The 113588-nt window shown below is 31.7% G+C and carries 135 protein-coding genes, 1 pseudogene, 2 riboswitches and 1 other annotated feature (2 of these 139 cut by a window edge); of the genes and pseudogenes, 108 read left to right on the forward strand and 28 right to left on the reverse strand.

What is annotated here, in order from left to right:
- The 10 genes from folD to EYR00_RS01625 all read left to right on the forward strand — a co-directional run.
- A protein-coding gene (gene folD, locus EYR00_RS01580; RefSeq protein ID WP_003534969.1) for a bifunctional methylenetetrahydrofolate dehydrogenase/methenyltetrahydrofolate cyclohydrolase FolD crosses the window boundary here: on the forward strand, positions 1-66 show its 3' end. 783 nt of this gene lie to the left of the window's left edge; only the last 66 of its 849 coding nucleotides appear in the window; the start codon falls outside the window, past its left edge; the stop codon is at positions 64-66.
- Positions 56-247 (forward strand): DUF951 domain-containing protein, encoded by a 192-nt coding sequence (locus tag EYR00_RS01585; protein WP_003534968.1) that lies wholly within the window; start codon positions 56-58, stop codon positions 245-247. The genes folD and EYR00_RS01585 overlap by 11 nt, the downstream gene beginning before the upstream one ends.
- 167 nt (positions 248-414) lie before the next feature.
- Complete coding sequence (locus EYR00_RS01590) at positions 415-1680, forward strand: glycoside hydrolase family 125 protein (RefSeq protein WP_003534966.1); 1266 nt, start codon at positions 415-417, stop codon at positions 1678-1680.
- A 146-nt stretch (positions 1681-1826) separates the two neighbouring features.
- The gene (locus tag EYR00_RS01595; RefSeq protein WP_009299413.1) at positions 1827-3167 is read left to right on the forward strand and encodes a PTS sugar transporter subunit IIC; all 1341 of its coding nucleotides are present in this window, start codon (positions 1827-1829) and stop codon (positions 3165-3167) included.
- Positions 3151-5805 (forward strand): glycoside hydrolase family 38 N-terminal domain-containing protein, encoded by a 2655-nt coding sequence (locus tag EYR00_RS01600; RefSeq protein ID WP_226910311.1) that lies wholly within the window; start codon positions 3151-3153, stop codon positions 5803-5805. Before EYR00_RS01595 ends, EYR00_RS01600 begins: the two co-directional genes overlap by 17 nt.
- A 40-nt stretch (positions 5806-5845) precedes the next feature.
- Positions 5846-6607 carry a MurR/RpiR family transcriptional regulator gene (locus EYR00_RS01605; RefSeq protein WP_034559684.1) on the forward strand — a complete coding sequence of 254 codons (762 nt, stop codon included), beginning with the start codon at positions 5846-5848 and terminating at the stop codon, positions 6605-6607.
- A gap of 17 nt (positions 6608-6624) precedes the next feature.
- Complete coding sequence (locus EYR00_RS01610) at positions 6625-8826, forward strand: glycoside hydrolase family 3 N-terminal domain-containing protein (protein WP_003534962.1); 2202 nt, start codon at positions 6625-6627, stop codon at positions 8824-8826.
- A gap of 177 nt (positions 8827-9003) precedes the next feature.
- A complete protein-coding gene (locus tag EYR00_RS01615; protein ID WP_226910308.1) occupies positions 9004-10524 on the forward strand; it encodes an LTA synthase family protein in 1521 nt (506 codons plus the stop codon).
- A 139-nt stretch (positions 10525-10663) separates the two neighbouring features.
- On the forward strand, positions 10664-11983 hold the full coding sequence (locus EYR00_RS01620; RefSeq protein WP_003534960.1) for an FtsX-like permease family protein: 1320 nt from the start codon (positions 10664-10666) through the stop codon (positions 11981-11983).
- The gene (locus EYR00_RS01625; RefSeq protein WP_003534959.1) at positions 11971-12720 is read left to right on the forward strand and encodes an ABC transporter ATP-binding protein; all 750 of its coding nucleotides are present in this window, start codon (positions 11971-11973) and stop codon (positions 12718-12720) included. The genes EYR00_RS01620 and EYR00_RS01625 overlap by 13 nt, the downstream gene beginning before the upstream one ends.
- Before the next feature lie 36 nt (positions 12721-12756).
- On the opposite strand, the gene EYR00_RS01630 is transcribed toward EYR00_RS01625, so the two are convergent.
- The 3 genes from EYR00_RS01630 to EYR00_RS01640 all read right to left on the reverse strand — a co-directional run bounded on the left by EYR00_RS01630 (position 12757) and on the right by EYR00_RS01640 (position 15441).
- A complete protein-coding gene (locus EYR00_RS01630) occupies positions 12757-13248 on the reverse strand; it encodes a hypothetical protein (protein ID WP_003534957.1) in 492 nt (163 codons plus the stop codon).
- A gap of 131 nt (positions 13249-13379) precedes the next feature.
- Positions 13380-14246 carry a M15 family metallopeptidase gene (locus tag EYR00_RS01635; protein ID WP_003534954.1) on the reverse strand — a complete coding sequence of 289 codons (867 nt, stop codon included), beginning with the start codon at positions 14244-14246 and terminating at the stop codon, positions 13380-13382.
- Between the two features lie 4 nt (positions 14247-14250).
- A complete protein-coding gene (locus tag EYR00_RS01640; protein ID WP_003534952.1) occupies positions 14251-15441 on the reverse strand; it encodes a CapA family protein in 1191 nt (396 codons plus the stop codon).
- Between the two features lie 92 nt (positions 15442-15533).
- Here EYR00_RS01640 and EYR00_RS01645 point away from each other — a divergent pair, with 92 nt between their 5' ends.
- From EYR00_RS01645 to EYR00_RS01655, 3 genes are all read left to right on the forward strand, one after another.
- A complete protein-coding gene (locus tag EYR00_RS01645; protein ID WP_003534950.1) occupies positions 15534-16271 on the forward strand; it encodes an acyl-[acyl-carrier-protein] thioesterase in 738 nt (245 codons plus the stop codon).
- A gap of 738 nt (positions 16272-17009) precedes the next feature.
- Positions 17010-17573 (forward strand): hypothetical protein, encoded by a 564-nt coding sequence (locus EYR00_RS01650; RefSeq protein ID WP_008792367.1) that lies wholly within the window; start codon positions 17010-17012, stop codon positions 17571-17573.
- Positions 17574-17755: 182 nt separating this feature from the next.
- Positions 17756-17977, forward strand: a complete 222-nt coding sequence (locus tag EYR00_RS01655; protein WP_230328629.1) for a DUF1294 domain-containing protein — start codon at positions 17756-17758, stop codon at positions 17975-17977.
- On the opposite strand, the gene EYR00_RS01660 is transcribed toward EYR00_RS01655, so the two are convergent.
- Positions 17974-18789 carry a methyltransferase domain-containing protein gene (locus EYR00_RS01660; protein ID WP_003534942.1) on the reverse strand — a complete coding sequence of 272 codons (816 nt, stop codon included), beginning with the start codon at positions 18787-18789 and terminating at the stop codon, positions 17974-17976. The two genes, EYR00_RS01655 and EYR00_RS01660, sit on opposite strands and share 4 nt — an antisense overlap.
- A gap of 72 nt (positions 18790-18861) precedes the next feature.
- Here EYR00_RS01660 and EYR00_RS01665 point away from each other — a divergent pair, with 72 nt between their 5' ends.
- Together EYR00_RS01665 and EYR00_RS01670 are read left to right on the forward strand one after the other, a co-directional pair.
- Positions 18862-19905 (forward strand): metallophosphoesterase, encoded by a 1044-nt coding sequence (locus EYR00_RS01665; protein ID WP_009008563.1) that lies wholly within the window; start codon positions 18862-18864, stop codon positions 19903-19905.
- 166 nt (positions 19906-20071) lie between these two features.
- Positions 20072-21136: a metallophosphoesterase gene (locus EYR00_RS01670; protein ID WP_003534937.1), complete on the forward strand. Its 1065-nt coding sequence runs from the start codon at positions 20072-20074 to the stop codon at positions 21134-21136.
- A gap of 104 nt (positions 21137-21240) precedes the next feature.
- Here EYR00_RS01670 and EYR00_RS01675 read toward each other — a convergent pair whose 3' ends face one another.
- Positions 21241-21867, reverse strand: coding sequence for a pyridoxamine 5'-phosphate oxidase family protein (locus EYR00_RS01675; protein WP_040434098.1), 627 nt, complete (start codon positions 21865-21867; stop codon positions 21241-21243).
- Between the two features lie 78 nt (positions 21868-21945).
- On the opposite strand from EYR00_RS01675, the gene EYR00_RS01680 reads away from it, so the two are divergent.
- The 8 genes from EYR00_RS01680 to rpmE all read left to right on the forward strand — a co-directional run bounded on the left by EYR00_RS01680 (position 21946) and on the right by rpmE (position 28917).
- Positions 21946-22506, forward strand: coding sequence for a GNAT family N-acetyltransferase (locus EYR00_RS01680; RefSeq protein ID WP_040434097.1), 561 nt, complete (start codon positions 21946-21948; stop codon positions 22504-22506).
- A 68-nt stretch (positions 22507-22574) separates the two neighbouring features.
- Positions 22575-22835, forward strand: coding sequence for a hypothetical protein (locus tag EYR00_RS01685; RefSeq protein WP_008792360.1), 261 nt, complete (start codon positions 22575-22577; stop codon positions 22833-22835).
- A 1-nt stretch (position 22836) separates the two neighbouring features.
- The gene (locus tag EYR00_RS01690; RefSeq protein ID WP_003534927.1) at positions 22837-23577 is read left to right on the forward strand and encodes a TrmH family RNA methyltransferase; all 741 of its coding nucleotides are present in this window, start codon (positions 22837-22839) and stop codon (positions 23575-23577) included.
- 27 nt (positions 23578-23604) lie between these two features.
- Positions 23605-24789, forward strand: a complete 1185-nt coding sequence (locus EYR00_RS01695; RefSeq protein WP_008792359.1) for a MalY/PatB family protein — start codon at positions 23605-23607, stop codon at positions 24787-24789.
- A 444-nt stretch (positions 24790-25233) separates the two neighbouring features.
- Positions 25234-26100 carry a class II fructose-1,6-bisphosphate aldolase gene (gene fba, locus EYR00_RS01700; protein WP_003534921.1) on the forward strand — a complete coding sequence of 289 codons (867 nt, stop codon included), beginning with the start codon at positions 25234-25236 and terminating at the stop codon, positions 26098-26100.
- A gap of 180 nt (positions 26101-26280) precedes the next feature.
- The gene (gene tnpA / locus EYR00_RS01705) at positions 26281-26760 is read left to right on the forward strand and encodes an IS200/IS605 family transposase (protein WP_003534919.1); all 480 of its coding nucleotides are present in this window, start codon (positions 26281-26283) and stop codon (positions 26758-26760) included.
- Positions 26761-27338: 578 nt separating this feature from the next.
- Positions 27339-28607, forward strand: a complete 1269-nt coding sequence (locus EYR00_RS01710; RefSeq protein WP_003534911.1) for a UDP-N-acetylglucosamine 1-carboxyvinyltransferase — start codon at positions 27339-27341, stop codon at positions 28605-28607.
- A gap of 106 nt (positions 28608-28713) precedes the next feature.
- Positions 28714-28917, forward strand: a complete 204-nt coding sequence (gene rpmE / locus EYR00_RS01715) for a 50S ribosomal protein L31 (protein ID WP_003534909.1) — start codon at positions 28714-28716, stop codon at positions 28915-28917.
- A 66-nt stretch (positions 28918-28983) separates the two neighbouring features.
- Here rpmE and EYR00_RS01720 read toward each other — a convergent pair whose 3' ends face one another.
- Both EYR00_RS01720 and EYR00_RS01725 read right to left on the reverse strand, forming a co-directional pair.
- Complete coding sequence (locus tag EYR00_RS01720) at positions 28984-30324, reverse strand: MATE family efflux transporter (RefSeq protein WP_003534907.1); 1341 nt, start codon at positions 30322-30324, stop codon at positions 28984-28986.
- Positions 30324-30908, reverse strand: coding sequence for a cytidylate kinase-like family protein (locus tag EYR00_RS01725; RefSeq protein ID WP_003534905.1), 585 nt, complete (start codon positions 30906-30908; stop codon positions 30324-30326). Before EYR00_RS01725 ends, EYR00_RS01720 begins: the two co-directional genes overlap by 1 nt.
- 142 nt (positions 30909-31050) lie before the next feature.
- Here EYR00_RS01725 and EYR00_RS01730 point away from each other — a divergent pair, with 142 nt between their 5' ends.
- Positions 31051-31800 (forward strand): MBL fold metallo-hydrolase, encoded by a 750-nt coding sequence (locus tag EYR00_RS01730; protein ID WP_003534904.1) that lies wholly within the window; start codon positions 31051-31053, stop codon positions 31798-31800.
- Positions 31790-32269, forward strand: coding sequence for a 23S rRNA (pseudouridine(1915)-N(3))-methyltransferase RlmH (gene rlmH / locus EYR00_RS01735; RefSeq protein WP_003534903.1), 480 nt, complete (start codon positions 31790-31792; stop codon positions 32267-32269). The genes EYR00_RS01730 and rlmH overlap by 11 nt, the downstream gene beginning before the upstream one ends.
- A gap of 97 nt (positions 32270-32366) precedes the next feature.
- On the opposite strand, the gene EYR00_RS01740 is transcribed toward rlmH, so the two are convergent.
- The gene (locus EYR00_RS01740) at positions 32367-34499 is read right to left on the reverse strand and encodes a GGDEF domain-containing protein (protein ID WP_003534902.1); all 2133 of its coding nucleotides are present in this window, start codon (positions 34497-34499) and stop codon (positions 32367-32369) included.
- Between the two features lie 752 nt (positions 34500-35251).
- Here EYR00_RS01740 and EYR00_RS01745 point away from each other — a divergent pair.
- The 5 genes from EYR00_RS01745 (at position 35252) to EYR00_RS01765 (ending at position 38100) form a co-directional block, all read left to right on the forward strand.
- Positions 35252-35440, forward strand: a complete 189-nt coding sequence (locus EYR00_RS01745; RefSeq protein ID WP_003534901.1) for a cupin domain-containing protein — start codon at positions 35252-35254, stop codon at positions 35438-35440.
- A 256-nt stretch (positions 35441-35696) separates the two neighbouring features.
- Positions 35697-37007 (forward strand): lipase family alpha/beta hydrolase, encoded by a 1311-nt coding sequence (locus tag EYR00_RS01750; protein WP_003534900.1) that lies wholly within the window; start codon positions 35697-35699, stop codon positions 37005-37007.
- 71 nt (positions 37008-37078) lie between these two features.
- Positions 37079-37357 (forward strand): hypothetical protein, encoded by a 279-nt coding sequence (locus tag EYR00_RS01755; RefSeq protein ID WP_008792356.1) that lies wholly within the window; start codon positions 37079-37081, stop codon positions 37355-37357.
- A 1-nt stretch (position 37358) separates the two neighbouring features.
- On the forward strand, positions 37359-37841 hold the full coding sequence (locus tag EYR00_RS01760) for a peptidylprolyl isomerase (protein ID WP_003534898.1): 483 nt from the start codon (positions 37359-37361) through the stop codon (positions 37839-37841).
- A gap of 4 nt (positions 37842-37845) precedes the next feature.
- On the forward strand, positions 37846-38100 hold the full coding sequence (locus tag EYR00_RS01765) for a glutaredoxin domain-containing protein (protein ID WP_003534897.1): 255 nt from the start codon (positions 37846-37848) through the stop codon (positions 38098-38100).
- A gap of 97 nt (positions 38101-38197) precedes the next feature.
- Here the strand turns inward: EYR00_RS01765 and EYR00_RS01770 are convergent, their stop codons facing one another.
- Together EYR00_RS01770 and EYR00_RS01775 are read right to left on the reverse strand one after the other, a co-directional pair.
- The gene (locus tag EYR00_RS01770; protein WP_003534896.1) at positions 38198-39388 is read right to left on the reverse strand and encodes an aminotransferase-like domain-containing protein; all 1191 of its coding nucleotides are present in this window, start codon (positions 39386-39388) and stop codon (positions 38198-38200) included.
- 44 nt (positions 39389-39432) lie between these two features.
- Positions 39433-39682 (reverse strand) — a binding site (T-box leader).
- Between the two features lie 61 nt (positions 39683-39743).
- On the reverse strand, positions 39744-40028 hold the full coding sequence (locus tag EYR00_RS01775) for a hypothetical protein (protein ID WP_232254040.1): 285 nt from the start codon (positions 40026-40028) through the stop codon (positions 39744-39746).
- A gap of 313 nt (positions 40029-40341) precedes the next feature.
- On the opposite strand from EYR00_RS01775, the gene EYR00_RS01780 reads away from it, so the two are divergent.
- From EYR00_RS01780 to EYR00_RS01855, 16 genes are all read left to right on the forward strand, one after another.
- Positions 40342-40956 carry a GyrI-like domain-containing protein gene (locus EYR00_RS01780; protein ID WP_003534893.1) on the forward strand — a complete coding sequence of 205 codons (615 nt, stop codon included), beginning with the start codon at positions 40342-40344 and terminating at the stop codon, positions 40954-40956.
- Entirely contained in the window at positions 40953-41504 is a 552-nt protein-coding gene (gene yfcE / locus EYR00_RS01785; protein WP_003534890.1) for a phosphodiesterase, read from the forward strand. Before EYR00_RS01780 ends, yfcE begins: the two co-directional genes overlap by 4 nt.
- 141 nt (positions 41505-41645) lie before the next feature.
- Entirely contained in the window at positions 41646-41948 is a 303-nt protein-coding gene (locus EYR00_RS01790) for a PTS sugar transporter subunit IIB (RefSeq protein WP_003534888.1), read from the forward strand.
- Positions 41949-42096: 148 nt separating this feature from the next.
- The gene (locus EYR00_RS01795; protein ID WP_003534885.1) at positions 42097-42813 is read left to right on the forward strand and encodes a GntR family transcriptional regulator; all 717 of its coding nucleotides are present in this window, start codon (positions 42097-42099) and stop codon (positions 42811-42813) included.
- A gap of 220 nt (positions 42814-43033) precedes the next feature.
- The gene (locus EYR00_RS01800) at positions 43034-44392 is read left to right on the forward strand and encodes a PTS sugar transporter subunit IIC (protein ID WP_182481623.1); all 1359 of its coding nucleotides are present in this window, start codon (positions 43034-43036) and stop codon (positions 44390-44392) included.
- A 155-nt stretch (positions 44393-44547) separates the two neighbouring features.
- Positions 44548-45054: a PH domain-containing protein gene (locus EYR00_RS01805; RefSeq protein ID WP_003539273.1), complete on the forward strand. Its 507-nt coding sequence runs from the start codon at positions 44548-44550 to the stop codon at positions 45052-45054.
- A 225-nt stretch (positions 45055-45279) separates the two neighbouring features.
- Positions 45280-47358, forward strand: a complete 2079-nt coding sequence (locus tag EYR00_RS01810) for a glutamine synthetase III family protein (RefSeq protein WP_009299431.1) — start codon at positions 45280-45282, stop codon at positions 47356-47358.
- 275 nt (positions 47359-47633) lie between these two features.
- Entirely contained in the window at positions 47634-47819 is a 186-nt protein-coding gene (locus EYR00_RS01815; RefSeq protein ID WP_003539269.1) for a hypothetical protein, read from the forward strand.
- A gap of 147 nt (positions 47820-47966) precedes the next feature.
- On the forward strand, positions 47967-48524 hold the full coding sequence (locus EYR00_RS01820) for a hypothetical protein (protein WP_003539268.1): 558 nt from the start codon (positions 47967-47969) through the stop codon (positions 48522-48524).
- A 163-nt stretch (positions 48525-48687) separates the two neighbouring features.
- Positions 48688-49554: a MurR/RpiR family transcriptional regulator gene (locus EYR00_RS01825; RefSeq protein WP_003539267.1), complete on the forward strand. Its 867-nt coding sequence runs from the start codon at positions 48688-48690 to the stop codon at positions 49552-49554.
- A 124-nt stretch (positions 49555-49678) separates the two neighbouring features.
- Complete coding sequence (locus EYR00_RS01830) at positions 49679-50428, forward strand: ABC transporter ATP-binding protein (RefSeq protein ID WP_003539266.1); 750 nt, start codon at positions 49679-49681, stop codon at positions 50426-50428.
- 4 nt (positions 50429-50432) lie between these two features.
- On the forward strand, positions 50433-52064 hold the full coding sequence (locus tag EYR00_RS01835; protein ID WP_003539265.1) for an ABC transporter permease subunit: 1632 nt from the start codon (positions 50433-50435) through the stop codon (positions 52062-52064).
- A complete protein-coding gene (locus EYR00_RS01840; protein WP_003539264.1) occupies positions 52061-53041 on the forward strand; it encodes an extracellular solute-binding protein in 981 nt (326 codons plus the stop codon). The genes EYR00_RS01835 and EYR00_RS01840 overlap by 4 nt, the downstream gene beginning before the upstream one ends.
- A gap of 9 nt (positions 53042-53050) precedes the next feature.
- Positions 53051-54145: a 2-aminoethylphosphonate--pyruvate transaminase gene (locus EYR00_RS01845; protein ID WP_003539263.1), complete on the forward strand. Its 1095-nt coding sequence runs from the start codon at positions 53051-53053 to the stop codon at positions 54143-54145.
- Positions 54145-54930, forward strand: coding sequence for a phosphonoacetaldehyde hydrolase (phnX, locus tag EYR00_RS01850; RefSeq protein ID WP_003539261.1), 786 nt, complete (start codon positions 54145-54147; stop codon positions 54928-54930). The genes EYR00_RS01845 and phnX overlap by 1 nt, the downstream gene beginning before the upstream one ends.
- A gap of 111 nt (positions 54931-55041) precedes the next feature.
- Positions 55042-55683, forward strand: coding sequence for a YczE/YyaS/YitT family protein (locus tag EYR00_RS01855; protein WP_003539259.1), 642 nt, complete (start codon positions 55042-55044; stop codon positions 55681-55683).
- Positions 55684-55792: 109 nt separating this feature from the next.
- On the opposite strand, the gene EYR00_RS01860 is transcribed toward EYR00_RS01855, so the two are convergent.
- Positions 55793-56221 carry a hypothetical protein gene (locus tag EYR00_RS01860; protein WP_003539257.1) on the reverse strand — a complete coding sequence of 143 codons (429 nt, stop codon included), beginning with the start codon at positions 56219-56221 and terminating at the stop codon, positions 55793-55795.
- Positions 56222-56321: 100 nt separating this feature from the next.
- On the opposite strand from EYR00_RS01860, the gene EYR00_RS01865 reads away from it, so the two are divergent.
- Positions 56322-56621, forward strand: a complete 300-nt coding sequence (locus tag EYR00_RS01865) for a hypothetical protein (RefSeq protein ID WP_003539255.1) — start codon at positions 56322-56324, stop codon at positions 56619-56621.
- A 20-nt stretch (positions 56622-56641) separates the two neighbouring features.
- Here EYR00_RS01865 and EYR00_RS01870 read toward each other — a convergent pair whose 3' ends face one another.
- Positions 56642-57067 carry a VanZ family protein gene (locus tag EYR00_RS01870; protein ID WP_003539253.1) on the reverse strand — a complete coding sequence of 142 codons (426 nt, stop codon included), beginning with the start codon at positions 57065-57067 and terminating at the stop codon, positions 56642-56644.
- A gap of 108 nt (positions 57068-57175) precedes the next feature.
- Positions 57176-57250: riboswitch (glycine riboswitch) on the forward strand.
- A gap of 2 nt (positions 57251-57252) precedes the next feature.
- Positions 57253-57332: riboswitch (glycine riboswitch) on the forward strand.
- Positions 57333-57391: 59 nt separating this feature from the next.
- Between EYR00_RS01870 and EYR00_RS01875 the strand changes: the two genes are divergently transcribed.
- The gene (locus EYR00_RS01875; RefSeq protein WP_003539250.1) at positions 57392-58762 is read left to right on the forward strand and encodes an alanine/glycine:cation symporter family protein; all 1371 of its coding nucleotides are present in this window, start codon (positions 57392-57394) and stop codon (positions 58760-58762) included.
- 220 nt (positions 58763-58982) lie between these two features.
- On the opposite strand, the gene EYR00_RS01880 is transcribed toward EYR00_RS01875, so the two are convergent.
- The gene (locus EYR00_RS01880; protein ID WP_003539248.1) at positions 58983-60512 is read right to left on the reverse strand and encodes a helix-turn-helix domain-containing protein; all 1530 of its coding nucleotides are present in this window, start codon (positions 60510-60512) and stop codon (positions 58983-58985) included.
- Between the two features lie 276 nt (positions 60513-60788).
- On the opposite strand from EYR00_RS01880, the gene EYR00_RS01885 reads away from it, so the two are divergent.
- The 4 genes from EYR00_RS01885 to EYR00_RS01895 all read left to right on the forward strand — a co-directional run bounded on the left by EYR00_RS01885 (position 60789) and on the right by EYR00_RS01895 (position 63607).
- Positions 60789-60998, forward strand: coding sequence for a hypothetical protein (locus EYR00_RS01885; protein ID WP_003539247.1), 210 nt, complete (start codon positions 60789-60791; stop codon positions 60996-60998).
- Positions 60999-61191: 193 nt separating this feature from the next.
- Positions 61192-61326, forward strand: coding sequence for a hypothetical protein (locus tag EYR00_RS15715; protein WP_003539243.1), 135 nt, complete (start codon positions 61192-61194; stop codon positions 61324-61326).
- 681 nt (positions 61327-62007) lie between these two features.
- Entirely contained in the window at positions 62008-63249 is a 1242-nt protein-coding gene (locus EYR00_RS01890) for an ammonium transporter (protein ID WP_003539242.1), read from the forward strand.
- Positions 63250-63262: 13 nt separating this feature from the next.
- The gene (locus EYR00_RS01895) at positions 63263-63607 is read left to right on the forward strand and encodes a P-II family nitrogen regulator (RefSeq protein WP_003539240.1); all 345 of its coding nucleotides are present in this window, start codon (positions 63263-63265) and stop codon (positions 63605-63607) included.
- 39 nt (positions 63608-63646) lie between these two features.
- On the opposite strand, the gene EYR00_RS01900 is transcribed toward EYR00_RS01895, so the two are convergent.
- Positions 63647-65320: a Na/Pi cotransporter family protein gene (locus tag EYR00_RS01900; protein ID WP_003539238.1), complete on the reverse strand. Its 1674-nt coding sequence runs from the start codon at positions 65318-65320 to the stop codon at positions 63647-63649.
- Between the two features lie 141 nt (positions 65321-65461).
- Between EYR00_RS01900 and EYR00_RS01905 the strand changes: the two genes are divergently transcribed.
- The 5 genes from EYR00_RS01905 (at position 65462) to EYR00_RS01925 (ending at position 68421) form a co-directional block, all read left to right on the forward strand.
- Positions 65462-65764 (forward strand): hypothetical protein, encoded by a 303-nt coding sequence (locus EYR00_RS01905; protein WP_003539236.1) that lies wholly within the window; start codon positions 65462-65464, stop codon positions 65762-65764.
- Between the two features lie 122 nt (positions 65765-65886).
- On the forward strand, positions 65887-66189 hold the full coding sequence (locus tag EYR00_RS01910; protein ID WP_009299439.1) for a PepSY domain-containing protein: 303 nt from the start codon (positions 65887-65889) through the stop codon (positions 66187-66189).
- 5 nt (positions 66190-66194) lie between these two features.
- Positions 66195-66848 carry a response regulator transcription factor gene (locus tag EYR00_RS01915; RefSeq protein WP_008792340.1) on the forward strand — a complete coding sequence of 218 codons (654 nt, stop codon included), beginning with the start codon at positions 66195-66197 and terminating at the stop codon, positions 66846-66848.
- Positions 66845-67897, forward strand: coding sequence for a sensor histidine kinase (locus EYR00_RS01920; RefSeq protein ID WP_003539229.1), 1053 nt, complete (start codon positions 66845-66847; stop codon positions 67895-67897). Before EYR00_RS01915 ends, EYR00_RS01920 begins: the two co-directional genes overlap by 4 nt.
- 5 nt (positions 67898-67902) lie before the next feature.
- Positions 67903-68421, forward strand: a complete 519-nt coding sequence (locus EYR00_RS01925) for a PepSY domain-containing protein (protein ID WP_003539220.1) — start codon at positions 67903-67905, stop codon at positions 68419-68421.
- 686 nt (positions 68422-69107) lie between these two features.
- On the opposite strand, the gene EYR00_RS01930 is transcribed toward EYR00_RS01925, so the two are convergent.
- A complete protein-coding gene (locus tag EYR00_RS01930) occupies positions 69108-70526 on the reverse strand; it encodes a glycoside hydrolase family 1 protein (protein ID WP_003537573.1) in 1419 nt (472 codons plus the stop codon).
- 452 nt (positions 70527-70978) lie between these two features.
- Here EYR00_RS01930 and EYR00_RS01935 point away from each other — a divergent pair, with 452 nt between their 5' ends.
- The 3 genes from EYR00_RS01935 to EYR00_RS01945 all read left to right on the forward strand — a co-directional run bounded on the left by EYR00_RS01935 (position 70979) and on the right by EYR00_RS01945 (position 71846).
- Positions 70979-71125, forward strand: coding sequence for a hypothetical protein (locus tag EYR00_RS01935; RefSeq protein WP_003539218.1), 147 nt, complete (start codon positions 70979-70981; stop codon positions 71123-71125).
- A gap of 261 nt (positions 71126-71386) precedes the next feature.
- Positions 71387-71608, forward strand: coding sequence for a hypothetical protein (locus EYR00_RS01940; protein WP_003539217.1), 222 nt, complete (start codon positions 71387-71389; stop codon positions 71606-71608).
- Between the two features lie 13 nt (positions 71609-71621).
- The gene (locus EYR00_RS01945; protein ID WP_003539216.1) at positions 71622-71846 is read left to right on the forward strand and encodes a DUF3850 domain-containing protein; all 225 of its coding nucleotides are present in this window, start codon (positions 71622-71624) and stop codon (positions 71844-71846) included.
- 7 nt (positions 71847-71853) lie between these two features.
- Here EYR00_RS01945 and abc-f read toward each other — a convergent pair whose 3' ends face one another.
- Complete coding sequence (abc-f, locus tag EYR00_RS01950) at positions 71854-73707, reverse strand: ribosomal protection-like ABC-F family protein (RefSeq protein ID WP_003539215.1); 1854 nt, start codon at positions 73705-73707, stop codon at positions 71854-71856.
- Positions 73708-73986: 279 nt separating this feature from the next.
- Here abc-f and EYR00_RS01955 point away from each other — a divergent pair, with 279 nt between their 5' ends.
- The 6 genes from EYR00_RS01955 (at position 73987) to EYR00_RS01980 (ending at position 80533) form a co-directional block, all read left to right on the forward strand.
- On the forward strand, positions 73987-75912 hold the full coding sequence (locus EYR00_RS01955; RefSeq protein ID WP_003539214.1) for an aconitate hydratase: 1926 nt from the start codon (positions 73987-73989) through the stop codon (positions 75910-75912).
- Positions 75912-76907 carry an isocitrate/isopropylmalate dehydrogenase family protein gene (locus EYR00_RS01960; RefSeq protein ID WP_003539212.1) on the forward strand — a complete coding sequence of 332 codons (996 nt, stop codon included), beginning with the start codon at positions 75912-75914 and terminating at the stop codon, positions 76905-76907. Before EYR00_RS01955 ends, EYR00_RS01960 begins: the two co-directional genes overlap by 1 nt.
- Before the next feature lie 3 nt (positions 76908-76910).
- Positions 76911-77594 carry a GntR family transcriptional regulator gene (locus EYR00_RS01965; RefSeq protein ID WP_003539210.1) on the forward strand — a complete coding sequence of 228 codons (684 nt, stop codon included), beginning with the start codon at positions 76911-76913 and terminating at the stop codon, positions 77592-77594.
- Positions 77595-77656: 62 nt separating this feature from the next.
- On the forward strand, positions 77657-78340 hold the full coding sequence (locus EYR00_RS01970) for a LytR/AlgR family response regulator transcription factor (RefSeq protein WP_003539209.1): 684 nt from the start codon (positions 77657-77659) through the stop codon (positions 78338-78340).
- Positions 78340-79602, forward strand: coding sequence for a sensor histidine kinase (locus EYR00_RS01975; protein ID WP_003539208.1), 1263 nt, complete (start codon positions 78340-78342; stop codon positions 79600-79602). Before EYR00_RS01970 ends, EYR00_RS01975 begins: the two co-directional genes overlap by 1 nt.
- A gap of 376 nt (positions 79603-79978) precedes the next feature.
- Complete coding sequence (locus EYR00_RS01980; RefSeq protein WP_003539206.1) at positions 79979-80533, forward strand: accessory gene regulator B family protein; 555 nt, start codon at positions 79979-79981, stop codon at positions 80531-80533.
- A 102-nt stretch (positions 80534-80635) separates the two neighbouring features.
- Here EYR00_RS01980 and EYR00_RS01985 read toward each other — a convergent pair whose 3' ends face one another.
- The 5 genes and pseudogenes from EYR00_RS01985 to EYR00_RS02005 form a co-directional block, all read right to left on the reverse strand.
- Positions 80636-80920, reverse strand: coding sequence for an integrase core domain-containing protein (locus tag EYR00_RS01985; RefSeq protein ID WP_003539204.1), 285 nt, complete (start codon positions 80918-80920; stop codon positions 80636-80638).
- A gap of 51 nt (positions 80921-80971) precedes the next feature.
- Positions 80972-81139: pseudogene (locus tag EYR00_RS16020) on the reverse strand (helix-turn-helix domain-containing protein); the annotation flags it as partial.
- A 380-nt stretch (positions 81140-81519) separates the two neighbouring features.
- Entirely contained in the window at positions 81520-82902 is a 1383-nt protein-coding gene (locus tag EYR00_RS01995) for a 6-phospho-beta-glucosidase (RefSeq protein ID WP_003539203.1), read from the reverse strand.
- Positions 82903-83077: 175 nt separating this feature from the next.
- Positions 83078-84187 (reverse strand): tyrosine-type recombinase/integrase, encoded by a 1110-nt coding sequence (locus EYR00_RS02000; RefSeq protein WP_003539202.1) that lies wholly within the window; start codon positions 84185-84187, stop codon positions 83078-83080.
- A 179-nt stretch (positions 84188-84366) separates the two neighbouring features.
- On the reverse strand, positions 84367-84777 hold the full coding sequence (locus EYR00_RS02005) for a TIR domain-containing protein (RefSeq protein ID WP_003539199.1): 411 nt from the start codon (positions 84775-84777) through the stop codon (positions 84367-84369).
- A gap of 59 nt (positions 84778-84836) precedes the next feature.
- Here EYR00_RS02005 and EYR00_RS02010 point away from each other — a divergent pair, with 59 nt between their 5' ends.
- On the forward strand, positions 84837-85037 hold the full coding sequence (locus EYR00_RS02010; protein ID WP_003539198.1) for a hypothetical protein: 201 nt from the start codon (positions 84837-84839) through the stop codon (positions 85035-85037).
- On the opposite strand, the gene EYR00_RS02015 is transcribed toward EYR00_RS02010, so the two are convergent.
- From EYR00_RS02015 to EYR00_RS02035, 5 genes are all read right to left on the reverse strand, one after another.
- The gene (locus EYR00_RS02015) at positions 85034-85471 is read right to left on the reverse strand and encodes a DUF4231 domain-containing protein (RefSeq protein ID WP_003539197.1); all 438 of its coding nucleotides are present in this window, start codon (positions 85469-85471) and stop codon (positions 85034-85036) included. The genes EYR00_RS02010 and EYR00_RS02015 overlap by 4 nt on opposite strands.
- A gap of 25 nt (positions 85472-85496) precedes the next feature.
- Positions 85497-85832 (reverse strand): hypothetical protein, encoded by a 336-nt coding sequence (locus EYR00_RS02020; protein WP_003539196.1) that lies wholly within the window; start codon positions 85830-85832, stop codon positions 85497-85499.
- A 93-nt stretch (positions 85833-85925) separates the two neighbouring features.
- Positions 85926-87404: an SNIPE associated domain-containing protein gene (locus EYR00_RS02025; RefSeq protein ID WP_003539195.1), complete on the reverse strand. Its 1479-nt coding sequence runs from the start codon at positions 87402-87404 to the stop codon at positions 85926-85928.
- Positions 87405-87425: 21 nt separating this feature from the next.
- The gene (locus EYR00_RS02030; RefSeq protein WP_003539194.1) at positions 87426-87701 is read right to left on the reverse strand and encodes a hypothetical protein; all 276 of its coding nucleotides are present in this window, start codon (positions 87699-87701) and stop codon (positions 87426-87428) included.
- Positions 87702-87705: 4 nt separating this feature from the next.
- A complete protein-coding gene (locus EYR00_RS02035; RefSeq protein WP_003539193.1) occupies positions 87706-88095 on the reverse strand; it encodes a helix-turn-helix domain-containing protein in 390 nt (129 codons plus the stop codon).
- 177 nt (positions 88096-88272) lie between these two features.
- Between EYR00_RS02035 and EYR00_RS02040 the strand changes: the two genes are divergently transcribed.
- Positions 88273-88497, forward strand: coding sequence for a hypothetical protein (locus EYR00_RS02040; protein WP_003539192.1), 225 nt, complete (start codon positions 88273-88275; stop codon positions 88495-88497).
- 275 nt (positions 88498-88772) lie between these two features.
- Here the strand turns inward: EYR00_RS02040 and EYR00_RS02045 are convergent, their stop codons facing one another.
- A complete protein-coding gene (locus EYR00_RS02045; RefSeq protein WP_003539183.1) occupies positions 88773-88937 on the reverse strand; it encodes a YjzC family protein in 165 nt (54 codons plus the stop codon).
- Positions 88938-89002: 65 nt separating this feature from the next.
- Between EYR00_RS02045 and EYR00_RS02050 the strand changes: the two genes are divergently transcribed.
- Positions 89003-89149 (forward strand): hypothetical protein, encoded by a 147-nt coding sequence (locus EYR00_RS02050; protein WP_003539181.1) that lies wholly within the window; start codon positions 89003-89005, stop codon positions 89147-89149.
- Here EYR00_RS02050 and EYR00_RS02055 read toward each other — a convergent pair.
- Entirely contained in the window at positions 89146-89850 is a 705-nt protein-coding gene (locus EYR00_RS02055; RefSeq protein WP_003539179.1) for a DUF4145 domain-containing protein, read from the reverse strand. The genes EYR00_RS02050 and EYR00_RS02055 overlap by 4 nt on opposite strands.
- Positions 89851-89936: 86 nt before the next feature.
- Here EYR00_RS02055 and EYR00_RS02060 point away from each other — a divergent pair, with 86 nt between their 5' ends.
- From EYR00_RS02060 to EYR00_RS02245, 39 genes are all read left to right on the forward strand, one after another.
- Complete coding sequence (locus EYR00_RS02060) at positions 89937-90203, forward strand: helix-turn-helix domain-containing protein (RefSeq protein ID WP_040434418.1); 267 nt, start codon at positions 89937-89939, stop codon at positions 90201-90203.
- A 49-nt stretch (positions 90204-90252) separates the two neighbouring features.
- Complete coding sequence (locus tag EYR00_RS15720) at positions 90253-90387, forward strand: hypothetical protein (RefSeq protein ID WP_003539176.1); 135 nt, start codon at positions 90253-90255, stop codon at positions 90385-90387.
- Between the two features lie 247 nt (positions 90388-90634).
- Positions 90635-91039, forward strand: coding sequence for a hypothetical protein (locus EYR00_RS02065; RefSeq protein WP_003539173.1), 405 nt, complete (start codon positions 90635-90637; stop codon positions 91037-91039).
- Positions 91029-91268 carry a hypothetical protein gene (locus EYR00_RS02070; RefSeq protein WP_050754566.1) on the forward strand — a complete coding sequence of 80 codons (240 nt, stop codon included), beginning with the start codon at positions 91029-91031 and terminating at the stop codon, positions 91266-91268. The genes EYR00_RS02065 and EYR00_RS02070 overlap by 11 nt, the downstream gene beginning before the upstream one ends.
- Complete coding sequence (locus EYR00_RS02075; RefSeq protein ID WP_003539169.1) at positions 91258-93213, forward strand: hypothetical protein; 1956 nt, start codon at positions 91258-91260, stop codon at positions 93211-93213. Before EYR00_RS02070 ends, EYR00_RS02075 begins: the two co-directional genes overlap by 11 nt.
- 3 nt (positions 93214-93216) lie before the next feature.
- Positions 93217-94164 (forward strand): recombinase RecT, encoded by a 948-nt coding sequence (locus tag EYR00_RS02080; protein ID WP_003539166.1) that lies wholly within the window; start codon positions 93217-93219, stop codon positions 94162-94164.
- Entirely contained in the window at positions 94164-94883 is a 720-nt protein-coding gene (locus EYR00_RS02085) for an MBL fold metallo-hydrolase (RefSeq protein ID WP_003539165.1), read from the forward strand. Before EYR00_RS02080 ends, EYR00_RS02085 begins: the two co-directional genes overlap by 1 nt.
- Positions 94884-95006: 123 nt before the next feature.
- The gene (locus tag EYR00_RS02090; protein ID WP_003539155.1) at positions 95007-95246 is read left to right on the forward strand and encodes a hypothetical protein; all 240 of its coding nucleotides are present in this window, start codon (positions 95007-95009) and stop codon (positions 95244-95246) included.
- The gene (locus EYR00_RS02095) at positions 95239-95994 is read left to right on the forward strand and encodes a hypothetical protein (protein ID WP_003539153.1); all 756 of its coding nucleotides are present in this window, start codon (positions 95239-95241) and stop codon (positions 95992-95994) included. Before EYR00_RS02090 ends, EYR00_RS02095 begins: the two co-directional genes overlap by 8 nt.
- A 12-nt stretch (positions 95995-96006) precedes the next feature.
- A complete protein-coding gene (locus EYR00_RS02100; RefSeq protein ID WP_040434417.1) occupies positions 96007-96399 on the forward strand; it encodes a hypothetical protein in 393 nt (130 codons plus the stop codon).
- A gap of 43 nt (positions 96400-96442) precedes the next feature.
- The gene (locus EYR00_RS02105) at positions 96443-97228 is read left to right on the forward strand and encodes a hypothetical protein (protein ID WP_003539150.1); all 786 of its coding nucleotides are present in this window, start codon (positions 96443-96445) and stop codon (positions 97226-97228) included.
- 10 nt (positions 97229-97238) lie between these two features.
- Entirely contained in the window at positions 97239-97394 is a 156-nt protein-coding gene (locus tag EYR00_RS02110; RefSeq protein WP_003539147.1) for a hypothetical protein, read from the forward strand.
- Positions 97387-97848 (forward strand): single-stranded DNA-binding protein, encoded by a 462-nt coding sequence (locus EYR00_RS02115; protein ID WP_003539145.1) that lies wholly within the window; start codon positions 97387-97389, stop codon positions 97846-97848. The genes EYR00_RS02110 and EYR00_RS02115 overlap by 8 nt, the downstream gene beginning before the upstream one ends.
- Positions 97848-98228 (forward strand): DUF1064 domain-containing protein, encoded by a 381-nt coding sequence (locus EYR00_RS02120; RefSeq protein WP_003539143.1) that lies wholly within the window; start codon positions 97848-97850, stop codon positions 98226-98228. The genes EYR00_RS02115 and EYR00_RS02120 overlap by 1 nt, the downstream gene beginning before the upstream one ends.
- Before the next feature lie 22 nt (positions 98229-98250).
- Positions 98251-98751 (forward strand): HNH endonuclease signature motif containing protein, encoded by a 501-nt coding sequence (locus EYR00_RS02125; protein WP_003539141.1) that lies wholly within the window; start codon positions 98251-98253, stop codon positions 98749-98751.
- Between the two features lie 47 nt (positions 98752-98798).
- The gene (locus EYR00_RS02130) at positions 98799-99275 is read left to right on the forward strand and encodes a class I SAM-dependent methyltransferase (protein WP_003539132.1); all 477 of its coding nucleotides are present in this window, start codon (positions 98799-98801) and stop codon (positions 99273-99275) included.
- A complete protein-coding gene (locus tag EYR00_RS02135) occupies positions 99276-99593 on the forward strand; it encodes a hypothetical protein (protein WP_003539130.1) in 318 nt (105 codons plus the stop codon).
- 13 nt (positions 99594-99606) lie between these two features.
- A complete protein-coding gene (locus EYR00_RS02140; protein ID WP_003539129.1) occupies positions 99607-99744 on the forward strand; it encodes a hypothetical protein in 138 nt (45 codons plus the stop codon).
- Positions 99745-99755: 11 nt separating this feature from the next.
- A complete protein-coding gene (locus EYR00_RS02145) occupies positions 99756-100103 on the forward strand; it encodes a DUF1492 domain-containing protein (protein ID WP_003539128.1) in 348 nt (115 codons plus the stop codon).
- 307 nt (positions 100104-100410) lie between these two features.
- A complete protein-coding gene (locus tag EYR00_RS02150) occupies positions 100411-100593 on the forward strand; it encodes a hypothetical protein (protein ID WP_003539127.1) in 183 nt (60 codons plus the stop codon).
- On the forward strand, positions 100583-101002 hold the full coding sequence (locus EYR00_RS02155) for a hypothetical protein (RefSeq protein WP_003539126.1): 420 nt from the start codon (positions 100583-100585) through the stop codon (positions 101000-101002). The genes EYR00_RS02150 and EYR00_RS02155 overlap by 11 nt, the downstream gene beginning before the upstream one ends.
- A gap of 165 nt (positions 101003-101167) precedes the next feature.
- Entirely contained in the window at positions 101168-101386 is a 219-nt protein-coding gene (locus EYR00_RS02160) for a hypothetical protein (protein WP_003539124.1), read from the forward strand.
- A gap of 18 nt (positions 101387-101404) precedes the next feature.
- Complete coding sequence (locus tag EYR00_RS02165) at positions 101405-101830, forward strand: terminase small subunit (RefSeq protein ID WP_003539123.1); 426 nt, start codon at positions 101405-101407, stop codon at positions 101828-101830.
- A complete protein-coding gene (locus tag EYR00_RS02170; protein WP_003539121.1) occupies positions 101823-103118 on the forward strand; it encodes a PBSX family phage terminase large subunit in 1296 nt (431 codons plus the stop codon). Before EYR00_RS02165 ends, EYR00_RS02170 begins: the two co-directional genes overlap by 8 nt.
- Positions 103118-104548: a phage portal protein gene (locus EYR00_RS02175; protein ID WP_003539120.1), complete on the forward strand. Its 1431-nt coding sequence runs from the start codon at positions 103118-103120 to the stop codon at positions 104546-104548. The genes EYR00_RS02170 and EYR00_RS02175 overlap by 1 nt, the downstream gene beginning before the upstream one ends.
- A gap of 75 nt (positions 104549-104623) precedes the next feature.
- Positions 104624-106129, forward strand: a complete 1506-nt coding sequence (locus EYR00_RS02180; RefSeq protein ID WP_003539118.1) for a minor capsid protein — start codon at positions 104624-104626, stop codon at positions 106127-106129.
- A gap of 1 nt (position 106130) precedes the next feature.
- Entirely contained in the window at positions 106131-106430 is a 300-nt protein-coding gene (locus tag EYR00_RS02185) for a hypothetical protein (protein ID WP_003539116.1), read from the forward strand.
- A 179-nt stretch (positions 106431-106609) separates the two neighbouring features.
- Positions 106610-106768 carry a hypothetical protein gene (locus EYR00_RS02190; protein WP_003539114.1) on the forward strand — a complete coding sequence of 53 codons (159 nt, stop codon included), beginning with the start codon at positions 106610-106612 and terminating at the stop codon, positions 106766-106768.
- Between the two features lie 96 nt (positions 106769-106864).
- On the forward strand, positions 106865-107455 hold the full coding sequence (locus tag EYR00_RS02195; RefSeq protein WP_009299471.1) for a DUF4355 domain-containing protein: 591 nt from the start codon (positions 106865-106867) through the stop codon (positions 107453-107455).
- A 16-nt stretch (positions 107456-107471) separates the two neighbouring features.
- Entirely contained in the window at positions 107472-108401 is a 930-nt protein-coding gene (locus tag EYR00_RS02200; protein ID WP_003539111.1) for a hypothetical protein, read from the forward strand.
- Between the two features lie 11 nt (positions 108402-108412).
- Positions 108413-108661, forward strand: a complete 249-nt coding sequence (locus EYR00_RS02205) for a hypothetical protein (protein ID WP_003539109.1) — start codon at positions 108413-108415, stop codon at positions 108659-108661.
- On the forward strand, positions 108661-108990 hold the full coding sequence (locus EYR00_RS02210) for a phage head-tail connector protein (RefSeq protein WP_003539107.1): 330 nt from the start codon (positions 108661-108663) through the stop codon (positions 108988-108990). The genes EYR00_RS02205 and EYR00_RS02210 overlap by 1 nt, the downstream gene beginning before the upstream one ends.
- Positions 108956-109267: a hypothetical protein gene (locus EYR00_RS02215; RefSeq protein ID WP_009299472.1), complete on the forward strand. Its 312-nt coding sequence runs from the start codon at positions 108956-108958 to the stop codon at positions 109265-109267. The genes EYR00_RS02210 and EYR00_RS02215 overlap by 35 nt, the downstream gene beginning before the upstream one ends.
- Positions 109264-109797, forward strand: a complete 534-nt coding sequence (locus EYR00_RS02220) for an HK97-gp10 family putative phage morphogenesis protein (protein ID WP_003539088.1) — start codon at positions 109264-109266, stop codon at positions 109795-109797. The genes EYR00_RS02215 and EYR00_RS02220 overlap by 4 nt, the downstream gene beginning before the upstream one ends.
- Positions 109794-110153 carry a hypothetical protein gene (locus EYR00_RS02225; RefSeq protein WP_003539087.1) on the forward strand — a complete coding sequence of 120 codons (360 nt, stop codon included), beginning with the start codon at positions 109794-109796 and terminating at the stop codon, positions 110151-110153. The genes EYR00_RS02220 and EYR00_RS02225 overlap by 4 nt, the downstream gene beginning before the upstream one ends.
- An 18-nt stretch (positions 110154-110171) precedes the next feature.
- Complete coding sequence (locus tag EYR00_RS02230) at positions 110172-110594, forward strand: phage tail tube protein (protein ID WP_003539086.1); 423 nt, start codon at positions 110172-110174, stop codon at positions 110592-110594.
- A 10-nt stretch (positions 110595-110604) separates the two neighbouring features.
- Entirely contained in the window at positions 110605-110979 is a 375-nt protein-coding gene (locus EYR00_RS02235) for a DUF6096 family protein (RefSeq protein WP_008792293.1), read from the forward strand.
- Between the two features lie 131 nt (positions 110980-111110).
- Positions 111111-111362, forward strand: a complete 252-nt coding sequence (locus tag EYR00_RS02240; protein ID WP_003539084.1) for a hypothetical protein — start codon at positions 111111-111113, stop codon at positions 111360-111362.
- An 80-nt stretch (positions 111363-111442) separates the two neighbouring features.
- On the forward strand, positions 111443-113588 hold the 5' portion of the coding sequence (locus EYR00_RS02245; RefSeq protein ID WP_003539083.1) for a phage tail protein. 536 nt of this gene lie beyond the right edge of the window; 2146 of the gene's 2682 nt are visible here — the first part of the coding sequence; it begins with the start codon at positions 111443-111445; the stop codon falls past the right edge of the window.

The raw sequence follows: 113588 nt of genomic DNA on the forward strand, positions 1-113588 counted from the left end.
CCAATGACGATTACAATGTTAATGAAAAATACAATTGAAGCTTTTTATCATAGAAATGGTGACTAATATGGAATATAAATTAAATGATATTGTTGAAATGAAGAAGGCTCATCCATGCAAAAAGTCAACACAATGGCAAATTATTAGAATGGGTGCAGATATTAAAATTAAATGTTTGGGATGCGGAGCGATTGTAATGTTCCCACGCCGTGAATTTGAAAAAAAATTAAAGAAGATAATTGAGTAGTATGGATGATGATGATTTATTAGAAGATGAATTAGATAATGTCTTAGATATATATTGGCACTTTTAGTGCCAATTTTTTTGTTTGATTAATCTTGTAAAAAATATACAGTATTGGGAATAGACAATTTAAGGAAAGATAGCTATGATTGAAACAGGAGGAAAGCATTATGACGATTAAGGAATTATTGGAACAAGCTGATACAGTATTGAAAGATGAAAAGTTACGCGAAATGTTTAAACGGTGCTTTTTGTCTACGCTAGAAACAAGTGTTAAACGAGAAGGTGATAAGACTTATATTATTACCGGAGATATTAATGCAATGTGGTTACGTGATTCAAGCTGTCAAGTTAATCATTATTTAAAATATACTCATAATGATAGTGAATTACAGTCAATAATCAAAGGATTAATTAAAGCTCAAGTTGAATATGTTTTGTGGGATCCTTATGCAAATGCATTTTTAAATACAGAAGATGTTGAAAGGGAATATCATGATACGACTATTATGAAGCCGTATGTCTGGGAGCGAAAGTATGAATTGGATTCATTATGTTATCCGGTAAAATTAAGTTATCAATATTATAAAGAAACTGGTGATAAAAGTATTTTTGATCAACAGTATTTACATTTTATTAGAACTCTTTTAAATGTTTTTGAATGTGAACAAAATCATAGTCAAAATTCATCATATACGTTTGAACGAGAAGAAGCAAAAAAATGGAATTTAAGAAAAACCGAAACCCTCCAAAATAAAGGACGTGGTTTTGAAACACGTTATACCGGAATGATTTGGAGCGCATTTAGGCCAAGTGATGATGCATGTACTTTTAATTATAATATTCCTGGCAATATGTTTTGCAGTGTTGTTCTGGGATATCTCAAGGAAATTGTGGAATTAGTGTATCAGGATGAATATCTTCAAGAGCGAATTGTTGATTTGAAATTTCAAATTGATTATGGTATTGAATTATTCGGTATTGTTAGACACCCTAAATATGGGAAAATATATGCCTATGAAACAGACGGTTATGGGAATCATGTATTAATGGATGATGCCAATGTACCAAGTTTATTGTCAATTCCATATTTAGGATTTGCGGATGCTAATGATGAAATTTACAAAAATACACGAGCGTTTATTTTAAGTAAAGAGAATCCATATTATTTTGAGGGGAACAGGGCAAAGGGAATTGGATCGCCACATACCTGGTCTGAATATATATGGCCGATTGCGCTATCTATGCAAGGATTAACAAGTTTATTACAGCATGAAAGAGAAGCATTGATCCAGACTATTATTGATAATACCGGAGGTACTGGATATTGTCATGAAAGTTTTGATGTAAATGATGATACTCAGTTTACAAGACCATGGTTCTGCTGGGCTGATTCTTTATTTGCGGAGCTTGTAATCAAAACTTATTTTGAATAAATAATATCTATGATAAAATAGAAAAATGATAAGAAGATTTCGATCTTCTTTTTTTGTTTTTTGATTAGGAAAAATTTTACAAGTTCTGTAATTCTCTTATGGAAGCGCTTTGTATATACTTTTATATGAAAGAGGGAGGAAATAAAATGAAATTAATTATGTCATTATTAGAAAAGTATTTAATGCCATTTTCTAATAAAATTACATCAAACAAATTGCTTAATGCAATTAAAGATGCTTGTATTCTTACAAGTCCTTTTACCGTGGTAGGTTCGTTGGCAGGTCTAGTAAGTCAGCAGGCAAATTATTGGTTTGGAGAATGGGGAATCCCATTGGATGGTATTTTAGGAAGTATTATCAATGCCTTTACAAATATTAATACTGTGGCTATGGGTTTAACTGGATTAGTTGTTGTTATTGCTTCTTCATACAATTATGCTAATCAATTAAAAGGGCTAAATAAAGGAGATAAATGTGTTCCATTAGTTGCTTGTATTGTTTCTTTGATTGCTTATATAGCAACTATTCCTAATGCTATTAATGTAGGTGATAGTACAATTACAGCTTTTCAAATCAACTTCTTTAATTATGAAGGAATGTTTGCGGGAATGATTATTGGATTGGCTTCATCATATATGTACTATAAACTAGTTAATTCAAAATTTACAATTAAATTACCCGGACAAGTACCGCCAATGGTATTAAGTTCATTCTTATCAATTATTCCATTCTTTGTTATCATTACTGTATTTTCAGTGATAAAGGAAATTGTTGTTTTAGCAGGATTTGATTCAATCCAACAATTGATTACTCAATTTATTATTACTCCACTAAATGGGATTGGTACAGGTTTACCAGCAGTTATTTTAGTAATTATAATTATGCAATTATTATGGTTCTTTGGAGTTCATGGTTTTTCAATTATGTGGGGATTAATTTCTGTATTGTGGATGCCAATTTTCTATGAACATATTCAAATTTTTGTTGAAACAGGTTCTTTTGATAAAATTACACAAGTAGCACCAAATACTTTATGTAATGTCTATGCAATGATTGGTGGTTCTGGCTCTACTCTAGCATTAGTTGTATTATTATTAGTATTAGGGAAAAAAGGTTCTGCTGAGAGATCGATTGGAAAGGTTTCAATTATTCCTGGTTTATTTGGGATTAATGAACCTGTAACATTCGGATTACCGATTGTATTAAATCCAATTATGTTTATTCCATTTGTATTTGTACCAGTTATTAATGCAATTATTGGATATTTTGCAACATCATGGGGATTAGTTAACCATTTGGTTGTATTGAATTCTGGGGTGGAACCAATCTTTGTTAATGCTTGGGTATTGGGGGCATTTACATTGAGTCCAGTTATTTTATGTATAGTATTATTTATTTTAGATTTAGTTTTATATTATCCGTTTGTAAAATTACAAATCAAGCAAAATACTTTAGAAGCACAGAATGAAGGTGCTGCCGTTGAGTAAGATACATTTTATTCCCCATGTTCATTGGGATAGAGAGTGGTTACGTTCAACGGATTCATCAAGAATTAAATTAGTCTATTTTTATGATCGACTGATTGAAATGTTAGAGAATGATCCACAAATGAAATATTTTACATTTGATGGACAAACAGCAGCGTTAGAAGATTATTTAGCGATTAAACCATTTCAAAAAGATAGGATTTCGCAATTAGTAAAGAATCGAAAATTATTTATTGGACCATGGTATGTTCAACCAGATATGATTATTCCCTCGGGTGAGGCGCTGTTAAGAAACTTATTAGTTGGTTCTAAATATGCTGCGGGATTAGGTCATTGTATGAATGTTGGCTGGGTCCCGGATGCATTTGGGCAAAATAAGATAACTCCTTATCTATTTAAAGAAATTGGTATGAAAGGGATATTTGCTTGGCGTGGTTTTGATTATGATGTTTTAGATGATTCATTATTTATGTGGCAAGGAAATGGTGATGCATCGCTACCAACTGTTCATTTTGCTTTGGGATATGGGCATTACCGAGGATTTCCAGAGGATTATGAAGAAGTAAAAAAAGATATGACAGATTTTATTCCTAAATTAGAAGCTCGTTATCAAGATCAAGAAGTTTTATTTATGCTGGGGAGTGACTATGCTTTTCCACGGAAACATTCTTCAAAGACAATTGAACAATTGCAAAAAGATGGTTATGACTGTATTATGAATAACCCTGAGGATTATCTTGATACACTGCTTAATGCAGCAAAGAAAAATCATCATCAATTAAAAATTTATCAAGGTGAAGCAAGAAGTGCTGCACTAGGTCGAATTCACGCTGGTATCACCTCAACTAGAATTGATATAAAAAATGCAATGCGTCATTATGAAACAATGATGGCAAAAGTAATTGAACCAATGATTAGTATCTCGCGTTTTCAAGGAGGCTATTGTGATCAAGAATTAATTAATTATTTTTGGAAGATTATTTTTAAGAATCAATTTCATGATTCTATCTATGGTTCTTCACCAGATAGTATTAACCATACTGTAGAAAATCGTTTATTAAATTTAAGACATGGTTTAAATGAGCTAATCTGGATGAATTTCCGTTATTTGGCAGAATCAGTGGATTTGAGTGTACTAAAGGAAAATGAGGACATCTTAGTTCTATTTAATACTCTTCCTTATCAGCGTAATGATTATGCTTTTACAAGCATGATTGTTAAAGATAAGAACTTTGTGTTAAAACGTCAAGATGGAACAATCGTCCCTTATGAAATAATGAATGAAGTTAAAGCAACTAGCCATGATATTGAATATTATAATGGAATGGAAAATTTTCATGATGCAGGAGAAGTTTTAGAAGGAACAAAATTTAAAGTACAAATTAAGATTGCGGCATCTTTCTTACCACCAATGGGCTATGAAGTTTTAAAAGTGTGTTTCCACGAAAGAACTTCAAAAAGACCAGAAGGAGATGTTGTCATTTTAAAAAATGGTGCTGAAAATAAGTATTTAGTGATGCACATTCAAGAAGATGGAACGCTTTCTGTTACGAATAAACAGACTCAGGAAACATATCATCAGTTAAATACCTTTGTCGAAAAGGGGGATGATGGTGATGAATATAATTATTCTCCATGTATAGATGATACAGAAATAAGAATTAATGATATTCATCCAATGATTACTTGTATTGAATCATCTTCTATTGAAGTAAAGTATCGGCTTGAATATCAAATTCAAGTTCCTGAAAAAGTAGTTGATCACCATCGTGTACAAGCATTAAAACCCCTTAAAATATGTAGCGATGTCTCTTTGAAGGCAAACAGTCAAACAATAGATTTCGTAACTAAAATTAATAATCATTCATGTGATCATATCGTAAGAGTATGTTTTGAAGATATTTATAAAGCAGCAGAAAACTGTAGTCAAGATCAATTTGGAACAATTATCCGTCAAAACGTAATAAAAAATCAAAAGAGTTTAAAAGATGGTGCCACTGAGTATGTTCTGCCAATATATGCAATGCAGCGTTTTGTTAAACTAGATCATCAAAAATCAATTATGGCAGTATTAAGTAAAGGACCATTGGAATATGAAATTGAAAATAATCAAAAAATTTGTTTAACCTTATTAAGAAGTGTAGGAAAATTTGGTAAAGCGGATCTATTGATTAGACCTGGACGTTCTTCAGGATATCGTATGGATGCACCATCTTCACAATTATTAAATCAAACTATAACAAGTGAATATTCATTGTTTTTTGGAACAAAAGAACAGATGAGTAAGATGATTCAAATAGCAGAAGTAATAAATACACCAGTTCAAACACGCTATCTTAATGATATAAGTAGACGTGAAAATTTAAAACTTGATTGGTCTTATAGTGCGATTACGTTGGATGAACGAGTGGAATTTATGGCTTTGAAAAAAGCTGAAAATAGTGAAGCTTCTATCTTCCGGATTTTAAATAATCGTGAAGTAGATGTCGCAGATGTTGAGCTTTTCATTCCTATTAATAAACGATGTTATTTATGTGATGTTCAAGAAAATAAACAAACAGAAGTTGAAAATCAAAATGGAAAGGTAATCATCAAAAATCTTGTGTCAAATACTTTCGTTACTGTTATAATAGAGTAGATTTTTTCTACTCTATTTTCATATAGGAAGGGTAATGCATATGAGTTTAATTAAGAATTTTCAAAAATATGGAAATAATTTAACAGAATTAGAAATTGAATGTTTTAATAAATTATTAACGTTTCGGGATTTAGAACCAAGTTTGACGATTTCTTCTTTAGCAGAAACATTAAATGTATCTACAACGACTATTTTTAGGATGGTAAAGAAATTGGATTATAAAACATTTATGGACTTTAGATATGATCTTTTATATCATCGTCGAGACGAATATGAGTATCAATCTCCAGTTGAGAGTACATGTGATTCCTTGGAAAAAGAAATTAAAGATACGATTGAGATGTTACGCAATCTAGATATTGATGATGTCATTAAGGATATTGTTAAAGCTAAAAGTGTTTTAATCTGTTCTTCAGGAATGAACAAATATGTTGCAAAGATATTAGCAGTGAAGTTGAGTTTATATGGAATTAGAACGATTTATCCTGATGATCACTGGTTTTTATACTTAGAAGCTAATAATTTGACTCAGGATGACTTTGTAATTGTGCTATCAAGAGGTGGTGCTACTGAGGCAATTATCGATGTAATGAAAAATGCCAAACTTAGTGGTTGTAAAATATTATTGGTTACAGAAACGAGAAATTCCCCAATGACGAAACTGTCAAATTATGTGATGAATGTTTCTGTAACTAAGGATGAAGGATATGATATTGATTCACGTTTGCATATCCATTTAGCAATAGAATATTTATTAAGAGAATTAATGAATCAATACTTATATAATAAAAAATATTTATAAGAAATGAGAAAATAGAGATGATTGAAAAAATTGTAAAAGAGATGACGTTGAAAGAGAAAGTTGGTCAATTAAATCAACATTTATATGGATGGCAATGTTATCAAAAAGTTAATGGAAAATATGAATTAACAGACTTATTTAAAGAACATGTTAAGGAATATGGTGGCGTTGGAGCAATTTATGGCATTTTACGTGCTGATGCCTGGTCTCAGATCAATAGAGAAAATGGAATTAGCCGTGAAGATAGTAAAATTGTCATTACAATGATTCAAGAATATATAAAAAAACATTCACGTTTTGAAATCCCAGCATTAATTAGCGAAGAATGTGTGCACGGACATATGGCATTAGGGGCACCGGTATTCCCAACTAATTTAGCAATGGGGATGACTTGGAATCCTGATTTGATGGAAAGAATTACGCATAATGTGAGCCAGGAACTTGCTGCCAAAGGTGGAAATTTGGCATTATTTACGGGATTTGATGTTTTAAGAGATCCTAGATGGGGCCGTAGTGAGGAATGTTTTAGTGAGGATGCTTACTTAACAAGCTGTATGACAAGTGCAGCAGTACATGGATTCCAAAAAGAAAAGAACGGTGTAGCTGTAGTTGTCAAACATTTATGTGCGCAAGGGGGTTGTGTAGGTGGACATAATTCAGATGCTGCATTAATTGGACCTCGGGAGTTGCGAGAAATTCATTTACCACCAGTTAAAGCAGCGATTGATGCTGGCGCTAAGGCAGTTATGGCTGCATATAATGAAATAGATGGAATTCCTTGTCATATTAATAAAGCATTGCTTTTTGAAACCCTTAGAAAAGAATATGATTTTTCTGGCATTGTTATGGCTGACGGATGTGCTTTAGATAGATTATTGTTGTTGGATGATGATATCTTAAAAGTTGGCAGTTTAGCACTTAAAGCGGGAGTAGATCTGAGTTTATGGGATAATGTTTATTTACGATTAGATGAAGCAATAAAACAAGGTTATTTAACTGAAGAGGAACTTGATCAAGCAGTATTAAGGGTATTGAGATTAAAAGAAGAATTAGGATTATGGGAAGAACTAAATACTTATTCATTACCAGAAGCATCAGATTTATTACTTCAGGCCGCTCGGGAATGTCAAGTATTATTGAAAAATAATGATTCACTTCTTCCATTATCCTCAAAACAAAAAATTGCTGTTATTGGTCCAAATGCTAACCACTACTTAAATCAACTTGGAGACTATACTGCTTATCAAAACAAAAGTGATATTGTTACAGTGTACGATGGTATTTGCCAAAAAACAGAAATTTCCCCTATCTATGTACAGGGATGTTCAATACGGGGAAGAAAATTCGATATTGAGCCCGCACTCGTGGCAGCTAAAGCGGCGGACATTGTTATTTTAGTATTAGGCGGTAATAGTACAAGATTATATCAAGATACCTTTGAAAACAATGGTGCGGTAAAAGCAAATCAAGAAAACCAAATGAATTGTGGGGAAAACATTGATTTAGCTTCATTAGAACTAGAAGGTTATCAAAACGAGCTTTTATTAGCTTTGAAAGAAGTGAATCCACACATAGTAACAGTATTGATTCAAGGCAGGCCACACGTCATAAATACGGTTCTAAAGCATTCTCAAGCAGTTTTAGCAAGTTTTTATCCTGGTAGTAGAGGCGGTGAGGGAATTGCTGATGTCTTGTTTGGAGATTATAATCCAAGTGGGCATTTAAGTGTTTCTATACCGCAACATGTAGGACAATTACCTTGTTATTACAATCATAAACATAATGGAGCACAAAAAGATTATGTTGACATGCCCGGTGAAGCGCTGTTACCTTTTGGTTATGGCTTAAGTTATTCACAATTTATTTATCGAGATATCAAGGTACCTAAAGCCATTAAAATAACCGATTTACTTGAAAATGGAATTGATTTGCAGTTAGAAATATACAATAACAGTACCTATGATGGTGAAGATGTAATACAAGTTTATTTAAAGGATCATCAGGCTTCAGTTGTTTCTAGAGTAATTGAACTTAAGGCTTTTAATAAAGTAAAAATTCAAGCCTATCAATCAAAACAGATAAGTATTCATTTAACTTCAGATGCTTTTGCTATTTGGAATTATGAAATGAAATATCTTGTTGAACCAGGTGATGTTTCAATTTGTATCGGAGTCGATTCTAAGCATTATCAAGAATTTAAGCTTACTCTTGTAAAATAAATATAGTATTAGTCATTTTATTATTATCTAATAAAAATATACTTTATTAATTTAAAATTCACATAAGAAGAGTAAGGTAAATGTAAAAATATGGTAAAGTTTGGTGAATGAAATTTTTGTTTTAGGTCTATTTATATGCTAGAATAAATAGAAATAATAAGAAGAAAGATGGTTGTGATGATAGAAAGAATAATACAGTTAATTACATTTAAAGAAGTGATTGGATCATTGATGATATTTATTGCAGTTTTGATCGTAGCCTCAATTATTTGGGGAAATCGAACTTTTTCTGTGAAGACATTAAATCAAATGATTTTTCATTTAAAAGTTCCTATGGATGGTACAGATGATGGAATTTATACTGACTGGTTTCTTCATACAGTTCCTCAGAGTTTTGTAATTGTTGCATTCACAGAAATAATCGTTTTTAATCTACCTTTACCAGCATTTCATATATATTTAATAGCGCATATATTTGCAATTGGTTGTTTTGCAATTATTGGTTCTTTGCTCTTTGCTTTGTATAATTATCAAATTTTTGGATATGTTTTTGATATGCTTAGAAAAACACAATTATATGAAGAACATTATGTTGATCCCAAAGGGGTAACGTTAACTTTTCCAAGCTGTAAACGAAATATTATTCATATCTATTTAGAATCTATCGAAAATGCTTATTTAGCAAAAACATCGGGTGGTGGTCAAGATGTTTCTTATATGCCTGAACTTGATGCATTAGCGAATCAAAATATTAACTTTTCTCATCATAACCAAATCGGTGGAAGTTTGACCTTAGAGGGAACACAGTGGACGATTGCTTCAATGGTTGGCCAAGAAGCAGGAATTCCGCTGTTAGTACCATTTAATTCAAAATCATATAATGATAAATCGAATTTTTTTAGTGGTGTTTATACACTTGGTGAAATTTTGGAACAGCATGGTTATATAAATGAAATCATGATGGGTTCTGATAGTAATTTTGGGTGTACATCAAATTTTTATAAACAACATGGTAACTATTATATTTCCGATTACAATACCGCAGTTGAGGAAGGAAGAATTGCTAAAGATTATTTTGTTTTTTGGGGTTATGAAGATAAAAAGTTATTTGAGTTTGCTAAAGCGGATATTACTAAATTGGCTAAAAGTGGTAAACCTTTTAATATGGAGCTAGTCACGATTGATACGCATACACCTGATGGGTATGTATGTGAAGATTGTCAGCATAAATATAAAAGCCAATATGCAAACGTAATTGCCTGTCAATCAAAACAAGTGAATAATTTTATAAATTGGTGCAAGAGCCAGCCATGGTATGAAAATACAACTATAGTTATTACTGGTGATCATAATAGTATGTCAGAAAAGTTTTTTACTAATCTTGATCACGATTATGTTCGGACACCATACAACTGCTTTATTAATAGTGCAGTTACTACAAAATTTAATAAAAACCGAAAATTTTCAATTATTGATATGTATCCTACTATTTTAGCAGCAATGGGGGTAAAAATAGATGGAAACAAATTAGGTTTAGGAGTTAATCTTTTTTCTGGTGAGAAAACTTTGATTGAACAATATGGTTATAGAAAGATTAACCAAGAGGTCAAAAAGAAATCTAGATATTATCGTCATAAGTTAATTGGTGATGATATAAAAGAATGTGAACAAAAAGAATTAAGTAAACGAAGTGATTAAAATCGTACACTAAAAATAGTGTACGGTTTTAATCGTTTTTTATTTAAAAACATTGACTATACGCTTAGACAATAGTTTAGAGTAAAGGAAGAAAAGGATATTATTAAAGCATCTTTTTAATAAAAAAGGAGGGATTGGGATGCTGCAGATTTCTTTACAGATGCTATGGAAAGAGCGAAAAAAAGCTTTAAATCTTGGAATTACAATTACAATAACTTTATGTGTATGTATTATTTTTCTCCAATTCTTTAATAATCCCATAATTAACTATTTAGTAAATATTTTAAAAGATACAACAAAGTTTTATGGTTATGAAGCAATTACTGAATACGAAGTGATGCGATTTTATGATGGAATGTATAAAGGGACAATGGTCATTATTTTATTAGTGATTTTTATTTCATTAATAATGTATTCTTGTAATTACTATAATAAAACAAATTCACGGATTGTTGGTCTATTGAAAATAATGGGGTGTCGTGATCGAGAAATTTTATTTTTCCAGATGATTCAGTTGATTGTGATCACTTTAATTAGTTATTTAATTGCTGTGGGAATTAGTTTTTTGCTGATTCCATTATGTCAGGCACTTGCTTATCTTTATATGGGGGTTAGTGAAAATATCTTTTATTATGCTTTAGAAACATATGTCGATTCTTTGCCCTTGGTACTGCTTCTATTAGTTTTTATGACTTTTATGCAAATATCGTATTCTATCCGCGGAGTTATTCCTGATTTACTTAAAAATGATGAAATCGTCTCGTTTAAGAAAAGAAGGCGAATAACGATAGTAGCTAACGTTAATTATATTGTATTATTTATTATAGGTACTTTTACTATCTACATCAGTGATTTAAATCAGGGATTGATTTTTCCAGCCGGTTTATATGTAATAGGAGCATATAATTTAGGTGTTATGTGTTTTCCTAACTTATTAGAAAAGTGGATTAAATTAAAGAATATTGATGCTAAAGAAAGTCTAATTTTTAATAACTTTATTTTGAATCTGCAGCAGATGAAATCAGTTATTTTAATGTTTGTCTTATCTTCTGCAATTTTATTAACAATGATGTGTACTAATCTTGATGATTTACAGTATATGATCTTATTTCAATTGGGGTATGTGCTAACAAATATTGTTTTAAGCTTTACATTGATTAATCGTTTTAGAATTAATCAAATTAATAAAAAGCAATATTATCGTAATTTAAGTCGATTAGGTCTTAATTATGAAGAAATCAGATATATGACAAAAAAAGAAAAAACATTGATGTATGAAATGATTGCGGTCTTATCATTGGTATATTTATCAAATTTAAATATTGCTTTTGTCTATCGTGATAAAATGGGAGTTTTGTCTGCATTATTTCTTATATTAGAGCTTATTATTCCATTGTTTATTTCATATCGAGTTGCTGTATATCAAGAGGAAATGAGGATAAGAAAATGGAAGAAATAATTAAAACGGCTAATTTAAAAAAAGTGTATGGCTTAGATACACCATATCCTAAAACGGCATTAAATGGAGTTTCAATTTCAGTAAATAAGGGGACTTTTGCATGTATTATGGGGACTTCAGGTTCTGGTAAAACAACATTGATAAATATTCTATCAACAATTGATGAGGCTACTTCAGGAAAATTATTAATCTTTGATCAGAATATAGTTGGGTTGTCGGATAAAGAAAAAGCAAATATTAGAAAGAGATATATGGGATTTATTTTTCAAGATTATAATTTGATAGATTCTTTAAAAGTAATTGACAATATTTTATTTTCTTTAAAACTTAATAAAAAGAATATTATCAATGAAGCAGAAATCAAGCAAATAATTAGCAGTTTAGGTATTGAAGAACTTTTAGATAAATACCCTTTTGAATGTTCAGGGGGTCAGCAGCAGCGAATTGCAATTGCTCGTGCACTTGTATGTAAGCCAAAAATTCTTTTTGCTGATGAGCCGACAGGGAACGTAGACAGTATTAGGGCTAAGCAATTAATGGAGTATTTTACAGAGATTAATCGTAAATATGGTATTACGATTGTTATGGTTACTCATGATTGCTTGGTTGCATCATATGCATCAGAAATGTATTATGTTGAGGATGGGAAGATAATTAATCATATTTTTAAAGGGAACGATTCTTTTGAGAAATTTTATAATCGAATTGCAAGGATATCAATGCAAATTAAATTGTAAACTAAAAGGGTAGCATTTTTTGCTACCCATAAGAGTTTAACGAGCTTTTTGTAAAGCTTTTTTTAGTTTGAAATCATCAATAAAACGAAGTGGAGTTTCATAAGTTCTTTGTCCATAAACAAATCTTAATTTTTTTGCTTTTGGATATGAAACACGTTTAATTTTACGATAATCCAGTTTGATCTTACCGATCATCATTTGACGGTGCCCAACTAAGATGATTTGCTGTAAAAGAAAACCAATCGCTAGTGTTCCGATCGTTAAGACATTTAGTGGTAAATATAGGTCGTCTAATTTATTGTTGATTAGCGCTAATACCATTAAAGCAACGCTCCCCACAAATAAGGCAATATAGAAAATTGTTAGGCCAATGTAAAAATATTTACCAGTATTGCTTAGACATGATGATAGGGTACTATCATCTTTTTTTGCGCGATACATTGCTACTGCTAAAGAAATATTTGTGTATGTAAACCATAATAAGGCTAAAAATACCAAAAAAGGTAATACATTTGTAATAATATCCATTAGTCATACTCCTTCTTTCAATATCTCTATTATACTAGAAAATCATGAATTAGCCTATATAAAAATTGATAAAAGTTTAATAATCATCATAAATTTTAGTGAAAAAATAATAGCCTGAGTACTGAAACAGGCTATTTTGCATAATTTTGTGCGTAATATTCATCATATGTTAAATTACTAGCAGTCACTTTTTTAGCTAAATCTTTTCCTAAATAGCGAAGATGCCAAGATTCGTAGCTATATCCGGTAAGTGTATCTTTGTTTTCTGGATAGCGAATAATAAAGCCGTAGTTAGCTAGTTGTCCAAGAAACCACTGATATTGGGGATGCTTTATAACGTCTTCAAAACTGTAATTATCAAGTGCAATATCACAAGCTAGACCGGTCGTATGTTCGCTATGACCGGGGCGGCTACAAGTTTGGTCAGCTTTAGCAACGCTGTATGTATTCACCATATGATTATAGATTTCGGTTTGCCAGGTTGTCGAACGATAGCCACTAACGACGTATAGATTAAAGCCTTTAGTTTTACATGCTTCTTTTAATGCAATAAAATCATCATAAACAACTTTTCGCATCTGATGTTTTCGATATTTATAGGCAGGATCGCTTGTATTGGCATAAGTATCATTGATGTAAATAAGATCGTCGGGAGTGAAGTTATCATCTAATTTATAATATTTATTTACGATTGTATTTAATTCTAATGGCTTATTTTGAGGAATGATTACTTCATAGAAAGGATAATCAAGATTCATGTTAACTCGGGTAATTATTTCTTCTGTCGAAAGATCGGGATTAGTTTTTTGATAGTTTTCATAACGTTCTTTTAACGAAGTTTGATAATATTGGGGATCGTTATTAACTGTTTTTTTCGGTTGCTTTTCTTCTGTTTTGGTTGAATTACTAGGCAAGAACCAGTAGATTATAGTACCGGCAATAATAAGGGGAATAAAAACTAATAATACTTTCTTTTTATTTAAGCGTTTTTTATTCATGGATTTAGTCCTTTATAGTTATTTTATCACCAATAACATCTCTTGTTTTGGCTTTGTATTGCTGAATAATGTTAGGTTTATCATGTAAAACAAAATGTTTAGCTAATTTATCATCTGGATATTTTGCAAGAGGATAAACTTCAACAGTATTATCACCGAAATGATTGATTAGTGGTGTCCAGGTAATGTCATCTATAAAAATTTTAGCATCTTTTTTAATAAAGTTTAATGATAACATCCCTTCTAATTGTGTATCTTGAGTTTCCATTGTACTTAAAAAATTTCCTAAACTGTAAGCAATGAGTGTTTTATTCCCACTTTGGCCATTCACCCATGTAACAGGTTGAATGATATGAGGATGAGTTCCGATTACTAAATCAACTCCTAAATCAGCAAATAATTGAGCATACTCTTGTTGTTTAGCAGTTACTTCCGCCTCATTTTCATCACCCCAATGGGCAGAGACGATTATTACGTCTGCTTGTTCTTTGGCTTTTTGAACATCTGCTTTGATTGCTGCTGTATCCTCCAATAAGGGGACAGCATAGGCAGTTTGTTTTAACAACTTATAAGGATTAGTATTATATTCATTGAGACTTTGGGTATAAGATAAAAGTGCAAATTTGATACCGTTTTTTTCAATGATCCTAATTGTATCACGATCACTTTGGCTATCGTATGTACCAGTATAAATAATATCTTGATATTGGCGCCAAGTCTGAGAAGCCGCTTTAACACCTTCAAAATCACGGTCGAAAGAATGATTAGTAGCACCATTGATCATATTAAACCCAGTGTCAATTAAATTTTTAGCTAATTCACTTGGTGAATTAAAAGCCGGATATCCTGTAATTTTTAAGGTATCACCACCTAAAATTGTTTCTTGATTAATAAAAGCAAGATCAGCATCTTGAATATATTTTTTTATATGTTTATAGCAAGGGGTAAAGTCATATGTACCGTTAGTGCTGGCATATTGAAAAACACGCTCATGAATAATATTATCACCAACAGCAACCAGAGATACAGTATCATAGCTTTCTTTTTTTTCTTTAGCTTGCTTATTTTTTGTAACACCGTTTGAATTATTAAATAATGGTAAGATAGTTAAATTGATAATAAGTGCGATTATTATGATTAAGCAGATTATTACCAGTGATGCAAAGGCTACCCTCTTTTTATTGATCTTCTTCATATGATTACCTCTATACAATAGTTTTAATTTGTTTTATTATATAGTTATTATATACTGATATTTATATTTTAGTATAAAAAAAAGGAGATATTATGGAGAATATTGTTTCTTATTGCGATTTAACAATTGAATGTCAAGAAGCTGATTATCAAGGAAACTATCGAATCTCATCTTTATTATCCAAGTTATCAGATTTAGCAACTAAAAATGCTGTTGAAGTAGGAATATGGAGGCCGGAGTTAGGGGAACGATTTGGTTTTGTTTTAGCTAAAGAAACATTAATTTTAAAAAGACCAATTAAGATAGATGAAAAAATAAGATTAAAAACTCGTGCCGCAGCCTGTAAAAGAATCCAGTTCACACGTAACTATTGGGTTGAAGATGAAAACGGTGATGAAATAGCATCAGTATACTCATTATGGACTTTAATAGATTTAGAAAAACGAAGAATTACTAAACCTGATAAAGCAGGAATTATAATGCCAGAAATCAAGTCTTATGATTATACGATCGAAGAATATCATGAAATTATTAAAGAACTGCCATTGGATTATGTCATGGAACGTCAAGTTTTATATAGTGATGTTGATGTAAATCAACATATGAATAATAGTCGTTATATTGAATGGGCATTTGATGCTGTGGGTCTAAGAATATTTGAACAACATTATTTTAAAGAAGTAAGTATTTTATATAAACAAGAAATGGCTCCGGGAACAATTGCTAAAATATATCGTTATTTTGATGATAAATATGTTAAAGTTGTTTTCAAATCTATTGATGATAGTGTTATATATTTTGAAATGGGTGGCTATTTAGATAATTTTTGATAAAATTTTCATTATATGAAAATTGATTTTCACTATTTGAAAACTATTAATAAGATATTATGGTATTATAAACGTGTCCCAAATATCTATAATAGTATTCGTTTTCCCGTATAGAATACAGATATTAAAAAAAGCTCTTGTCCCAAAGGGCTTTTTTATTTTTACAAAACAGATCTTACAATTATTTTGATGCAAAAAGCGATAAATAGAAAAATTTTCAGCTTCAATTTTTTCATCAAGAACTAATTTTTTGGTAAATAATGAATTTTATGAATATAAGGCTCACTGCCAAGACAGTAAGTTAGCTCAATTTTTAAACATTTAGAATCATAAGCTGAATATAATTCAGCTTGAGGAGATAACATGATTAAATAAAATTTTATATCTTCTTTTTTAGTTGCAAACCATTTTTATTAAGAATGCTAGAAAAAGATTGTTTATTGATTAAAGAATTAGAGATAATCGTAGTTCTCTTACCGTTTTTTACGGTTTATCACATCATTATGATGATGAATATCTTATTAATTATGCTGCTATATTGGGGGTGTTGGCTCGTAAGACTTAAGGCGACAGTCCGGTTATAGGTTGTAATGATATTGAGGAGTATCTTAAATATGATAGCAGTGGCACTAAACGAGAGAATTAAAGTCATCTTAATTTTAGTTCTTTTTCTTATCTAATTAGTGACGAACTTGGACATAATAACGTATAATGGAGATATGGAAAGAAGGTGGCATGATGATTTTAGATTATCCAAAAATTTATAAAGAGAAAGAATTGATTGGTCAGGGTGGTAATCAAGATTGGTTTGCTGACTCTTGGGCTCGTAAAGCTGGTTGTGCAAGTGTTAGTGCTACTGATATTTTTATCTATTATACGAAAAGAGAACGTGAATTTGATAAATCAACGTATTTAGACTACATGAATGAAATGTTCAAGCTGATGGAACCTGGTAAGCGTGGATTTCCGTATGTCTTTTTATATGCAAGACGATTGAGTAAATTGTTAAATAATTGTGAGTATCGTATTTTTAGACGTCCAAGACTTTATGATGCTAGTGAAATTGTTAAAGAGAGTATTGAGCATGGTAATCCTTTAGGATTATTGATCTTAACACATCGACGTCGTAAGATTCGAGATGATTTATGGCACTGGGTAACGATTGTCGGTTACGAAGAAACTAAAAAGGGTCTAGATATTATCTTTTTAGATTGTGGTGATGAAAAAAGGATTCCTGCGCGGATTCTTTTTGAAAAAAGTCGTTTTAATGTTGTTAAGATGGTTCGTTTTTTTTATCGATAAAAATAGTATTAAATAACGAAATATTTTGATGAAATAATGATTTAATATAATGCAAAGAAACACTATAAAAATTTAATAGGTTCTCTTGAAATATGTTGTTAGGGGAATCATGATATCTATTTGGAGATAACAGAAGACCGATGAAATTATTAATCAGCTATATAATTATAATTAACTTGATGATGATATTATTATATGGAATTGATAAGTATAAAGCAATTCATCATCATTGGCGAGTTTCTGAGAAGATACTATTAATAGGCGCTTTGTTTGGTGGTTCACTAGGAGCGATATTAGCGATGTATGGATTTAATCATAAGACTAGGAAAAATATTTTTAAGTATGGAATACCTTTACTTCTAGGACTTCAAATCATACTGATAATAAAAATAAGCATCGGTTAATCGATGCTTGTTTGATATATTGTTATTTTAATATCAATTGTAATATCTAATCGTTCTAATTCATCAAGAACGCCCCGGCGTTCTTTTTTTATATGGTAATAATGGGGGGTCATCTTTAGTAAATTTAAAGCATCTTCACGATTATCAATTTTTACTTGATGAACTAGATCATAGCTTTCAATTGTTTCAAAATCTAAACGAATATATTTGTCACTTTTAACTTTGATTTCATCATATATTAATTCTTTTATTTCAATTAGATGATTTGGGTTGGCAGTTACATGGATAATATAACCACCCTTTTTTAAAGTACGTTTCAGCTCATCTTGATTTACGACTGTAAATAGAGCTGTGATAAAGTCTAATGAGTGATCAACGATAGGTAAGTTCTTACTATTACCGACAAGCCAATAAACATCTTTAGTATATTTAGTGGCCATATTGATAGCTTCTTTAGATATATCTAATCCATAAATAGTGTCTAGGCTAAAGATTTCTTTTAATCCTCGAGTATAATATCCTTCACCGCAACCGAGATCAAGTATATCTAGTGGGGTATCATCACGATATTTTTTTATACAGTCAATAACTGATTTTAAAATGACATCATAATATCCTTTAGTTAGATATGCTTTGCGGGCAACTAAACTTTCTTTACTATCACCAGGGTTATTTGTAGCTTTATCAGGATTTAATAACAAATTTAAATATTTAGTTTTAGCTAGATCATAGCAATGATTATTGGCACATTTATATGAATTTCCTTCTTGAACGATTGATTCATGACATTTTGGACACGCTAATTTATGCATAATTTCACCTCGGAGTTATTATACCATAAATATAATCTGTGGTATAATTTATTCTTAAAGGAGGGATAGTTTTTGATTTTAACCGTAATGATGGTAGTAATTGCTATCTTGATCAATATATTTATTGCATATCATTTTAAAAAATATTTAAATAAGCATAGAGTTGTTGCAGCAGTAATTATTGTTTTAGTTGCTGTAAGTGTAAGTATTGAAATGATAATTTTAGGATTTTTAATCAATTTGTGTATTTGTTTGATAATTGCGGATTTAATTTACCCGCTTATATTTAAGACAAAATTGAAAAGACCATATCAAAAAGTTTATCTTATTGGAGTACTTATTTGTAGTTTAAGCTTGAGTGTTTATGGGATATATAATGCAAATAATATTGTAATCACAAATTACCAAGTAAGTATTAATAAGGAATTTAAGGATAAAAAGATCATGGCACTTTCCGATATTCACTTGGGAACAGCTGTTAAAACAGTAGATCTAAAACAGCTTGTTACGCAAGCTGAGAAAATTAAACCAGATATGATTTTTTTAGTTGGGGATGTTTATGATGAAAATACCAGTAGCGATGAAATTGATGATTCGATGAAAATATTCACCCAGTTAGCTAAATCCTATCCAGTCTATTATGTAATTGGAAATCATGAAGTTGGTTATAGTAGTTCCCCATTAAAAGAATATAACATATTAGAACGATTGCAATTGGCAGGAGTCAATACTTTAAATGATGAATATGTTGAATTTGAGGATATAAATATTGTAGGACGTCAAGATTATAAGATTAAAAAGCGAAAACCTGTAGAACAGATTATTAACGGGATGAATCAGAATAAACCAGTGATCTTATTAGATCATCAGCCTCGCTCATTAGAGGAAAATAAAAAGCTAGGAATTGATTTGATGATCTCTGGTCATACTCATGCTGGACAAGTATTTCCGATGTTACCGCTTTGGAATCTTTTAGGAATTAATGAGATGAATTATGGTTATCGTCATGATGATAATTTTAATGCGATCGTTTCTTCGGGAATGGGGACTTGGGGGTTTGCCATGAGAACTAGTAAAAATTGCGAGATTGTAGTAATTGATTTGATTAGTAAATAAGAACATAAAAAACTAAACAGATTTTGTAATGTATTACTATTTTTGAAGCTTAAGTGTGCGAAAAAAGAAGTGATTTCAAATGATCTTAGTTTAGTTTTTTTATTGACAATAGTGAGATAATTTAAGATTATTTTGTGATATAATTTACTAAGGAGATGATTTTATTATGAGCTGGTTTGTTTTAATGGAGATGACTTTGGTAGCAGTTATGACAGTATATCTTGCTTATCATACACATTTGGTTTTTGCTAAAGCAAAATATCGAAAGATTATTACAACAGTTATTATTGGAATTTTAATCGGCTTGTGTTTATATAATTTGATTTTCTTTGGTTTTTTGGTTAATGCATGTATTTGTTTTGTAATCTTTGATATTATTAATTTAATTTTATATAAAACTAGATTTAATCGTTATTTTAAATTTATTTATCAACGGGGAATGGTTGCTTTGGCTGCCAGTGTTATTTTAAGTTTTTATGGAATTTATAATGCTAAAAATACTGTTATTACTACGTATGATGTAATAATCAATAAATCTTTTGTAGATAAAAGCCTAATGGTAGTTTCTGATATCCATTTAGGAACAGTTGTCACTAAGGCGGATTTAACAGAGCTTAGTGAACATGCTGAAGCTATTGCTCCAAGTGGGATTATTCTACTTGGTGATATCTATGATGAAGGGACCACCCAAGATGAATTTGATTATTCATTACAGGTATTTAAAATATTGGCTAGTAAATACCCTGTTTATTATATTGAAGGAAATCATGAAATTGGTTTCCAAGGTGGCTCACCACTTAGGGAATTTAATATTGTTAAGAAATTAAAAGAAATAGGGATTAAGGTATTGTTGGACGATGTTACTAAATTGGATGATATTTATTTAATTGGGCGTAAAGACTATGTTGTAAAAAAGCGAGAAGCTTTAAAAGATTTGACGGAACCTTTAGATACTTCTAAACCGCTTATTTTATTGGATCATCAGCCACATGATTATGAATTAAATGAACAATTGGGAATTGATTTACAATTATCAGGTCATACTCATGCTGGACAAATATTTCCTTTAAATTTCTTATTTAGTTTTATTAGGGTTAATGATTTGAACTATGGAATTGAAGTAAATAATAATTTTCATGGGATCGTGACCTCAGGAATGGGTGGCTGGGGATATGCAATGAGAACTGCAAAACACAGTGAAATAGTAGTTGTGAATTTAAAAAGCTCCTAGATATAATAAGCTCTGTTGTTAAAACAACTTAAAGGGCATTACAGCTAGGAACTGTTTGATTTGAAGTATTTTAGTATTACCTTTGTTTATTGTGAATTTGATAATTAACGAATATGTGTTTTTCCGTTAATATAATCAATTTCTAATTCGATGATATTAGTTGTATCGACCATCTTATCATTGTATGGGTGTTCTGGCGCTAAATGGCTGACTATTTTTAATAGTGCAGCTTTTTTTGTCTCAAACTCAGTTACTTCATGAACTGTTCCAAAGACAGCGACGGAATTATGGTTATGAGTTCCTGCTTTTAAATTAATACCTAGATCTTCAACTATAAGATAAGTGGCACGCTGTTCAATGCTGTTTAGTTTATAGCCGCTTTTAGCACAGTGAAAAAAAATACGGTTATCAACAATGATGTGATTTAAAGCTACGCTATAAGGTAGTCCTTCATGGGTGAATGATAAAACACCGTAATGAATTTTATCCATGATTTTATAGCATTGATTTAAAGAAATTAACTGCTTGTTTTTTCTGTTTTTAGTCGGTAGAGAAAAAGCTAATAATGATTCGAAATCATCTTGATAGTGCATTGTTATGCAGTTATTGATTGTCTGAATAGAACATTCATTTTTAATGATTGCCAAGTAATCAGTGTTTAAGTCACGTAATTGTGAACGAGTGAAAATGTAGATTAGGTCATCTTGATATAAATCTTTTATTTTATCCATTGCTATTCTCCTTTGATAAAGTTAGTATTATTATATCATGATTATACAGTTTATCTTAGAAAAATGGAGGAATTATCAATGACGAAAATTAGGCTTGCTGTTGCAACAGCTGATGATGCTGCAAGGTTATTGGAAATATATCGACCTTATGTACTAACAACAGCAATCACATTTGAATATGAAGTACCAACTTTAGAAGAATTTAGGGCAAGAATTGTTTCAACTTTAGAAAAGTATCCGTATCTTGTTGCTAAGCTTGATGATAAGATAGTAGGCTATGCTTATACATCCGCATTTAAAAGTCGGGCTGCATATCAGTGGGCTGTAGAAACATCGATTTATATTGACCTTGATTATAAAGGTGGAGGAATTGGCAGTATGTTATACCATAAATTAGAAGAAATTACGAAACAGCAAAATATTATTAATTTAAATGCTTGTATTACTGCTGGGAATCCAGAAAGTATTGTGTTTCATGAACATTTTGGTTATCAAAAGGTGGCTTATTTTACTAAATGCGGCTATAAGTTTAATCAATGGCATGACATGATCTGGATGGAAAAAATGTTAGGAGAGCATCCAGGCAAACCAGCACCAGTGATTCCTTTCGTGAAGTTATATAAACATCTCTCAATTTAAAAATAACAAACTTTTCAAAACTAAGTAAACACGCTATAATTATAAAAATAACAATGGAGGTAGTTGAAATGGGATTGTTTGGTAAGAAGAAAAAGACAGTTGATTTGCAACAGGTATTTAAAGATAAATATAAAGATATTAATCAAATTGTAAATGATGCTAATAATGAGTTAGATTTAGAAATTCAAATCTCGTTATTAGAATTAGCATATGATAAATATAATGATCTTTTAGATTTAATTGATCAAGGTGTTGATTTTGATAAAGCACATTTTTTATCAATGCAGCAGGATTTGAAAAAGCAAATTGATTTATTGAAAGGTTTATAAAATGAAAATAAAAACATATCATAAAGATTTTGATTATACATATACTCTTGGGGTTTTTGAAACGATTGAATTATTAGAGAATAAACCAGAATTGGTGATGCGTGTTTATCTCAAAAGTAACTCTTATCAAAATAAGGGTGTTAAGATTATTGAGAATTTATGTCAACAAAATAAAATTGAATTAATTGAAAGTGATAATACAATTAATAAATTAGCGAAAAAAGATAATTGTTTTGCTATTGCAATCATTAAGAAATATACGATGGATTTAGAAGATGCTAATCATGTTGTTTTAGTTAATCCCGGAGATATGGGAAATATGGGGACGATTATTAGAACTATGTTAGGTTTTAATTATACTAATTTAGCGATTATTCGTCCTGGAGTCGATGTTTTTGATCCACGAGTAATTAGGGCATCGATGGGGGCTTTGTTTAATATTAATTTTGAATATTTTAATAGTTTTGATGAATATCTAACTAAATACCCTGAACGTGAAGTCTATCCATTGATGTTAAAAGGAGCTAAAAATATTCATCAGATTACTGCTGCAAATAATAAACATTCATTGGTTTTTGGTAATGAGAGCAGCGGACTGCCAGATGATTATTTAAAATATGGGCAAAGTGTATTTATCCCTCATAGTGATAAAATTGACTCACTAAATTTATCCATGGCATTAGGAATCACGTTATGCCACTTTTCAATGATGGAATTCAAAGATAAACAGGTATTGCGATAATAAGTGGATTATAAGGAGATTGTAAGAATGTATGATTTTGATAAAATAGTCAAACGTAGAAATACAAAATGTATTAAATGGGATACTTGGAAAAAAGAAGGAAAACCGAAAGATATTTTACCTTTATGGGTTGCTGATATGGATTTTGAAACCTTGCCAGAAGTTACTGAGGCAATTATTGAACGCGCTAAACATGCAGTGTATGGGTATTCAATGGCTGGCGATGATTATTATGAGGCGGTTTGTAATTGGATGAAGCGTCGCCATCAATTAGATATAAATGCAGATAATATTGTAACAACAACGGGGGTAGTAACAGCGCTTAAAATCGCAGTTAATGCTTTTACAGCTCCCGGTGATGCTATTATCATTAATAAACCAGTGTATTATCCATTTGATTTTTCTATTGATGAAAATCAACGTAAGAAAATTGAATGTCCGATGATGTTTACTGGTCAAACATACGAACTAGATTTTGATTTGTTTGAGCAGTTGATTATTGATAATGATGTGAAAATGTTTATTTTATGTAATCCGTATAATCCAATAGGAAAAGTTTGGAATAAAGAAGAATTATTTAAATTAGGTAATATTTGTAAGAAACATAATGTACTGGTAGTCAGTGATGAAATTCATCAAGATTTTATTTATAAGGGGAATAAGCACCTTCCTTTTGTTAATGTTGATGCCTCATTTAAAGAATTTACAATTATTTGTACAGCACCAAGTAAGACTTTCAATCTGGCGGGTTTACAGACGTCTAATATATTATTTTTTAATCATAAATTAAAAGAAAAGTTTATTAAGGTTAAAAGTTCACTAGGATTTCCGGTGGAACCAACAATTTTTGGTATTGAAGCGTGTAAAGCAGCTTATAATCATGGTGATAAGTGGGTTGATGAATTAGTGGCTTATCTTGATGGCAATATTAAATATCTTGATGGTTTTTTAAAGAAAAAACTACCAATGCTCAAAATGATTAAACCTCAGGGGTTATATCTTGTTTGGGTTGATTTTAGTGCTTTGCAAATGACGCACGAGGAATTAGAAGCATTTATGGTCAATGAAGCTAAATTATGGCTTGATGAAGGATATATTTTTGGTGTTGGTGGAGCAGGTTTTGAGAGATTTAATTTAGCGATGCCGCGCTGTTTATTAGTGCAGGCTCTAGATAATTTATATCAAGCGTTAAAGAATAGACAGCTAATATAAAGATCACCGGTGGTGGTCTTTTATTTTTTTTGTTTATAATAAATTATTATTGACATAATAATAAAATGTAATATAATAAAACCGTATCAAACCTTGTTTGATATAATGAGCGCAGATTTAATATGTTATCTTTAGAGATTGATTTTTTAATTGTTCTCCAAATAGTTTAATAATTCAATCTTTTATAGATAAGGAGAAAATGTAGTTGATGTTATGTCCCGCCAGTAGCAACAAGTTTCCCACTGCTATTCATCGTGTATATCTATTTTTTAGTGATGTAGCATCATTGATGCTGCATTTTCTTTATTTTCTAAAAAAGAAATCGCTTACGACTCAGATAATGGGGTAAAAATATAGGAAATAGGCAAAAAAACTTTGTGTTACTATGGAAATTTCAATTAAATAATAGTAATATATAGGAGTAAAAAGAAAAGGAGAAATTTTATGGGATTAGTATCAGCAACAGAAATGTTAAATAAAGCAAAAGAAGGACATTATGCAGTTGGTCAATTTAACATCAACAACTTAGAATGGACAAAATCTATTCTTTTAACTGCAGAAGAATTAAAAGCTCCAGTAATCTTAGGAGTATCTGAAGGTGCTGCTAAATATATGACTGGATTCAAAACTGTATCAGCAATGGTATCAGCAATGGTAGATTCTTTAGGAATTACTGTACCAGTAGCTTTACATTTAGATCATGGTAGTTATGAAGGAGCTAAAGCTGCTTTAGAAGCTGGTTTCTCTTCAATCATGTTCGATGGTTCTCATTATGGAATTGAAGAAAATATTGAAAAAACAAAAGAAATCGTTGAATTATGTCACTCAAAAGGTGTATCTGTAGAAGCAGAAGTTGGATCAATTGGTGGAGAAGAAGACGGTGTCGTTGGTAAAGGTGAAGTAGCTGATCCAAAAGAATGTAAAATGATCGCTGACTTAGGAGTTGACTTCTTAGCAGCAGGTATTGGAAACATTCATGGTAAATATCCAGAAAATTGGGAAGGTTTAGATTTTGATGCATTAGATGCAATTCAAAAAGAAACTGGTAAATTACCATTAGTATTACATGGTGGAACTGGAATTCCAGAGGATATGATTAAAAAAGCAATTACTTTAGGTGTTTCTAAAATCAATGTAAATACTGAATGTCAATTATATTTCCAAGAAGCAACAAGAAAATACATTGAAGCTGGAAAAGATTTAGAAGGTAAAGGATTTGACCCTCGTAAATTATTGGCACCAGGTGCTGCAGCTATCCAAGAATGTGTTAAAGAAAAAATGGAAATCTTTGGTTGCATTGGTAAAGCTTAATTATAACTATAGTTAATGGGGATTTCACATATGTGAAATCCTTTTTTGTCTGCAATAAAACCCCCAGCTAGGCTGGGGGTCTCAAAAAGCTTTAGCGGAGTGATAATGAAAAACCTCACGTGATATAATATAAATGCGGCTACCAACTGCAAAAATAAGATATCACTGAGGAAATGACAAATGAATAAACAGTATTCAGATGACTTACATAGTTTATCACACACAAAATGGAGTTGCAAATATCATATTGTATTTGCACCAAAATATAGAAGAAGAGCATTTTATGAAGCAAGAAGGGTAGAGGTAGGAGCAATACTAAGACAATTATGTGAATGGAAAGGCGTAAATATAATAGAAGCGGAAGTATGCATAGATCATGTATATATGTTAGTAGAAATACCGCCCAAATATAGTGTTTCAGGGTTTATGGGGTTTTTAAAGGGAAAGAGCAGTCAAATGATATATGAAAGATGGGCAAATACAAGATATAAGTACAGACATAGAGAGTTCTGGTGTCGAGGATATTATGTAGATACAGTAGGAAAGAATACGAAAAGAATAAAAAATTATATAGCGAATCAATTAAAAGAAGATCAGGAAAGAGAACAGCTGACACTGGATTTGGAATACCCGTTTAAAAAAGTAAAAGGGAAAAACTAAATAAATACAGAGTGCACGTGGTAGCCGTAGGCATAAGGAATGTCTTGAGACATGCGCTCTGAGAGCAGGGCTATGCCCGCAAATGTAAAACCACCGGCTAAGCCGGTGGATATTTATTACTTTAAAGTTGCTAAAATCGTAAATATATTAGGGTGTAAAGGAATACTTTCAGTTAATAAAAAGATGATTGTATAACATTAATAAATTCTTTAATAATTGTATTATGAATTGAAGCATATTCATCAGTCATTTTTATGTTTGTTTATCTTTTTGCTTTAATTATTTGTAAACAGATTTGTTCTGCTTTTAATTTAATTAATCAAGGTTAGTTTGAAGTGATAATAGAGTAGTATTTTTAATGAAATATAGAAAAATTAGAAGCTATTTACATAAAGGTTTCTTTTTTTCGTTAATATTGAGTTAATATTAGTTTGGTAGATTTTTTTATGTTTTGAAAATAGAAATATATTAGATATTGTCAAAAAAATTCGAAACTTTTAAAAATACATTTTTTGGTTGTTTTTAACAATAAATTAATATATAGTAGTTACGTAGATTAAATTTTAAGGAGGACTAAAATGAGTGAAGTAATTGCCATTGAAGGTGGACACAAATTGAATGGAACTGTGGTGGTAAGCGGTGCAAAAAATGCAACGGTAGCTCTAATTCCTGCGATTGTCTTAGCAGATAGTCCTGTAACAGTATATGGGGTACCAAATATTTCTGATGTCGATGCACTAGGAGTATTGTTAAGAGAATTAAACTGTGAAGTAGATAAAAATGATGATGTGTTAGTGGTTGATCCTTCTAACTTAAAAAATATACCTTTAGTAAGTGATGCAGTTGATAAATTAAGAGCATCTTATTATTTAATGGGAGCTTTATTAGGAAAATGCAAAAAAGTGACGATGAAGATGCCTGGTGGGTGTTTTTTAGGACCACGACCAATCGATTTACATATTAAAGGATTTGAAGCATTAGGTGCAAAAGTTAGTTATAGTGATAATGGAACCTATACGATTGAAGCTGATCGTTTAGTTGGGAATAAAATTTATTTGGATTTTGCTTCAGTAGGAGCAACAATCAATATCCTGTTGGCAGCGGTTAAAGCAGAAGGAAAAACAACAATAGAAAATTCTGCAAAGGAACCTGAAATTATTGATGTTGTTAATTTACTTACGAAAATGGGAGCTAAGATTCGTGGGGCTGGAACAGATACGATCACAATTGAAGGTGTAGAAACTCTTTGTGGTTGTGATCATGAAATTATTCCTGACCGAATTGAAGCTGGGACATTTTTAGTGATGGCTGCAGCGGCAGGAGAAAAAGTAATTATTCAAAATGTTATACCTCAACATTTAGAAGCAGTAACTTCTAAACTAAAAGAAATCGGGGTTAAAATGGATATTGTTGGTGACAGTATTATTGTTCATGGCGGCCTTGATAATTTAAAACCAATTGATATTAGGACACAGGTATATCCTGGTTTTGCAACCGATTTACAACAACCGCTAACAGCGTTATTAACTCAATGTCAGGGAGCTTCACAAGTAGTTGAAACGATTTATCCTGAACGCTTTGGACATTGTTATCAGCTGAATTCAATGGGAGCAAAAATTGATCAAGAAGAAGCAATGTGTTATATTAATGGTCCTACGCCATTACATGGAGCACGTGTTTATGCGACAGATCTACGTTGTGGTGCAGCGTTGATCGTGGCAGCTTTAATGGCTGATGGTGTTACTGAAATTGGAAATGTTTATCATATTGATCGCGGCTATGAAAATATTGATCATAAGTTAATTTCACTTGGAGCTGTGATTACTAGACGTCAAGTCGAAGATTAGTGATTAATTTAAAAAAATGACTTGAAATCTAGATATTTTAATGTTATTATACTAAAGCAACTTACTTTGTAGCTATATGCTATAAGGCGGAAGGAGATTGATATTTATGAAAAAAGGAATTCATCCAGATTACAAAAAAGTAAAAATCGTTTGTACTTCTTGTGGAAACGAATTTGAAGGTGGATCAGTTTTAGACGAAGTACGTGTTGATACTTGTTCAAACTGTCATCCATTCTATACTGGTAAACAAAGATTTGCTAGTGCTGATGGACGTGTTGATAAATTCAATAAAAAATACGGACTTAAATAATTACACAAGTAAAGGAGCGCAAGCTCCTTTTTTGCTGCAAAAAAGACTTATGAAGATTCATAAGTCTTAAAATTCTAAATGTCTACGGGTTCGCTTCATTAAAATAAAAGAAGTCACTGCAGAGAAAATTTCCGCAATCGGGAAACATAGCCAAATTAAGTCTAAGTTACCTGTTAATGATAATACATAAGCACAAGGTAATAATACTAATAATTGTCTGATCAACGAAGTTAAAAGACTATATGTACCTTTACCAACAGCTTGGAAAGTTGCACTACAAACAATTGAGAAACCTGCAAAAATGAAATGAATAGCAATTATTCTTAAAGCCGGTGTTCCAATTTTTATCATTGCCTCAGAGGCGTTAAAGAAACCTAAAAGAGTTTGCGGAATTGTTTCAAAGAAGATAACACCAATGATCATCATGCCAGTAGCGTAGATCATTGCCAATTTTATTGTATCAAACATTCGTTTCTTTTGTTTAGCCCCAAGATTATAGGCAATGATTGGAATCATACCGTTATTAAGACCGAAAACAGGCATAAAGACAAAGCTTTGTAATTTGAAGTATACACCAAAAACCGCAGTAGCCGTGGTAGAAAAAGTAATTAAGATAGTATTCATACCAAAAGTCATGACACTACCGATAGACTGCATGATGATAGATGGGATTCCTACTGAATATATTTGCTTAACAATATGAGCATTAGGTCGAAACCTTTTAAATTTAAAATGAATATCATGATTAAATTTAAGATTGAAAAATAGAGCTAAAAGACAAGCAATGATTTGACCGGTTATTGTCGCAAGTGCAGCACCAGCGACACCCATTTTAGGAAAGCCACATAAACCAAAAATAAAAATAGGGTCTAAAATTATATTGATTATGGCACCTAATCCCTGAGTAACCATAGTAAACAGGGTTCTTCCAGTTGCCTGTAATAATCGTTCAAATAGAAATTGACAAAACAATCCAATTGAACAGCCAACTACGATCATTGAATATTGGGTACCGGCATTAACAATTTCAGTATTAGTTGTTTGAACATTAAAAAAGAGGTTAGACAATGTTAGTCCGGCGATCATAAATATAACCGCCGTGACAAGAAAAATAAATACTGAATTGACTGCTGTCTGGTTAACATGATCTTGATTCTTCTCACCTAAACTACGTGACAATAAAGCATTGACGCCAACTGCAGTTCCCCCGGCAAAGGCAATCATCAAGTTTTGCAATGGAAATGCTAAAGAAACAGCAGTTAAAGCGTTTTCGCTTATTTGGGCAACAAAGACACTATCAACGATATTATACATTGCTTGAACTAACATTGAGATAATCATTGGTAGAGACATTGAAATTAGCAGTTTGTTGACCGGCATTGTTCCCATCTTATTTTCTTGGGTCACTATTTTTCTCCTTTTAAAAACAAATCAGCAATGATCGTTGCGACTTCGTCGATTCCTAAATCACTGTTAATCGTTAAATCGAAATTTTTTAAATGACCCCATTTTTTTGTTGTATAGTAATTGTAATAATTACTCCGACCTTTGTCTCTTTTAGTAACGTATTTTTTATAATCATCATGTACTTCTTGATAATCCTCTTTAACTCGGCGAATTCGTGATTCTAGTGGTGCATGAATAAAAATAGATAAAACATCATCATAATCCTCAAGGATATAATCAGCACATCCATTAACAATGATACATGAATCATGATTAGCTAAATGACGAATGATTTTAGACTGCATTACAAAAACCTGATCATTTAGTGGTAATGAAAAAGCGGAAGATGACATTGTATACATAAAGCTAGATGATTTTTGTTCAGCTACTTTACGGATTGCATCAACATCCATTCCCATTTCGCGAGCTGCCAAGTCGATGACTTCATTATCATAGTATACAAGTCCGACTTTCTGAGCAACTTTTTGTGCAATTAAGCGTCCGCCAGAACCGTATTCTCTGGCAATAGTAATAATTCTAGGCATATTGAAAATCCCCCTTTATATTCTTATTTTATCATAAAATTTAAAATTAATGACAATATTTTCACATCCTGCTTTTTCCAAGACAAATTTATTGTTTTTGTGCATACAAGTTTGTATAATAAAACAATAAAAGGAGAAGACAATGGAATTTCATATTTTAGCAAGTGGTTCAAAAGGAAACAGTACCTTTATTTATGATAATGGTGTGGGAATATTGATTGATTGTGGGATTGCTAGAAAACAATTATTATATAAACTTGGCAATCTTGGTTTTCAAGAAAGTAATATTAATTATGTTTTATTAACACACGATCATTATGACCATAATAAAAATATTAGTATATTTGATCAAAGAATCTGTTTTTGCGGTAAAGGATGTATCAAAGGAATCGATAGCAGCCATGAAATCAAGCCATATAAAAGTTTTCAATTAGCTCATTTTGAAATCATGCCTTTAAGTATATCTCATGATGCGACAAGTCCGCTGGCTTTTATCATTACTGGTGTGAATGAATCTATTTTGTATATGACAGATACTGGTTATGTATCTCAAAAAAATCGGAAATATCTTAATAATCTAGACTATTATATTATTGAAAGTAATCATGATGTTGAGATGCTGATGGCAACGAAACGACCTTATTTTTTAAAACAGCGTATTCATGGTGATCTAGGCCATTTAAACAATGAATATAGTGCAAAGATGATGGTAGAGTTAATCGGTGATAAAACTAAAGAAATTGTTTTAGCGCATTTGAGTGAGGAAGCTAATACTAAAGAGAAGGCATTAGAAACCTATCGTAAGATTTTTAATCAAAATAATCTAGAGTTCGATAATATTAAAGTAGCTAGCCAAATTGATGTGGTCAGCGGAGGTAATTATGAAGATTAAAATAGTTTGTGTTGGGCGTTTAAAAGAAAAATATTTAGTGGCAGGAATGCAGGAATATTTAAAGAGATTGCAGGCCTATTGCAAAGTAGAAGTTTATGAAGTAGCAGATGAAAGTATACCGGATAACTGCTCACTGGCCAATGAAACATTAATTAAAGCTAAAGAAGGGCGTAAGATGCTTGATAAAATTAAGCAGGATGATTATGTTATTTTGCTAGATGTGTCGGGAACGCAAATAGATTCTGTTGAATTATCAAATAAGATGGAAAAAGCCATGATTTCTGGTAAAAGTACGATTGCATTTGTAATTGGTGGTTCACTTGGTCATGGTGAAGAAATGCTTGATCGTGCTAATTTTAGGCTAAGTTTTTCTAAGATGACTTTACCGCATCAATTGATGAGGCTAGTCTTAGTAGAACAAATCTATCGGGCATTTAAAATTATGAAAAACGAAACATATCATAAATAAGGTATTAATAAAAAAGAATATAGATGAAAAAACCTAATATTTAAATTAGGTTTTTTAGTTTCTTTTTATTTGATCTTTATATTGACTTAAACTTTCATTAGTGTTCATTATAAAAACTAAATCCATTTTTACCTGAATATTTTGAATTATACAGAGCTTGATCCGCATTTTTATATAGAACTTCAAAAGTTGCCCCGTCTATAGGTGCTACAGCAACTCCAATAGAACCAGTTATTAGAATTGTTTCTTCATGCCATTGATAAGGTAATCGTAATTTTTTAAGCAGGTTATTTAATGATATGATGGCATTTTCTTTTTGAACAATATTTTTCATAAATACAATAAATTCATCACCACCCAAACGAGCAATTATATCTGTTTTTCGAAAATTTTCTTTTAATATATTAGCTACCTGCTTTAATACTTCATCACCTTGTAAATGCCCTAAACTATCATTGATTTTCTTAAAATTATCTAAGTCAATGATAATAAAAGCACTCATTTGATTATTTGATTTATGAAGATATTCTACTATTAAACGCTGAGCACCAATCCGGTTATAGATACCTGTAAGGGCATCTGTATCAGCTGCTTTTTTAATAGCTTTTAGCTTGTTTTCTTGATTTTTTTGTTTAAGATATTCTTTTGTAATGTCACTTCTTCGAATAAGTACGATTTTATTTTCTTCATCATAATATTGAACAGTAATTAATTTTCTCCGATATTCTTTATTTTCATCTAACATACCTAGTTCAATTTTATAAACACTTTGTTCTTGCAGACGATTAAGTATATATTCAGGAGTCAATTGTTCGATAACTCTGTCTTGATCTTCTAAAACGGTATTTTGTCGTGTGTATTTTATCATTGCTTGAGTATAATTATTGCCTTCTTGAGGAGGAATGACAGTACCGTTATCAGTTATCGAAAAATTAGAAAAATAGCCATTTTTTGTATCAAGATAATACAAATAATCCCCTTTTTTATAAACAAATTTTTCTGTAATTGAATTAATGATATGTTCTCTATCGACATTACTAAATACAAGATATATTTTTTCATTGTTCTTGGGAAGATAGAGAGTTTTTAATTGGACCCATTCATAATTTTCTAGTTCCTTTTGGAAACGTAGGTCAAGATGTGATGTTTTTTGTGTTTTAGAAAGTAATCTTAAATTATCAATTGTTAAAAAGTTTTCTAATTCTTTTTTTTCAAAGTTGATAATTAATCTTTTTTCAAGTAGCAAAAGAAATTGTTTTAGTGAAAATATTTTTTGATCATGATCATTATTGGTAGGTAAAACAGATTTTAATATATGTAATTTTTTAGTAGCTAAGTCCACTTCAACAATTGTAGAATATAGATTAAAAAAAGCATCTAATATTTCTTCTTTTTCTTTTACTAAAGAGGAAATAGTTTTTCTATCAGAAATATCATAAATATAAAATAATAATTTTTTAATTCCCATTACTTGGGCACAAAATATTCTAGCTTCTACCCAAGTATAATCTCCAAAAATTGTTTTTGTTTTAAACTCAATTTGTTTTATCTTTTTTTTATTGATTATTTGTTCTAGAGATGCAGATACAAAAATATTATCTAAACGTGTAATATCGTTTGGGTGTGTCCATTTTCTTATAACAGAAAAAACATTATCCCCATCATCAATTTTATGATATTTTTTCTTTTTATAAAAAATAGTCTTTATTTCTAAACTATCTATATCAATTTCAAAAAGGCCTTCACAATTTTCGATAAAGTAAGGTGAATATAATCGTAATTTTTTGAAATCGATTATTTTGTGCTCATTATTTTTGATATCCATCTCAAGTTCATCTGTTATATCATGATAATAGCCTTTAAATCTTATTCCATTTTTATATGATTTATCAAGAAAACCGCCACACCGAACCCATGTCCACCCTTTTTCTTCATGTCTCCATGGATACCGTATTTCGGTTCTTTTGTTCTTTTTTATATTTTCGATTGCATCAAAAACTAATCCTATATATTCAGAATCAATTCTCTCCATACAAAATGAATAGAGTTCTTCCGGTGTCAGAGTATTGCTGTTTCCTCCTAATAACGAGTACATAATTGTATCACCATACATCTTTGGAATTCCGTCGTTAGGATATTCTATTATCCAAAAACCGATTTGCAAATCTGCTAATAATTCGGTTTTATTAACAATATCTGATACATCTTCTCTTATATTCAAATTTTCCATTATTTAAAACCTCCCCAATATAAATTTGTATCAAATAATTTGCATATTTTTTATCATTTTTCAGTTAACCATTATACAATATCAATTTCTTTTATGAAAGGCTCTTTTAGTTATATCAGTTGATAAAATGATAAAAAAGATTTCAATTTTAAACCATTATATCAAATAAAAATAATTTTTTATTTACCATGTTTGTACGACTTCACCTATTGGATTAAGTAGAAAATATAATTATAAAATAAAAATGATAGTTTACTTTAATAGCAAGCTGTAGGCTTATGAATAATCATGATATGATAAATTTGGAAGTAAGATTAATTGTAATAGAGTTTTTAATTATGATTGATATAGATGGATATTTTACAATTAGCGATGGAATAAATAGGGGATAGGGAGACTTTTTTGAAAAATATTTTCTTGTACGTATAAATAATAGACATAAATTTTTTTGATAAGGTAAAATAAATGTGATTGAGGGAAGAAAATCTTTTAAAATATGTGTAAAAAGGAGTTGACAGTCATGTTCAAAACTGCGATCCTGCCAGACAGTAGGATAGTGTCTGCTTTTTTTGCATATATCATTACTTGTTGCAGCCGGAATTCTAATTACTATATTTGTTGTATTAAAGAAAAAGAAAGGATTAAAAATTCTTAGTTTATAAATATAAATCAGCATTCTGCAGGGGGATAATATGCTAAAATGTATATAGATTCAAATAGAAAAGTTATTTTTAGTTGCTATTTCTTTTGGTATGCATAAGCATGAAACTGGCAATAATATTAATTATATTGTATCAGGGATGGGTAAAGCCATATGTGATGATGACGAAGAAAGTTTATTTGCAGGAATCTGCCATATTTGTAAAGAAGATTCTAAACATAGCATTATTAACATTGGAACAGAGGATTTTGCCATGATTACGATCGTTGTTGAGCAATAGGTGCTGATTTTATAATTTAAGACGATATCAAGCGATTAGTCGTTAAGATTAATCGCTTTTTTGTATATAAATACATGATTGATAGACGAAATCTGACGGGAGAATAGATAGTTTTATTGATTTATAAAATTTATTATATAAATCAATAAGTTAAGATTTCAATGAATGACATTTTAAATAAACCTTTTTGTTCATAATTGTACTAATGATAATTTGGCAGTATAATAAGTAAAAATATAAGAGATAAGGAAAAATTATGAAATATATAATAAGACTGGTATCAGCAACAATAGTTTTTGTGTTGGCAAATAGGTTGTTATTAGGTTTTTCAAACGTATTGTTAATTGGTTTATTAGTGGGGATTTTTATAGTTATTAATGCAATACCATATGTCCCTTATCCTAGACCTCTTTTGAAACGATATCGCATATGTAAAGCAGGGTGTGAATTATTAAAAATATTTTTAATATCTTTAATAATGACAATTGTTTATATGCTTTATTCATTTTTTAAAGTAGATATTGGCGCATGGTTAACTAATCTATTAGTGGTAATAATAGTTGAGGCTGTTGTTTTTTGGAATGGCATTATTAGAATTTATTTAACGGCTAACCAATTAGGAGCTAAATGGCGCATAATCGGGGTTGTTTGGGGATGGTTTCCACTTGTTAATTTGATTATTTTAAGAAAGCTTATTAAAATTGCTGATGATGAAATTATATTTGAAAATGAAAAAACTATTTTAAATGGAGTTAGAAAAGAACAACAGCTGTGTAAAACAAAATATCCATTGCTGTTGGTTCATGGAGTGTTTTTTAGAGATTTTAAATATTTTAATTATTGGGGACGAATTCCCGAGGAACTAGAACAAAATGGAGCGGTCATTTATTATGGTAATCATCAGTCAGCAGCTAGTGTTATTGCTAGTGGCGATGAGTTAGCAAAGCGAATCAAAGAAATTGTACAGGAAAGCGGGTGTGAAAAGTTAAATATTATTGCACATTCTAAAGGTGGTTTAGATTGTCGTTATGCGATTGCAAAGCTGAATATTGCGCCATATGTGGCATCACTTACTACGATCAATACTCCACATCGAGGATGCATATTTGCAGATTATTTATTGGAAAAAATCCCTGAAAAAATTAAACAAAAAGTGGCTCAGGGATATAATACAGCCCTTAAGAAATTTGGGGACGAGAATCCAGATTTTATTGCTGCGGTCAATGATTTAACTGCTTCAACGTGTCAAAAGTTCAATGCGGATGTTCCTGATGTGGCAGAAGTATTTTATCAAAGTGTTGGTTCGAAACTAAATGTTGCTTCAGGAGGTCGCTTTCCGCTTAATTTTTCGCATCATTTAGTGAAGTATTTTGATGGGCCTAATGATGGATTAGTGGCTGAAAACTCATTTCCTTGGGGTTGTGATTATACTTTTTTAACAACAAATACGAAAAGAGGAATATCGCATGGTGATATGATAGATTTAAATCGTGAGAATATTGCTGAGTTTGATGTTCGGGAATTTTATGTTCAATTAGTTAATATGCTCAAAGTACATGGTTATTAGTCTGGAGACACGATAGTTGCTCTGGAAGTCAAAATCATGATATGATAAGAAAGGATGAAGGAGGGTTATTTATGGAAGTCGCTTTAGTAATAGGGATGTTTGTTTGTACAGCTTTAGCCCTTAATTTTTTGGTTAATGGAAGACGGAAATTATCAGGGACTTTTGAGATAATTAATTTATGTTTGATTGTAGCAACAGCTTATCAATTTAAATTAGTTAGTTCAATTATTTGGGTTCTTGTAATTTTAGCAATCTTACTGATTGCAGGATTGATCTTTAATAAAAAAAGAAAAGATAAAAAAGTTGCTAATGAAATAATTGAAGCAAGAATAGTAGATAAAGGAGAATAGAATGGAAACAGTAAATATTATTATTGAAATGGAAGATGGCGGAGTGATGAAAGGTGAGTTATATCCTGAAATTGCTCCAATTAGTGTGGAAAACTTTTTAAAATTAATTGATCAAGATTTTTTTGCAGGGTTAATATTCCATCGTGTTATCCCAGGATTTATGATTCAAGGTGGAGGATATGATAAAGATTTCAACCATCATGAGGCTGACAGTATTAAAGGTGAATTTAGAAGTAATGGAGTAGCTAATGATTTATTACATACTCGTGGTGTATTATCAATGGCTAGAACAATGGTTCCTGATTCAGCATCATCACAATTTTTTATCATGCATGCTGATGCTCCTCATCTTGATGGTGACTATGCGGCTTTTGGGAAAATCACGGAAGGATTAGAGGTTGTTGATCAAATTGCTAATGCTCCTAGAAATATACAAGATTGCCCTAATCAGCCAATCGTAATTAAAACTATTAAAAGAGGATAAGGAAATGAAATTATTTATTTTAGAAAATTGTCCTCATTGTCGTAATGCACGGCGCTGGATTAAAGAATTGCAAGATGAAAACCCAGAATATAATCAAATTGAAATTGAATTGATTGATGAGCAAATCAATAGTGAATTAGCAGATCAGTATGATTATTATTATGTTCCAGCTTTGTTTGATGGGAATACTAAGTTACATGAAGGTGTTGCCAGCAAAGATGGTTTGAAAAAAATATTTGATCAATATTTAGGACATTAGTTTGTCCTTTTTATTTTAAATTTAATATAGTGTATGAGTAATCAAAGAATCTTATTACTATTTGATGTTTTATTGTAATATAGACAAAAAGCCTCGCTCAAGAGGCTAAGAGATTTTTAATAATTTGACCAAGTATTTTAATACCTTGATCAATTGTTTTTAGATCACAATTAGTATAATTTAATCGTAGAGTTGAAACGTTTCGTTCTTCTTCATAGAAAGGATCACCAGCAGCAATTGCGATGTCATGTTTGATTGCTTCATTTGCTAGAGCGACAGCAGTTAGTTTTTGGGGTAATGTGACCCATAAGAACATTCCGCCTTGGGGAATTGTATGTTTAACTTCAGCAGGGAAATACTTTTGAATACTAGTTATCATTTGTTCCGCTTGTTCTTTATAAAGTTTTTTTATTTTTTCAAGGTGTTGTTCAAGACTGTTATCACAAAGATATTGATGAAGGACCATTTGCCCAAAAATATTAGTATGAAGATCAACGATTTGTTTATAGGCTAAGAGCTTTTGCTTTAAATAAGAGTTTGAACAAGCAATCCAGCCTATTCTCATACCTGGAGAAACTGTTTTTGAGAAAGTTCCGAGCAGTATCGTTTGATCTTTTAGCAAGGGATAAATAGGTAAAAATGTTTCATCGTTAAAACGAAGATCACCATAAGGGTTGTCCTCAATAAAGATAGTGTTAGTTTTTTTAAGCAAATTTGCTAGAGCAATTCGGGTTTCATTGTCATAAGTTAAACCGGTAGGGTTTTGAAAAGTCGGGATAGCATAAAAGAATTTTGGTTTTTGTTCAAGATATGCTGTTAATTCCTGTAGGTCAATTCCGTGATGATTTAAAGTAACCGAGTTGATTTTTGGATTATAGAGATGAAATACTTGGAGTGCAGCTAGGTAACTAGGTTTTTCAATAAGAATTTTATCACCTTCATCGATCAGTACTGCCGATAAAATATCGAGTGCTTGTTGGGAACCGTTAGTGATAATAATATCATTGGCACTAATATCAATTCCTTGTTTCAAATATTGATGTGCAATAAATTGACGTAAGGGTAAATATCCTTCTGGAATACTATACTGCATAGCGATTGTACCATGCTGATCAAGTACTTTTTGTGTGGCTGCTGCCATTTCCTGAGTGGGAAAAGAGATGGGATTAGGTAATCCACCGGCGAAAGAAATCAAATTAGGCTTGTTAGTCGCTTGTAGCATCATGTCTAAAAAATCTCCTTGAAAATCGGGTCGGGTAGAGCGAGTTGAATAATTAAATGTTTTCATTTTAAATTTCCTCCTTTAGATAAAATAAAAACCCTAAGCACTTATGCTAGGGCGAATAGATTATCCGTGGTACCACCTAATTTCCAAATTTCTTTGGCTCTTGCTTCATGTACGGAGTTAAATACTCGATACACTATCCTGATAACGTAGGAAATACGTTGAAGTCTACTTAAGTTTCCTTGTTCGATTCACTGCTCGAAGGCTACCTTCAATAATTATGTTGTAAAGATTTTCACCAGCCATCTTTTCTCTAAAACTCCATAATTATTTACTCTTCCCTGTCATTGCATTTGTACTTGGATGTTTATTTTTACTCATAATAGTCCTATTTTAAAGAAATGTCAATTGTTTTTTATCATTGATAACTATGTCTTTTTTGAAATCTTATCATAAATGAATTGCATAAATATCCTTTTGAGTTAATAACAATTTCCCAAATATCTAATATTTTCATATAATATTTTTTACCATTTTTTAAAACTTTATATCTACTTGAAAAATCATTACCATTATAATATATTGTTTCTCTAGTAGATGAATAATTATTATTTTCAATAGCGGCTGGGCAAATATTATCATTTGCGTAAACATTTGGTTTTGATAATGGAACAACGATCCCCATTAGAACTATTATGGACAACAAAGCTGCATTAATTTTTTAACATATTATTTGATATAATATAAAATATTTGATTTATTATATCTTTTTCTTTTTCGATATTATTGATACTAGATAAATCAAATTATGAGAAAAACAATAATATTATATGAAAGTTATCTTTTGTATTATTATATAAAGATTTATACTTTTTGCATTTGTTTTTAATGTATTTCTTTAAATATAGTATATCGTAATTATTTTTTGTCTACTAACACCTTAATGTGTTCTTTCTAATTTTCGATAGTAATTTTTTTTAAAAGTAATATAATAGTTAGAGCAGGGAGATGATGTAATGGCAAAATTTGATATAAAAAAAGAATATCCAAAATTATATCGAGCAACAACTAAAAAGATAAGTAGTTTAACTATTCCGATGATCAAATATATTGCAATAGATGGAATTGGGAATCCGACAGTGCCGGAATTTAAAAATAAATCAAAATTATTATTTGAATTTAATAAGGCTTTAAAAGAATATTATTGTCAGCAAGAGATTGTATTTAGTGGTTCAAAGTTAGAAGGTATTTGGGACACCTATGATAATAGCCATTTTGATGTTACACGTAAAAAAATGATTAAATATACACTAATGATGCCACAGCCACCGATTTTAACTGATCATATTCTTGAAGAAGTGAAGAATGAAGTGTTGACGAAAACGGGTAATTGTTTAGCATTAGACGTATATCTTAAAGAGTTTGAAGAAGGTAAATGTATTCAAATGCTGCACATTGGACCTTATAATACGGAAATCAATTCAACTAAACAGATCATGGAATACATAACGGTGGCGAATCTTAAGTTAAGTGGTTTTCATCATGAGATATATTTAAATAAACCTGAAAAAGTAGCGCCAGAAGATTTGAAGACAATTGTACGATATCCAGTAGAGGAGGTTTTTCTATGAAATTAATGTTTATTTCTGATATTCACGGTTCATCTTTGTATGCTCAAAAAGCAATTGATACATATAAGCAGGAAAAAGCAGATAAACTAATTATTTTAGGAGATATTTTATATCATGGGCCTCGTAATGATTTACCTGAAGAATATGCTCCTAAAAAAGTTATTTCGCTATTGAATGCTTACAAGAAAGATATTATCGCAGTTCGTGGGAATTGTGATGCTGAAGTTGATCAAATGGTTTTGGATTTTCCGATCCGTAGTGATTTTGCAACTGTTGATGTAGATGGACATCATTTCTTTTTAACGCATGGTCATTTATTTGATGAGGATAATTTACCAGGCTTGAATGATGGTGATATTTTTGTGTATGGTCATATTCATAAACCGGTTGCTAAGGAAATTAATGGTATCTATATTATTAATCCTTCGTCGATTTCTTTGCCTAAAGAGGGAAAGAATAGCTATGGTATTTATGAAAAGGATACTTTTATGATTAAAGATTTTGATCAAACGGTAGTTAAAAAGATTGATTTTAGAAAATCGCAATAATTGCGATTTTTTATATTCTTGGGAGTAAAAAATATTTGTAATAAATTGTCTTAGTAAATAGTTATCATATTATTCGAATAAAAAGATTAAAGTGTTATAATATATAATATAGAAGGACGTTAAAGGAAAGGAGGAAATAAGATGTATAAGATACTATTAGTATGTAATGCGGGAATGTCTACTAGTATGCTTGTTCAACGGATGGAAAAGGCCGCAACTGAAAAAGGAATCGAAGCAGAAATTATCGCATTGCCAATTACCGATGCATTATCTAAGATGGATGATTGGGATGTGGTGATGTTAGGTCCACAAGTACGTCATGAATTAAAAGGTCTTAGAACTAAAACAGAAACTCCAATTGAAGTAATTGAAATGAGAGATTATGGAATGATGAATGGAGAAAAAGTATTAGAAGCAGCTATTAAAGTTATTGATGCAAAATAATAATAGTGAAAAAGTCTCGATAAGAGGCTTTTTCATTTTGAGAAAAATATACATTTAATTTAATGGTTTTTTATATCTAAAAAAAGTCCGTGCAAATTTATTAAAAGTATGGTATTTTTAAAGAGAGCTAGATAGAGGAGGGGTAGCCATGGTAAAATACATCGATATTGCTGATGATATTAGATCCAAGATAATAGAAGAGAAATACACCTATGGACAAAAACTCCCGTATGAATATGTATTGTGTGTAACGTACCATTGTAATAAAGAAACAATGAAAAAAGCACTAGATATTTTAGTTAAAGAAGGATTGATTGTAAGACGTCGAGGGGCTGGAACCTTTGTTAAAGATTATAATCCTTCGATGGAGAGTCCTAATAAATCTAATTATTTTACCAAAGGATTAACAGAACGTTTTGCGGGGATAAAGAAAATTGATAGTGAGATTATTGCTTTCGAAGTTATTCCAAGTGATGAGACGATATCGAAAAAATTGCAAATAGAAGAGGGTTCGTTTGTGTATCATATCATTAGATTCCGCAAACTAGATGATAAGCCGTATTCATTAGAAATAATTTATATGCCAATCTCAATTATTCCTAATTTAAAGGTTGATCATTTGAAGACATCAATTTATCAGTATATTGAAAATGATTTAAAGCTAAAAATTCAAAGTGCTCATAAAACTGTTCGTGGTCATTTGTCATCACAGCTTGAACAGGATTATCTAGGTTTAAAAGAAACAGAGCCATATTTTGAAGTTGAACAAGTAGCTTATTTGAGTAGTGGTGTGATCTTTGAATACTCATTTTCACGTTTCCATTACAATGATTTTGAGCTCCAAACTGTTACTGTAGCAATGTAAAGCGCTTATTTTTGTAAGCGTTTTTATTTTTTTGTAAAAAATTATAAAAAAATTTTTTGTAAGCGGTTTAGTGAAAAATGGCTATATACCAACGTTTTTTAGGACAATACCGGTTTTATTTTTAAAAGTATGGTACTTTTGAAAGTAAAAAGCATTGACTTTTACCAGTTTAAATTTTATACTAATAGTGTCAATAGATATTTTAAGGGAGGAAAAAAATATGGACAAAATGGCAGATGTCCTTGGCCGCGTTGGTGCGTGGTGTGGGCAAAACAAGTATTTATCTGCAATTAAGAATTCGTTCCAAACATTCATGCCTTTGACTATCGCAGGTGCGATCGGGGTTTTATGGTGTAACGTATTAGTTAATGCAGATTCAGGGTTAGGTATGTTCTGGGAACCTATCATGGCTTTAGAAGTAATTAACCCAGCGTTTGCAGCAATGCAATTCGCAACAATTTCTTGTATCACAGTTGGAATCACTTTTGGTATCGCTCAAGAAATCGGGGAATCAAATGGTGAAACTGGATACTTCGCAGGTTTATTAGGACTTGCTTGTTGGTTATCAGTAACTCAAAGTGGATGGGCTAACTATGCATTAGTAGATACTGCTAAACAAACTTTATCATTAACAGCTGATGGAGCATTACAAACATTTACAGGTGTTGCTGGTGGTGCTTTAGGAGCAACAGGTTTATTTACAGGGATGATCGTTGGGGTTGTTTCAGTAGAAATCTTCTGTGCATTACGTAAAGTAGAAGGATTAAAATTAAAAATGCCTGAAACAGTACCTCCAGGTGTTGCTCGTGCATTCGAAGTTTTAATTCCAGCTGTAATTACTTTAGCAATCATTGCGTTAATTGGACGTGGATGTGAATTAGCTACTGGATTATATTTAAATGACGTAATTTCAACTTACATCCAAGGACCTTTAGGTGCTATCGGTGCTACAGTTCCTGGTGTAATTATCATTTACATCATTATCATGTTATTCTGGTTAGTAGGTATTCATGGTAACAACATGTTATCTGCAGTAAAAGAAGCATTATTTACACCATTAATGTTAGAAAATATCGAAACATTCTCTAAAACAAATGATGCAAAAAGCGATGAATTACACATTTTCGCAATGGCATGGTTACAAATGTTCGGTGAATTTGGTGGTTCTGGGGTTACAATCGGTTTAGTAATCGCAATCATGATTTTCTCAAAACGTGAAGATAACCGTACAATCGCAGGTATCTCATTAGTACCAGGTTTATTCAACATCAATGAAACAGTTACATTTGGTATCCCAATGGTATTAAACCCAATCTTAGGTATTCCATTTGTATTCGCACCAATTGCTACTTTAGCAGTAGGTTATATCTTAACTGTAATTGGATTCTGTCCAAAAGCTGTAATCAATACACCTTGGACAACACCACCTATCTTACATGGTTTCTTAACTACAGGAGCTAATATCATGGGTGCTGTATCTCAAGCAATTGCAATCGTAGTATCTATCTTAGTATACGTACCATTCTTAATTGCTTATGAAAGATATCAAAACAAACAAGCTGCAGAAGCTGCAGAATAATTCAACAAACTTGTTTGATAATCGAAAGACGGGTTTCCCGTCTTTCTTTATTTAATAATATAGTAACTATAAGTTATCAATGATTGATAATTTATAATTGTTATAGTATTTAAGATACGTTATAATGATGAAGTTGAGGAAAAAGAGAGGTTATTATGAAAGAAAAAGAGTTTAAAATTAAATTGAATCCCGCAATACTATACTTTGAAATCTTTTATATGGTATATGTAGTTTATTTATTTATAATTGGACAAATGGTACCTGCGATAGTGTGTGCTATTTGTGGATTATTAATTATTGCATATTTTTCTTTATGGCGACCATATAAATATACAATTAATCGTAGAACATTGATAATTAATCGCCGTGTTGGTAAAGATAAAGAAATTAATATTATGACATGTGAAACAATTTGTGATCCTGTACCAAAGATGACAAAACTTATAACTAGTCCACGGGCATTAGAAATTTATGCTGAAAATAAAAAAAGATTTGTTGTAACACCAAAAGATAGAATGGGATTTATTGAAGCGATTGTAGCTGCTAATAAAAGAATTCATGTGCAATGTACTGAATATGCAGCTACTCATAGATCATATGAAAAGAAACGCAAAAGAGCTTTGAAAGAAGAAGCTAAAAAAGCAAATATGGATGCTGAATAAGCATCTTTTTCTTTTGTAAAAATGGAATATTACTTAGTTGTAATAAGTATCTTTAAGTAAACAGTTATAAATAATTTATCATTTTAATAAAGAATTAACAAAATGATAAAAAAATATCATATAGATATTGACACCTAAATAAAGTAACTGTATAATAACGGCATATAAACATATATTAAGTGTATGGTTATGTGTTGTTTAGAAACTAACAAGGGGGAACTTAGAATGGAAATGAATAAGTTATTAGAAGATTACGGATGCTTGGCATTTAGTGATGATGTAATGAAAGAACGGATTCCTAAATCTATTTACAAGGCATTCCATGAGTCTTTAGATAATGGTGAAGAATTATCTAAAGAATGCGCAACAGTAATTGCTAATGCAATGAAAATCTGGGCATTAGAAAATGGTGCAACACATTTTACCCATTGGTTTATGCCAATGACTGGTTTGACAGCTGAAAAACATGATGCTTTTTTGGAACCTGACGGTTGTAAAGCAGTATTAGAATTTAGTGGAAAAACATTAAGAAAAGGTGAACCTGATGCATCGTCTTTCCCGTCTGGAGGATTACGAGCAACATTTGAAGCGAGAGGCTATACTGCATGGGATTGTACATCACCGGCATTTGTTAAAGATGGATCTTTATATATTCCAACTTTGTTTTGTTCATATACTGGAGAAGCATTAGATAAAAAGACACCGTTGTTACGATCTTGTGATGCATTATCTAAAGCTGCATGTCGATTATTGCCTTTGCTTGGTGAAAAAGGAATTACTAAAGTTACTGCATCTGTTGGGGCTGAACAAGAATATTTCTTAGTTGATGATAAATATTACCAAGAAAGAATGGATTTAAAGTTAACTGGACGTACTCTATTTGGGGCAATGGCGCCGAAAGGACAAGAATTAGAAGATCATTACTTTGGTAGTCTTAAACGTAAAGTGTCTGCCTTTATGAAAGATTTAGATCATGAATTATGGAAATATGGAATTCCTTCAAAAACAAAACATAATGAAGTTGCACCGGCACAACATGAAGTAGCATGCGTATATTCAAAAGTAAATATTACTACTGATAATAACCATTTATTAATGCAAATTATGCAAGATATTGCTAAAAAGCATGGTTTACGCTGCTTATTACATGAAAAGCCATTTGCTGGGGTAAATGGTTCTGGTAAACATGATAACTGGTCAGTCATTACTAATACAGGTATTAATTTATTCAATCCAGGTGCTAATCCTGCTGAAAATAAACCATTTATTGCAACGCTTGCATGTACGATTAAAGCTGTTGATGATTATGCTGATTTATTACGGATGAGTATTGCCAGCGCTGGAAACGATCACCGTTTAGGAGCAAATGAAGCACCACCTGCAATTATTTCTATGTTCTTAGGGGAAGAGTTAGATGCTCTTTTAGCAGAAATTTGTGAAGGTAAGAAAACTAGCAAATCTGATGCGGCACGTTTTGCCACTGGAGTATCAGTAGTACCAACTTTCTCAAAAGACAATACAGACCGTAATCGTACATCACCATTTGCGTTTACTGGAAATAAGTTTGAATTTAGAGCAGTTGGTTCAAGCCAATCTGTTGCTGGACCAAATACTATTTTAAATGCAATTTTAGCTGACGCAATGGAAAAAATGGCTGATGAAATTGAATCAGGCAAATCATTTGAAGATGTAGTTAAAGAATTTGTTTTAGCTCATAAACGAATTATTTTTAATGGCGATGGATATTCAGCAGAATGGGAAGAAGAAGCAGCAAAACGTGGACTTCCTAATAATAAAAATACTGTTGATGCTTTAAAATGTTTGAAAGAAGAAAAGAATTTAGAGATGTTAGATCGTTTAGGGGTTTATAGTAGAGTTGAATTAGGATCTCGTTATGAGATATTACTAGAAAACTATATTAAAACTATTCAGGTTGAGGGGTTAACAGCGTTAAAAATGGCCAAATCTCAAATTTATCCAGCAGTTTGTGATTATTTATCAAAAGTATCTTCTGAAGTGATTGCTGCTAAGGAAGCAGGTTTAGATGTTGATTTCTTAGTTGATGATGCTAATGCTTTAGCTAAATTAGTGAAGACAATGAAAGAACAAATGACAACTTTAGAAACTAATATTGCTGCAGCTCAAGCTTCTGAAGAAGAAATTTTTGAACAGGCAGTTGCATGGCGCGATGATGTTTTTGCAATGATGCAAGCATTGAGAGAAACAGTTGATCAGCTTGAAGAATCTATTGATGCTGAATATTGGCCAATGCCAACATATTTAGATTTATTATTTGGAATTTAATAATATTTCCTTTGGGATTTATATCTCAAAGGATTTTTTTATCTATATAATATATTTTAGTGCTACAAAGTTCAACAATGAGGATGGAGGCAATAATAATTATCAAGTTGGTAATTCTATTTATGCTGATGAGTTATTTGGAGCATGTTAGTGAATTATTATTTGAGGCTGTTCAAATGGTAATTATATGACAATGGAAATGATTTTAAAACACTCAGATTATTTTGCCATAGCTTTCCCAATTTGCGAAGTGTATGAAGATAGTGTAATTACTGATGAACAGATTGAAAGTATTAAAGCTTTCCCAATTTGGTTTACTTATGCTAAAAACGATAGATCCTGCTAAAAATGCTATTTCAACGATCAAAAGATTAATTGCTACAGGTGATGATATTATTATATATAGATTGGTCTTAGTACCTAGTCTAGCAATTCTAGTTTCGATGAAAAGAAAACATTAATTAAAAGAATCTATGGAGTATATATATTCGATACTAAATAGCGTTTTATAAAATTAGTATTTATTGAATTAATAAATATTTGAATAGAATTTCTTGACTATTGTTTTAGACCATAGTGTTTAATAAAAGTGTAAAGGGGGGATAATAATGAAACACGATGTTCTGAACAAAATTAGTCGAGTTATTAATTATGAGGAAAGTGAACGTGTTCGATTAAATGTGTATGTTGACCAGCTAGGTGATCAACAAGAGGAGTATCTTTTGATTGGGGAAGAATTAATCTTAAGACTTGATAATAAAATTAGAAAGATTACATTCGATGAAATCAAAGAGATTAACGTATCGATGTGTTCACGCTTATATAATCCAGGAATTGTGGAGTCTAATCTTGAAAAATTAATAATTAAAAGGTGGACTTATGGTAGTACCTTAGCAGTCGGACAACATCTTAATTATTATGTGGATCTAGATATCATTTTAGATGATGAAAAAATAATGATTGAGGCTTATAGTTTAAAAAATATTGTTTCTATCATAGAGATATTATCAAGTAAAGGAATTACAATTAATGATCCCTTAAAAATAAAAGACATTCTTACTAAAGGTTTGGATGATACAGCATTAGAAAAATACCTTGATAATCATTTTCCTAAGCTCGCTAAAGAATATAATCTTGATAACCCGCGAGGAATAATTATTCCTTAGTAATCTAAAAACCAGATAAAAATCTGGTTTTTTCTTTTCTTAACAAAAAAATTACTTTTTCTTTAGATAAAAAAAGCTAGCATGATAGTAGCTTTTTTTAATATTGCTTATACTAAAAATAAATAAAAAGAGAAAATAAAGTAGAAATACTACAGGAGAGAATATGCTAAGCAAAGTGAATTTTAGGATAAAAACAATATACAATATTTTACGTCCATCAGAAAAAAAGGTAGCTGATTATATATTAAATTATTGTGGAAAGCTAGAAGATTTATCAATGACGTTATTGGCCAAAGAAGTTGCTGTATCGCAGCCAACTGTAATGCGTTTTGTTAAAGCGATAGGCTATGACAGTTTCAAACAATTTAAATTAGAGTTAGCTAAAAATTATGATAAAGAAAATAATATAGATATTTTATATGGTTTTTCAATAAACGCCGATGATAAAATTATGGATCTTCCAGGTAAAATTGTAGCTACAGCAACATCGATGCTGGAAAATGCATTAAAATCTCTTTCTTTAGTGAATTATCAAAAAACCGTAGCTTTAATTAATCAAAGTCAGCATATTTCAATATATGCTGTTGAGAATTCAATGGGTGTAGCTCATGATTTAATGACTAAATTAATATATTTAGGAAAGAGTGTTACTTGTCATAGTGATTACTATCTCCAAAGTATTGATGCAAGTAATCTGACAAGGGATAGTTTAGCGATTGGAATATCTTATTCAGGAAATTCTAAAAATACAGTCGAAGTCTTGAAGATTGCTAAAGATGCTGGAGCTCAAACGATTGCTATTGTTAATTTTGAAAATACCATGTTAACTCGATATGGTGATATTGTTTTATCAACAAGTAATGATCAGTTTTTGTATGGAGATGCAATTTTTTCACGAACTGCTCAAATTGCATTAGTCGATATGATCTATATGGGTGTGATTATCAGTGATTATGATAATTACACTAAAAAACTAGATCACTATAGTAGATTAATTAAACATCGTGGATATCAAAAAGAGGAGCTGTGAATGTAGTTTTTCTACATCTACCACCTCTTTTTATTAACGCTTTCTTAACCAAGTTTTAAAGAAAAAAGAATAGATAGAAATTTATTTAGTTAGCTATAATGCAGTTGTTCGAGGAGGAAAAAGAATGTTAAAACTAGAAAGGATCGTTAAGTCATTTGATGGTATAAATATTTTAAATAATCTTAGTTTGGAGATACCTAAGGGGCAAATTGTTTCAATTTTAGGACCTTCAGGAAGTGGGAAAACTACTTTATTAAATCTTATTTTAGGAATTAGTGAGGTTGATAGTGGACGAATTATTTTTGAAAATGAGGATTTAACTTATGTTCCAATGGAAAAAAGAGGCTTTAATATTGTCTTTCAAGATTATGCTTTGTTTCCTAATTTAAATGCCTATGAAAATATAACGTATGGTTTAAAGAACAAACCGGATATTTCAACTAAAGAAGAAGTAGATGAGCTGATACACTTGTTAGGATTGGAGAAGCATTTAGATAAAAAGATTGATCAATTATCAGGAGGACAAAAACAACGGGTTGCATTGGCTCGAACAATGGTAATGAAACCTAAGATTCTTCTTTTAGATGAACCGTTAAGCGCTTTGGATGGAGTAATCAAGGAATCTATTAAAGAGCGAATTAAGATTATTGCTAAGGAGTACAATTTAACTACTATTATTGTTACTCATGATCCAGAGGAAGCATTAACATTATCAGATCAAGTTTTGATTATTAATGAAGGAAAAATATCTCAGTTTGGTAAACCAGAGGAAATTATTAATCATCCAAGTTGTGATTTTGTTCAAGACTTCATTTTAAATCAGCTGGAAATAAAAAGAAGAAATATTATGACTTTGTTTAGTCCGGTGGTATAAAGAAATGAATAAAAATCGAGAAATCAAGTTTATTTATATAATTGTTATTGCTGTTTTTGGGATATTTCTGTTATTACCAATTGGGTCACTGTTAATACAATCTTTCTATAATAATGGAGGTTTAACGTTAAATAATTATTTACAAACTTATCAAACAACAGGATTTATGCATGCTTTAAAAAATAGTTTTGTTGTTTCTGGAGTGAGTGCTCTAGTAACAGTAATACTGGCATTTATTGTTGCTTACACTTTAAATTATACGAATATGTTTAAAGGGTTGAAAAGGATAATTAATAATGTTTCGATGCTGCCAATGTTGTTGCCGACCATTACTTATGGATTTGCAATTATCTATTCGTTTGGAAAACAAGGGTTGTGGACAAAGTTATTTGGTTTTCAATTATTTGATATATATGGTTTTAAGGGATTGATGCTAGGGTATGTTATATATACTTTTCCGATTGCTTTTATGTTAATTAATAACGCTATTAGTTACATTGATAAAAAATTTATTATTGTTTCCAAATTAATGAAAGATAGTGAATTTAGGACATTAATGATTACTTTGATTCGACCTTTATTAGGAACTTTGGTTGCAGCCTTTATTCAGTCATTCTTTCTAAGTTTTACAGATTTTGGGATTCCTGCATCGGTGGGTGGAAAGTATGATGTTGTTGCTAGTGTACTTTACAATAAGATGTTGGGAAGTATTCCAAATTTTGCAGGTGGGGCAGTTGTTGCAATGACAATGCTGATTCCTTCAATCATCAGTATTATTTTATTGCATCGGCTTGAAAAATATAATATTTGTTATAATAAAATCTCTACGATTGAAATCAAACAGAATCGTTTTCGTGATTGGTTTTGGGGGACATTGAGCATAACGATTAATGTAATTATTATTGCTGTCTTTATAGTAATTATAATTGTGCCGTTTGTTGGAGAGTGGCCATATCGAATTAGTTTTACTTTTCAAAATGTTATTAATGTTTTTAGTGATGCAACATTGCTAGGGGTAATAAAAAATTCATTAATCACTGCAATCTTTACAGCATTACTAGGAACACTTGTCGTATATGGAGCAGCGCTGGCTAGTGCCCGGAGCACTTTAAATAAATTTTTGAAAAAGATAATTGAAAGTATTGCTCTAGCTACTAATACTATTCCTGGTATGGTATTAGGGATAGCATACTTGTTAATGTTCTCTGGGACAGTGCTCCAAAATACTTATATCATCATTATTTTGTGTAATATCGTTCATTTCTTTTCATCGCCATATTTAATGATGAAAAACTCATTGACAAAGATGAATGGTTCATTTGAAACAACTGCGAAACTGATGGGTGATAGCTGGTTTAAAACGGTTATTAGAGTTATTACACCTAATGCAATTTCATCAATTTTAGAAGTATTTAGTTATTATTTTATTAATGCTATGGTCACTGTTAGTGCGGTTATCTTTATTGCTGGGGCGCGGACGATGGTGATGACGACAAAGATCAAAGAGTTACAGCATTTTGCTAAATTTAATGAAATCTTTGTTTTATCAATCTTGATTTTATTAATTAATTTATTAGCTAAAGGAGTATTTAGTTACTTTAGTAAGCAAAGAAGAGAAAGGAAAACATTAAAATGAAAAAGAAATTATTAAAGGGGTTAGTAGTTAGTTCGTTACTTTGTGCTTCACTTTTAACTGGATGTTCTTCATCAAATGATCAGGTTGTTATTTATTCAAATGCCGATGATGAAGCTGTAACGGCAATGAAAAATGCATTAGATAAAAATGGTTATGAGGGACAGTATTTATTTCAGACTTTTGGAACCTCTGAATTAGGAGGTAAGTTATTGGCTGAAGGAACTAATATTGAGGCAGATCTAGTAACAATGAGCTCGTTTTATCTTGATAGTGCTCAAGAACAAAAAAAGATGTTTGTTGATTTAGATTTTGATACTCAAGCATTAGATGAATATCCATCTTATTACACACCGATTACTTCACAAGAAGGGGCTATTATTATTAATACTGAAGAATTAAAAGCAAATAGTCTTGAAACACCAACCTGTTTAAAAGATTTAGCTAAGCCAGAATACAAAGATATGATCTCAGTTACGGATATAGCATCTTCATCAACAGCATGGTTATTAATTCAGGCATTAGTAAGTGAATATGGCGAAGATGGAGCAAAGGAAGTATTAAAAGGAATTTATGATAATGCCGGAGCACATATCGAAGATTCAGGATCAGGCCCAATTAAAAAAGTTCGAGCTGGAGAAGTAGCGATTGGCTTTGGTCTACGTCATCAGGCGGTACGTGATAAAGCTGATGGACTTCCAATCGATTTTGTTGACCCAACAGAGGGAAATTTTAGTTTGACTGAATCAGTTGCAGTCGTAAATAAAGATGGTAGTGAACATCAAAAATTAGCAATGAAGATGGCACAATGTATTATTGAAAGTGGACGTAAAGAGCTGTTAGAAACCTACCCTAATCCCCTTTACCAAGGAGAAACTAGTGATAGTGCAAATAAGTCAGCATATCCAAAAACTTTTAGTGAAAAATTGACTGCCGAATTATTAGAAAAACATCAAAAATTATCAGAAGAATGTAAGTAGGAGAAGAAAATGAAAGATTATAAATTATTAACACCAGGGCCGTTAACAACAACAGCAACAGTAAAGCAAGAAATGTTATTTGATCATTGTACATGGGATGATGACTATAAAAAAATTACTTTAAAAATTAGGGACCAATTATTAGAATTAGCTCATGTAAGAGCTGAGCAATATACTGTAGTACTGATGCAAGGAAGCGGGACTTTTGGAGTAGAGTCAGTAATTACAAGTGTAATTGGCGAAAATGAAAAACTGTTGATTGTCGCTAATGGTGCTTATGGAAAAAGAATGAAAGATATATGTGAGCACGCAAGAATTAATCATGAGATAATTGAGTTTGCTGAAAATGAAAATCCTAGTGCAGTAGCTGTTGCTGAAAAATTAGATGAAGAAAAAGAAATAACTCATGTTGCTATCGTTCATAGTGAGACAACATCTGGGATCTTAAATGATATTGAGAGTGTAGCAAAAGTAGTTAAAGAAAGAAATAAAGTATTTATCGTTGATGCTATGAGTAGTTTTGGTGGTGTTGATATTGAGGTAGGAAAATTAGGGATTGATTTTATTATAAGTAGCGCAAACAAGTGTATTCAAGGAGTTCCTGGTTTTTCATTTGTGATTGCTAATAAAAATTTATTACTAGCTAGTCGAGGTAAAGCAAGAAGTTTATCATTGGATTTATATGATCAATGGGAAACGATGGATAAAGATGGAAAATGGCGTTTTACTTCACCAACCCATGTTGTACTGGCATTTTCAAAAGCGTTAGATGAGATGTTGGAAGAAGGTGGAATAGCTGCTCGAAGTAAACGTTATTATGATAATAATCGTTTGCTAATTGAAAAAATGGCTGAAATGGGAATGAAAAGCTATGTTGATTTAGCTTATCAAGGACCAATTATTACTACTTTCTATTATCCTGAAGGAAAAGAATTTGCTTTTAGTGAGATGTATGATTATATAAAAGCACGTGGTTATGCAATTTATCCAGGAAAGTTAACTACTGCTCAAACATTCAGAATTGGTAATATTGGTGAAATTTATGAAGCAGATATATTAAATTTATGTTCAATTATTAAAGATTTTTTAGCGGAGGTAGCATAATGAGTAGAATTGAAGCAGTAATTTTCGATTGGGCAGGAACTACAGTTGATTATGGTTGTTTTGCTCCTGTTCAAGCATTTAAAGATGCTTTTAATAATTATGGATTAGAGCCAACTAATGACCAAATTAGAGAACCAATGGGGATGTTGAAGATTGATCATATTAAAACAATGTTAGAAATGCCAGTATTGAATGAAGCATTTAAGGCTAGATATGATCGTGAATTTAATGAACAGGATATACATAAAATTTATGATTTATTTGAGGCATCATTAATGACAGGTATTACAAAACATACAGATGTTAAGCCGTATGTTTTAGAAACTGTGGCAAAACTAAGAGAATTGGGAATTAAGATTGGCTCAACTACTGGATATACAGATATGATGATGGAGCCAGTATTAAAAAGTGCCAAGGAGCAGGGGTATCAACCTGATTGCTGGTACTCACCTGATGCTACTAATCACTTTGGACGCCCTTATCCTTATATGATTTTTAAAAATATGATTGAACTGCATATAAGCAGTGTAAAAAATGTAATCAAAGTTGGTGATACAATTTCTGATATTCAAGAAGGCGTTAATGCAGGGGTAATCGCAGTTGGTGTCATTGAGGGAAGTTCAACTTTGGGATTGAACGAAGAAGAATTTAATGCTTTAACACCTAAAGAACGGAATCGTGCAATTGAACGGGTTAAAGAAGCATATTTAGATGCTGGTGCTGATTATGTAATTAATAACTTAAGCGAGCTAATTGCACTCATACAAGAAGTAGAGTTATTTTAAAAGGGTAGATTACCCTTTTTCTATTTTTGAAAACGCTTAAAAAATAGGTTGACTAGATTATTGAAACCGCTATAATAATGCCTATACAAAAAAAGCGAGGTACTAATTAAAATGTTTAAGCGGGTAATAGTTTTGGTGTTTGGCGTTGTGGTCGTTGCATGTAGTTCAGCTCTAACCTTGAAAGCGGCCATTGGAGTAGGTGCATGGGATGCTTTGGCACAGACAGGGAGTTTAGTTACAGGGATAGAGGTAGGAACAATTGGTATGTTTTGTAATTTTTTATGTATCTTTGTTCAAGTGGCAATACTTAGAAGAAAATTTAAGCCGATCCAGCTATTACAAATTCCTGTTTGCATCTTATTAGGGCTAATTGTTAACTTCATGTTGTATGAAGTATACAGTAATTTTACGATTAATACATATTGGATGAATGTTGGATTATTAATTTTGGGATATATCGTCAGTGCTTTTGCAGTAGGAATGGTAATGGTTCTAGATATTGTTACATTTGCTTTGGAAGGAGCTTGTATGGCTGTTAGCGGAGTTACTGGAAAGAAATTCCATGTTTTACGGCAAGGGGTTGACGTAGTTTCAATTTTATTAGTAATTATAATTGTAATTATTACTGATGTGCCTTTAGCAGTACGAGAGGGAACTATTATTGGAATGTTTTTATTTGGTCCAATGATGGGGATTTTTATGAAATTGCAAAAACCAGTGTTTAAGAAATTTGGTTTAATTGATTATAATTAGTGATAGTAAACAGTATTATTTGTAATACTGTTTTTAATTAGAAATAATATACCTCATATGTAGTGCCCTCACAAAGTTGAACTTAGGAGAGCACTGCATTAACAGCAATTTAAATAAATTTTTGCAAATCTCCATATGATTTTTCTTCGAAAGCTTTTAATGTTTCCATGAGCTTAATAATATCTTTTTTAGCATGATTGTAATCAGCTATATTACGAATTGCATTGATGATTCCCATCGTACTTCCAATCATCATCATTTCTGCAATATGACTAGTTGATTTATCGGTCAGTGTTTGCATATTGATCATTAAGTAAGTAAGAATTTTTTCAAAAGAACCAATTCCTCTTTCGTCATATCCATGACTATTTAACTTTTCTTTAGCATCTTTATGGATTTTACAATAGCCTTCATATTTTTCTTTTAAATATCTTTTAAAGTCTTTATCTTCAACGATTTTTTCTAATTGCTCAATCGTTTCAACTCCCATTTGCGAGTTTTGATAAATAAAGTTTAATAATTTTACATTATCATTCATTTTTTCACCCAATAATAGTGTGTGCAGCGAAATATTAAATATGCAAAAGCCTAAGTTTTTTTTTTATTTAGCATATATTAAAATATGGGAGAGGTGAACCATGTATATACCCAATCTTGATCCGTATAGTTTTACTGGAACTGCAGTGATCTTAGGATATCTATTGACAAATGATTTTACTACGAGTGAGCAAGCTGCTTTGGGAGCATGGTTTAATGTTGTAGGTGATATTTTAGCCTCAAACTCTTCTTGGTCAGCTGTCTTAGAAGAACGCTCAACGCCACCGAGTGATGATGACAACGATGATCATCAAAATGATCTTGATGTACTTAATGATGCCATTGATAAGTTAAAAGAAAGTATTGAAAAACTGCAAAATGAAAAGAAGTCTAATGATTAATCAAAATAACTTAAGTAAAGTTATTTGATTAGTTTAGACTTCTTTTTTCTTTGCCATAAAAAGATGATCATAAGCATGATCAAGGCACCAGAAGTGTCAATTAGAACATCTTTAAATTGTCCACTGCGCCCTGGAATAAACAATTGATGAAATTCATCACTACAAGCATAAATAAATGTGACTAATAATGATAATGATAAAGTATGCTTAGATATAACGTTACTTAGTGCATAATAAAGTAAGAGTAATAAGATTGCATATTCACTCATATGAGCGGCTTTTCTAATTATAAAAGTTAATGTATCACGATCAATATTAATAACTTTTAAAATTATTTCAGCAATAAAATTACTTTGATTTGAAGAGTCATTACCATTAGTGTGTGACATTATAAAAATAAAGATCATCCAAATTAGGGCAGGAATAAAATATTTTAATTTTTTCATAATTGTTATTATAGAAGAGAAATGTCGTTTTTACAAATACTTTATTGCAAAAATAAAAAATATTTGCAATTGTATACAATTAGCGTATAATCTTAGTGTATATATCGGATGATAATGGCGAAAGAGATTCTAATTGAACACCGAAGAATTAAAGATTTCAGGTAAAAGGATCGCTATTGGACGAACCTCTGGAGAGACTTATTAAATTAAGCACCGAAGGAGCAAGCCTATTTATAGGTGAAACTCTCAGGTAAAAGGACAGTGGGATGAATAGTTTTTTTCATTATTAATTCCGACTTAATTATTTTAAGAAGGAGTTTTTTTATGCAATTTATTACAAATTTACTTACAAAAATTGATGAGCTTGTATGGGGCTTACCGCTTATTTGTCTATTGTTGGGAACTGGAATTTATTTCACATGTAAGCTAAAACTGTTGCAATTAACGAAATTGAAATTAGCGTTTTCGTGTATTTTTAAAAAACAGGATAATGATGAAGGTGATGTATCAAGTTTTCAGGCTCTTTGTACAGCACTATCTTCTACGATCGGGACAGGAAATATTGTTGGAGTAGCTACCGCGATTGCGGCCGGAGGACCAGGAGCATTATTTTGGATGTGGGTATCAGCTTTTTTTGGAATGGCTACAAAATATGCTGAAGGCTTATTAGCAATTCGTTACCGTATCAAAGATGAAAATAATCAAATGGCAGGGGGACCAATGTATTATTTAGAACGGGGTTTAGGAAGTAAATGGTTAGCTAAGATTTTTGCTTTTTTTGGAGTTGCTGTGGCGTTATTGGGAATTGGAACATTTACTCAAGTTAAATCAATTTCTGATGCAATGGAGTTATCGTTTAATGTTCCACCAATTGTTACAGCGGTTTTATTAACGATCACTGTAGGTTTTATTACAATTGGCGGGATTAAAAGAATTGCGAATGTAGCAGAAAAAGTAATTCCTATGATGTGTATTCTTTACATCGGTGGTGTTGTGATTATTTTAATTACTCATTTTAACTTAATCCCGCAGACAGTTGTATTAGTGGTTCATAGTGCATTTAATCCTCAAGCAGCTCTTGGTGGTGGTATAGGTATTACTATGACAATGGCAATGCAAAAAGGAATTAGTAGAGGAATTTTTTCAAATGAAAGTGGTCTTGGAAGTGCACCAATTGCCGCTGCTGCAGCAAAAACTGATTCATGTGTAGAACAAGGATTGGTATCAATGACTGGAACGTTTATTGATACAGTTGTTATTTGTACCATGACAGGAATTGCAATTTTACTTACTAATAGCCATACTAGTGGTTTAGAAGGTGCCGCAATGACTACACAAGCATTTAGTAATGGTTTATTTATTCCTATGATTGGGAAGTATATTGTTAATATTGGATTAATTTTCTTTGCATTTACTACTATAATTGGTTGGAATTATTATGGTGAGAGATGTATGTATTATTTAAAAGGTTTAAAAGCGATTCCATATTATAAATTTATTTATATTGTCTTTATTGCAATTGGTCCTTTTATGTCATTAGAATTTATTTTTATTCTCGCAGATATTGTTAATGGTTGTATGGCTATCCCTAATTTAATTGGTTTAATTGGATTAAGAAAAGAGGTCATAGTACAAACTCAAGCATATTTTACTGATGAAGAGGTTATAAATCAAGATGAATTAGTATATGATTAAAGGGGCTGTAACGGATTAAATGATATGCTTCCTTCTAGGTAGACAAGTGAAATAATAAAAAATTGTCACTTAGAAGGGGGGATGTCAAAGATTAAAATTTTTATTCGTTACAGTCCTTTTTTGATTTAAGTGTTTTTGCCAAGAAATAAGTTTAAGATAAAATATGCTATTTAAATAATATAATATTTGTATAAATAGACTGTTGCACTTATGTTGATCATTAATATTCTGTATCAGTAAGACTTGTTCCAGCACAAATTTTTAGAAATTGTTTTTCTTCATAATTGGCAATAGCATTCGAAATTTTTTCTTTCTCGTATAAGGTTGTTCTAGAATCTATTATTACTATAGTATTATTTTGAAAGAAATTGTATGATTTTAATAAATATTCAATTCCTCGAGTAATGATTATTATTCTATTTTTTTCAGCGTTCAGATATTCTAAATTATAACTGTTTAAAAGTAACGGAGTTATATTAATTCGATTGCGGGAAAAATTTTTTTCAAGAAAAAGATTTATCATTTCTATCTCGGACATTAAATCAGATAACAATATGATTGTTACAGGTGGAACAAGTTGTCTTAATATAAATTCAATTTGTGTTGTTAAATAGAATATACTTCTTTTATCTGTTGGATATAATATATTATTTGCCTTTTTCCATGAATTTATGATACCTGATACGTCATTATTGGTGATGTAAGTTGTAGTAGGTGTAGTATCTATATATAGACGCTGATTTGGAATTAGGCATTGTAATTGAAAAAGATGATCCTTAAAAAAATAGATTAAAATTGTTTTGAAAATGTGAGATTGTTCTAGAAATTTACCATATTTATGACTAAGACGAATATATAAATCATAAAATTTTTGATTGGAAAGAAATATTTTATAAATGTGCTCTTTACGTTCCTCTGTCCACTGGTTGGCAAAAAGGAAGTTATTAGTACAAAAATAAACTAAATACATATAATCATAGTCTTTTTTTGAAAAATCTATGTTAAGCTGATTCCCAATTACATTATGTAAATATTTTTTCAAATCATTGTATATAAAAATCTCTTTAAATTTTTCAAGCTCCTTTGGTATAGATAAATTGTCATTGTGGTCTTTTCTTTTCCACAAAAGTGACATTAGACATTCAAAATAATCATATTCATTTGTAGCGTTATTAAGAAATTCAAAAGTAATTGACTGGTTAGTAGATATAATAAATTCTTTAATAAGTTTTATTGAATATTCATCAATATCGCAACAATCTATACCGCATTTGTAGTATAAAAGAGCAATCAAAAATCGAATTCTGTATTCTTCCCCTATAACTTTATTTTTTTTAATATCCAAACCGATACTGCGGATATATTTAATACATTTTTGTCGTATTCGATATGCACTGGATTTTGCAAGATAGTTATCTTCCGCAAATATCAAAAAAGAATGGTTTGATTCATTGGTTATCATAAACTTGATACAATGCAATACATTAGAGCTTTGGTATATAGCATGGAGTAAATCAGAAAATGTAATATCTTCGTATACAATTAATTTAAGTTCCAATGAATTTGTTATATTTATTTCTGCAATTCCATTGAAATCAAAATTCAACTCGTTAATTATTGAAATTATACTGGTACTGCTAAATGTAAGTATATACTTACATTCTTTTACAGAAGTGACTCTCTTTAAATATAAGATGGAAAAAAGATATAATTTCTTTTTTGTAGTGTTTTCTAAAAAATAGTCAAGCATAATTCACCACCTACAACAGAACTTAAGCTATTTATAGTTTTTACAACTATATAATATGATAATTATGTGATTAAATTGTTCCCAAATTTTATTGATATAGGATATATTTTTGGGAAAAAATATTATTAAAAATTTAATATGATATTAAAAAGGTATTTACTTGTATATTGTATTGAAATTTTGGAGAGTTATTTTGGTTTATTTGATTGATGTATTTTTTAATTCAGTATTTATATTTAAAATGTTTGTGAATAAAGCTTGAGGGGATAGGTTATTATGCATAGAGATATTTTTAAAGATGTTGTTGATTTAGTATGTTGTAATTATATTTCAGATTTAAGATTTTTAGTAAAAGAAGTGTATCAAAAGATACATAAAATAAATTTTAAAGAATATGATATATGTGAATTGCAAAAATTTTTTTCATATGTTTTTAATATAGAAATATCTAATTATGAAGATATAGAAAAGTTCTTGAATAATTAGCAAATATATTATTTTAGGAAAATTACGAAAACAAGAATATACTACAAAATTTATCTTGCTACGATAAAAAATAGATACAATATTATTAATGTAATAGAACAAAATATCGTATAATTATTTTTTGATTAATATTAACGTAAGGCATAAAAAAGTGATATAGTTTTTGTTTTATATCTCTTTTGACGGGAAAATAATGAAAAAGATAGTAACTAAAGAGAGCATTGATACTGAAGTTAGTAGTTTTAAAATAATAGATTATAAATGTGAAAACGGATGTACTTACTTTTATGTTGCATGTCCCACTTGTGCAAAAAAGTTAATAGATTGATAGCTATAGAGCCAAGTAAAGAAGGAGATATACTTATAGAAGTAGCCGTAACTAGTGAGTAGTTTTTTTACTATTTTAGAATGTTACAGCTCTTTTTAGTTTTGTGAAAAAATTATGCCTTTTTTATAAAATAGATATGCTATGATTTTTATATAGTTTATTTTAAATAGAAAGATAAAAGGATTAAGTATTTTATCTAAGATACTAATTATATATATATTGTTTTACTTTGTAATTGGAGCAGTTCTAATTAGAGCTGTGCCAAATGATTTATATATATGATTAATAGTCACAGGTATAACTTTTATAGGAGTGATTTTAATTTCAAAAGAATACTTTAAAAATAATTTTGTGAATCATTCTATGTTGGTTATGGAAAAACAGTTTAAAAATGACAATTATTTAATTTTATCTTGTAATGATCTATAGTTTTTTAACTTAAATGAATTAATAATAACTGCACTAATATACAATAACGAGTTAATTGGAAACTTATATGCCAATAACTATTTTTATCATATATAAAAATAACAATATTTTAACAAATTAAAAAACTATGATAATATCAATGTTTTTTTACGACAAGGTAAACTGAAAATAATTAGTGATAAAAAATATCTTGCTTAATAAAAAAATATCATCTATACTTCCAATATAATCATAAATAAAGGGGGAAGAAATATGATTGATTCTGGAGATACAGGATTTATGATAATCTGTACAGCATTGGTGTTATTGATGACACCAGGATTAGCTTTTTTCTATGGCGGAATGGTTAGAAGAAAAAATGTGGTTAATACGATGATGACTTCAATTTTTGTAATTGGAATAGCAATGGTTATGTGGATATTATTTGGATATTCCTTGGCGTTTGGAAATGATCATCTAGGAATAATTGGGGATCTAAGCTTTTTGGGCTTGAGTAATGTAGGAACGACGCCAGGTAATTATGCCAGTACGATTCCGGATTTAGGCTTTGCAGCATTTCAAATGATGTTTGCAATTATTACACCAGCTTTAATTACTGGCGCTGTAGCGGGAAGAATGAAGTTTAAAGCGTTGTTTATTTTTATAATTGTCTGGTCAACAATCGTCTATTATCCTATGGCTCACATGGTCTGGGGATTAGGGGGATTCTTGGCTGAAATTGGTTCAGTAGATTTTGCTGGTGGAAATGTTGTTCATATTAGTTCTGGAGTAAGCGCGCTAGTATTGTGTATTATCTTGGGTAAACGTAAGGATTATGATCATGCGAAATATCGTATTCATAATATTCCGTTTGTTGTACTAGGTGCAAGCCTTCTATTATTTGGGTGGTTTGGTTTTAATGCCGGAAGTTCTTTAAAAGCTGACGGATTAGCAATACACGCTTTTATGACAACTGCTGTTGCTGCTGCTTCAGGAATGTTATCATGGATGTTGATGGATGTTTGGAAAATTAATAAACCAACTTTAGTGGGAAGTGTAACCGGCCTAGTTGTCGGGCTTGTAGCAATTACTCCTGGTGCAGGATTTGTTCCGATTTGGTCTGCAGTTATTATTGGTTTTGTTGGTAGTCCAATTTGCTATTTTATGATTTCTAAAGCAAAACAATATTTTGGATATGATGATGCTCTAGATGCATTTGGATGTCATGGAATAGGTGGTATCTGGGGTGGTATTGCAACGGGGCTTTTTGCTCAAACTTCAATCAATGATGTAGCTAGATGGAATGGGTTATTCTTCGGAGATACAAACTTATTAATTGCACAAATTATTAGCATTTTACTAACAATAGTAGTTGCTGTGATAGGTACTTTAATTTGTATAGGAGTTGTACGGCTATTTACACCATTACGAGTTGATAAACGTGATGAACAGATGGGGTTAGATATGTCTGAACATAATGAGACAGCATACCCATCATTTAATGGATTAGAGTAAGGAGGAGTGATTTGTGATTAAAATAGAAGCATTTGTTCGTGAAGATAAGTTTGAGGATGTTAAAGAAGCTTTAGCTAAAATTGAAGTTCATGGGATTACAGTTTATCAAGTTATGGGGTGTGGAATTCAAAAAGGCTATCGTGAAGTAATTAGAGGTAATGAAGTAGAAATAAATATGTTACCAAAAATTAAATTTGAAATTATAGTAAGTGATGAAGTTTGGGAAAAGAAGACAATCAAGGCAATTCAAACCGCAGCATTTACGGGGAATCCTGGAGATGGCAAAATAATTAGTTATGATCTAAAAAGTGCTTTGCGAATTAGAACCGGTGAAACCGATAAAGATGCAATAAATTAAAATTACTGGATGTTATTCCAGTAATTTTTTATGTAAAAATCAAACATTTAAATATTTAACTTTATGATCTTTGTATACCGTAATTGTTGAATTTGCAGTATTTAAAGCAATATCACCAATTCGTTCAATACTAGAAATAATATCAATGATGATAGAAGCAGCGATATTATCTTCACAAATACCGTCACGCATTCGGACTAGATGATTTTGACGACACTCAATTTCTAAAGCATTTAAAGTATGTTCTTTTTTGTTTAAAGAAGAAAGAAGTTTATTTGCATTATCGTGTTCATAAATATCTAGAGCATCTTGGACCATTTCTAAAGCTAATTTATACATTTTATTTAAATCATCGATTGCTTCGTTAGAAAATTTACCTTTTTCATCGTAAACAAGTTTGTAATAATTAGCTAAATTACTAACAATGTCACCAATTCGTTCAAGATTTTTGATAATTTGATAATTTTTAAAGTATTCATTAGTTTGCTTTTTTGCTAATGTGGGCTGTTGAGCAATTTTTAACAAGTATTTGGATAAACGAGAATCATATTTATCTATTAGTGCTTCAATTTCGATAATTTCATCATAATCTTCACTATTTTTAGAGATTAAATAAGTATAAGATAATTTAATATTGGCTATAACATTTCGTCCCATTCGGAGTGTATTCTTTTTAGCAACTGCTAATGCTCCGACAGGAAGTTTGTCAATTAAAGTATCATCTAGCTCATCGATATTTTCAATGAGCGTATCATGATGATCATTCCCAGGAATTAACTTTTCTAATAAAATAACACAATAGCGAACAAAAGGAATAACTAAAATAGTTGAAGCTATATTAAAAATGAAGTGTACTTGAGCAATATACATTTCTTGACTGCCGTTTAGCAGCAAATTGACCCAATTAGTTAAATTAACGAATGGTTTTAAAACGAGCATTCCTATTATTGCACCTGCTAGATTATAAACAACATGAAACCAGGCAGCTCGTTTAGTTGAAATAGATCCGCCTAAAGCGGCAATAACCGCAGTAATACAAGTACCAATGTTGGCCCCAAAAATAAATGCAGCACCAGCAGCAGGAGTGATTGAACCAGTTGTAAAAAGTTTTTGGACTACACCGATAACAGCAGTAGATGATTGCATGATGCCTGTTGCTATAGTTCCACCTAGAAGTGCCCACCATGGTTTTTTTCCTAACGTTGTCATGATACTTGTAAACCAAGGTTCTTTAGCAAAGGCTATCATTTGATCACTCATTATTTGTAGACCAACAAAAATTAGTCCAAAGCCCAGAACAACTTTGCCGATGTATCCAATCGTCTTTTTTTTAGCTAAAAACATGATTACAACCCCAATAAAGACAAGATAGTAAGCAAATTGTTCCACATTCAAGCCTATCATTATTGAAGTCACACAAGTCCCAATATTCGCTCCAATCGTGATTCCTATAGCCTGTTCCAACTTCATTAATCCGGCCCGAACCAGACTGATTGAAATAACTGTAACAGCAGAACTAGAATGGAGGATTGCAGAAATTAAAGTACCCACTAAAATTGAGGTAAAAAGATTACTTGTATATTTTTCAATATACTCACGGATATGATATCCTGCAATACTTTTGAGGCCATCGCTCATAAGATTGATTCCATAAATAAAGATAGATAGGCCTCCAATAATAAACCCAATGATCGTAATTAGTGATTCATCCATAATTATCCCAGCTTTCAAATATATCTCTTTACTTTATCTTAACATATTTATTAGTAAATATAATCAGAATAAAATTAATTAATAGCATACTTTTATCTAAACAATATTTTATGATAAAATAGGCAGGAAAGAGGTGGTTATATGTTAGCGAGATTATATGTAATTATTGAAAGTGAAGATATAAAAGATTATCAAATGATTAAAGATTTGTTGTTACAAATAAATCCTAATTTTTCAATTTCACCGAGTCGTGAGTATGCTGGAAAAAAAGATTGTAGTGAGTTTTTTGTAACAGTTAATTTAGATGTTACAGAGGTACCGCTGTTATTAGAACGATTAAATAATGATTGGGATGGAGAAATAGATGATTGCAGCTGTTATGGCTTTAATACTAGAATGTTTCATGATCTAGTTTATTATTTAGAATTTGCTTTGTTTGAGTAAGTGTGATTTTAGATCACACTTATTTATTTTTAGAAAATGAGAAAATTCTTATTTAATTATTATTGTTCTTTAAGCAACAATCGGGCAAAATAGGTTATGATATAGATGAAAGGAAGATGGGAATGGAAAAGCTGATTATTTATAAAAAACAAATTATAACAACTATAATAATAATCGTCATTAGTGTTATTTGTTTTGGTGTCTATATATTACATACAACTTTAAATAACATTAATTATTCTAAAAGTGAAGCACATGTTGTAGCATTGAAACAATTTCCAGGAACTATCGTATCTTCACAAATTGAATATGAGCATATGCAAATATTTTACCATCTTGAAATAGAGAATCAGCAGCAAGAACTGATTGAGATAAATATTAGTGCAAAAAGTGGAAAGATAATTGGATTTGAATATAAGGAGTGATGAAGATGGCAATACTGATAATTGAAGATGAAAAAAATATGTCAGATCTATTAAAGCTAGAATTAACCCATGCAGGTTATTGTTGTGATCAAGCTTATGATGGTGAAGTTGGGTTAAAAAAAGCTTTAGAGCAAGAATATGAATTAATCTTATTAGATTTAATGTTACCGCGAATTAATGGAATCGAAGTATGTCGACGCTTGCGAGAGATTAAACAAACGCCAGTAATTATGCTTACAGCTCGTGATGAGGTGATGGATAAGGTCAATGGTTTACAAGTTGGAGCAGATGATTATTTAGCAAAGCCGTTTGCAATGGAAGAATTATTAGCGAGGATAAATGCACTATTGAGAAGAATGAACTTTCAAAAAGCACTTCTTGAATATAGTTATGGAGAAGTTAAAATTGATCCAAGTAAGCACAAGGTCTTTTTCAAAGATAATGAAGTAAATTTAACAACGACTGAGTTTGATTTATTATCATTATTAGTTCAAAATGGCGGTGATGTTGTTAGTCGCAATAAGATTTTAGATCAGGTTTGGGGTTATGATGAAGATGTATCAACAAATGTCGTTGAAGTATATATCCGTTATTTACGTAATAAAATTCCCGGAATTAAAATTGAAACAGTACGTGGAGTAGGATACCGTTTATCATGAAAATTAAATCACTACGACATCAATTAGTTAGTACTACTTCAATTATTATTATGACAGTGATCGTAGTATTTAGCTTGATTTTATTACTTTATATGGGTTATTATTTATTGATTATTGGACGAATCTATGCAATGGATGAAGATTTGATAACCCCCATAGCTAGTATTGTTGCTGTAATCTTTTTGATTTTAATTATTGTTGCATTGATTACCAGTATTGCCTGTGGTTTCATGATTAGTAAACGTTTTTTACAAACTGTTGATCAATTTACAAAGAGTATTAAACAAATTAAAAATGAGGGCTTAAGTCACCGGCTTGTTATTGAGGGAAATGATGAATTAGCTTTATTAGGCAAGGAATTTAATGAAACAATCGATCAAGTGGAAAGATCATTATTACAACAAAATCAATTTGTAAGTGATGCATCACATGAATTAAAAACGCCATTGGCAATTATAAAAGGAAATTTAGATATGTTGGAGCGGTGGGGAAAAGATGATCCTGCTATTCTTAGCAATTCACTTAATGTCACTAGTAATGAAGTTGAGCGATTAATCCAATTGTGTAATGAACTTCTTCATTTAACCCGAGAGATGGATATTCATTGTGAAGAACCAACTGATCTTAATTTAGTAGTTGATGAAGTAATTACAAATTTTAAAGAAGTTCACCCAGAATTTGAATTTATTATTAAAATAACTGTAACTTCAAAGATATGGATGCGCATAGAACATTTAAAACAACTTTTAATTATTTTAATTGATAATGCAATTAAATATTCAAGAGAAGAAGAAAAGAAAATTGAATTATTATATGTTGACCAAAAATTAATGGTTAAAGATCACGGGATTGGGATAGAAGCAGATAAATTAGACTATATATTTAATCGCTTTTATCGGGCTGATGAGTCACGGGCTCAAAATAATAACAATTTTGGACTAGGTTTAGCAATTGCTAAAAGAATTTGCAGCTATTATGACTATGCAATTACGGTTGAAAGTATAGTTGATCAATATACAATTTTTACAATTGATTTTGAAAGGAGATAATATTTATGAAGAAAATAATTTTATTTGTATTAATTACAATAGCTTTAGTTGGATGTACTGAAAAAGTTAGTGCCCTAACATTGGAAGAAGCTCAAGAAATTGCTTTAAAAGAAGTAGAAGGAAAAATCCTTAAGGCTAAAGAAGATAAAGATGATGGGGTAACTTACTATGATTTTACTATTATAACTGATACAGAAAAGTATGAAATAGAAGTAGACGCAAATAGTGGAAAGGTATTAAAACGGGAAAAAGATGATGATTATATAGGTACGACAACTAATCCAGTTGATGGAACAGTTACTCCGATTACTCCTGTTAATACGGCTGTTTCTTTAGAGGAAGCTCAAAAAATCGCTTTTGATCGTGTTGGTGGTGGTTACTTAATAAAAACAGAGTTAGATTATGATGACGATGATGGAATTAAAAAATATGAGATAGAGATTAAAAATGGTAATAAGGAATATGAATTAGAAATTAATGCAGATACTGGTGAAATTATTAAATATGAAGAAGATGTAGAATAAAAGAATTGGTTACAGCCGATTCTTTTATTATTATATAGGAATAATAATTTTAGTATTAAAAACATGATGTCTTCATTAAATAAAAGTTATTTTTCTTGCTTTTTATCTCATTATTCAGATATAGATAAAGAGGGATTGTTTTTTTATTGCTGTATTATCAGCATTAAATATATCTATCCGAATCCTATTTTAAAGGAATGATTGAATTCATTAACAAGTGGGAATATTATTTTATTTGATAAAAAAATTAAGCTATTCGCTAGAAAAGTGGAAATGATTAGTTGCTTTTTCAAAGTTTTGCCTTAATAGAAAATAAAATAATGGAATATGATTTAAAATTAGCTTTAGAATATGAAAAAGGAAATGAGAAGGAAAAATAAAAATGGCTTTATATAAACAAACACTACAAGGATATAAGGATATTAAATGTTCAGAGGAAGAAATCTTGGTGGGTGAGCAGGCTTAGGCAGTTGATCAGAATAATAGATAAATTGTGATTGAAGCGTTAAAATAATTGCAACAAGAAGGTGAAACAATAATTAATTAGTTAGTTATGACCCGGTATTTGAAAAGATTGTAGATTAGCAAATTTACTTAAATTAAATAGAAAACATGTTGTTATAATACTATATTTATTAGCAAAAAAGCCTTCTATAGATTTCTATAGAAGACTTTTTAAGATTAAATTAATCTGATAAATCATCACCATTAGTGGCAATAACTTTTTTGTACCAATAGAATGAATCTTTACGATAACGATCTAAAGTTTTTAAATCAAATTCTTCACGGTCTACATAAATAAATCCATAACGTTTGACCATACCTTCATGTGTTGAAATCAAGTCTACTGCTGACCATGGACAGTATCCCATCATTTCACAACCGTCTGTGATTGCTAATTGTACCTGTTCAAGATGTTTTCTTAAATATTCAATTCGATATTGATCATGTACTTTACCGTCTTCTGTTAATTTATCATATGCTCCTAGTCCATTTTCAGTAACGATCATTGGCAGACGATAACGTGAGTACATTTCACGGATTGTTGCCCGGAATCCCATTGGATCAATTTCCCATCCAAATTCAGTAGTTGGTAAATTAGGATTTTTAAATCCACGATAGAATCCGGCTTCACCACGAGCAGTTTGCTGATCAGCTCCAGGATCCATTGTTTCAGTTCCATCACTAGCTTCACAAGTAGCAGTATTGTAATAGTTGAAACCAATAAAATCAGGATGTCCATTTTTCAATGCTTCAGCATCTCCAGGTGCAAATGTTGGGCAGGCATCATGTTCTTCTAAGTAAGCCCAAACTAAATTATTATATACACCGTAAACCGCCATATCCAAATATAACCAGTTTCTTATAGCATTATAGTTTTGTGCTGCTAGAACATCTTCAGGTTTACAAGAAGCAGGATAAACTAATGAAATATTTGGTGCAGGTCCGATTTTTGCTCCAGGAATCATTTCGTGGCATAATGCCATTGCTTTAGCTTGTGCTACCAGCATATGATGGTTTTGCTGATAGATTTCTTTGATTTCGTTTGTGCATCCTTCCGGCAAGTGTAATGTACCAATTACCGGTCCAACTAAAGTCAGCATATTTTGTTCGTTGATCGTTAGCCAATATTTAACACGATCACCATAATTTTCATACATAACTTTTGCAAAGTTTACAAACCAGTCAACCGATTCTGGATTACCCCAGCTTCCTCTTTCATCTAAAGCAGCCGGCATATCAAAATGGAACATTGTTACCAATGGTTCAATACCGTATTTTAAACATTCATTAATAACATTATTATAATATTCAATTCCTTTTGGATTGACTTCACCAGTTCCATTAGGTAAAATTCTTGTCCAAGCGATAGAGAAACGATAAGTCTTGAATCCCATTTCTGCCATCAATGCAATATCTTCTTTATAACGATGATATTGATCAGCACACACATCAAGTTCTGAAGTTCCTTCAGGTACTTTTTTGACATCCTGACAAGATGGTCCTTTTCCATCGATTAAGTTAGCTCCTTCTACTTGATAAGCAGATGTTGAAGCTCCCCATAAAAAATCACTTGGGAATGGTTTTAGTTTTTTGTGTAACATTTTATTTCCTCCTTGTTTTTACGGCTTTATTATACCTTAAAGTAATGTAAATGGAACCGTTTTCCAAAATATGAAAAAAGCACTAAAGAGGGATGGTAAAATCAAAGATTTACTAAGTGTAAGGGTAATACATATTGGCTAAATATAACCTTTAAAAATGAAAAATATGCATTTTATTCTAATAATTGCTTTATTTTATAAACTAGAGAAAAATTTTTTTATCTTGGACTAATGTGATGAATTTGTTATAATTGTAATCGTAAGAGATTTTTGTATATTTCTTTATCAAAAGTATATTATCATGGAGAGCAAGAAAGTTATTATTATTAATTTAAATTAATGTAGCTTAAATTGGACATTTTTTTAATTTATCATAGTCTGATATGGTCTGCAAAAATATGGCATGATAGAGTATAGTAAAATGGTAGAATAAAGAAAAAGGGAGAATTAACATGGAAAGTTTAGAAAACATAGCCGAGAGAATTAGTACGACTAAGAAGTCCTTAGAAGAGCACCCAAGACAAAATCTAGAAATTGCAATTAAGGAATTATTGGAAATTAGCAAAGAGCTGGATCTGGTAAAGAAATCGATTAAATAAAATTACTAAACGGTTAATAGAAAAGAGCAGGATATTTAATTATTTTGCTCTTTTTTTATTTAAATATTTGGATTGAAGAATTAAAGTATTTTTATTTCCACTAGATTAGACAAAAAAGTAATGCAATATATGGTTAAGTATAGTAGTAATGTTTTATTTAACTGACATAATAAATTATTTAGAGCATATATATGTGTTAGTTATTGTGATTTAGATAGTATCAAAGCATGAGTGAATGGCAATACTAGGAGGTATGGTTGAATGTTACTTAAACCATTAATATTAGGTGTATCAATAGATTTCGGATTGTTATCAATTGCTTTAACATTAAGATTTATAATTTATCCACTATATCAGTCTTGGATTAGTCAAAAAAATCTGGTTAATGAAAAAACAATTGTAGAGGATTTAGAAAAAACGATTGAGATACGAATTGAAGAAATTGATGGATCTGATCACTATAAACAATATTTAAAGATTTGAAAGGAGTTTTAGTATGTGTAGTTTACAGGTTGACAGCCAATATTTTGATAAAATCTGTAACGGTGTGATTAACCATTTAGTTGTTTGTAAAGAAGAGGGAATTGAGCAGGGGGATTGTGTTTCTTTACGAAAACTAGGAAAAACAAATATCAGTTGTGTAGTAAAAGTTGAGTATGTTGATTGTGAAGGCTCAGGTGTAGATGAAAATTATTGTATTCTTGGAGTTAAAAGAATATAAAAAGCCCTTATTGCAGGGCTTCCCATTCTTCCATTAAAGTATTTAACTGATTTTCTAATTCGGAAATTTCATCATTGATCTGATTATATTTCTGATAATCATTTAGAACTTCTTCACTATGAAGCTGTTCAGTTAAAGTGTTGATCTTGGTTTCTAGTATAGAAATATTAGTTTCTATCTTTTTTATTTTATTTTGCTGTTTACGATAAAGAGCATTTTGCTGTTTCATATCAAGATAATCAACATTTTCTTTTTTGAGCGGCTTAGCAACGCTTTTATGATTTAAATAAGTATCGTAATTACCATCGTAACTGATGGCTTTTGTGCTCGTTAATTCGATCACACGAGTTGCTACTTTATTAATGAAATAGCGGTCATGGCTAATAAAGAAGATTGTTCCTTCAAATTGGTTTAAGGCATCTTCAAGAACTTCTTTAGAAGCAATGTCTAAGTGGTTGGTTGGTTCGTCTAAAATTAAAAGATTTGCTTGTTTTAATAATATTTCAGTAAGTACAACACGTCCTTTTTCACCACCAGAAAGTAAAGAGATTTCTTTAAAAACATCATCGCCTTTGAAGTTAAATAAGGCAAGACTGTTGCGAATCTCAGTATTAGTCATCTTAGGAAAATTATCACTAATTTCATTAAAAATAGTTTTATCCATTGCTAGTGTGCTATGTTCTTGATCATAGTAAGCAAGGTCTACTTTACTACCAAATTTAATTTTACCTTGATAAGCATTTAGCTGATCGAGGATAGTTTTAAAAAGAGTTGTTTTACCCACACCGTTATCCCCGACAAGAGCAATACGCTCTTGTTTTTTTATATCGATATCAATGTTTTTAAATAAAATTTCATCAAATTTAACAGCTAGGTTCTCTATTTTTAAAACATCAAAACCGGACTCACGTTTTGGTTTAAAATTAATCGTGATTGTATCTGGCAAGTTCTCAGGCTTGTCAATACGTTCAATTTTAGCTAACTGCTTTTCTTTAGATTCGGCTCGTTTAACTTGTTTTTCACGGTTATATGATTTTAGTGTATCGATACTCTCTTGAATTCTTTTAATTTCTTTTTGTTGATTTAAATAATGTTTTAAATCAACAGCTCTTTGCTTTTTCTTTAAAATTGAATATTCGTTATATTTACATTTATAGCTTTTGGATTTTCCATTTTCGACTTCTACAATTTTATTAGAAACTTGATCAATAAAGTAACGATCATGGCTGACTGTGATGATTGCATGAGGATAATTTTTTAAATATCCTTCTAAGAAATTAATAGCACTATTATCTAAATGGTTAGTAGGTTCGTCAAGTAACAATAGCTTTGGTTCTTGAAGCAGCATTTTAGCAAGAGCTAAACGTGTTTTTTGACCACCAGATAGCATTGAAACTTTTAAATTGAATTCTTCTTCGCTAAAGCCCAGTCCCTTTAAAACGCCGGTTAATTTACTGGGATAACTATATCCATCTTTATCATGAAATGATTGAGTTAGACGATCATATTCATTTAAAATACGTTCACTATGATCAGTTGTCATTTCATTCTCTAATTGACGTAGTCTATTTTCAATTGTGATCAATGGTGCAAAAACATCAAGGCCAACATCGTAAACTGTTTTATCCATCGCTAAGTCATGCTGTTGTTTTAAATAACCTAGTGTTAATTCTTTATTACAAAAAAGGTCACCGCTATCATAGTTTTCTTCGCCCGCAATAATTTTTAGAATAGTAGTTTTACCAGCACCATTAACTCCGATAATTGCGACTTTATCATGATCATCAATTTTAAAGGTTATATCTTTTAATAAGGGAATCCCTTGAAATGATTTTGTTATATTTGAACATTCTATTAACATATTTTATCACCCAATGTATTCTAACATATTTTCATTGATATTTATAGTAAGGCTTTTGTTTTAAGAAGAAAAGTAGATATTTTATTTTAGGAATTCACAAATTTATTATTAAAAAAGTGTAATTAAAAATTACTCGATTAAATCAAGTAAATAATAGATTTTTATTAAAGTGTTTTATTTTTAGTACATCTTGTGGTAAAATTTGTTCCAAAGGGTTGTAATCAAGATTGTTTTTTTGTATAATTGTATGCAATATAAGAATAATGGGGGTATATCGTGATGGGTATGAATTTAGCATACAAAATTTTAAGTAGTAAACTTAAAGATGGAAATCTTGTTCCAGGAGAACAAATTGGAATTCAAATTGATCAAACACTAACACAAGATTCAACAGGTACAATGGCTTATCTTCAACTAGAAGCAATGAATATTAAACATGTTGCAGTAGAGAAAGCAGTGGCATATATTGATCACAACATGTTACAAACAGGATTTGAAAATATGGATGATCATGAATTTATCCGCAGTGTGGCTAAAAAGCATGGGATTGTTTTTTCAAAACCAGGTAATGGAGTTTGTCATCAATTACAATTAGAAAACTTCTCAAAACCAGGAAAGACTCTAGTTGGATCAGATTCACATACACCAACTTGTGGAGCAATGGGTATGATTGCTATTGGGGCAGGGGGATTAGATGTCGCAGTAGCGATGGCAACAGGTAAATATTACTTACAATGTCCTAGTGTTGTTAAAGTTAATTTGACTGGAAAAAAAGCACCATGGGTAAGTGCAAAAGACATTATTTTATATATTCTTCAGCAATTAACGGTTAAGGGTGGCGTTAATAAGATTATTGAATATACGGGAGATGGAGTTGCTTCATTATCATTGACTGATCGTGCTACGATTTGTAATATGGGGGCTGAATTGGGAGCCACTACATCAGTTTTCCCGACCGATGAAAGAACAAAAGAATATTTAGCACAACAAGGGCGAGTAGATGATTACATTGAAATGAAAGCTGATGAAGATGCTACATATGATCAAGAATTAGATGTTGATTTAAGTGCATTAGTGCCAATGACTGCTAAGCCTCATAGTCCAGATGCGGTAGTACCAGTAAAAGAACTTGAAGGAATGAAAGTAAATCAAGTTGTGATAGGAAGTTGTACTAACTCATCTTTTGCTGACATGATGAAGGCAGCTAAGATTTTAAAAGGACGCAAAGTTGCGGATCATGTTTCTTTAGTTATTGCGCCAGGATCAAGTTCAATTCTTGCGATGCTTTCACAAAATGGAGCATTAGCTGATATGGTTCAAGCTGGAGCAAGGATTCTTGAATGTGGTTGTGGACCATGTATTGGAATGGGTCAAGCACCGCTCTCAAAAGGGATTTCATTAAGAACGATTAATCGTAATTTCAAGGGACGTTCAGGAACAAATGATGCAAGCGTATACTTAGTATCACCGGAAATTGCGGCATTGAGCGCAATTAAAGGGTACATGTCAGAAGAATTTGAAGATGATATGTATTTAGAAGAGGTGCCAAATACCCCATTTATTAAAAATGGAAATTTCTTCATTGATGAATATGACGAAAATAATGAAGTATATATGGGACCTAATATTAAACCGGTTCCACGTGGAGAAAAAATTACAGATGAAATTAGTGGAAAAGTTGTTTTAAAAGTTGGTGATAATATTTCGACAGATCATATTGTTCCTTCAGATAGCAAATTATTGCCATATCGTTCAAATGTGCCACATTTAGCAAAATTTTCATTCAGTAAAGTAGATCCTGAATTCTATGATCGTGCAATTGCTAATAATGGGGGATTCATCGTTGGTGGTGATAATTATGGTCAAGGAAGTTCCCGTGAACATGCGGCTTTAGTACCAAACTATTTAAAGATTAAAGCAATCTTTGCAGTATCATTTGCGAGAATTCATCGTTCCAATTTAATTAATAATGGTATTTTACCTTTAGTTATTGAAGCTAAAGACCAAGATTTCTTCAATGACCAAGATAGTTATAAAATCGTTAATATCAAAGATGTTGTTGAACATAATGGTAAAGTAAAAGTAATTAATGAAACTACTAATGATTCAATCGAGGCTGAATTAACATTATCACCTCGTGAAAAAGTAATGATTAATTACGGTGGTTTATTAAATGCAATTAAAGAATTGGGAGGTGAATTTTAATGAAAGCTGTTTTAATCCCTGGTGATGGAATTGGAAAAGAAATATCAAAGAGTGTCGTTGATATCACTAAAGCGATGAAGCTTGACATTGAATGGGTGGAATATCAGGCTGGTGCTGAATATGCAGCTACAACGAAAGAAGTTTTTGAACCAGGACTTGTTGATGCTATTAAAGAATATAAATGGGCTTTAAAAGGTCCGACAGCAACGCCGATTGGAACGGGATTTAGAAGTGTCAATGTTGCCTTGCGACAACAGTTTGCAACTTATGCTAATGTTCGTCCAATCAAATCATTTAAAGGAATCAATTCTCGTTATGAAGACATTGATCTGGTTATGATTCGTGAAAATACCGAAGATTTATATAAAGGGATTGAGTATATGATCAATCCAAATATGGCAAATGGAATTAAATTAATTACTCGTGAAGCGAGTGAAAAGATTTGTCGTTATGCTTTTGAATATGCTAAGAACAATAGACGTAAAAAAGTAACAGCAGTTCATAAAGCGAATATTATGAAATATACAGATGGATTATTTTTAGAAGCGTTTAGAGATGTGGCTAAAGATTATCCAGATATTGAGCCACAAGAGGTTATTGTTGATAACATGTGTATGCAATTAGTAATTCGTCCAGAAACTTTTGATGTTTTAGTTGCACCAAATTTATATGGTGATATTGTTTCTGATTTATGTGCTGGATTAGTTGGCGGTCTAGGATTTGCACCAAGTGGGAATATTGGTGATGAATTTAGAATTTATGAAGCTGTTCATGGAAGTGCACCAGATATTGCTGGTAAGGGTATCGCTAATCCGAGTGCATTATTATTAGCATTTGCATTAATGTTAGAGGCATTAGGGAAATTAGATGATGCTAATAAATTGCGTGAGGCTTTAGCAGCTGTAGTTGAAGAAGGAACTATTGTAACACCTGATATTGGGGGTAGTGCTTCAACAGACGAGTTCACCGCAGCCATCATCAGAAAGTTAGGTTAAACAATGACAAAGAATTTATTAGAAAATACCGGACATGGGTCGCTTGGAAATAAAATTTTCACCGTTTTGCGTGATAAAATCTTAAATGAGGAATATACTCAAGGACAAAAATTAAATGAAGTTGCTTTGTCTAAAGAGTTGAATATTTCTAGAACTCCAATTCGTGAGGCTCTAAAACAGTTGGAATTAGAAGGTTTGGTTAAAAGTATTCCTAATAAAGGAGTTTATGTACTAGGGTTTTCTCATCGTGATATCGATGATATGTTGGAAATTCGTTATGCTTTAGAAGGGCTAGCAATCCAATTAGCAATTGAGCGAATTAATGATGAGGAACTTGAAAAGATAAAAGAAGTGTATGATTTAATGGAATTTTATGCTGAAAAAGGTGATCAAGAGAAGTTTAATGAAATTAATATTGCTTTTCATGAGGCTATTTATCGTTGTACCCAATCAAAGTATTTTGAGCAATTATTAACAGATATTAATTATTATATTCATGTAACTTCAAGGCATTCAATTCGTCAACCGGATCGTTTAATTTCAGCAGCACAGGAGCATCGAGAAATTTATGAGGCAATTTTAGCTCGTGATAAGGATTTAGCTAAAGAAAAAATTCAAAATCATATTCGTAAAACACAAGTGCTGGTAAGAAATTACTATGAAAAAAAGCAACAGGATAAGGCCTAAGGGCCTTTTTTAATTAGTCAAAAAAGGTTTTATCAAGTATAATAAATAAATGAGGTGTAAAGATGAAAATAGGTATACTAGATGATGAGCGGTCAATGCTACTTAGAATCAGAGGGTATGTAGAGGAGGCTAGAATTAAGGAACCATATACAGTTGAACTTTTTCAAGATGTTGAAGAGTTTTTTAATTGTGGTAAAAACTTTGATATTCTTTTATTAGATATCGATATGCCAACAATGAGTGGAATACAGGTAGCAAAAAAATTATTGAAACAAAATACGATCATAATATACATAACTAATTATGAAAATAAAATGCAGGAGGCGTTTGATATTAATGTAGCAGGATATTTACTTAAATCAGAATTAGAAACAAAGTTAACGCCAACCTTGCTTAAAGCGATAAATCGTAGACAACAAAATGATGATATCTGGATCAAGAAAAAGGGAGAGATTTTTCATTTTCGAAGTAGAAATATTATTTATATCGAATCAGTAAAAAGATACTTACATTTTTATACTAATGATAATAATTTCTATATTCCTTATATGACGCTTGAAGAAGTTAATCAGTATTTACCAGATAATTTTGTCCAAATAAATAAAAGTCAGATAATCAATATTAATATGGTTGTTTCGATGAATGGATATATTTTAAAATTAAAAGGTATTGATGAATCGCTAGAAATTAGTAGAAGAAGAAAAAAAGATGTATTTAATCTTTTAATGCAGGAGATCAAAGAGTGATGATTAATTTTTTTATTGAGTATTTATATACATTGATATATGTTGTTGCTTTAAGTTATGTTATTTCATTAACCTATCCATATATTCGTAAAGAAAACATGCTTAGAAATATTATGGTTATATTAAGTTATACGTTTGTTTTGAATATTGTTACGTATACTTCACCACATAATGGCTGGTTATATGTAATTGGTAATTTAATGTGTATTAGTTTGGATTTTATTTATTGTGGGGTATTGGTTAAGAGATTTAGGCTTAATAATTTGTTTATCACTACAATTTATTATTCAATTCAAATTATTGTCGGCTCAGTTATGATTGCAGTGGCGCTAGAAATTTTTGACAATACATATTTGGATATCGTATGGGGGAGTATGCGAGTTGTTTTTCCTTTAGGAAACTATATATCATCAGCATTGATATGCAAATATGCGGTTCAAAAACGTGATTTTGTGGAACATCAGTTACCTAAAAAATTTTTATATTCGTTTTGTTTGATCAATATTGTTGAAGTGATTATTGTACTGATTTTAAACGTATTATCAGTTGAACAGGGGGATATTTATATCTTTTTTATATTGATCTTAGCAGGTGTTCAAATGATTTTGGTAAATAATTATATCATCAATTCTTCCCGTATGTATTTACGTAATAAGGAGTTAGAGTTAGCAAATTATTCATATGCTACAACTCGCCGTCATATTAGTGAATTAGAAAAAGAACAAGAACGTCTTTATAAGTTTAAGCATGACATTAATAATCATTTACAAGTCCTAGAAGAAGTAGTCGAAACAGAATCAGTCGCTAACCAATATTTAAAAGCAATTAAAGAAGATTTAAATGCTCCAGTTAAATTGATACGTACGGGAAATATTTTTGTAGATGCTTGTTTAAATGCGAAGATTCGCAATAACGATGAAGTTAATTATGTTGTAGATGCAGTGATTGATCGCAATGTTAATATTGCTCAAGACAAATTATGTTCTCTATTATTTAATCTGATAGATAATGCTACTGAAGCTGCTTTAAAAACAGCGGAGAAGATAGTTGAAATCAAAATTTTTAGTAAAGGCAATATGCTTTTGATCAGCATAATAAATTCGACTAATAGACCTCTTAATTATGAAAGTAAAAAAGGAAGAGATCATGGAAAAGGATTAATAATCATTAAAGAGGTTGTAGAAACCTATCATGGAACAATGGAATATTTCTATGAAAATAACAAGGTGCATTGCGATATTTTACTGAATGTTGATAATTAAAAAGCCGTTTATGTCATAATATTGACCGTTAGTGTAGAAAAAAAGGATAAAACCGCAAGCTGTTAAGTTGTGTAGTATAATAGATTATGGGAGAGATGTAATAATAATAAAATAAAAAGTATTGTCTTTCTATACATAATCTCCAAGTTATAATATTACTACATGGCCGCAAGTAATATTTATAGCTATTTCTCACAAACGTCTATTGGATAGAAGTTTGAATTAATAATCTAATCTCTTTTTTTAAAGCTTTGTGCTATTGTCCGGCACAAAGTTTTAATTTTTTTAGAAGTATTTAATAACAAAATAGGACCGGTTAGTACATTGAAAATATTTTTAGGAAGATTTAATAGTATAATGGACATGGAGGATAGATATGAAACGTTTTTGTGAAAAAATAAGCATATTTTTATTAGATGTTGATAATGTGACTGAGGATGAAATTGATGAAGTAAGATTTGGTATTGAACTCATTTTGACTCAAATGATTTTATTTTTTTTGTTGTTAGCAATCGGCATTTTTAGAAATATGGTACTAGAAACAATAATATTTATTATTGCATTAGTTGGATTACGGACATTTGTAGACGGTTATCATGCTGATAGTTTTTATCGCTGTATGTTTTTAACGACTTTGTTATATCTTGGTACGCTCTATTTTGCGGATTTTGAAAATAGCTATCTTCTAATTATGGCAATACTTATTGCTGCTAAAGCATTTATGTGGCAAGAAAATCATGAAGCACGGAATGTGAAAATAAGTAAATTAATTTTTTGGGGATGTCTGGCTGTGATTGGATTAATTTATCCTATAGAACCACGACTAAGCATGATAATTGGTTTTACTTTATTTTTTACAGGTGTAAGTATGGAGGTGAAAAAACATGGCTATAAAGAAAAAAGTAGTTTCATTAGTGAAAAAAGTATCTAAAAAATATGCAGATAATTATTCACCGGGTGGGATGTACAAACCAACAAGAAATAAGAAATAACAAAATAAAAGATGCTTTTCCATTTGGTAAAGCATCTTTTATTATACCATTGCGTAATTTAATGAATTATTGGTAGGATATTGTGCTGGATTTTCAGTACCATTTAGAGCTTCTAAACGTACTTTCATTGGTACCTTATTATTAAATCTTTCGTTATTGTAGAAGTCAATATGAGTTTCAATTGCTTTTTTTAATTCATTGAAAGAATTAAATTTGTTAAGATAATACATCTCACTTTTAATAATTCTCCAAAATCTTTTAGCAGAACCGTTATCGATACATTTTCCAACTCTTGACATACTTTGAGTAATATTAGCTTCCTTCAACTTTTTTAAGATAATATTTTTTTCTTTAAGTTCAGATTGGTGTTTTAAACGTTCGTTTTCATATTGTAATTTTTCTAACTCATTTAATTGTGATTCCTCTTTGCGCTTACCTCTACTGTCTTTTAGACCTTCTTCACCTAATTCTAAATATTTCTTTACCCATTGATATACTTGTGAGTAAGAAACCTCAAAAAGTTCAGCTGCTGATTTATATTCTTTCTCATAATCTAAATAATATTATACAATTTTAATTATTTCTTCTAATGTTGCTTTTTTTGATTTGGTCATGTAGACATCTCCTTTAGGATCATAATCTGTTAATTTTTAGTGACTATTATAACTGATAGCCCAACTTCATAAAGATGAAGAAGAATGAGTATTGTATTTATTGCTTAAATCTCTCAAAGAATCTTTACTATTTAAATGCTCTTGAATTATTATTTGTTTTATTTCTTTAATTCTGTTCTTATACTCTAAAACTGCTTGTATCTTTTTTTATTGTATATTACGTGCCATAAGAAAAGATCCCTCTTTTCATGGACAACTTTATTTAAGTTGTCTATTTTAGAGAGATCATATCAAATTCACGAATTTTTTATTTAGTCTAAATCTCTAGCGATTTCATCTTTTACTGTAACACCAGCTGCTTCTAATTCAGCGATCTTATCAGCAAATTGTGGTAAGTGTTTTTTATGAGCAATTAATAATTCATCTAAAACACGTTTAGCATTTTCACCAGAAGGAATTTGTGGATTTAAGATAAATGCTTGTAAAGCTAATCCATAATCACCAGTTACAGCAGCTTCTTCAACACATAATTCCATATTTTTCATGCATTGTAACCAACCACGTTGAGCAGGTTCTAATGGTCCAAAAGCGATAGCTAAAGCTCCAGCTGAACCGATATGAGCAGATACTTCTACAGCACAATCAGCAGGAAGATCAGGTACAGCACCATTGTTTTTAGTAGTTACAACAAGGTGAGTATTTTTATTAGCATAGATTGATGCGATAGTTTCACATGCAGCATCTGAATAGTGAGTACCACCACGTTTAGTTAATTGTTCAGGTTTGTAATTTAAATTTGGATCTTTATATAATTCAAATAATTCTGCTTCAGTTTGTTTTACTTGTTGTCCACGAGTTCCAATTCCATTATATTCTTCAAGCCCATGAGCTAACATTTCTTGTTGACGATAGTAATATCTATGATATCCACAAGGAATTAAATTCATTTGTTTTAATTGTTCTTTAAAGAATGGGATATCATGAATATTTGCAGGAATACCAGAATCTTTACCTTCATACATTGCATCAATGATTTTTCCAGTTACATCTGTACCGTCTAAATCAAAAACGCGGTGCCAGTGGAAATGGTTTAATCCAGCAAATTTATAAATTAATTTATCTAAAGTTGTTCCGATTGTTTCTGGTTCAGCCATCATAGCCCCAACTGGTACGTTACATAAACCAATTACACGATCCCATTTACCATATTTCATAACTGCCTCAGTAACCATACCACTAGGATTTGTGAAGTTTACTAACCATGCATTTGGACATAATTCTTTCATGTCTTCAACAATGCTAAGGATTACAGGAATTGTTCTAAATGCCTTGAAGATTCCTCCAGCTCCATTTGTTTCTTGTCCTAACATACCATAAGAGAATGGAATTCTTTCATCTTTAATACGAGCGTTTAATAAACCAACTCTGAATTGAGTAGTAACGAAATCAGCATCTTTTAAAGCTTCACGACGATCTAAAGTTAAATGTACTTTAACATCGTAAGGAGAAGCGTCCCACATACGTTGTGCCATAGCACCAACGATTTCTAGTTTTTCTTTACCAGCTTCAATATCTACTAACCAAATTTCTTTGATTGGAAGTTCATCATATCTTTTAATAAATCCTTCCATTAATTCAGGAGTATAACTACTACCTCCACCAATTGTTACAATTTTTACAGGTTTCTTTTCCATCTTATTTCCTCCGTATATTTATTTTACACATAAAGCATACACGTTTATTCAAATAAATGTTTTGTTTTTTCAAGACTTGAAAATATCTATCCATCTTATTGACGATAAATCAAGGGTTTCAAGCGATTAGAAGCAGTTAAATGTACCTCGTAAGTAACAAATAAGTAACAAAAATTCAAGACTTAGGAACCTTGATTTTGTTGATTTCTTTATATAGTGTTTCAATTACGGTAGATGTATAAGTATCAAAGGTTATATCTTTCATTTTGTGACCAAGAATACGTTTTCTTATAAACAGATCAACGTTGTTAGACTGACATAATGTTGCAAATGTATCCCTAGTATCATGTATTGTATGCTTCATATTATGATTAGTTAAAAAAGAGGAGAACATAGATGAAAACTGATAGTAGGTACAGTCAATTATTCTTTTCTTTTTCTTCATCAACAGCTGTTTAACAAAAGGTTCGATAAAAGTATGAATGGGAATTACTCGATTTTTACCTGTATCAGTTTTTGATCCAGATACTAAATAGGGGAATTCTGTGTTTAAACAAATATTTTTACGCGGGATATTCAGCAGTTCATTTGCTCTTAAACCGGTGAAAATATAAATAAGTATTATTTTAGCCGTATCGCTGTTATCGCTCATCAATACTCTTATTTCGTCATTTGAGAAAGCATAATGTTTAGTGCTTTCTTTTGCTTTGCCGCATTTTATATATTCAGTGTAATCATCGTCACGATTTATATATTTGTGAATAACTGCATATTCAAATATTTTGCTAACTAAAACTTTCATATGTACTTTTGTACCGTAACCAGCTTTATCACGATCAAATATTTCCTGCAGATCGGCCAGACTTATTTGACTGATCTTGTGGTGGTATATACTGTTAAAATGTTTAATCCACGATCTATAACCTTGAGCAGCACTTTTCGATAATGTGCACAATTCTTCCTGATATATAATATCAAAGATTTCTTTAAAGGTAGGCATATTCTTTTCACGCTGATCAACAAGCTTCTGGAATGTATCGGGTGCAAGTGCTTCAGCTTCCGTATCAGTAATCTTATTTTTTTGACCAAGCCTGTATAAAGTCAAAGCATCATCAGCCTCATCCCAGGTCTCAAAGGTTCCCAGTACTGTTTGTATCTGCCTACCGGTAATAATATCTTTTCCAGTAGTTATTTTAGCGCACCAGGGGCGTCTTCGTTTACCTGATAGTTTTATTACTGTTCCTGCTTTGTTCGGCCTGCGCTTAAAAGTCTGCTTTCTAGCCATAATAAAAACACGTCCTTTCTATATTTGCCTTAGACGTGTTTAGGTGTTATAATTAAGCACGTAAAAGGACTTTTGGTTGAGTCTTTTATAAATATGAAGTATTGGTAGTACTTCATTCGACTTCACTGTTGGTAGCAGTGGAGTTTTTTTATGATTTACCTGTTAGGACTTATGAATTTTTATCTTGATAACTGTCTTATCGCAGTAATTATTGAATCTGTATTCCAACGCACAACAGGATATTGTTGTAATTCTATCGGCATACGTTCTTGTCCACGGGGAGCAACTATAATAATTGGTTTTCTAAGTTTTTTAGCAGCTTCAAGTTCGTATTTCATCCATTTTCTGTGAGCGTACATTCCGCCTAATATAATTACACAATTTACAGGTTTTATTTTTTTATCAATCGCTTCTTTGATTTGATAATCAAAAGCATTGTTTGATATCGCTAATGGTTTTTCTTTTGGAGCAGAATAATTTCTATAGTAAAAGTAAGAAGCTTTATCAAGTAAATTAATTAAATTATCATAATCATCGCCGTATAACCAAGCATGACTGATAAAAAGATCATAGGTTTTTAATGATGGCATAAATTTCACTTCCTTTCTAAAATGAATTTGGTTATAATATAAACAAAGAGGTGGTTCATATGACAAAATATAAAGTGCGTAAAAAACCAATACTAGTTGATGCATATCAAACAGATCATTCTTTCTATATAGATACTTTAGAAGGTAGAATGAAGGCTGAAAAAGGTGATTGGATTATTACTGGTGTCAATGGTGAACGGTATCCCTGTAAACCAGAAATTTTTGAGAAAACTTATGATATTATAATAGAAGAAGGTTAATCCCTCTTTTTTTCATTTAGTTGAGCCCAATTTTGATTTTCTGTTGCCATGATGCTTTCAGAGCGTTCAACAAATAAATTAAAGGCTTGATCATTTTGATAATAATCACTAGATTTTGTTAGAAATAAATATTTTTCTTGTTTTAACTTTTCACAAGTTGCTCTATATGTAAGAAAGTGTTCATGAAAATCTTTTAATTTATCTAGTGATAGCATAAAGGCAACTGAAAATCCAGCCATAGCCCCAAAAATAGAGAAAGCGATCTTTAAATCAGTAAAAATATATCCTAAAATAGTTATCATTGATCCAGATGTAGAAACAAATATGCTGCATATTGTAATAAAATTATGGCATTTTTTATATTTAATAGATTTTTTATCGTACCAGTCTATTTGATTATCAATTCTTAAAGATATGTAATCATTTTCATCCATTTTAGCCCCTCCCTATAGAATTACTTTATTCATTTAAAAACTTTGTAAATTTGTAACGCGCTTCTTCTAAAGAATGAATCATTTTATCAAGGTTTCCATTTGTTGGTTCAGTGAAACCAAAGGCCATAGCTTCGCTGTAATTTCTTAAAAATTTATTATATACAGTTTGACTTACATTTATTGGCTTTCCAACTCTTTTTATTTGCTGTAATCTATTTTTACAACTGTTTTTAAGAATTTTATATTTACTTTTTAATTCACAAGAAGGTAATTGGCGTTCGAAGATCATATTCATTAGCTCATTACATTCTTCAGCAGTACTCCTTAATTCATCATATAGTTGCTTTTCATTATGATTCATAATTTTATTCTCCCTTCGTATTTTATTTATATAAACACTATGAAGTGTATTTACCGTATTTGGTTATGTATAGATTCAATTTATCACCTTACGCTAATTATTATTTTCAATTTCTAAAGTCTGCCTATATTCTGCAGCAGTAGGAACTTTAATAAAATCTACTGTTTTATTATAATTTCTTTTTACCACATCTTCTATTTCATCGAGTGTAACCTTAAAGAATTCTTTTCTAAAATTTACTTTATTTACACTTCTTTCACGGAATGTTTGGTGCAATATATTTTCTAGTTCAGGGGCATTATCACTAAAAATCATTGCATGAACATCAAATTCAAAAGGAACAGAAGCGCTACTTAATTCTTTAATTCTGTCCATAGGCTCTAGTCTACGTGTCATACCAATTTTATAAATATTTTCTCCAAATGAGCCAATGTTAGAAATAATATATACAAATCCAGCTCTTGCGTTCATTTCCCTATCAAGAACAACTTGTTTTTCTTCTTCCAATTTTTTTATTTTTTCTTCTAATTCACGTATTTTATCCATATATAGTTCTTTTTCAGCATCATTAGAAGTTTTTTGTAGATATTTCATCATTCGTGTAACTTCATTGTTAAATTGCTTCTGGTCTTTTTCTAATTTTTGCTTTTGTTTTTCTATTTCTCTTCTTACCTTTTCTTCTTCTACCATCTGCTCTTTAATTGCTTTTTGTATATCTTTTTCATTATTTTTTTTCATTTCATATAGATATAGCGTGTTTAGTTGATCTAGTTTAATTTGTAACCAGTTTTGATTTAATTGAATACCATCAGTTTCAAAAATCTTATTTAAACTATTGAATGAACGAGTTATTTTATTTCGGGAAGTATCGATATTTTTTATAGTGACTTTATTCATTACATTGTCACATTCTGCATTAAATAAACGGGTTATTTGTTTTGTATTATTTGCTATAAACTTTTTATCCTCAATGTAAGGTGATATAGCAAGTAGGTTGCCATTTTTTAAATCATTCTCTTCATTAATACGAGAAATACTTAATTTATTTTTGTATTCTTCAGAAGTGACATTTTCAAAATCAGCAAAATCGAAATGTTTTTTTATTGCTTCTGATTTTAAAGTGTCTAGTTCATTTAATAAATTTTGTTTCTCTTCATTTAAGTTTTCAATATCAATTTTGAGATTCTTAACATTGATTGCTAAATTTTTATTTAGATCAGATTCTTTTTCTTTAATGTTTTTTTCTAAAGTTTGGACTTTTTCAGAATACTCTTTTTCTATACTGGTTATTTTTGCTTCCAAATTCTGAACTTCTTTAGAGTAATTGTTTTTTGCTTCCTCTAATTTAGAATTGTAATCAATGATACCAAAAACATATTCTTCATGACCTATTAAAGGTTGGTATTGTTGTAGTAATAGTTTAATTTTCTTTTGTCTAATGAATTGCAAAGTAATGGCAATTATTAATGGTATTCCATAAAGAACCCCAAAAAATGATAAAAAAATAGCAAAATAAGGACTGTAATACCATTTATTTAATTTTTCAAATTCTTCTTTTGTAATTTTGTTCATATAGTTGACCCCTCTCTCCAATTATTTAATTCCAAATTTCTTTTTTAATAATTCAATAATATCATGAACTTCTTTTTCGCACTGTTCGGCATATTCTTGTGGACACGTAAAATGGTTTTCAAAGATGTGAATAAGTTCATGTATAGCAGTTGTTTGCTGTTGACATTTGCAGCAGCGTGCATTAATGGTAACTAAATATGACTCACCATTATAATATGCAAATCCCCTCACATAAGAGGACATACTTTCCAGCACTAAACTAATATTGTGCCATCTTAGAAAGTCCTCAAATTCCATATAATCATCTCGTTTCTTTATTAAATGTATCGATGATTTTTAGTATTTGTTCTAGGTCTTTTGGTTCTAGTTTTTTCGCTTTATCAAATAAAATTGCAAGTTGATCATTTTTAAGTATTTCCTTATACAGTTCCAACAATTCAGGTTGATTCTTTAAATATTCGACATTTTCTTCATAGTCACCTAATTGTGAATTTTCCCACCCCATTATATAAGCAGGACTGACATTGAAAATTAATGCTAACTTTTCAATTTTATCACTAGGTATATTTGTTACTATATTATTTTCATATTTAAATATTGTTTGTCTAGATGTACCAAGTTTATCTGCAATTTCATCTAAGGTATAGTTATTTTTTAATCTTAAATTTTTTATTCTTTCACCAATTGTCATTTGTTATCACTTCCTATTATTGAATTTCAATAAAATTATAACATAAATAACTTAACGTGCAACAAAAAACACCTGAATAGTAACTTATACGTTTAAAGTTGTACAAAAAATAACTTTACAAGTCACAAAAAGAATGTTATTATGGTAACGTGATAAGTTACAAAGGGAGGTGATGATATGATTGATACACAAAAGTTAAAAGGTCTTATAGCTGAAAGAAATACTTCTCAAAGACAAGTAGCTTTTGCATTGGGAATGACAGAAAAAACATTTTATGAAAAGATGAAGATTGGTATTTTTGGTAGTGATGAAATTGATAAAATGATTGAATTACTTGAAATACAAGATCCTATGCCTATTTTTTTTGCACAGTTAGTAACTTTAAAAGTTACTAAAGACTAAAATACTTCATCGACCAAATAAATTATAACTCTAAATAAAAATAAGTGTCCTGAAAAGACACATATTAAAAGTTATAAAAACGGTGTTAAAAGAAATTATTTAAAACAGATTAGGAGGAGTGGCAGGGATGATACATCATTATATAACGAAGTATATAGAGAACAGTGAATTATATGTTGAATCATGGATTCAAGTTAATATTTTTTCACTGGTATGGTGTTTTTCTAAGAGGAAGATAAAAATCCCAAAGCAGTAGAGTGCTAAGGGATGGTAGATTATATTTTTTTCCATTTTCTACCTTTTTCTTGGGTTGGTGGTAATCTATCGCCAGGATCTATTGAAACAACTCTAGGCTTAGGTACTTCACCACCACGGGGACCGACTTCTTTATATTTTCCTTTTGGTTCATTATCGGTACCGGGTTTTACTAATTTAGTCATTATATTTTACCTCCTTTCAAGCTAATTATAGCACGAAAGGGGCAGAAGAAAAAAAGGAGGAAGTTATGGATAGAAAGCAAATTATTGAGACGTTAAAAAAGGAGATTGATATCGAATGGCTAAAAGTTTTAAATAAGTTCTTAAAATCTTATATAGATTTTTTGGAAATTATAGGCGAATTGGAAAAAGAGATAAAAAAAGAACAAAGTTAATTGTTCTTAGGTTTGTTTAAAAGTTCCTCGGCTTTGTAAACTTCTAAATCTGAATCAATAAATGCGACAACTGCGTGAATGAACGATTTTAAGTGTTGAAGATTATAATCTTCGTGTTTACGTTGATAATGAGTTTCATCGTTTCCTAACCACGAAGAAGCTTTGGCTAATGATTTTATTCTTCTATTGTCAATATAATTATCAATAACCTGAGATAGTTGCATTTTAATTATCTTATCAGTGTCACTATTGTTAAATTTAATAGCATAATCCTTAATTAAAAATTCCAGTGCTTTGCGATAGCCCATGCCACAAATTTCAGTTAAAGCCATATTTTCGGCTTTTAAAGCCTGGTTATATATGTCGATAAATTTATTCGAAAGAATCAATATGTTGTCTGAAAAAGATTCTTGACTTTGAGGATATGGATAAACAGAGATTTGATCAACTGTATGAGCTTGATATCCTGAACCGGGATTATCAACAAGATATTCAATTAGATAGCAAGATTCGCAGCGTTGACAGAAACAGATAACAAACATGTTGTCGTAACCAAAGTCACTTTTCTCTATGTAATATGCTTGAATTTCGTTGTTATTCGTCGCCGTTTCGCAATGAGGACAAACTTTTGCCTGATTTATTTCTACTGATATTTTTTCATTAAAATCATTTATGTAAAAAGCTGTAATAATTTTTTTCATTATTATTTCACCTCACTTTCTATATTGGGATTCGACAAATCAATTATAGCATGAGTGAAGGTGATGCATCAAAGGAGGTGAGAAAGATGGAAAGAGTCGAGACTATTACACCTGAAGAATGTGCTAAGCGTCTTAATAAGGATCCAGCATTTGTTAGAAATGCAGTTGAGCAGGGGGTATTTCCCGGGAGCTGTACAAAGAATGAAAATGGCCATAGATCTATCGTAATTCCTCGAGCAGCATTTGAGGACTATATGACCAAATGGAATCCAAATCCAACAACTGAATTAGTTCAAACATTAGTTGAGATTTTAAGTAAACAAAAAAGCCGACGCGGCAACGTCGACGATTAACAAAAATAAAACCATCTTCATTATAGAAGATATTCAGGAGGAAGTCAAAGTGGAAGATAAGATTAGGGCTTTAGTGAAAGAATTATTTGATTCAGGCATGACTTTAGATGAAATCATTGAATCTGTAGCATCTATTGCGATGACTGAGGACTTTAAGAGGAGTGCCAACCATGAATCTCAATAATCTAAAACCGCAAGGAATTTTAACCATTGTAGCAGCATTATATATTTTTGCTGAATTATTAGCAGGTATCGTAGGTATGGTCTTATGAAAGACAAGGTATTTATTAAATTTCTTAGCATACTTTTAGTCCTGTTTATTGTGCTAAGTGTTTATCAGGTATTAGTAATTAGAAATTTAAGGTCCAGTCTCGAAACAGTAACAGCTGATCGGGACCAGATCATAGAAAGATATAACAGAGGAGAAAGTTATGGAAGATAAAATCAAGGAATTAATCGAATCAGCAATGGAATCAGGAGCTGATATAAAAGTAGTAAAGATTAACGGCAACAAAAGCAAATCAATAAAAAAACTATTAGATGAAATTGAAGAAAATATGGAGCCGAAAACGCTGATACAGTATGAATTTAAAATCAGTCCTATTGAAAATTCAATCTGCGGAAGTCTTAGGTTTGCCATGCTCAAGTATGTTGAAGATATCAGCACCCTTACAAAAGAAGATATAATTGAAATTTTCAAACCAGTTGAGGATGTATTAAAAGAATGTGGAAAAGAATTTATAGAAAAATTAAATGCAAATAAAAGAGTTCCATCATCTGAAGAAGTAAGAAAAATTATGGATGAACTGTTGGGGGATAACAAAGATGTCAACTAACTTCAACCATAACATGTTCAGTAAGCACCTTAATGATGCTTACTTTGAAATGATTAACATGAAGCGTGAGGATCATGATGTGCGTTTTCGTATCGAAACATCTAAACATGTTCCGGATGTCAAAATTTTTGTAATAGAAGGGGGAATTACTGTAAAAATCATCACCTTTAAGGAAGGTAAGAGACATTGCTATAACGCAGTTAAGGGAGGAAATAAGAATGTCGATTAAAATTAATCAAATGAAATTAACCAACTTCCAGGGAATCAGAAACCTGGAATTAAATTTTGATGAATCAAACAAATCCATTAGAGGAGATAACGGTACTGGTAAAACAACGATCATTAATGCCTATTATTATTTATTGACTGATAAGCCGTCAGTTACTATGGCAGATTATAGTCCTAAAACAAAAGGAGTCGAAGGAGATCTTCATAATCTAGAACATACTGTTGAATGTACATTTGATGTTAATGGAATCGTTAAAGTTTTAAAGAAAACTTACAAAGAAAAATGGACACAAAAACGTGGCAATAAAAATAAGGAGCTTACTGGCAATACCATTTCATATGAAGTAGATGGTCTTCCTGTTAAGGAAAAAGACTACAACAGGGAGATTGAGGAGTTATTTGGTCCTCGTGAAATTATACAAATGCTCATTAGCCCAACTTATTTTAGTGATGTATTGTCTTGGAAAGATAGACGTAAATATCTTACTGATATTTGTGGTGATTATACTGATGAAGAAATTATTAATGTAGTAGCAGAACTGGAACCTTTAAATGAGATTTTGCTATTAAACGGATCAACAACCCAAAAACGCAGTATCGATGATCAGATTAAGCTTTTAAAAACCAATATGAGCAGTATTAACAAAGAATTAAAACAGATTCCAAGTCGAATCGATGAAGCTGAAAGAGCGATTCCAGAAACAGCAGGGAGCAAAGCGGATTATGAAAATCAGCTATTTGAAGTAAGAAAAGAAATAAGCAGTCTGAATGACCGCAAGTTAGCAGCTAAGTCCGGTAATTCAGCAGCTGTTGAAAAATCAAACCGTATAGCTGAAATCAAGCAGAAAGAACGCGAGGCACGTATTGCACATATTAATAGTTTTGATGAAGTAAATAGATTGATAAAGGAATCTATAAATAACCTTATAAATAAGAAAAATCTACTTAATGACACAATCAGCAGCAATGATATTAGAATTTCCAGATACAAAAACGATATTGACTATATGTCAAAAATGAGAAATGAACTGCTTAATGATTATAAAACTGTATCAGCAATGGAATTTGATGAGAATAGAAGAGTTTGTCAAACCTGTGGACAGTCACTGCCAGCAGATCAGCAGGAAAAAATATTTGCTACTTTTAATATTAACAAGTCAAAGAAACTTGAAGAACTTCAAAAAAAGGGTGCAGATGTAAGTAAAGACAAAATTGCTTCTAAAGAGCTTGAACTGGATAATCTTATTCATGAAAATGAACAGTTAGGTATTAAAGTAATGGATTTGTCAAGTCAAATTGAAACTGAAAAAAGTAAGATTACTGCTGTTACACCGTTTGAAGATACTGAAGAATACAGAGTTATTAAGAAGCAGCTTGCAGATCTTGAAAACACTGATAATGAAATAGATAAAGTAATTGAAGAAATTGATAAAGAAATTCATGAATGCAATGTTAAAGTTGCTGCTTTAAATACTCATATAAGCCGATTCCAGTTAGCCGAAGAACAACAGAAGAGAATTGACGAGCTTGAAGCTAGACAGGCGCAGCTGGCTGAAGATTATGATCGTTATGAGTATGAATTAAGTTTGTGTGAAAAGTTCATTATTGAAAAAGTTAAACGGATTACTAAAAAGATTAATCAGAGATTCAAGACAGTTAATTTTGAACTGTTTGAAAAACAAATTACCAATGATGCAATTATTGAATCATGTAACGTGATGGTTCCTAATGAAAAAAGCATGGTTCCATATAAGATGGCCAACAATGCTAGTCGCATTAATGCAGGTATTGAGATCATTGATACTTTATCAGAACATTTTAATATCAGGATGCCAATATTTGTAGATAATGCAGAATCAGTTACAAAGATTACAGCGACAGATAATCAGCTGATCAGGCTGGTTGTTGATGAAGATTATAAAACTTTAACAATGGTGGAGGAATAGGAAATGAGTGAAAAGAAAGATACGGCAGCAGCTAATGCAGTTGCTAAAGCTAACACGGATTTTAAGGGGTATATGATGTCTAAAGTTGACGGAGTAGCAGCTTCATCAGGTACACAGTTAAGTCCTCGTGATAAAACTTTTGCTAATGATATTATCTTAAATACGTATAAAAAAATGATGGAGGAAGGAATTAATCCCAATGAAATCAACTTCATTGGATGTAACTTCCCTGGACAGGTCAAAAGATTTGCGCGTCTGGGACTGTCTTTGAATGATAAAGAAATCTGGCTGGATATTAGAAATAATACCAAAGCTGGAAAAAAAGATATCAATATTAAAATTCAATATCAGGGCGAAGAAAAACTTTTATCTAAATTTTGTAAGAAAAATCATGGTGTTAAAAACATTATTAAGGATGTGGTTCTTGAAGGTGAGGAGCTTGTCCAGAAAAGAGATTTTAAAACTGGTGATTATGAGATCATCGATCACAAGATTCCGGATATTTTAAATCGTAACATTGATTTTAAGAATAAAGATAAAGTAAAAGGTGCATATGCAGTTGCTTATCATAATAATGGCAGTCAAACAGCGATTATCATTGATAAAGATAGAATTGATAGAGCTATGAAAGCAGCTAAAACGGCAATGGTATGGCAGTCGGATTTCAAAAAGATGGTATTGAAAACAGTTGTTCATGAGCTTTATCAGGAACTTGCAAAATTTAATGTTATTCCCGATGAACTGTTAAAAGATTACAGTGAAATGGTAATTGCTAAAAATGAAGTACAGTCAGAAATAAATGCAAATGCTAATAAAGAATTTATTGATGTTGACTTTGTTGAAAATGATGCTGCACCGGAATTGAATGCACCAAAACCACAAAAAGAACCGGAGCCGGCAACCGCACAGGCTAGTGAAAAAGCTGCTCAAACTTCTATGGATCCGTTCTAATGAAGATAACATGTATTGCCAGCGGTTCAAAAGGGAACGCCTATCTAATAAATGATGGCGTTTCCACTCTGCTGGTGGAGTGCGGTGTAAAGCTGGACATGATCAAGAAAGCTACGAATTACAAACTTAGCGAACTGGCTGGATGTCTTATCAGCCATGAGCACAATGATCATGCCAAATGTTATAAGGATTTGCTGCTTCGAGGTATCAGGATATTTGCATCAAAAGGTACTTTAGAGGGAATCGGTATATACGGACAAAGAGGCACATTTGCTTTAGATACTAATATCACCGCCGAAACAACTGTAAAAACGTTCAGCATCAGGGCGTTTAAAGTTCATCACGATGCTAAGGAACCAACTGGTTTTTTGATCCATTCAAATGAAACAAATGAGAATTTATTATTTATTACAGATTCATACTATTGCGATTATTCGTTTAAGAATTTAGATTACATTATGATTGAATGTAATTATATCAGTGAAAGGTTGGAACATCAGCTTAACAATCCAAACAGAAATCCTTTTGTTGATACTCATATTAAACGGCTTATGAGAAGTCATATGAATCTTAATACATGTATTGATTTTCTTAAATCGTGCGAACTGTACAGAACTAAGGAAATAATGCTGTTGCATCTTAGCGATGCTAATGCAGATGAAGAATTTATGAAGTCAGAGGTCCAAAAGGCCACCGGCAAGATAGTAAGAGTATTTTAACAAAAAGGTGCATATGCGACGTGTATAGAAACGTTTTAGTATTCAGTTATAAGATTACCCATTTGTACAGTTTGTTATAAAGGATGTGTCTATAAGTGTTGAAAAAGCCAAAGGAGTGATGTTATGGATGGAAACATGTTTGAAAAAATGGTTAAGGACTCAGCCGGGAAGAGAGTTAGCAGAGCCAAGGCAATAAGATACAAGTGTCTTGACTGCTGCGGTTTCCAATCAAACGAAGTAAGAGAATGTCCTGCTGTAGAGTGCCCGCTATGGCGTTACCGTATGGGACATGAAGAACGGGATGAATTTTATACCCCAAGAATAACAAATAAAAAGGAAGAAGAGGAAATTAAAAATGATTAGACAAGCAATTGAAAAAGTAGTTGAATTAGCAAATGCGAAAGAAAACGCTCAATTAGAGCAGGCAGAAATTAAAGGTATGCTTCATACGAAATTCGGAGGCAGTTTAAGAAGGGTTACAACACCAGGTATTGAAAGTATCGATACGCGTTCATTAAGCGGACTTGTTGAAATTATCAAGTCATACATCGATGTTGAAGCAAAGAATTTAAACATTCAGCTGCCGCTGATTATTCAAGCGGATGGTAATGAGATCAAAGTACTCAGTAGCGTAGATGATACATATGAACGTCAGATACTTATTCACTGTAAACCTATTGTACCCAGACTTATTTTAAATGAATGGATATCACCTGAAGAAATGATCATCAACTTAAATACATGCTATGTCCCTACAGACAATACGGATAAATTAATCTCCACTGTAAGCAATCTGTACAATTCAAAAACTGTTAAACAGGTCGACAATGGCATTGGTGTTAACCTGGTAGTTGAGAGTGATGCATTTGCCGGCGGTGCAGGCAAGGTGACTATTAACCCAATCGTTACGCTTACACCGGTTGCTACCTATCCTGAACTTATTCAGGTGGAACGTAAATTTAATCTTCGAGTTGATCAGCATGGCCGTGTTGCACTATTCGTTGCAGATAGAGGCTACTTTGAAAAAGAAGTACAAAAACTTATCAAACAGTATCTTACTGCGGAACTGCCAAAAGAACTTATTGGCAAAGATGTTGTACTGGCATTTTAGGGGGATATGAAAATGGAAGCAAAATATACAAGAAGTATTTTAGATATAAATAACGGTTCTATTGTTAAGCTTATTGATGAAGAATTAAAAAAAGTAATGGTTAATATGTTTGACGAAGGAACTGATGATAAGGCACGAACATTAACAGTTAAACTTACTTTCATACCTAAAAATGATAAAAAGGAAATGAGTGTTAAGCCGGTTATTACTTCTAAATTAAGTCCTAAAAAAAGTGAAGAAATTCATTTGTTTAATCAGGTTCAGTATGATAAGGATACTGGCGAAGTTACTGGATTCAGACTTCAGGAGTTTACAGGAGTAGTTGCAGGACAGCTGGATTTATCAGGTGATGTAGCAGAACCGACACAGCCAGTTTGCATTGAAATCAAGCCAAAGGAAAAGTAGTTTTCTACTTTTTCCTTAATGCTTTATAGAAAGAGTTCTATTAGTGGATAATGATACATTTATTAAACTGTTTCGCAGTTTTACATCATGGGAATGGTACACTGATCAGAATACTAAAGATGTCTTTATCCACTGTCTTTTAATGGCAAACTGGAAAGATAAAAAGTGGAAAGGCACAGTGATCCCCAGAGGCAGTTTTATAACATCAATTGCACGATTATCGTCTGATTTAAAGCTTTCAGAAAAGAAAATTAGAACAGCAATAAATCATTTAAAACAGTCAAACGATTTAGCAGTCAAAACGACAAACCAATATTCCCTTATAACCGTTGTAAAATATGACGTTTATCAAATCACCACAAACAAAAAGGCAAACGAATTGATAGATACAATGGCAAACGAGGGGCAAGCGGAGGGCAAACAAAAGGCAAACAAAGGGCAACAACTAAAGAAAGATATAACAATAGAAGATAAAAGATATAAGATAAAAGATAAAAGCACTTGCGTGCCTGAATTAAAAATTCATTACCTGACCGAAAGACTTTTATTTAAAAATCTTATTGCTGAAAACGAAACAGAAATCTTTGATGAAATCATTCGTGAATATCTTGCTGAGTATGATGCCGTTGATGTGAGTGTTAAAGCTGATTACGTTCTTGGACTGATGAAGGACAAGCAGATTGATAACCGTATGGCATATTTCAAAAGTGCCATGAATAAAAATCTCAAATACTCGTATCTGCCTGAAGCGGAAGATACTAACACACCAGTTTTTGATGAAGAAGTTGATCTTGATGAACTGGATGAATTTTTAGCAGAGTTTGAATAGGAGGAAAATAATGGCGAATAAAGAAAATGCTCTTATTGTAAAACATAAAGACAAAAACACAGTTTTACAGTTGGATGGTGATTATGAAGTGGTTGGCTTCATTCCAACTACTGAAACAAGAATATGCGTTATTCTATCACGCAAGGAGGTAACTGAAGATGATTAATCGAGTAGTTCTTGTAGGACGAATGACTAGAAATCCTGAACTTAGAAGAACTCAACAAGGCGACGCGGTTACCTCGTTTACTTTAGCGGTAAATCGTAATTTTACAAGCGGAGATGGTCAACGACAAGCAGATTTTATTAATTGTGTTGTATGGCGCAAACCTGCTGAAAATGTTGAAAGATATTGTTCTAAGGGAAGCTTAGTCGGTGTTGAAGGAAAAATTCAAACCCGAACATACGATGATAAAGACGGTAAAACAGTATTTGTTGTTGAGGTTAGATGCGATAGCGTGCAGTTCCTTGATACTAGAAATCAAAATGAGGCACCTATGGATACTCAAAAAGTTCAGCAGATGGCCAACGATAATTATTTTCATAATGGATCGTCAAGTCCGAGTGATTTTATGGAAGATGTTAATACATACGACATCATGGAGGAGGATATCCAATTTTAATGGTTGATTACCCAAATGGACGGAAATATAGTCCTCAACCTGAACAACATGAGCAGAAAAAAATTAAACGAAGCAAATATCATGCGGTTAAAACTGTTCTTGATGATGTCAAGTTTGACAGCAAAAAAGAGGCTAAACGGTATATTCAACTAAAACAGATGGAAAGAGCTGGGCTTATCGAAAATCTCCAGCTCCAGGTTCCATTTGTACTTGTTGATAAGAGCTGTTATGGTCGTGAAATAAAATATATTGCTGATTTTGTTTATGTTGAAAATGATGTAGAAATTGTTGAAGATGTCAAAGGGGTTAAGACACCGGTATATCGTTTGAAGAAAAGATTACTAGCTGAGCGTTACGGAATAAAGATCAAGGAAACATAATTAACCGAGGAGGAAATAGGAAATGATTGAAGATCTGAAAGACGAGATATGGAAACAGTATCGCGACACACCATATTTTGCTTCTATGTATGGACGTGTTAAAAGAATCTACAAGAATGGGAAAGAGCGATTATTAAATTCTTGGGTGAAAAAGAACAGAAGCGGTTCATGTTATATGCTTATAAAAATACATTGTAAGGAAACTAAAGTGAGTTATGTTGTATGGGAAGCATTTAACGGTCTCGTGCCTGATGGTCATGCAGTTACTCATAGAAATAAGTGCTATGGTGATAATGCTTTAGTGAATCTTAAAATTGTTACAAGAAAGGAATTAGGTGAGCTTTACGGTGGTCGAACAAGTATTCGTAGGTTGATTTACTGTTATGATAACAATCGCATTTACAAAGGCACCAGGGAAGCAGCTAATGACTTGTATATCAGCCGGCAGACCGTCAGTGACTACTGCGATAGAAAGATTCAGAAACCTATGTTTCGATTGCGCTGGATGAGAGAAGGAGAATAGTAACACGTTAATAAAAGTTAAGATTGTACGTATAGGAGGAATAGCGTATGGAACAGGAAAAAATGATACTTGATGTATGCTGCGGAAGTAAGATATTCTGGTTCAATAAGCATCATAAGAATACTATTTATATGGATATTCGTGATGAAGAATATGATGTTTATGATAAACACATTGCAGTGCATCCTGATGTAATAGCGGATTTTAGAAGTATCCCGTTCGAAGATAATCGTTTTAATCTGGTTGTCTTCGATCCTCCTCATTTAAGATGGGCGGGGAAAAAATCAATTATGAAAGCTCAATACGGTCAGTTAGGTAAATACTGGGAAGATGATCTAAAGTTTGGATTTGATGAATGCATGAGAGTTCTGAAGTGTGGTGGTGTTCTTGTATTTAAATGGAACGAGATACAAATTGATTTAAAGAAAATATTAAGTGTATTGGATGCTGAGCCGTTGTTTGGTCACAAGAGCGGTAAAGCAGCTAAGACACACTGGCTATGTTTTATGAAATTGGAGGAGTAAATGAAAGTAGAATTAAGTGAAATTTTAAAAATTGTTGCCGGTCTTGGCGGTACCGACGCATCCGACGAATACAGTAAAGGCTGGGATGAAGCTGTTGATGCTGTGTATAGTGAGATTAATAAGCTTGGTGAAGCTGAATCTAGAAAACCGGCGCATAACTATGAGCACGAATGTATTGAGTTAAAAAAACGTCTTGATGATTTAATCTGTGAAAATAAGATGTTAAGAGCTGATCGTGAAAATGAAAAAGAGTACAGCAGTACACTTGAGAGTGTATTAAAGGCAGTTAATCTTCTAACAGATACTGTTACAAAATAAGGAGGATTTAGAAATGACTAAACAAGAACTCATGAAGGAGCTGTTGGATCGTTACCAGCAGCTTGATTCGCTTGAAGGATGCAAAAGTGCTAAGGACACAGTCGTATTGTATATACGCAAGCTGGAAGTTAAACTTAAAGAAATGCTGTAGGAGGAGAATGAATGGACTACAACGAAAGGGTACAGTATTTAAAATCCTATAGGGATAAGTTAGATCAGCTTACATATGTTGATGGACAAATAATGGGGATAAAAGCTATAAGCTATGGTCCAGCTTTAGGAACAAGACAATCAATTGAACAACTATATGCAAAAAAAGAAGCAATATTTAATGAAATGGAAAAGATAGAGCATACGATCGATACTTTGAAAAACATCCAGGAGCGTCTGGTGTTGAAATATGCATATATTCACTTAATGCAGTATGACGAAATCGCTAAAAAAATGGGTTTTTCAGAGCGTAATGTGTATCGCTATCGTCGAAATGCTATAAATAATCTTGAAATTTAATAAAGTTGTCAGTCCGTGTCATGGTATGGCAGTGAAATAGGTGTTATTATGTTAATGTGGTCTTTTGGTTAAGACACACAGATGATTAATTTCTTTTTGGTTGATTCGTGTTTCTTATACTTCCCCTTGATTATACAAATATGAAAAAGCTCATTCTCCCAGAGCTTTTTTTGTCTTCAGATAAAGCGGCATCACCTGGTGCTGATACGCCATTCATTTAATGCCTCCTTTCATTAATATTTGTGGTGTCGCTTTATGTTGGATATTGTGGTATAATTGAGTATCATAATAACGGGAGGAAAGAATTATGAATGAAAAGAAACCATTCAAACCAGGAGAACAAGAACAAAAGCAACCAAAGTATGAGCCAGAGATAAAGTACAGTAACCAGGATTTTGATGTCTACCAGGGAAATTATGAGAAGAGAGATAGTAGGGATGAAACTGACTTTTTACAGATGATTAGAGGAACAGAAGATAATGACCAATGATCAGGTAAGCGCAACATTAGCTATAATTGCAATAATTATATCTGTGTTTGCTTTATATCAAACACACAAACAAAATAAAAACAGTCAAGGTCAGATAGAATTAACCATTGAACAAAGCATAGCTCAAAGTAAATATCGTCTTACTGATTTAATGCTAGCGAATGACAATAGTGAAAGATATAGTATAGCAATTAAGGCTGCAAAAGAAGAATATTTAAACACCTATGATAGTGCGTGTTCAAAATATCTAGATGATAAAGTAGATAAAGAAAGATTTAAAAAGCAGTATCATAAATGTATAAAAGACATAGTTGAAGATGAGCAGTTTGAATATAAACTTAATTCATTATCTTCACCATATAAGGCCTTAATTAAGGTATACAATGAATGGAATGATTTAGAAAAATAATGGCACTCCTCACGCAGTGCCTTTTATTATGGCAGGATATAGCAAGTAGCAGCTTACCAGGGTCCTTTCCTGGAGTTGGTGGTGCAATTCCACCTCCTGCAACCAAATTGAATATTGTAACCTTTGCAGTGCAGAGGTTTTTTTGTTTAAGAGGAGGAAGAAAATATGGAACCAGCAGAAAAAATATCAAAAGGACTTAATCTTTTTCTTGAAGGTATCGGTGAAAGTTTTCAAATATTTGCGGAATCGTTGGCAAAGTTTGTTAATGCTTTAGGAAGAACAACTACAACTTCAATGAAGTCAAGACTTCCAAGAAAATTAAAAAAGAAGTACAAAAAACTTGGAATCTATGAAGATTGGAAAAGAAAAAATAATTTAATTTAAGAAAGTGAGGTGTCGTTTATGACCGAAAAACAAAAGATATTTGCAGATGAATATTTGATTGATCTAAACGGCACCAGGGCATATAAAGCTGCCTATTCTAATATCAAGAGCGATAATGCTGCTGCAGTTAGAGCAAATAAACTTTTGAAGAAAAAAGAAATCTGGGATTATATTCAGCAGCGTCTGGATGAAATCGCCAGTAAACGTGTTGCTAAACAACAGGAAGTCATGGAATATCTAACTTCAGTAATGCGTGGTGAATCAACTTCGAGTGTACTGGCCATGTGCGGTGACGGCATGCAGGAGGTTATTGAGAAACCGCCTGATGAAAAGGAAAGTCTAAGGGCTGCTGAACTATTAGGGAGACGTTATGGAATGTGGACTGAAAAGGTTGATGTTACTTCCAATGGCAAAACGATGATAGTTGATGATATAGATGGCTAAAAAAGTTAGTTTGAAGTCAATAATTGGTCCTGCGTTTTGGGATGTGCATAAACTGATTAAGGAGTGCGAATATACCCATTACTGGTTAAAAGGTGGTCGAGGGTCTCTTAAATCATCATTTATAGGAATTGAAATTCCTTTAGGCATTATGAGAGATGCACAAAATGGCCTAATGTCTAATGCAGTTGTTATTAGAAGGGTAAAGGATACTTTGAGAGGTTCAGTATATGAACAGATCAAATGGGGTATTTATATGCTTAACGCTCAGGAGGATTGGGAAATACCTGAATCTAAACTACAAATGACATATAAGCCAACAGGACAGGTTATTTTATTCAAGGGTGCTGATAACCCAAAGAAACTTAAATCTACAAAGGTATTTGTCGGATATGTGAAATATGTATGGTATGAAGAATGTGATGAGTTTGAATCCTACGATAAGATCAGGAATATTAATCAGTCTCTTTTGCGTGGTGGTCCTGAATATTGTGTATTCTACTCGTTTAATCCTCCTGAAAGTCAAAGAAACTGGTGTAATAAGCAAGTCCTTATCAAAAGACCAGATACTTACATAAGTCATACTACTTATCTTCAGGCGCCGAGAGAGTGGCTTGGCGAGCAGTTTCTTATTGAAGCGGAGCATTTAAAGGTTATTAATGAAGAAAAGTACAATCATGATTATCTTGGAGAAGTTACGGGCACTGGCGGTGAAGTGTTCACTAATCTTGATATTAGAGAAATCAGTGATGATGAGATTGCAGTATTTGATCGTTTGAAGAACGGACTTGATTTTGGTTATGCCGGTGATCCATTAGCTTATTTAAAAATGAATTATGACAAGACGAGAAGACGTCTTTTTATTTTTGGTGAGGTTTATGGTACACGTCTTTCAAACAAGAAAGCAGTAAAGAAAATAAAAAAACTAAATCCTTTAAACAAATTAGTTACAGCAGATAGTGCTGAACCTCGTACAATTAACGAATTCAAGTTGTTGGGATTAAATATCGTTGGTGCAAAGAAAGGGCCTGACAGTGTAGAAAACGGGATTAAATGGCTTCAGGATCTAGAACAGATAATTATAGACCCCACACGATGTCCTAACGCTGCTAGAGAGTTTAATGACTATGAAATTGAAAAGGATAGGGAGGGAAACTTAAAAGGTGAATTTCCTGATAAGAATAATCATACGATTGATGCAGCTCGTTATGGATGTGAAACAGATGTTATTAGAAATAAAGCAAGAGCAGGTAAAAACCGCTCTAAATATACAAATCAAGGAGGTAGCTGATGAAAAATTTTACAATCGATGCTAATGATTATGATGAAACAAATCTAAATAAAACGATGATTAGGGATTTAATTCGTAAGCATTCTAGCGTGGCATCTAAAATTAGAAAAAATCAGCGCTATTATGATGGTAAACATAAGGTTCAAGGGCGAACTAAAAAAATAAAGGGTTCCAGTAATAATAAAGTTGTATGTAATCACGCAAAGGATATAAGCGATACTGCGACGGGTTACTTTTTAAGCTCGGCTATATCATTTTCTACAAGTGATAAGAAAATGAATATTGATAAACTTACAGACGCATTTGATTTGGCTGATGTTGACGATGTTGATCATGACAATGCGCTTGATATGAGTGTTGCAGGTGTTGCGTATGAGTATGTCTATGTTAAAGAAAATGAGACAACACCAGTATCAAAAAATCTAGAACCGGAACATACATTTCTAGTATGTGATGATACTATTGAAGAAAATATTCTTTTTGGGGTTTATTACTATCGCTTTAAAGATGCTGTTACCGGAAAGTACAAATACAAGGCTACTGTTGGAACAGAAAATTATATCTATGAGCTGCTGCTTGAAGGAACTTATGAAAATAATGTTTATGTAGATGAAGAACCAAAAGAACATTTTTTAGGTGATGTCCCGATTATTCAGATTCTAAATAATAAAAATGGAGTTGGTGATTTTGAACAACAGATTAGTTTAATTGACGCTTACAACACGTTGATGAGTGACCGCGTAAATGACAAAGAACAGTTTGTTGAAGCGCTTCTTGTAGTTTATGGGGCTTTGATGGGCGATGATGAAGAAGAAGTCAGTGAGGTAGTTAAGATACTTAAAGAAAATGGTTTACTTGAGTTACCGCTTGATGCAAAAGCAGAATACATTGCTAGAACTTTTGATGAATCGGGAATGGAAGTATTAAGAAAAGCTATTAAAGAAGATATTTATACATTCAGCCATGTTCCTAATCTTACTGATGAAAACTTTGTTGGCAACAGTTCAGGTGTGGCAATGGAATATAAGTTACTTGGTCTTGAGATGATAACTAAAACTAAAGAGCGTTATTATAAAAAGGCACTTAAACAGCGTATAACATTGTATTGTAATTATCTTAATCTTAAAGCGATTTCGATTAATCCAACTGCAATCATTCCAACTTTTTCAAGAGGACTGCCTAAGAACTTGTTGGAGCTGTCTCAAATTATAACTAATTTAAAAGGTTTCGTATCACAGGAAACATTGTTGAATCAGCTTGATTTTGTTGAAGATGCCCAAACTGAAATTAAAAAAGTTGATGAAGAGAACGACAAAGCAGTGGAACGTCAGCAAAAAATGTTTGGTGTAGCAGATAATGTACCGTTTAACAACTCAGGGGGTGAAGATGATGAAGAAGCTGATGGGGAAGATAAAAACAAAAATAAATAAACAGCTAAAAAAGATTCTGCTCCCAATAATAAAGCTGCTTAACAAATTTATGAAGTTTCTTATTGAGGTATTAGAGTGAGTAACTACTGGCGTAATAGACAGGCTGAACATATTCAAAGAGCTATGGAAATCGCAGAAGCCTCAAGTCAGGAACTGGCAAAGCTTTATCAAAAATCCTGTTATTATTTTAATGAACAGATCCAGGGTGTTTTTGATAAATACAGGAAAAAGCATAGTTTAAGTGAGGCTGAAGCCAAGGCTCTGTTAAATGATTTAACTGATCCAACTTCATATGATCAGATGCTTAAAAGATTAAAGGCAGGAGCTAAAGGTGAGGAAAGAAAAGAACTTCTTAAAGAACTAGAAGCTCCAGCGTATCGATACAGAATCAATAAGCTTCAGGACTCACAGAAGAATCTCGATGTGATGATGAGAGAAGTCTACAAGCGTGAAAAAGAAGTCAATACACTCACGTATATTGATGTAGCATATGATTCTTATTTTAACTCAATCTATAATCTCCATGAAAGAACCAGTATAGCCTTTAGCTTTGAAAATATTGATCCAGAGGTTACCGATAAATTACTTAATTCTAAATGGAGTGGTAAAAACTATAGCGAGCGTATCTGGGATAATACCCAGAATTTAGCAGACTCAGTCAAAGAAGAAATGCTGATGGGTGTGTTAACTGGTAAAAGTGAAAAACAGATGGCTGATACGATCGTTGAAAAGTTTGCTGTCGGTGCTTATAATTCCAGAAGACTTATTTGTACAGAGAGTGACTTTATTAGTAATGCTTTAGATATGGAAGCGTATCGAGAAGCTGATATTGAAATGGTACGTTTTTGTGCGGTGCATGATATGAAGACATCTCCAATCTGTCAAACACATGACCATTCAACTATACCGCTTGATAAAGCAGTGCAGGGGGTAAATGTTCCACCATTACATCCAAACTGCAGGTCATCAACTGAGCCGGTTATTAATAAGGCAATTGAAGCTAAGATGAAGCGTAGAGTTAGGGATCCAGTCACAGGTAAAGATAAAATTGTTAGTGCTAATCAAAACTATCAGAAATGGCTTAGAAATCAGCAAAAGGAATACGGTAAGGATACTGTTGAAATATTTAGAAAGAAAGTCTTAAATGCTAAAAAGGATCGTGAACAATTTAATCGTTATAAGAGTGTTATTGGTGGTATAGAGTTGCCGGAGACGTTCGCAAAATTTCAAGATTTGAAGTATAATGATGGTAAGGATTGGAAAGACTTGAAATTATTATACAAAGCGACAAATAACGGATGGATACTGCATAAACATCTTGATTATGTATGGCAAGGTGAGCAGGGATTTATCCCAACAGGGGCAGCTTTAATGAATACACATATTATCGCGGGAAAAGGTAGCGATAAAACTCTTAGAGCAGCAAAAAGATTATCGGAAAAATACGGCGGGAACATTGATAATTGGTCTAAAAAAGTTGCAAAAGTTACGTCAGATAAATATATATTTGATGTTCATTGGTATGAACATGATAAGCATCAATATGAACCAAAAGTGAAATTAAGAAAGGATAGAGATTAATATGAAAACTATAATGGTTTATCAGTGTGAACTTGATAAAGAAATAAAAATGGAATTGTATGGAAAGCTTAGATATATTGGTAAGTCATTTGGTGTTGACGGTTTAACTAACAATCAAGTTTACGATTGTGTTGGTGTTGATAGCGGAATGCTTCGCATTGTTGATGACAGTGAAGAAGATTATCTTTATCCTACGGCTCGCCCTAAAGCAGCTTATGATCATGAATATGAAGGCGGAAGATGGGAAGTTGTTGAAATTTATAATGATGCATTGAGAAAGGAACTTGAGTTATATGGCTAAAGACGACAGTTATATGAAAATAACGGAGCTAATGACAAGATGTAGTTATATTTCAAGATTAGACTAATTCTATTATTAATTTGGATAGCTATATGCACAGTATATTTGATTTATAAATTTATAAAACACGTTAATTGACTTGTAGCGTGTTTTTATTTTACCTAAAAGGAGGTGGTTAGATGGCAAAACTAAAAGTTGTAAAGAATATGATCGATAAGAATACTGGTCTTTCTTACCGTGAAGGAGCCTTAATGACAGTTGCTGATCCTAAACGCATTAAGGAGTTAGTCGGAGCGGGGGTTGCAGTTGAAATCAAACAAGTGCAGAAAGAAAAATAAATTAATCATGGCGAGAGAAATCTCGCCTTTATTATGTCCAAAAACTTATGACAAAAAAAGATGGGATAGTCATACGGACTTAAAATGGAGGAATTTATGAGTAAAGATTTATTTAGAAAGTGGCCATTAGCGTATCCACTAAATCTTCAATTGTTTGCTGATGAAGATGCCGGCGGTAGTGATAATCAAGATACTTCAGGCAAAGAAGATGGTAAAAATGATGAAAGCCAAGAACAAACCAAGACTTTTACTCAGGATGAAGTCGATAATATTATTAAAGGTCGATTAGCTAAAGAGCGTAAGTCGTGGGAAAAACAGCTTGTTGATCAACAGACAGAGGCCGAGAAATTGGCCAGCATGAGTGAAAAAGAGAAAAAGCAGTATCAGGAGCAAAAACGTGCTAAGGATCTGGAAACTAGAGAAGCAGCAATTACTCGTAGAGAATTGACTGCCCAAGCTAAAGAACAGTTGGCGGATAAAGGGCTTCCTATTACGTTGGCCGAAATTTTAAATTTTACTGATGCTGAGAGCTGCAACAAATCGATTGAAACAGTAGAAAAAGCATTTCAATCAGCAGTAGAAAAAGCAGTAGAGGACCGTATCAAAGGCGGTAAGCCGATTAAAAAAGCAACTGATGATAAAACAACAGATGCTGAACTTATTTATAAAAATATGATGGGCAAATAGAAAGGATGATTAATTTATGCCAATTAACACATTAGCAACAGCTACTTTATTTCAACAGACATTAGATTTAGTAGCACAACAGGAAGCATTGACAGGATGGATGGAAGCAAATGCCGGTCAGGTAAGATACAGCGGAGGTGCTGAGGTAAAGATTCCTAAAATTGCATTACAGGGGTTAGGAGCCTATGATCGTGATAACGGTTATCAACAGGGTGCAATTAACTTGTCTTATGAAACAAGAACAATGACTCAAGATCGTGGGCGTAAGTTTCAATTGGATCCTATGGATGTTGATGAAACAAACTTTGTAGCAACAGCATCTACAGTAATGGGTGAATTCCAAAGAATGTGGGTAGTACCGGAAATCGATGCATATCGTTTATCAAAATTGATTACAACTGCAATTACTAAAGGAACTATGGTTGAATACGGGTATACACCAGAGAAAACAACAATGTTAGAGAAGGTAAAGACAGGAATTTCTAAGATTAGAGATAATGGGTATAACGGAGATTTAGTAATTCATATGACAGCAGCAGCAAAACTGCAGTTAGAGTTAGAAATGGCGGGGAAACTTACTTCTGTTACATTCTCTCAAGGTGGTATTGATACAATTGTTCCTGCAGTTGATCATGTACCAATCATTGAAACACCACAAAACAGAATGTATTCTTCAATTACAATCTATGATGGTAAAACAACAGGTCAAGAACAAGGCGGATATGTGAAAGGAACTAAAGCGTTGGAGGCAAACTTTATTATTGTTCCAAGAGCAACACCAATCGCTATTTCTAAACAGGATGTAATGAGAATCTTCGATCCATTGACAAATCAAAAAGCAAATGCATGGGCAATGGACTATCGTAGATTCCATGAATTATGGACTTTAGAGAATAAAGAAGATTCAATTTTTGTAAATATCAAAGATGCAAAACCAACTGAATAGGGGGTGTCGATATGCGTGTTTTAAAAGAAAATGTAGAACTCATTATCGATGAAAAAGAATTTTCTAGGTTTGCAAAGCTTGGCTACAAAAGAATTGATGTATCAGAACAGTCTAATCAAGATACGGACAAAAAAGTTCCTTTATCTAAAATGAAGCTGGAGGATTTAAAGAAAACTGCTGAAGAACTTGGTTTGGATAGTGACGGGCTGAATTGTGATGAACTTCGTAAAATCATTAAGGATGCTCAAGGTAATCAGTAATGACTATCGAAGAAGAGTTTAAGAAAGTAACAGGAGAAACTGACGATATATCGGTTTCTCTTTTTCTTGATAAAGCTGAGGAAACTGTTCTTGAAAAAACTAATCGCCCGTCATTGGTGAAAGAACTTGAACATTTCAAGTTTGATCTTGCAGTTGCGAGATATGAACGAGATGGTGAATCCGGGGAGTCAAGTCATAGCGAGGGCGGAGTAAACCGCAGCTATCGCAGTGAAGATGAGATACTTTCGGGTATCGATAAATATAGACTTAGTGCTGTTGCTAGGAGGCGATTAAATGCTAAGAAGAAAGATGAAGAAATTCAAACTTAGAAAATATATCGTAAAAAAAGATACTGAACGTAATACAGCTTTAGAATATCTTGATCCTGTTGAAGGTGAAGCGGTAATCTGGCCAGCTGGTGGAAAAGTACAAGCGGAACTTTATGGGCTAAGACTAGCCTATATGCTTAACATGAATTATTATGGTGATTTAAATATAAGTGAAAATGATGCCATATGTATAAATATTGATGAGCCGGAATATAAGGTGGTTTCAATTAAGAGCTATCCCAAATTTAAATTCATTGAGTTGGAAAAATTAAGATGACATTTCAAAATGCGGATAAACTCATAAAAAAGCTTAATTTAATGTCTAATGAAGTTCAGGGTGAAATCTTAAAGAAATCAGTAAAGCGAGGTGGTCTACTTGTACAAAAGCAGGCACGTCTTTTGGTTAATTCTAAGAGCGGTAATTTAGGTAGGTCAATCAAGGAAAGAACAGAACAGAGGCCTAGTGGAGCAAGCAGTACTGTTTACACTAATCTTGATTATGGCATTTACTATGAGCTTGGAACAGGTCCCAATGGTCAGGAAAAACATGCGGGTATTTCTCCAAATGTTAATCCTAAATATTCACAAACTGGATGGATGATACCTGCTGATGCTATGAGTGTTGATGATGCTGAGTATTATGGCTTGGGTGTTGTAGAAAGTGGTGGTGAAGTTATCGGATACCGTACTAATGGTATGCCGGCACGGCCGTATCTCTATCCAGCGCTGCATGATCAGAAAAAAGATATTACTAAAGAGATGAATAGATATATTGGAAAGGAAATAGTCAAGGTGATGAAAAAATGATCAATATTAAAGATAAGATAGTTGAGCAGCTTGAAAAAGTTGTTGATAATCTGAGCGATACGTATCCTCAGGATTTCACAAATTTTCCAGCAGTCAGCTACTGCGAGGAAGAGAACTGTGTTTATGAAGTTACCGATGAAGGTGAAGCTTCATCACTAATTCGCATTAGGATTGATATCTGGAGCAATAAGAGTACTTCATCGACTGCAGTTGATATTGATAAGGTTATTGCTGAATTTGGTTTTAAACGTATTTCATGTTCAGATATTGGCGAGCCTTCGGGCATGAAGCATAAACTTATGAGATATGAAGCAATTGTAGATACAAATAAAATTTTTGCGTATCATAAAAATTAATGAAAGAGAGGTATTTATATGTTAGCAAATGGAGCAACTTTAGAGTATAAGAAAAAATCTGCTACTGAAAGTACTTATACAAAATTAAAAGGATTAAAAGAAATTCCTGAAATGGGTGTTGATCCTGAAAAAGTAGAGAATACAGATCTTGATGATACCGTTAAACAGTATGAAATGGGTATCGGTGATGCAGGTGATATCACCTATAAATTTAAATATGAAAATACATCAACAGACAGTCCATATCGTTTGATGAGAGCTTTGGAGGAGAGTGGGGAGATCGCTACTTTTAAAGAAACATTAAAGGATGGAACTACAACTGAATTTGATGGTCAGGTTTCTGTTAAAAGAACTGGTGGTGGAGTTAATGGTGTTATTGAGTTTAACTTAAACATTGCACTTCAAAGTAAATTGACAATCACTGACCCAGAAATTGCATAAGGAGGCAGCTATGGAAGAAAATAAAAGAATCCCATGGGCTACGTGGGAAGTCGATGGAGTTGAGTATAAATTAAAACTCACAACAAGTGTAATTACTAAACTTGAAGAACAGTTTAAGACTAATCTTGTTAACGTCCTGGATAATGGTGTTCCAGCGTTAAAGATTATGCTTACAATTACACATGGTGCTATGCAAAAATTTCACCACGGTATCAAATATAAGGATGTAGAAGAAATGTTTGAAAAATATGTGGATGAGGGAGGATCACAAACTGCATTCATGACAGATGTGTTTTTCCCGATTTATCAAGCGTCGGGTTTTTTCTCTGGTTCAATGGCAGAAATGATGAGCGAGAAATTGGACGAAGCCAAAGAACAACTGTAACTAATATATCAGACTTAATAAATGGGATTTACCCAAATGCAGTTGACTGCGGGATAGATCCTTTTTATTTTTGGGAACTAAGTTTAGATGAAATCAAGGATATTATTGATTCTTTTAATCGAAAAGAGATAATGAAACAAAAACAACGGGCTATAGATAACTCTATTCTGGCTGACCAAATCATCAGAGGAATTGGATTATTATTTTCTCAAAAAGAAGACAATGTTGAAATTAAGCAAATATGGGATTACTATCCTGACTTATTTAAGGAAGAAAAGAAAAAAGCAGAGGAGCAAAAAGAAATAAACGAATTAGAGGAATTTAAAGAAAAAAGAAAAAGGTTCGCTTATAACCATAATAAACAGATTGGGGCTGATGACTAAGGACAGTAGAAGAATTAAAAGTAATAATCAACGCTGAAACAAAGCAGTTTAGAGATGAACTTGCAAAAGTTCAAACTCAAATGAAGTCAGCTACCCAGAATGTTACTGCGCAGACATCTAAAATCAAATCAGCTATATCAGGTATAAAATCAGCACTTGTAGGATTAGCGGTTGGAACTGGACTGTTAAAACTTGGTAAAGAGGCTTTACAGGTTGCAAGTGATCTTACTGAAGTGCAGAACGTTGTAGATGTAGCGTTTGGCTCCATGGCGTGGAAAGCTGAAAAGTTTTCTAAATCAGCACTTGAAGCATTTGGGATGAGCGAGTTAAGCGCCAAGAAAACATCGGGCACTTACATGACTATGGCTAAAAGTGCCGGTATAAATGAAAACGCAGCCAGTGATATGGCGGTCACTTTGGCAGGTTTAACAGGTGATGTCGCATCATTTTATAACATATCTCAAGATCTTGCTGATGTGCGTTTAAAATCTGTTTTTACAGGTGAGACAGAAACTTTAAAAGAGCTAGGTGTTGTAATGACTCAAACAAATCTCCAGGCTTATGCATTGTCACAAGGTATTAATAAAAATATAAGTGATATGAATCAGGCAGAGCAAACAACTTTAAGATATAACTTTGTTTTGGATAGATTAGCCTTTGTTCAAGGCGATTTCGCAAGAACAAGCAGCAGCTGGGCTAATCAAATTCGTATCCTTCAGGAACGATTTAAACAGCTTTTGGGGATTATCGGAAACGGCTTGATTGCCGCATTAACGCCTGTAGTACAGTTTTTGAATATGATTATTGGAAAACTGATTACATTTGCGAATGTTGTAAGTGCAGTTTTTGGTAGGTTATTTGGCAAGAAGTCGGCAGGACAGCAGGCATCGAATGGTTTTACTTCTGCTAGTAACGCTGCAAAAACAGCAACAGCTTCTACAGGTGGACTAAATAATGCATTAAAGGGTACAGAAGGTCAAGCCAAGAAAACGGCTAAGGCGTTAGGTTCATTGGCCGGGTTTGATGAATTAAATACAATCAGTGCGAGTGATTCTAGTTCTGGTAGTGGTGGCTCTGGCGCTGGTACCGGAGGTGGCGGATATGCCATTGATCCAATCGACTGGGGCAGTGCGTTTGAGGAGCCGGATACGAGCGGTATTGAGGCTACTGTTGATAAGGTGATGGTCTATGTCAATAGGCTTAAAGAGTTTCTCAAGACCAATGCTCCTGTCATTACAAGTCTGTTATCTGGAGTTTTAGCGGGCTTTGTTGCTTTTGAGGTGATCAAAAATTGGGCCGCATTAACGGGCCCAATAAAAAATTTATTTACTAATATAGGTGCATTATTTGCTTTATTCAAGGATGTTGGGGTAATTGAAACATTGAGTGTTATGCTTACCGGATTAAATACTCCAATGCTTGCAATTGTAGGTGTTATTACAGCTGTAACCGCAGCACTTGTTTATTTATATCAGACTAGTGAGTCTTTTAGAAATCTTGTGAATGATGCGGTAGGTGCTTTATTAGGAATACTTCAGAATTTTTATACAAGCTGCCTTTTACCAATTTTTGATACGCTGGTAATGCTTTTTAATACAGTGCTGCTCCCATTGGGGAATTTATTAACAGATGTATTTTTAACAGTAGTAGAAGCTATAGCAAGCATTGCTTTAGCATTTTGGACTAACATTCTTGCCCCGATTGCGGATTTTCTTGTCAGTGTTTTAGGAATAGCAATACAAGCTGTGTGCGATATTCTTCAGGGATGGATGCCGGCTATTAATACTGTTATTGAAACTTTATCAAAGTTATGGAATACAATGCTAAAACCTATTGTCGAATTTATAAAGACAGCGTTTATTACGATATTTGAAATTGCTGGCTCTGTTATTAAAACCGTTGCCGATATTATTCTTGGTGCATTTCAAGTGGTAGCTGATTTCTTTGTTGGAATCTTTACACTAAATATGAGTGATACATGGGAGAAGGTTTGTAAGATATTTAGCAATGCATGGGATAGTATCTGTGAAACATTTGCGCCTTTAGGTGAATGGTTTGGGCAGCAGTGGGAAAATGTTAAAACTGCATTTTCTGATGTTGCGGAATGGTTTGGAACTATATTCGATCATGCATGGGACAATATATGCGGTGCTTTCAGCAGAACTGGGGAGTTTTTCAAAGGCGTATGGAACAATATTACTGATGCATTTGGAAATATTGTGGACT

The sequence above is a fragment of the Thomasclavelia ramosa DSM 1402 genome (assembly GCF_014131695.1).
GTDB classification, from domain to species: domain Bacteria; phylum Bacillota_I; class Bacilli_A; order Erysipelotrichales; family Coprobacillaceae; genus Thomasclavelia; species Thomasclavelia ramosa.

What these genes read in the sequence shown, in the direction of transcription:
- EYR00_RS01590 (WP_003534966.1), top strand. Translation starts at nt 415, where the DNA reads ATGACGATTAAGGAATTATTGGAACAAGCTGATACAGTATTGAAAGAT.
- EYR00_RS01820 (WP_003539268.1), top strand. Translation starts at nt 47,967, where the DNA reads ATGAAACACGATGTTCTGAACAAAATTAGTCGAGTTATTAATTATGAG.
- EYR00_RS01685 (WP_008792360.1), top strand. Translation starts at nt 22,575, where the DNA reads ATGGGATTGTTTGGTAAGAAGAAAAAGACAGTTGATTTGCAACAGGTA.
- EYR00_RS02120 (WP_003539143.1), top strand. Translation starts at nt 97,848, where the DNA reads ATGGTTGATTACCCAAATGGACGGAAATATAGTCCTCAACCTGAACAA.
- EYR00_RS01885 (WP_003539247.1), top strand. Translation starts at nt 60,789, where the DNA reads ATGCATAGAGATATTTTTAAAGATGTTGTTGATTTAGTATGTTGTAAT.
- EYR00_RS01910 (WP_009299439.1), top strand. Translation starts at nt 65,887, where the DNA reads ATGGAAAAGCTGATTATTTATAAAAAACAAATTATAACAACTATAATA.
- EYR00_RS01740 (WP_003534902.1), bottom strand. Translation starts at nt 34,499, where the DNA reads ATGGAAAATTTGAATATAAGAGAAGATGTATCAGATATTGTTAATAAA.
- EYR00_RS01625 (WP_003534959.1), top strand. Translation starts at nt 11,971, where the DNA reads ATGGAAGAAATAATTAAAACGGCTAATTTAAAAAAAGTGTATGGCTTA.
- EYR00_RS02030 (WP_003539194.1), bottom strand. Translation starts at nt 87,701, where the DNA reads ATGGAATTTGAGGACTTTCTAAGATGGCACAATATTAGTTTAGTGCTG.
- EYR00_RS01855 (WP_003539259.1), top strand. Translation starts at nt 55,042, where the DNA reads ATGTTTAAGCGGGTAATAGTTTTGGTGTTTGGCGTTGTGGTCGTTGCA.
- EYR00_RS01610 (WP_003534962.1), top strand. Translation starts at nt 6,625, where the DNA reads ATGATTGAAAAAATTGTAAAAGAGATGACGTTGAAAGAGAAAGTTGGT.
- EYR00_RS02085 (WP_003539165.1), top strand. Translation starts at nt 94,164, where the DNA reads ATGAAGATAACATGTATTGCCAGCGGTTCAAAAGGGAACGCCTATCTA.
- EYR00_RS01795 (WP_003534885.1), top strand. Translation starts at nt 42,097, where the DNA reads ATGGTAAAATACATCGATATTGCTGATGATATTAGATCCAAGATAATA.
- EYR00_RS02190 (WP_003539114.1), top strand. Translation starts at nt 106,610, where the DNA reads ATGGCAAAACTAAAAGTTGTAAAGAATATGATCGATAAGAATACTGGT.
- EYR00_RS02005 (WP_003539199.1), bottom strand. Translation starts at nt 84,777, where the DNA reads ATGCCATCATTAAAAACCTATGATCTTTTTATCAGTCATGCTTGGTTA.
- EYR00_RS01930 (WP_003537573.1), bottom strand. Translation starts at nt 70,526, where the DNA reads ATGTTACACAAAAAACTAAAACCATTCCCAAGTGATTTTTTATGGGGA.
- EYR00_RS01810 (WP_009299431.1), top strand. Translation starts at nt 45,280, where the DNA reads ATGGAAATGAATAAGTTATTAGAAGATTACGGATGCTTGGCATTTAGT.
- EYR00_RS01605 (WP_034559684.1), top strand. Translation starts at nt 5,846, where the DNA reads ATGAGTTTAATTAAGAATTTTCAAAAATATGGAAATAATTTAACAGAA.
- EYR00_RS01765 (WP_003534897.1), top strand. Translation starts at nt 37,846, where the DNA reads ATGAAATTATTTATTTTAGAAAATTGTCCTCATTGTCGTAATGCACGG.
- EYR00_RS02220 (WP_003539088.1), top strand. Translation starts at nt 109,264, where the DNA reads ATGACATTTCAAAATGCGGATAAACTCATAAAAAAGCTTAATTTAATG.
- EYR00_RS02205 (WP_003539109.1), top strand. Translation starts at nt 108,413, where the DNA reads ATGCGTGTTTTAAAAGAAAATGTAGAACTCATTATCGATGAAAAAGAA.
- EYR00_RS02080 (WP_003539166.1), top strand. Translation starts at nt 93,217, where the DNA reads ATGAGTGAAAAGAAAGATACGGCAGCAGCTAATGCAGTTGCTAAAGCT.
- EYR00_RS01790 (WP_003534888.1), top strand. Translation starts at nt 41,646, where the DNA reads ATGTATAAGATACTATTAGTATGTAATGCGGGAATGTCTACTAGTATG.
- EYR00_RS02115 (WP_003539145.1), top strand. Translation starts at nt 97,387, where the DNA reads ATGATTAATCGAGTAGTTCTTGTAGGACGAATGACTAGAAATCCTGAA.
- EYR00_RS01980 (WP_003539206.1), top strand. Translation starts at nt 79,979, where the DNA reads ATGAAACGTTTTTGTGAAAAAATAAGCATATTTTTATTAGATGTTGAT.
- EYR00_RS01880 (WP_003539248.1), bottom strand. Translation starts at nt 60,512, where the DNA reads ATGCTTGACTATTTTTTAGAAAACACTACAAAAAAGAAATTATATCTT.
- EYR00_RS02100 (WP_040434417.1), top strand. Translation starts at nt 96,007, where the DNA reads ATGGAAGCAAAATATACAAGAAGTATTTTAGATATAAATAACGGTTCT.
- EYR00_RS02240 (WP_003539084.1), top strand. Translation starts at nt 111,111, where the DNA reads ATGAAACAAAAACAACGGGCTATAGATAACTCTATTCTGGCTGACCAA.
- EYR00_RS01860 (WP_003539257.1), bottom strand. Translation starts at nt 56,221, where the DNA reads ATGAATGATAATGTAAAATTATTAAACTTTATTTATCAAAACTCGCAA.
- tnpA (WP_003534919.1), top strand. Translation starts at nt 26,281, where the DNA reads ATGAATAAACAGTATTCAGATGACTTACATAGTTTATCACACACAAAA.
- EYR00_RS15715 (WP_003539243.1), top strand. Translation starts at nt 61,192, where the DNA reads ATGAAAAAGATAGTAACTAAAGAGAGCATTGATACTGAAGTTAGTAGT.
- EYR00_RS02090 (WP_003539155.1), top strand. Translation starts at nt 95,007, where the DNA reads ATGGATGGAAACATGTTTGAAAAAATGGTTAAGGACTCAGCCGGGAAG.
- EYR00_RS02035 (WP_003539193.1), bottom strand. Translation starts at nt 88,095, where the DNA reads ATGACAATTGGTGAAAGAATAAAAAATTTAAGATTAAAAAATAACTAT.
- EYR00_RS02095 (WP_003539153.1), top strand. Translation starts at nt 95,239, where the DNA reads ATGATTAGACAAGCAATTGAAAAAGTAGTTGAATTAGCAAATGCGAAA.
- EYR00_RS01925 (WP_003539220.1), top strand. Translation starts at nt 67,903, where the DNA reads ATGAAGAAAATAATTTTATTTGTATTAATTACAATAGCTTTAGTTGGA.
- EYR00_RS01645 (WP_003534950.1), top strand. Translation starts at nt 15,534, where the DNA reads ATGGAGAATATTGTTTCTTATTGCGATTTAACAATTGAATGTCAAGAA.
- EYR00_RS01890 (WP_003539242.1), top strand. Translation starts at nt 62,008, where the DNA reads ATGATTGATTCTGGAGATACAGGATTTATGATAATCTGTACAGCATTG.
- EYR00_RS01870 (WP_003539253.1), bottom strand. Translation starts at nt 57,067, where the DNA reads ATGAAAAAATTAAAATATTTTATTCCTGCCCTAATTTGGATGATCTTT.
- EYR00_RS01755 (WP_008792356.1), top strand. Translation starts at nt 37,079, where the DNA reads ATGGAAGTCGCTTTAGTAATAGGGATGTTTGTTTGTACAGCTTTAGCC.
- EYR00_RS01760 (WP_003534898.1), top strand. Translation starts at nt 37,359, where the DNA reads ATGGAAACAGTAAATATTATTATTGAAATGGAAGATGGCGGAGTGATG.
- EYR00_RS01975 (WP_003539208.1), top strand. Translation starts at nt 78,340, where the DNA reads ATGATTAATTTTTTTATTGAGTATTTATATACATTGATATATGTTGTT.
- EYR00_RS02070 (WP_050754566.1), top strand. Translation starts at nt 91,029, where the DNA reads ATGTCAACTAACTTCAACCATAACATGTTCAGTAAGCACCTTAATGAT.
- EYR00_RS02215 (WP_009299472.1), top strand. Translation starts at nt 108,956, where the DNA reads ATGCTAAGAAGAAAGATGAAGAAATTCAAACTTAGAAAATATATCGTA.
- EYR00_RS01960 (WP_003539212.1), top strand. Translation starts at nt 75,912, where the DNA reads ATGAAAGCTGTTTTAATCCCTGGTGATGGAATTGGAAAAGAAATATCA.
- EYR00_RS01675 (WP_040434098.1), bottom strand. Translation starts at nt 21,867, where the DNA reads ATGGATAAAATAAAAGATTTATATCAAGATGACCTAATCTACATTTTC.
- EYR00_RS01655 (WP_230328629.1), top strand. Translation starts at nt 17,756, where the DNA reads ATGATATTATTATATGGAATTGATAAGTATAAAGCAATTCATCATCAT.
- EYR00_RS02020 (WP_003539196.1), bottom strand. Translation starts at nt 85,832, where the DNA reads ATGAATCATAATGAAAAGCAACTATATGATGAATTAAGGAGTACTGCT.
- EYR00_RS02065 (WP_003539173.1), top strand. Translation starts at nt 90,635, where the DNA reads ATGGAAGATAAAATCAAGGAATTAATCGAATCAGCAATGGAATCAGGA.
- EYR00_RS01965 (WP_003539210.1), top strand. Translation starts at nt 76,911, where the DNA reads ATGACAAAGAATTTATTAGAAAATACCGGACATGGGTCGCTTGGAAAT.
- EYR00_RS01730 (WP_003534904.1), top strand. Translation starts at nt 31,051, where the DNA reads ATGGAATTTCATATTTTAGCAAGTGGTTCAAAAGGAAACAGTACCTTT.
- EYR00_RS01995 (WP_003539203.1), bottom strand. Translation starts at nt 82,902, where the DNA reads ATGGAAAAGAAACCTGTAAAAATTGTAACAATTGGTGGAGGTAGTAGT.
- EYR00_RS01690 (WP_003534927.1), top strand. Translation starts at nt 22,837, where the DNA reads ATGAAAATAAAAACATATCATAAAGATTTTGATTATACATATACTCTT.
- EYR00_RS02150 (WP_003539127.1), top strand. Translation starts at nt 100,411, where the DNA reads ATGAATGAAAAGAAACCATTCAAACCAGGAGAACAAGAACAAAAGCAA.
- EYR00_RS01660 (WP_003534942.1), bottom strand. Translation starts at nt 18,789, where the DNA reads ATGCATAAATTAGCGTGTCCAAAATGTCATGAATCAATCGTTCAAGAA.
- EYR00_RS02145 (WP_003539128.1), top strand. Translation starts at nt 99,756, where the DNA reads ATGGACTACAACGAAAGGGTACAGTATTTAAAATCCTATAGGGATAAG.
- EYR00_RS01865 (WP_003539255.1), top strand. Translation starts at nt 56,322, where the DNA reads ATGTATATACCCAATCTTGATCCGTATAGTTTTACTGGAACTGCAGTG.
- EYR00_RS01780 (WP_003534893.1), top strand. Translation starts at nt 40,342, where the DNA reads ATGGCAAAATTTGATATAAAAAAAGAATATCCAAAATTATATCGAGCA.
- EYR00_RS01710 (WP_003534911.1), top strand. Translation starts at nt 27,339, where the DNA reads ATGAGTGAAGTAATTGCCATTGAAGGTGGACACAAATTGAATGGAACT.
- EYR00_RS02235 (WP_008792293.1), top strand. Translation starts at nt 110,605, where the DNA reads ATGGAAGAAAATAAAAGAATCCCATGGGCTACGTGGGAAGTCGATGGA.
- EYR00_RS02040 (WP_003539192.1), top strand. Translation starts at nt 88,273, where the DNA reads ATGATTGATACACAAAAGTTAAAAGGTCTTATAGCTGAAAGAAATACT.
- rlmH (WP_003534903.1), top strand. Translation starts at nt 31,790, where the DNA reads ATGAAGATTAAAATAGTTTGTGTTGGGCGTTTAAAAGAAAAATATTTA.
- EYR00_RS02075 (WP_003539169.1), top strand. Translation starts at nt 91,258, where the DNA reads ATGTCGATTAAAATTAATCAAATGAAATTAACCAACTTCCAGGGAATC.
- EYR00_RS02050 (WP_003539181.1), top strand. Translation starts at nt 89,003, where the DNA reads ATGGATAGAAAGCAAATTATTGAGACGTTAAAAAAGGAGATTGATATC.
- EYR00_RS01750 (WP_003534900.1), top strand. Translation starts at nt 35,697, where the DNA reads ATGAAATATATAATAAGACTGGTATCAGCAACAATAGTTTTTGTGTTG.
- EYR00_RS01825 (WP_003539267.1), top strand. Translation starts at nt 48,688, where the DNA reads ATGCTAAGCAAAGTGAATTTTAGGATAAAAACAATATACAATATTTTA.
- EYR00_RS02140 (WP_003539129.1), top strand. Translation starts at nt 99,607, where the DNA reads ATGACTAAACAAGAACTCATGAAGGAGCTGTTGGATCGTTACCAGCAG.
- EYR00_RS01615 (WP_226910308.1), top strand. Translation starts at nt 9,004, where the DNA reads ATGATAGAAAGAATAATACAGTTAATTACATTTAAAGAAGTGATTGGA.
- EYR00_RS01650 (WP_008792367.1), top strand. Translation starts at nt 17,010, where the DNA reads ATGATTTTAGATTATCCAAAAATTTATAAAGAGAAAGAATTGATTGGT.
- EYR00_RS02055 (WP_003539179.1), bottom strand. Translation starts at nt 89,850, where the DNA reads ATGAAAAAAATTATTACAGCTTTTTACATAAATGATTTTAATGAAAAA.
- EYR00_RS02060 (WP_040434418.1), top strand. Translation starts at nt 89,937, where the DNA reads ATGGAAAGAGTCGAGACTATTACACCTGAAGAATGTGCTAAGCGTCTT.
- EYR00_RS01770 (WP_003534896.1), bottom strand. Translation starts at nt 39,388, where the DNA reads ATGAAAACATTTAATTATTCAACTCGCTCTACCCGACCCGATTTTCAA.
- EYR00_RS01905 (WP_003539236.1), top strand. Translation starts at nt 65,462, where the DNA reads ATGTTAGCGAGATTATATGTAATTATTGAAAGTGAAGATATAAAAGAT.
- abc-f (WP_003539215.1), bottom strand. Translation starts at nt 73,707, where the DNA reads ATGTTAATAGAATGTTCAAATATAACAAAATCATTTCAAGGGATTCCC.
- EYR00_RS01630 (WP_003534957.1), bottom strand. Translation starts at nt 13,248, where the DNA reads ATGGATATTATTACAAATGTATTACCTTTTTTGGTATTTTTAGCCTTA.
- EYR00_RS02230 (WP_003539086.1), top strand. Translation starts at nt 110,172, where the DNA reads ATGTTAGCAAATGGAGCAACTTTAGAGTATAAGAAAAAATCTGCTACT.
- EYR00_RS02045 (WP_003539183.1), bottom strand. Translation starts at nt 88,937, where the DNA reads ATGACTAAATTAGTAAAACCCGGTACCGATAATGAACCAAAAGGAAAA.
- EYR00_RS01970 (WP_003539209.1), top strand. Translation starts at nt 77,657, where the DNA reads ATGAAAATAGGTATACTAGATGATGAGCGGTCAATGCTACTTAGAATC.
- EYR00_RS02000 (WP_003539202.1), bottom strand. Translation starts at nt 84,187, where the DNA reads ATGGCTAGAAAGCAGACTTTTAAGCGCAGGCCGAACAAAGCAGGAACA.
- EYR00_RS02175 (WP_003539120.1), top strand. Translation starts at nt 103,118, where the DNA reads ATGAAAAATTTTACAATCGATGCTAATGATTATGATGAAACAAATCTA.
- EYR00_RS02130 (WP_003539132.1), top strand. Translation starts at nt 98,799, where the DNA reads ATGGAACAGGAAAAAATGATACTTGATGTATGCTGCGGAAGTAAGATA.
- EYR00_RS01955 (WP_003539214.1), top strand. Translation starts at nt 73,987, where the DNA reads ATGGGTATGAATTTAGCATACAAAATTTTAAGTAGTAAACTTAAAGAT.
- EYR00_RS02165 (WP_003539123.1), top strand. Translation starts at nt 101,405, where the DNA reads ATGACCGAAAAACAAAAGATATTTGCAGATGAATATTTGATTGATCTA.
- EYR00_RS01935 (WP_003539218.1), top strand. Translation starts at nt 70,979, where the DNA reads ATGGAAAGTTTAGAAAACATAGCCGAGAGAATTAGTACGACTAAGAAG.
- EYR00_RS01800 (WP_182481623.1), top strand. Translation starts at nt 43,034, where the DNA reads ATGGACAAAATGGCAGATGTCCTTGGCCGCGTTGGTGCGTGGTGTGGG.
- EYR00_RS02015 (WP_003539197.1), bottom strand. Translation starts at nt 85,471, where the DNA reads ATGGATGAAAATGATTACATATCTTTAAGAATTGATAATCAAATAGAC.
- phnX (WP_003539261.1), top strand. Translation starts at nt 54,145, where the DNA reads ATGAGTAGAATTGAAGCAGTAATTTTCGATTGGGCAGGAACTACAGTT.
- EYR00_RS02135 (WP_003539130.1), top strand. Translation starts at nt 99,276, where the DNA reads ATGAAAGTAGAATTAAGTGAAATTTTAAAAATTGTTGCCGGTCTTGGC.
- EYR00_RS01635 (WP_003534954.1), bottom strand. Translation starts at nt 14,246, where the DNA reads ATGAATAAAAAACGCTTAAATAAAAAGAAAGTATTATTAGTTTTTATT.
- fba (WP_003534921.1), top strand. Translation starts at nt 25,234, where the DNA reads ATGGGATTAGTATCAGCAACAGAAATGTTAAATAAAGCAAAAGAAGGA.
- EYR00_RS01875 (WP_003539250.1), top strand. Translation starts at nt 57,392, where the DNA reads ATGCAATTTATTACAAATTTACTTACAAAAATTGATGAGCTTGTATGG.
- EYR00_RS02110 (WP_003539147.1), top strand. Translation starts at nt 97,239, where the DNA reads ATGGCGAATAAAGAAAATGCTCTTATTGTAAAACATAAAGACAAAAAC.
- EYR00_RS01680 (WP_040434097.1), top strand. Translation starts at nt 21,946, where the DNA reads ATGACGAAAATTAGGCTTGCTGTTGCAACAGCTGATGATGCTGCAAGG.
- EYR00_RS01940 (WP_003539217.1), top strand. Translation starts at nt 71,387, where the DNA reads ATGTTACTTAAACCATTAATATTAGGTGTATCAATAGATTTCGGATTG.
- EYR00_RS01945 (WP_003539216.1), top strand. Translation starts at nt 71,622, where the DNA reads ATGTGTAGTTTACAGGTTGACAGCCAATATTTTGATAAAATCTGTAAC.
- EYR00_RS01835 (WP_003539265.1), top strand. Translation starts at nt 50,433, where the DNA reads ATGAATAAAAATCGAGAAATCAAGTTTATTTATATAATTGTTATTGCT.
- EYR00_RS02010 (WP_003539198.1), top strand. Translation starts at nt 84,837, where the DNA reads ATGACAAAATATAAAGTGCGTAAAAAACCAATACTAGTTGATGCATAT.
- rpmE (WP_003534909.1), top strand. Translation starts at nt 28,714, where the DNA reads ATGAAAAAAGGAATTCATCCAGATTACAAAAAAGTAAAAATCGTTTGT.
- yfcE (WP_003534890.1), top strand. Translation starts at nt 40,953, where the DNA reads ATGAAATTAATGTTTATTTCTGATATTCACGGTTCATCTTTGTATGCT.
- EYR00_RS01585 (WP_003534968.1), top strand. Translation starts at nt 56, where the DNA reads ATGGTGACTAATATGGAATATAAATTAAATGATATTGTTGAAATGAAG.
- EYR00_RS01620 (WP_003534960.1), top strand. Translation starts at nt 10,664, where the DNA reads ATGCTGCAGATTTCTTTACAGATGCTATGGAAAGAGCGAAAAAAAGCT.
- EYR00_RS01725 (WP_003534905.1), bottom strand. Translation starts at nt 30,908, where the DNA reads ATGCCTAGAATTATTACTATTGCCAGAGAATACGGTTCTGGCGGACGC.
- EYR00_RS02185 (WP_003539116.1), top strand. Translation starts at nt 106,131, where the DNA reads ATGAAAACTATAATGGTTTATCAGTGTGAACTTGATAAAGAAATAAAA.
- EYR00_RS02155 (WP_003539126.1), top strand. Translation starts at nt 100,583, where the DNA reads ATGACCAATGATCAGGTAAGCGCAACATTAGCTATAATTGCAATAATT.
- EYR00_RS01640 (WP_003534952.1), bottom strand. Translation starts at nt 15,441, where the DNA reads ATGAAGAAGATCAATAAAAAGAGGGTAGCCTTTGCATCACTGGTAATA.
- EYR00_RS01695 (WP_008792359.1), top strand. Translation starts at nt 23,605, where the DNA reads ATGTATGATTTTGATAAAATAGTCAAACGTAGAAATACAAAATGTATT.
- EYR00_RS01815 (WP_003539269.1), top strand. Translation starts at nt 47,634, where the DNA reads ATGAACAGATTGAAAGTATTAAAGCTTTCCCAATTTGGTTTACTTATG.
- EYR00_RS01805 (WP_003539273.1), top strand. Translation starts at nt 44,548, where the DNA reads ATGAAAGAAAAAGAGTTTAAAATTAAATTGAATCCCGCAATACTATAC.
- EYR00_RS02125 (WP_003539141.1), top strand. Translation starts at nt 98,251, where the DNA reads ATGATTGAAGATCTGAAAGACGAGATATGGAAACAGTATCGCGACACA.
- EYR00_RS01900 (WP_003539238.1), bottom strand. Translation starts at nt 65,320, where the DNA reads ATGGATGAATCACTAATTACGATCATTGGGTTTATTATTGGAGGCCTA.
- EYR00_RS01745 (WP_003534901.1), top strand. Translation starts at nt 35,252, where the DNA reads ATGCATAAGCATGAAACTGGCAATAATATTAATTATATTGTATCAGGG.
- EYR00_RS01920 (WP_003539229.1), top strand. Translation starts at nt 66,845, where the DNA reads ATGAAAATTAAATCACTACGACATCAATTAGTTAGTACTACTTCAATT.
- EYR00_RS01670 (WP_003534937.1), top strand. Translation starts at nt 20,072, where the DNA reads ATGAGCTGGTTTGTTTTAATGGAGATGACTTTGGTAGCAGTTATGACA.
- EYR00_RS01830 (WP_003539266.1), top strand. Translation starts at nt 49,679, where the DNA reads ATGTTAAAACTAGAAAGGATCGTTAAGTCATTTGATGGTATAAATATT.
- EYR00_RS01595 (WP_009299413.1), top strand. Translation starts at nt 1,827, where the DNA reads ATGAAATTAATTATGTCATTATTAGAAAAGTATTTAATGCCATTTTCT.
- EYR00_RS01915 (WP_008792340.1), top strand. Translation starts at nt 66,195, where the DNA reads ATGGCAATACTGATAATTGAAGATGAAAAAAATATGTCAGATCTATTA.
- EYR00_RS01845 (WP_003539263.1), top strand. Translation starts at nt 53,051, where the DNA reads ATGAAAGATTATAAATTATTAACACCAGGGCCGTTAACAACAACAGCA.
- EYR00_RS02195 (WP_009299471.1), top strand. Translation starts at nt 106,865, where the DNA reads ATGAGTAAAGATTTATTTAGAAAGTGGCCATTAGCGTATCCACTAAAT.
- EYR00_RS02210 (WP_003539107.1), top strand. Translation starts at nt 108,661, where the DNA reads ATGACTATCGAAGAAGAGTTTAAGAAAGTAACAGGAGAAACTGACGAT.
- EYR00_RS02225 (WP_003539087.1), top strand. Translation starts at nt 109,794, where the DNA reads ATGATCAATATTAAAGATAAGATAGTTGAGCAGCTTGAAAAAGTTGTT.
- EYR00_RS02025 (WP_003539195.1), bottom strand. Translation starts at nt 87,404, where the DNA reads ATGAACAAAATTACAAAAGAAGAATTTGAAAAATTAAATAAATGGTAT.
- EYR00_RS02200 (WP_003539111.1), top strand. Translation starts at nt 107,472, where the DNA reads ATGCCAATTAACACATTAGCAACAGCTACTTTATTTCAACAGACATTA.
- EYR00_RS02170 (WP_003539121.1), top strand. Translation starts at nt 101,823, where the DNA reads ATGGCTAAAAAAGTTAGTTTGAAGTCAATAATTGGTCCTGCGTTTTGG.
- EYR00_RS01840 (WP_003539264.1), top strand. Translation starts at nt 52,061, where the DNA reads ATGAAAAAGAAATTATTAAAGGGGTTAGTAGTTAGTTCGTTACTTTGT.
- EYR00_RS02160 (WP_003539124.1), top strand. Translation starts at nt 101,168, where the DNA reads ATGGAACCAGCAGAAAAAATATCAAAAGGACTTAATCTTTTTCTTGAA.